Source organism: Mesorhizobium tamadayense, assembly GCF_003863365.1.
Lineage (GTDB): Bacteria > Pseudomonadota > Alphaproteobacteria > Rhizobiales > Rhizobiaceae > Mesorhizobium > Mesorhizobium tamadayense.
In genome coordinates this window covers 1-109904 of the sequence record NZ_RQXT01000008.1, presented here as the reverse complement: position 1 = coordinate 109904, position 109904 = coordinate 1, and the positions used below count along the sequence as shown (strand labels likewise).

Below are 109904 nucleotides of genomic sequence, written 5' to 3'. Positions count from 1 at the left end.
CCGACCTTCCTGGCGAGCTGCGTTGCCGAGATCTTCTGCTGGCGCTGCATGAAGCGGTGCCAGCGCGCCTCCTTGATGTCCTGCGGCACCTGCTCCAGGCCGAGGTCGTTGGAACGCGCGCCCTTGACCGGTTCGTATTTGAAGCAGCCGGCGCGGTCGATTTTTGCCTCGTCCAGCCAGTCGAGCAGCATCTGGAAATCGTCTTCGGTCTCGCCGGGGAAGCCGACGATGAAGGTCGAGCGGATGGCAAGATCCGGGCAGACCTCACGCCAGCCGCGGATCCGCTCCAGCGTCTTTTCGCCATGAGCGGGACGGCGCATGTTCTTCAGCACCTGCGGCGAGGCATGCTGGAAAGGGATGTCGAGATAGGGAAGGATCTTGCCCTCCGCCATCAGCGGAATGACGTCGGCGACATGCGGGTAGGGGTACACATAGTGCATGCGTACCCAGATGCCGAGCTTGCCGAGCTCCTCGGCGAGGTCGAGGAATTTCGCCCGCACCTCGCGATCGCCGAACAGGCTCGTCTGGTACTTGATGTCGATGCCGTAGGCGCTGGTGTCCTGGGAGATGACGAGGATCTCCTTGACGCCGGCTTTGGCGAGCTTCTCGGCCTCGCGCAGCACGTCCGCCGCCGGCCGCGAGACGAGGTCGCCGCGCAGCGCCGGGATGATGCAGAAGGTGCAGCGGTTGTTGCACCCTTCCGAAATCTTGAGATAGGCGTAATGCCGCGGCGTGAGCTTCACGCCCTGCGGCGGCAGGAGATCGACATAGGGATCGTGGCTCGGCGGGGCGGCCTCATGCACGGCCGCCATCACGCTCTCATAGGCCTGCGGACCGGTGATCGCCAGCACATTGGGGTGCTTCTCGCGGATCACCTCCGGCTCGGCGCCGAGGCAGCCGGTGACGATGACACGGCCGTTTTCCGATAGGGCGGAGCCGATGGCATTGAGCGACTCGTCGCGCGCGGAATCGAGGAAGCCGCAAGTGTTGACGACGACGAGGTCCGCGCCGTCATGCTTGCGGGCGATCTCGTAACCTTCGGCACGCAGCCGCGTGATGATGCGCTCGGAATCGACGAGCGCCTTCGGGCATCCAAGGCTGACGAAACTGACACGAGGGGCAGACATAAGGTTTTCCAGGCTTTTTCGGGATCGGCGGCGCAATACCACACTAATTGCGGCATTGGTATGGGTTGGCCCTTGCTGCGGCAAAACGCAATGCGAAGTGCCGGATCATCGGCCGGCCGAAGCCCGCGTAAGGTGGCGGCGTCAGCTCACTGCGTTGTTGACGTGCGGCCAGACCTCCATCGCGCCGCGGTAGACCATGTCGAGTGCGACGTAGAGGATGATCGCCAGGCCGACATAGGCAATCCAGCGGTAGCGGTGCAGCAGCCGGGCAATGAAGCTCGCGGCAAGGCCCATCAAGCCGATCGACAGCACGAGCCCGATGATCAGCACCCAGAAATGATCCCGCGCGGCGCCGGCGACGGCCAGAACGTTGTCCAGCGACATCGACACATCCGCGATGACGATCTGCAGCGCCGCCTGGCCAAGCGTCTTGCGCGGCGCCTTGCCGGCAATCGCCTTGTCGCCGTCGAGATCGGAATTGGCCAGCGCCTCCGTCGCCTCCTGCTCGTCGGCTTGGGAGGTGCGCAGCTCGCGATACATCTTCCAGCATACCCACAACAGCAGGATGCCGCCGGCGAGCAGCAGACCGACGATGGCAAGCAGCTTGACCGTGACCGCCGCGAACAGGATGCGCAGCACCGTTGCAGCCAACACGCCGATCAGAATTGCCTTTTTGCGCTGCTCCGTGGGCAGGCCGGCGGCCGCCAGCCCGATGACGATGGCATTGTCGCCTGCAAGCACCAGGTCGATCGCGATGACCTGAAGAAGGGCTGTCAGGCTCGCGGCGCTGAAAATATCCATCGTCTGGAAGCTCTTCCCTGTTCGCCGTGTATCGATCGTCGAATGTTCCGACGGTAGAGCAGCTCAACGTTCGATAGAATCGCCGACCCTCTCTAAGTCATTGTTTTCACGCAATTCCGGACGGAAAAACCACTGCGCGCTTTTTCTGGGATTGCTCTACGTGCATGGTTTCCGCACGTCAAGGGAACGAACAGGAACAAGCGCTTGCCGGCCGTCCCGTTCCACCGCGGGCAATCCGTCAGTCGTAAAGGTTGTATTTTGACCAGTCGGTTTCCGGGATCTCGTCACCGATCTTGTAGCGGAACTGCAGCACCTGCATGTGGTCGGGCGCGGTCTGGCACTTGAACTTCAGCCGGTACCATTGACCCTTGCTGCGGAAGGCGGCACCGGGGCTCTTGATCGCATCGGCGCTCATCTGCGGCGTGGCGAAGGCATAGGCCACCACACGGTCGGCCTTGAATTTGTGGTCGTCGTGGCTGATCCGATCGAGCACCTCAGCGTCGCAGCGCTGTTCGAGACGAGTTTCAGGATCGAGTTTCAGCAGGCCGGCGCGAAGCGTGTTGTCCATCGCCTTGGCCGGCCAGGGCAGCGTCAGAGACGCCAGAACCATCAGGCAGAGCTTTTTCATGGGCGCGACAAGCATCATATCTTGTCCGATAAATCAACCAAACGCACGCGCTTGTGAAAGCAGCGTTGGCGCCGGCCCTGAGGCATCTGTCCAGAAACTTGGCACGATACCGGCGGCAGCAGGACAGGCTGAAAAATACCCGCCGCCAAGAAAATTCGGGCCGACCTGTTTGGGCGGGTCAGCCGATGGCGTTGTCTCCTGCGTCTTGACCCGCAACGCCGTCGCCGTCGCTTCCTGTATCCGGCACCTGGCCATCACCCGAGCCAGTCGGCGGAAGCAAGGTGAGGTCCATCCGAGCGATTCGAGATGCCGCTCGACCTTGCGCGCCCGGCTCGGTGTCGCCCGTTTCCAAAACCGAGGCCTTCGCGAGATGGCCGACGCTGTCGGCGCTCTTGCCGGGAAAGGTCCCCTCGGGTGAGGGCTGAGGTCTGTTGGTACGCTGCACCGCGCCAGCAGCGTTGTGCTGGCTTCCAATGGGAGAGGTCATGGCTGTGCTCCAGAATGGACGACGCCAGCCGTTTAGCACGGCTGGCTGGCGCCAGCCTTGCGGGTTCAGCAACTGTTAGATCAGCGAGCAATTCATCTAGAAAGCACTCTACCAAAAATGTTTCGCTGCAAAGTGGCGCTATAGGACTCGTCGCTCGCAAGTCGATCCCAGAGAGCGAAACAGCTTGTTAGCGCGGCTAGAGCCAGAATTGTGCGCATTGGAAGATCCCCACAAGCGCCTGAAAACGCTGGATGGTATGTTCGTCTCCGAATATAATCTATGCTAATGTAGTAGGTGGGCCAACGCGATCCCTAGGCCAATCGCAAGCCCAAAAGCGGTATGTTCTAACAGCGGACAGCAAAGACGCTGTAGCGGCTCCGCAGCGGGCGACATTCCCGATAGTGCTAACCGGCGATGGCCATTCCGATGGCAATGCCGAGCCCGATGGCAATGCCCAGGAAAAGCTTGCCGGCGAAGTCTAGGGCCAAGACGCGGGCCTTGCCCCAAACGTCTGTACGTGGCTCCCTGAGAGCCGCCGAGAGGTCATCGAACATCGCTTCCATGGTTGCCACCTGCGATTTCTTCGAGCGGGAAGACTAGATCAAATCCGGGGGGTTGTGAATCCCCATGCACATGGCGTCTTCGCACCAGTTGTTGGCGCCAGCTAACGGAACCAATCAGGCATCCATCTCCAACGGCTCATGGACTGGCGTCGAATGCCAGGTGACCTGCCGAAGGTCGCGGCGATCGATTGGCTGATGCCAGCCGGTAGCGATGCCATCTCGCTGGCGAAGCGAACCCGTCTTTGCGCCTACGGCAAAAAGATGAGCCCGCGTCTCCAATCGATAGAATGAAGCCATCATGGTCCGATGCTACTTAAGGGCAGGCAACCCGGTTTTGCGGCCCAAGAAGCCAGTTGGCTTTAGGGGTTCGATATGAGCAAAACGACTCTCATTGCTCTCGCTATCCTCGCGATCAGCGTCGGCTATGCCGAAGCCAAGGACCGCAAGGTTCCGCCGGTTTGCACCGCCTCAAGCCCAATCTTCGAGGTCCTGGGTGGCAAGTGTTTTCTCGTCAAAGGTTCGATGATCTATGGCGACATCGCCGATCTTTCCCAGATAATCCATTTGGGCTGGTAGCTGGGGCCACATCGGCGACAGATGCGCTGTAGGATAGCGGCCGGCAAACGGGCGCTCGCAGGGCTGCCTTGCATGTCCGTCAAAACGCGGGAACCTTTCATCCGCTACTCGCTTTTTTGTGCATGTCCCGAGCCGTTCAACCGCCCATATTGCCAGAAGGTAGCCCAGATCGGGACGTCAACTGTGAAGTCGCCTTGGAAGCCGCAGTCAAAGCCTTGGTGACTGCCTCGGAAGCTCAAGGGTGGACGCCGCGCGAAACATCTGCAGCCCTGCTGAAAATCGCTATGGAGCGTGCCCGGCAGTTCGGGCTTGTGCCCGCTGAGCCGCCATGGTGGGGAGCGCAAAGAGGTATATTGATCGCGTGTGCCGCGCTCCTGTTTTTGCAGTGTGCCGCCATCGTTTGGTGGGTGCTTCGATGAGCGATCGTCTTGCCTTCGCTCTCTGACTCAGGAATATAATCCTTCCCGGTGCGGCGACCCCGTTCAGCGAGATCGCCATGACAATGAAATTCCCCTTCGTAGAAACACGCTTGGCAAAAAGCTCGAAGCCGGCACAGGTCTGTCGGTAGGCTGTCTCATCTGCAAGCGCAGCGCCGTCCTGGACGTGGCAGAGCTGGTGAAGCGCCTCGGGCCGGATCATAGATGCCTGCACTGTGATCTGATCAAAGTGATCTTCTGCCACGAATGCCGGGCGGCCGGGACGACCGGAACCTTCAGTTCACCACCCATGCAGTGACGCCGGACAAGCGCCAGCGCTAAGCGGCTACTTCGCTTTCGGTTCTCTCGGATAGAGCCGAGAGCTGCTGTCGCCGTGCTGTGGTCGGGCAGCAAAAACGGATGGTCACATCGAGGATGTTGCAATTTGCGGTATGCTCAATCCTATGCGGGATCCTGCTACAATCCCCCATGGCCATCCGAATAGTGGTTGTCCTGGCGCTTCTTTTCGCCTTCGCCTACGGATTTGCAAAACTCGTGGAACGTTATGGCGGCGTAGGCGATCGGCCTTCCCCGTGTGTGCAATTGTCAAGCCTTGATTGCCCAGACCCGAACGCGCCGCCTGCAAAGTAGCGGTTCGTCCATCTGATCCCACCTACATGTCGATGATGCCGGCTTCGCCTTCGCGCAGATGAGCGGTCGGCGACGATTTCTTGAGTCTCACCCCGACGCGCCGCCGCCGTTCTCGGGGATGAACTAGCCGAGGAAAGGTCTCACTGCTCGCATTTCGTCATTCGCCAAGGCATGTTCGAGGGCATCAATATGTGTCTCGAAGGGGGCGCCTATCTCCTGTCGCCCGAGTGCAGTACGAAAGCCCTCCGCGATCCCCAAAAACATTGGAGTAAGCACCGTATGTGCCCGCAACACAGCGAGCGCTTCTGATCGCATACTCAAGCGAATGAGATGTTCATGTCGCCGCTGCTGCCCGGCGTCAGAGACTTGCATTTGGCGGATAGTGATTGCCGCAGCGGCAACGGCAAGGATGCCGGCGATCAAAGTTTGCCATTTCTCAAGCCACGTTTCGACGCCAGGAAAGTCCGATATTGCGAGATCAACGAAGATACCAAAAAGCGCGGCGACAAAATTGCTCGCTGCTACCAGCCACCGATCGGCAGTCATTCCGGTACCTTCCCCCTGCAGGTCTCGACCCCGCCCGAATAGTTGCAGGAAAGAGATGGCATTGCAAATTGGCAGCCGGGCGGGGAGGGACCGCTTAGTTGATCCTTGACTCCAACAATTTTGCGGGCCGGGCAGGTTATGGCAAACACGGTTTGCTGCAGGCAAATAATTGATTTTATTTGTGGTTGTGGCGGAGGGAGTGGGATTCGAACCCACGGTGAACTTGCGCCCACGCCGGTTTTCAAGACCGGTGCCTTAAACCGCTCGGCCATCCCTCCAAGTATTGTTTTCGTTAGCGTTTTTGGCGTTTTGACCTCGGCCATTTGGGCCGCTGCTACCATTTTGCTACCGAACGCGCTCAGCTACCGGGCTTTACCGCGCTCCTGATCGCCGCGTCAACAGCTTCGGCGGCGTCTGCCTGCATTCCCGGCATGACGTGCGAATATAGGTCGAGCGTGATGCCGATCGACGAATGCCCAAGGCGTTCGCTGGCGACCTTTGGGTGGACGCCGGCCGATAGCATCTGTGAGGCATGCGTGTGCCGAAGGTCATGGAAGCGGATGCGTGGAAGCCTTGTCTTCGAAAGGACGCGGACCCATTCATGCGTGAGCGACCGCGGCTGCAACGGCGAGCCGTCGACCTAGGCGACAACGAAGCCGTCAGCATCTGGGGACGAATGCCAAGCCGAAGCTGCTCTTCCGCCTGCCGCGTCCAGTGCGCCTTCAGCTCGGCGACTGTGCTTGCCGACAGCGCCACGGTTCTGGCCCTGCCGCTCTTAGGCTCCTTATAGCGCACACCATCTTTGGTCTGCTCGGCGCTCTCGACGATCGAGAGGCGGCGCAAGTTGTCGCCTAGCTCGACATGGCGCCGGCGCAAGGCAAGGATCTCGCCGCGGCGCAGACCGCATTTCACCGCCAGAAGGATGAACATACGGGTCGGGCGAAGGTCTTCGATGAGCTGCGCGGTCTGTGCAGCATCGTAGGCGAGCATCTTCTTGCGCTCGACCTTCGGCGGCGTCGTAGCCGCTGCCGGGTTCCGAGATAACCGCTCCCATGTCACCGCCTGGCCCAATGCCTTGATGAGAACGCGGCGGTAGTGGTGGACGGTACGCGGCGACAGCGGGGGAAGGGGCTTCGGCTGCTCGCCATCCTTGCGCTTGCGGTGATCGGAGCGCGGCTTTGTCAGGGCGTCGGTGAAGGCGGAGTCGATGCGGTCGGTCTTCAGCTTCGCCAAGACGACGGTGCCGATGAGCGGAACCAGACCCTTGCGGCATATTTCGGCGTATCTCTCATGCGTCTTCGGCGCGACCGACGGCTTGATGAAGGTCAGCCACTCGTCGAGGAACTCGGCCATGGTCTGCTTGGTCGGCTCGACATAGTTGCCGTGCTTGATCTCGGTGATCAACCGGGAACATTCTTCCTCGGCCTTGCGCTTCGATGTCGTTTCGAACGTATGCCACTTCCGGCGGCGCTTGCCGGCAGCGTCGTACACGTCGAGGACAATGACCCATTTGCCGGGCGAGCGTTCTTTGACGTGGCCTTTCACTTTGCGGTCCTCGCTTTTAGCTCTTGCGCGCAGTTCAAATCGTCGAGCGTTGCAGTCGATCGCTCGGCGACATGCCCGATGCTCTTCTTGATCCATCTCATCAGGAAATCGTTTGTCGAGCCGGCGTGCGGTGGAAGCGCTGGATCGGCCGCGTTGATTTCGAGCCAGAGGGCATTCGCCACGAAGTCGCGCGTGTAGGCCTGCACCGCAGCTATGTCTTCTTGTGTTGCGGTATGAGCATGGGGGCGACGATGAGCCATTCATGGGATGGTCGGAGGCTTGGGGCCAAGGGCCGGTGATCGGCGTGACATGCAGCATCTTCGATGTTGCGGCCGAAGACGGGGAGATTTGACGATGGCCAATATGAGGGTGCCCGAGGCTATCGAGTTGATGAAACTCTGGGCAGCATTGTCGCCGGAGAATCAAGCGCTGGTGCTTGCGGAACTGAGGCATCTTGACGCGGAGCGGGAGCGGAGGAAGGCCCGCGCCGATTGAGCAAACGACAAATTCTCGGTTTGCGGCCCGGCGGCTTCGGCTTCCGGGCCGTTTTATTTTCTGAGAGGGGAGGAAATCCCGAGTCGTGCGTTTTCCTTGCTGGCGAAGGAGCTAGCTTCTGCTTGGGAACGAAATTCCTTAATGCTTACGACGCCATCTTCGATGACGCGCACATAGTGACCGTCTCCGATCTCTTCGGTTTCGACTGCAGTCTTCCACAGCTGCGTGTTCATTAGCCCCGCCCCATTATTGCTCTTTTGGTATTGAACACCGTCGCTCGGCAATATTCAACTTAAAAGTGCGTATTGCAATTTCTTCCCCCGGCACCGATCAACACCTACCGGGTGTGCAACTTGTCCCACCTTCGGCCCGCTGCCTCACGGTGGCGGGCTTTTTAGTGTTCGTTAATGTAAGAACGCGCCAAGAACGTGCTGCTACCATTTTGCTACCGAACTCGGTAGCACCGACCAGTATTGCTTGGGACGAACAGTGACAGAAATGTACCTATCGCCTTGATAATCCAGCATATAACGGTACAGGGCAGGACAGGGGAGTACGGCAGCAAGCGAATTTCAAGACCGGTGCCTTAAACCGCTCGGCCATCCCTCCATCGCGGTATTTCAACCACTTAGGATCATCGCTATCGGTCGATTTTTGATCGTCGGCGCCAAATTGGCACCGGAGGCGTCCCCCGACCGGTTCGCGCTTCATTCCTGTAATGCGGCGGTCGGGGCTGCGTCAACCACCGTGGCGGGCCTTCCCGCGGTCGGGACAAAAGATGCGCACACCCGGCTGCTTGGTTGGGCGGGTGTTCTGATGTCTGTGGCGGAAAAGTCACGCAGCTTGAATATGCAGCGCTTCAACCGGTGCGCGCTTATTATCCAGCTAAGCGAGGCGTACCGTTGTCGGAGGGCAAAAGGGGACGCCCCTGACCGCACACGTCTGATTTTCCTCCCGAACTAGCGCCCGCTGCGGAAAACGTGGTGGGCGTTTTCTTATCCCGCTAAGGCGAGCCCGATGGCAACGCCTCCAGCAAGGTTCGAAAGCGCCTCTACCTGTCGCGGCTGACGGCTTCATCAAGCGATAGCTAATATAGATGAGCCGAGTCATCCGTTCGATCTAGGAAGTCCCTGAGGACGCAAATGCTAAACTTCTGGTTGGCGCAGGGCGTTCCGGCGCTATGAGCGCCGGTTGGAAATGGAAGTCCCCCTCCAAAAAGCTGCCCCTCCATCCGGCGCTCATCCAAGGCTCCGCTCTGACCGGCAGTTCTCGCCATAATCTCGCCCGGTTGCGGCCATAATCGATTAATATCGTGATAAACAATTCCTGTGCACAAGGGATTGGGGATCAAGGTGTTGCTGGCATTCGCGGGCGCTTTGGCTCCGTCTGGTGGCGGCGAGACTTGTAGGGGACAATCGAAAACATGCAGACCTCGGCGCGCCCGCGTCTTCGTCGCGCTTCTGCTTTCGCGCTGTGCGCCCTGTCGGCGGTGCTGCTTGCCGCTTGCGCGTCGCAGCCTGGGCCGAAAGGGATGGTCCATAAGAAGGTCCGCTCCAAGGAATATTTCGCCGAATCCGAATACGGCGTGAAGGCAAGCCCGCGCGTCGACTTCATGCGGCGCGGCGGCGGCCGCGACCAGCTCGGCAAGCCGTACCAAGTGCGCGGTAAGTGGTACTATCCCAAGGAAGACAAGCGCTACGCCAAGGTGGGTCTGGCGTCGTGGTACGGCGATGCCTTCCACGGCCGCCTGACCGCCAATGGCGAAGTCTACGACACGGCGCAACTGACGGCGGCACACCCGACCATGCCGCTGCCGAGCTATGCCCGCGTCACCAATCTCGACACCGGCAGCTCGGTCATCGTGCGCGTCAACGACCGTGGCCCATATCATGAGGGCCGCATCATCGACGTCTCGGAGCGTGCCGCGCAAATGCTCGACTACGACAAGGTCGGCACCGCAAAGGTGAAGGTCGAATATGTCGGCCGCGCGCCGCTCGACGGCAATGACGACCAGTATCTGATGGCCTCCTACCATCCCGGCAACAGGCGGCCGGATCCGTCCGACGGCCTGCCGACCGGCGTGATGGTGGCCATGAACGGCCCGTCGCCCAGCATGCAGGTGGACGCGCCTGCGGCCGCTGTGCCGTTCCCCGGCCAGTTGACCAATTCAGGACAGGCTTTCGCCGCGCAGCCGGGACTGTCGGAGCAGCCGACCGCGCAACCGGCGATGTCGGCGCAGGTGCCGGGCGCCAGCGATGTCGTGCTGCCCGATTTCGGGCCGATCGTGCCGGAGCGGCCGCAGTACCGGCTGCCGCCGAATTCACCCTTCGCCATGGCCTCGCTGTCCTACGCGGATGAGCGCGTCAATCGCGCCGACGTCTTTGCCGCCCTCGACACCAGCGGCATGTCGCCGGCCGACATCCTGCAGTCGTGGAAGAAATCGAATCCCCAAGTGCCGGCCACGGATTATGTCGCCGCCGGCTCCTTCGACGATGCCGCCCGGGCAAAGCGCGTGGCGGCGGCTCTCGAGCCGTTCGGCAGGACCGAAATCCAGCGCACCGAGCTCGATGGCGACGACTGGTATGCGGTCAACGTCTATCCGGATGGCCACGGCAGCATCGACGACCTGCTGCAGGCGGCCTGGTCACACGGGGCGCCGGACGCATTGGTTGTGCGAAACTGATCAATTTCGCGCGCGCCGTTGATCCGGCCGAAAAAACCCTGATAGCTTGGCAGGGCCAATCCGGCTAAAGGGTCGATATTTCATGCAGTTCCGCGTCTTTCAGCCTTTCGCCGGACTTCTGGGATTGGTGCTGATGCTGCTCTGCGCCGCCCCGGCGGGCGCGCAGCTTTTCGAGACCAAGGCGGCCCAGGCCTTCATGATCGATGCCGATACCGGCACGGTGCTGTTCGCCAAGGATGCCGACAAGCCGATCCCGCCGGCCTCGATGGCCAAGCTGATGACGATGGAAGTGGTGTTCAACGCCATCAAGTCGAAGCGGATCACGCTCGACGACACTTTCGTGGTCAGCGAGAACGCCTGGCGCACGGGCGGCGCGCCGTCCGGAACCTCGACCATGTTCGCCAAGCTCAAATCAGCGGTCCGCGTCGAGGATCTGATCCAGGGCGTGACCGTGCAGGCCGCCAACGACGGCTGCATCGTGCTCGCCGAAGGCATGGCCGGCTCGGAGGCGAATTTCGCGGCGCAGATGACGGAGCGTGCCCGCGAGATCGGCCTCTCGAAATCGACCTTCGTCAACTCGACCGGGTTGCCGGCCGATGGCCAGCAGACGACGGTGCGGGAACTCACGATGCTGGCGCTGCATATCTGGCGCGACTATCCGGAGTTCTTCCACTATTACGGCCAGCCGGATTTCACCTGGAACAAGATTTCCCAGAGGAACCGCAATCCGCTTTTGGCCATGGGCATCGATGCCGACGGTTTCGTGGCCGGCGCGAGCGAATCCGCCGGCTTCGGCATCGTCGGTACGGTCAGCCACAACGACATCCGGGTCATCGCGGCCCTGAGCGGGCTGGCGAGCGATCGCGAGCGCTCCGAGGAGGCGCGCAAGCTGCTCGACTGGGGATCGCGCTCGTTCCAGAAGACGGAGATCTTCGCCAAGGACGAGGTCATCGGCGAAGCCCAGGTCTTCGGCGGCGCCAAATCGGGCGTGGCCTTGAAAGCCAAGGGCCCGGTGGACATCTTTCTGCCGATAGCCAACCGCGACAAGCTGACCGCCAGGATTGTCTATGACGGTCCGGTGGCGGCGCCGGTTGAGGAGGGGCAACCGGTCGGGGAGTTGCGCGTTTGGATAGGCGACACCCTGAGCCAGCGGACGCCGCTTTTCGCCGCCGAGCCAGTGAAGGTCGGCACGCTGCCGCAACGCGCGCTTGACGCCGCCAAGGAACTGGCCGTCGGCTGGCTGCGTCAGAAACATTTGTGATCGGGCAGGCTCGTGGACCTTTTGTCGGACGAGAGCTATGACAGCGGCCAGCGCGGGCAAAGGCATTCTCGATTGGCGAGCGGATTTTTCATCACCTTCGAAGGCGGCGAAGGAGCAGGCAAGTCGACGCAGATCGAGCGGCTGGCGCGACGCATGCGCGCCAAGAGCTACGAGGTTCTGGTGACGCGCGAGCCGGGCGGCTCGCCGGGCGCCGAGGCGGTCAGACATGTGCTTCTGTCTGGCGCCGCCGAACCGTTCGGCCCGAAGATGGAAGCAATCCTCTTCGCCGCCGCGCGTTCCGACCATGTCGAGCAGGTGATCCGGCCGGCCGTCGAACGCGGCATGATCGTGCTCTGCGACCGGTTCATCGATTCCTCGCGCGTCTATCAGGGCGTCACCGGCGGGCTCGATCCGGATTTCATGGAAGCGCTGGAAGCGGCTGCCATCAACGGGATGGTTCCCGACATGACGCTGATCTTCGACATCGATCCGGCCGAAGGGCTGAAACGCGCGGCGGCACGCCGCGGCGCCGGCGACAGCGCCGACCGCTTCGAGAAGGAGACGCTTGCCGTCCATCAGCGCCGCCGCGAGGCTTTCCTGGCGATCGCCGAGGCGGAGCCGGAACGCTGCATCGTCATCGATGCATCGGCCGATCCCGAAACGGTGGACAACGTCGTCACCGCGGCCGTGTTCGCGGTGCTGGAAAAGCGGATGCCTGCACAAAGGAAGCAGACGGCGCCGGCATGATCTTCGAACGCATCGCCCCCGAGCAGCACGACACGCTGGACGGCGTTCCCGAGCCGTCGGAGACGCCGCGGCTGATCGGCCATGCGCAGGCGGCTGGCATGCTTGCCGCCGCCTACCGCTCCGGCAAGCTGCCGCATGCGCTGATCCTCGCCGGGCCGCTCGGCATCGGCAAGGCGACGCTTGCCTTCCACCTGGCTCACCATCTTCTCAAATATCCGGATTTCAAGGCCGCGCCCGAAACGCTCGCCGTTCCCGACCCGTCATCGTCGTTGTTTCGCCAGATCGCCACCGGCGCGCATCCTTCGGTGCTGTATCTGACGCGCCCGGCCAACGACAAGACCAAGACCTTCAAGACGGTGCTTACCGTGGACGAGATCCGCAAGGTCAGCCGCTTCCTGTCGATGACCTCGCATGACGGCAGCTACCGGGTCGTCATCGTCGACCCGGCCGACGACATGAACACCAATGCCGCCAACGCCCTGCTCAAGAATCTCGAGGAGCCGCCGGCGCGCACGCTTTTCATCCTGATCGTGCATGCGCCAGGAAGCCTTTTGCCGACGATCCGCTCGCGCTGCCAGATGGTGCGGCTGACGCCTCTTGCGCCGGACGAATTGATGGCGGTGCTGGAAGGCATCGAGCCGCCGCCGCCGGAGGATTCTGCGGCGCGCGCGGCACTGGCCGAGCGGGCAGGGGGCAGCGCCCGCAACGCGATCCTGCTTACCCAATATGGCGGGCTGGAAATCGCCGGCGCGCTCGATGCGCTGGTGGCGGCGCAGAAGCCCGACATTGCCGGCGCCCATCGCCTTGCCGAAGCCGTCGCCGGGCGCGACCAGGCGATCCCGTTCGATATCTTCAACCGCCGCGCCCTCGATCTTTTGTCGGCGGCCGCCAGCGAAGCGGCTTTAGCCGGCGACCTCGCCAGGGCCAAAACGCTGTCCGAGGCTTGGCAGGAGGCCCTGAACACGATATCTGAGGCCGAGACCTACAACCTCGACAAGAAGCAGCACGCCCTGACCATGATCGACCGGCTGAAGTCTGTGATGCGAATGTGACGGTTTTTGATGCATGCCGCTGGGCGGCATGCATCGGCCTCGGGATGGCAATCGCCATGCTGATAGGATATCCACCCGCCACAGCTTCCATTCAGACATTCATGACGGTTCATTCATGTCACGCGACACATTCTACATCACGACCGCGATCTCCTATCCGAACGGCAAGCCGCATATCGGCCATGCCTATGAGCTGATCGCCACCGACGCGCTCGCCCGCTTCCAACGGCTCGACGGCAAGGACGTCTATTTCCTGACCGGCACCGACGAGCACGGCATCAAGATGCTGCAGACGGCAAGGAAGGAAGGCATTTCGCCGCGCGAGCTTGCCGACCGCAACGCGGCCGAATTCAAGCGCATGGCGAGCGCGCTCAACGCCTCCAACGACGATTTCATCCGCACCACCGAGGAGCGGCATTACGCCTCCTCACAGGCGATCTGGAAGGCGATGGCCGCCAACGGCGACATCTACAAGGGCGGCTATGCCGGCTGGTATTCGGTGCGCGACGAAGCCTATTACGGCGAGGAAGAGACCGAACTCCGCGCCGACGATCTCCGCTACGGACCGCAGGGAACGCCCGTCGAGTGGGTCGAGGAGGAGAGCTATTTCTTCCGGCTTTCCGCCTACCAGGACAGGTTGATCGCGCTCTATGAAAGCCAGCCCGATTTCATCGGACCTGCGGAGCGCCGCAACGAGGTGATGAGATTCGTCAAGTCGGGGCTGAAGGATCTGTCGGTCTCGCGCACCACCTTCGACTGGGGCGTGCCGGTGCCCGGCGACGAGAAGCATGTGATGTATGTGTGGGTCGACGCCTTGACCAACTACATCACCGGCATCGGTTATCCCGATGAAAATGCTGAGAAATGGCGTTTCTGGCCGGCAGACGCGCACATCATCGGCAAGGATATCGTGCGCTTCCACGCCATCTATTGGCCTGCCTTCCTGATGTCGGCGGGAATCCCGTTGCCGAAGCGCATCTTCGGCCACGGCTTCCTGTTCAACCGCGGCGAGAAGATGTCGAAGTCGGTCGGCAACGTCATTGACCCGTTCGCCATGGTCGAGCACTACGGCGTCGACCAGGTGCGCTATTTCTTCCTGCGCGAGGTGCCGTTCGGCCAGGACGGCAACTACAGCCATGAAGCGATCGTCAACCGCACCAATGCCGATCTCGCCAACGGCCTCGGCAATCTTGCGCAGCGCTCGCTGTCGATGATTGCCAAGAACTGCGGCAGCGCGGTGCCGAAGCGCGGCGAGCTGGCCGAGGCCGACAGGGCAATACTCGACCAGGCGGTGGAGGCGCTTGCCGTGTCGCGCAAGTCGATGGCGGAGCAGGGCATCCATCTGGCGCTGGCGGCGATCTTCGGCGTGGTGGCCGAAGCCGACCGCTACTTCGCGTCCCAGGAGCCCTGGGCGCTGCGCAAGACCGATCCGGAGCGCATGGAGACGGTGCTGTGGACGACGGCGGAGGTCGTCCGGCGCGTGACGGTGCTTTGCCAGCCCTTCATTCCCGGATCGGCAGCGAAGCTGCTCGACCTCTTGGCGGTGCCGGCGGACAAGCGCAATTTCGCGCATATTCACGCAGACCATGCGCTGGTCTCCGGCACGGCGCTGCCGGCGCCCGAGGGCGTGTTCCCGCGTTACGTCGAGCAGGACACCAAAGCCTGATGCTTGTCGACAGCCATTGCCATCTCGATTTTCCGGACTTCGCCGAGGAGCGGGGGACAATCGTCGCCCGCGCCCTGGCCGCCGGGATCGGCCGCATGGTGACGATCTCGACGCGTGTGAAGCGCTTTCAGCAAATCCTTGAAATCGCTGAGACTTTCAACGAGGTCTATTGCTCGGTCGGCACGCATCCGCACAATGTGGCGGAAGAGCTCGACGTGACCGCCGACGAGCTGGTGCGGCTTTCCGGCCATCCCAAGGTGGTGGCGATCGGCGAAGCCGGGCTCGACTATTTCTATGACCGCGCGCCGCGCGATGCGCAGGCGCAAGGGTTTCGCGCCCACATCGCTGCGGCGCGTGAGACCGGTCTGCCGCTCGTCATCCATTCGCGCGACGCCGACGACGACATGGCGGCGATCCTCGAGGACGAGACGGGGAAGGGCGCCTTCCCCTTCATCCTGCATTGCTTTTCGTCCGGACGCAGGCTGGCCGAAGCCGGCGTGGCGCTGGGCGGTTACGTCTCGTTCTCAGGCATCCTGACCTTCAAGAACTCGACCGAGCTGCGCGCCATCGCCGCCGATGTCCCACGCGATCGATTGCTGGTCGAGACCGATGCGCCCTACCTTGCGCCGGTTCCGCACCGGGGAAAACGCAACGAGCCCGCCTATGTCGCCAACACGGCGAAGGTGCTGGCCGAAACCATCGGTGTCAGTGAGACAGAGATCGCCGACATCACCACCGAAAACGTCTTCCGGCTGTTCGCCAAGATGCCGCGTCCAGATGAGGCGGCTGCCTGAGACATGAGCGACCGGCTGCGCTTCACCATTCTCGGCTGCGGCTCCTCGCCCGGCACGCCGCGCATCACCGGTGACTGGGGCAATTGCGATCCGGCCAATCCGAAAAACCGGCGCATGCGCACGGCCGCCCTTGTCGAGCGGATTGCCGCCAACGGCGCCCGCACGACGGTCGCCATCGACACCGGGCCGGATTTTCGTGCACAGATGCTGCTGGCTTCGGTCAAGCGCATCGACGCGGTGGCCTATACCCATCCGCATGCCGACCACATCCATGGCATCGACGATCTGCGCGGCTACGTGCTCGAACAGCGACACCGCATCGACATCCACGCCGACCAGCCGACCATGCTGCGGCTGCGCGAGGCGTTCGCCTATTGCTTCGAGACGCCTCCCGGCAGTTCCTATCCACCGATCGTCAAGCCGCATCTCATCGACCATACCAGAGCGGTGGTGATCGAAGGCGAGGGGGGTCCCCTCACCCTTGAGCCACTGCCGCAGATCCATGGCGACATCATATCACTTGGCTTCCGCATCGGCGGACTTGCCTATTGCCCCGATATCAGCGACTTCCCGGCCGCCACGGCCGAACGGCTGCGCGACCTCGATGTGCTGGTGATCGACGCGCTGCAGTACAACACCCACCCAAGCCATCTGTCGCTTGGCGAGGCGCTGGGCTGGATCGAGACGCTTTCGCCGAAAAACGCCGTGCTGACGCATATGCACGTGCCGCTGGATTACGCCACGGTGATGGCCGAGACGCCGGACGGCGTGGTGCCGGCCCATGACGGCATGGCGATCGAAATCCCTTATGAGTCAGAGCGATAGAGACGCTTGTTCATTTGTCTGCTCGTTTGCTCGGATCGGTATACGTCAACGGCGCTCCGATTGGCTCCAAGCGTGAACACCGACCGGCTGCACGGCGTTTGAACTGCGCTGATCGTTCGCAGCATTCTCGACAGCAGTGTTATGCCGCGGCGTGAACCTGACGGCAGAAAACAGCAGCGTTTTCAGATCCGCGCTTAACGCCTAAGTTCCATAATCTATCTTATGCGACTTTTGGATGTGCTGCGCTGGCGCCGAATGGAGCGCCCGGTTTCGCTTGGAAGCGACGGTGCTACTCGGCGACGACGGGCAATGGGTGCTCCTTCTCCCGATATTCGTTCCAGGCTTGCCGCAGGATTTGCGCCGACGATGTCAGGAAGATGCCCGCCATGATCGCGGCCACGATCAGGTCGGGCCATGCGGTCGCTGTCCCCCAAACGCCCAATGCCGCGGCCATCACGATGGCGTTGCCAATGGCGTCGTTGCGGGAGCATAGCCACACTGATCGCACGTTCGCATCGCCGTCTTTGTAAGGCATCAACAGGCCGACCGATGCGAGGTTGGCGGCGAGCGCCAGAAGCCCGATGAGGCCCATCACTTCCGCGCTCGGCAGGCCGAGTACCAGTGTCTGATAGACGGTCGAGCCGAAAACCCAAAGTCCCATTAGGCTGAGCGACAGGCCCTTGAAGAGCGCGGCCGTCGCCCGTGTGCGCAATGAAGCGCCTATGACCGCGAGGCTCAGGCCATAGGTCACCGTATCGCCCAGGAAGTCCAGCGCATCGGCTTTCAGGGCTTGCGACCCGGCAAGCTGGCCAGCCACCATCTCCGTCAGGAACATGGCGCCGTTGATGGCGATCACTGTCCAGAGTACCCGCTTGTAGCGTGGATTCATGCCGTCGAAGACCGCGACGCGGCCCGAGCAGCAAGCGTCTTGGACCTTGTTCGCGACAGCCTGCTTCTTCATCGGCAGCGCCGGCGCCGCCGTGCAACCGGCATCCGTATCATGATTGCAGCAATGCTCAGCCATTCGCGGTGCCTCCTTTTGTAGAGGCACCCTAATCCCTATAGTAACTAGAGGTTCAAGGGATTTTTGCGATGGATTTTTCAATCGGAGAACTGGCGCGTCGCACCAAGGTCAAAGTGCCGACGATTCGCTACTATGAGCAGATCGGGCTGATGCCTCCGCCGCCGCGCTCGCAAGGCCAGCAGCGACGCTATGATGACAGCCACGCCTCCCGGCTCAATTTCGTCCGCCACGCCCGCGAGCTAGGCTTTGAGGTGGACGACATCCGCGAGCTGCTGGCGATGAGTGCGAAGCCGAACCAGTCCTGCGCGGAAATCGACGATATGGCTCGGCGGCACATTGCTGAGATTGACCGCCGCATTGCACATCTGACGACACTTCGCGCGGAGCTGCGCCGGACCGTCGACGAATGCGGGCGCGGCCGCGTTTGCGAATGTCGGGTGATTGAGGCCTTGGGCGACAATAGCCATGAACATGGCCGCTTGGACAAGGCTCGTTCGCGGCGGTAGAAGGCTCGCGCTCGGTTCCCTGCCCTAGCCTTTCATGCGGCTAAGAGCCTCTCAACGACGTGCATGGCGAACGCTACGGCTATTCGAGCCCGATGCGCCGGGCAAGCGAGATGCCGCATGTCGCCGGCATCGTGCAAGTCGGGCTCCGCAGCGTTGGCAGCGCGCGCACCACCGACATCGAAGCTGCGCGGGCCTATGGCAGCCGCTTCGTGACCGCGCGCGAGATTCACGCCCAAGGCGTCGAAGCTGCTCTCCGCCATATCCGGAAGGTGCGCGGGTCGTCGTTACCCTCGACTGCGACAGCCTCGACCCCGGCATCATGCCGGGCGTGGCGGCGCGCACGCCAGGCGGCCTCACCTACACGCAGGCGATCGACCTCATCGCGGGCCTCGGTAGCCGGGCCAGAATCGCCGGGTTCGACCTCGTCGAATTCTATCCTCCCGCCGACATCGACGGCCTGTCGGCGCTGACCGCAGCGCGGCTTCTAGTCAATATGATCGGCGCCATCGTCCGGCAGGATTGATATCCGTCTTCTCGCTCTTCGCTAAGGCGGCCAGCCGGCCGTTCCGCATCGCCCCCCTCGCCTCCAGGTGAACCTTTGACGGCGCCATGTCGCGCAGCATTTCCCCTATCGTTGCCAGAAGGGCAGCTTGGCGATCTCTTCCTCAACCTGTCGTTTCGTCAGGCCGATATCGTCGATCAGATGCGGATTGGCCTCCGAGATTCGCCTGAGATCCCAGCGAAATCGTGTCTGCTCGCGCCAGGCCGCTATCATGCTTTGCAGGCTCGCCAGGCTGTAGCGCCGACGCGATGCCCGCCCGACCTGCGCTGCCGGCCGCGCTGCGTGATGCGGGACCGATGCAAGGGTTTTGGTCATGGCAACCTCCTATGGTTTGAGGCCCCATACGGTTTGGGAGTTGGTGGCCTTCGACCTGAATGAGGTTGAATTCTGCAGGATGCCGACAGCGCCGTAATTAAGCCCGTCCAAATAGTTCTCAAAACTTCCAAATGGGCTTGAGCGGCTCATCGTTTCGCGGAAACGACGAACCGCTCTATCTCTTTGATTTGAAGTAAATTTGGACGGAAGGCTACGGCGAAGTCGCCGAGCCTAAACGCTTCACACTTTTCCTGGAATTGCTCTATAGATGCGCCGCATGCAGGGATCGCGCTTTGCCTTTGGTCCGTACGTGCTTGATTCAGCCGCGGGAACGCTTCTTCGGAACGATGTCCCCGTCGCCGCCGGCTATCGCGGGCTGAAGCTGCTCGCGGCGCTCGTCCAACGTCCCGGCGAAATCCTGGCCAAGGCCGAGCTGATGGACGCGGCATGGGCGGGCACGGCCGTCGAGGAAGGCAACCTCACCGTCCAGATCGCGCAATTGCGGAAGCTGCTCGGTCCGGCCGCCGACGGCAGCGAATGGATCGCCACGGTTCCGCGCGTCGGCTACCGCTTCACCGGAGCCATCGAACGGCTCGGCGAGGCGAAGCGAAATCCTTTGCCGCTGCCCGGCAAGCCGTCGATAGCCGTGCTGCCCTTCGTCAATTTCAGCAACGATCCCGAGCAGGAATCCTTCGCGGATGGGCTGACCGAAGACCTGATCACCGACCTGTCCAGGAATGCGGGCCTGTTCGTTATCGCGCGCAACTCGGTCTTTGCCTACAAGGGAAAGGCGATGGACGTGCGCGCGATCGCCGAGGATCTTGGCGTGCGCTACCTGCTTGAGGGCAGCGCAAGGCGCGCCGCCGGGCGCGTGCGCATCAACGCGCAGCTTGTCGACGCGGTGAGCGGCGAACATCTGTGGGCGGAACGCTTCGATCGCAGCCTGGAAGATATCTTTGCCGTTCAGGACGAGGTCACGGGCAAGATCGTGGAGGCGTTGCTCGGCAGGCTGCGCGCATCGCCGTCGCGCAACCGGCCCAAAAATCTCGAGGCGTACGATCTCTGCGTGCGGGCACGAAAGCTGATCGACGATTCGCCGCAGACGGCGCGGGAAGCGCATCTGATGCTGACGCGCGCGGTTTCGCTCGATCCGGACTACGCCGAGGCCTATCGCTGGCTTGCCATGAACCACTGGATGGGATGGGTGCATTGGGGCGAGCCGATTGAGCCTAACCGCAGCGTTGCTTTAGAGCTGGCGCGCAAGGCAGTCGCGATCGATCCCAACGATGCCGGCTGCCGCTGGGTGCTCGCCAACCTGCTCGCCTATGAGCGGCGCTTCGACGAGGCGGACGCTGAATTCACCAAGGCGTTCGAGCTCGACCCGAACGAAGCCGACGCCTGGGCGACAATATCCGACATCGAGGTTCTGGCCGGGCGTATCGAGGAAGGCCTTGAGCACATTCGTAAGGCGTTCCGGCTGAACCCCTATCCGGCAAGCTGGTACTATCTGACGCTCGGCCAGGGGCAATATGCGGCCGGCGAATACGAAGCCGCAGTCGAGACGCTGCGCCGGGACGAGACCTATCGGACCAGCTCACGCCGTTTCCTGGCGGCGAGCCTTGCCCAGCTCGGCCGGCTCGACGAGGCGCGCGCCGAGGTCGACCTGTTCCTCGTCGCCAACCCGCATTTCACGACCCGCCACTGGGTCTGGACGGAGCCGTTCCGCGACGCCGCGACGCTCGAGCATTTCGTCGATGGCTTTCGCAAGGCCGGTCTTCCGGAGTGACGGCCGGCCTGGCCTCGAGAGCGGCCGGTAGCCCCTACTCCACAGAGCGGCCCGTGGTGCCACGATCGCGTTCGTATCGTCTCGTGAGCGGAAACGGCGGCAGCCAAGACTCGCGACGGTCCAGAGTTCGTAGGTCGGCACCAGTTGGTCAGGTTCATCCAGGGTCCCGAGGTGCACTTCGATTTCGTCCGCGGTACGCGCGAAAACGGATGAGCCGCAACGCGGACAGAAAAATCGTCCGGCATAGTCGCGTGTCTCGCCATCGATCGTCACGGCGTCCTGAGGGAAAACCGCGGCGGCATAAAAGAGCGCGCCATGATGCTTGCGGCAGTCCAGGCAGTGACAGATGCCGACCCTGTACGGGCGGCCCGACGCCACGAGTCGGACATTGCCGCACAGGCAGCCTCCCGTGAACCGGTCCACGCTGGTCTCCTTCAAATTCAATCGGTCGGAACGTTTACAACGAACCGCGTCGAGCCGTCCATGAAGGCTGCGCCCGCCGTTTCACGCCCTGCCCTGCCAGCAATCGCACTCTGCGCGGTCCCGCTTGCGTGGCCCGCAAACCGGATTGCATAACTCATCTCATGGCTGCCGAACTCTCTGTGCGGATATCCGCCTTCGTCGAAGCTCTTCCATTGAAGCCGGGACTTCGCGTCCTGGAGATCGGATGCGGCCCCGGCGTTGCCGCTCGTGCTGTCGCTCGCCGTATCGATCGCGGCTTCATTCTGGCCATCGACCGTTCGGAAAAGGCAATCCGATTGGCGCGCTCGGGATCGGCCGATGAGATGGCTTTGGGCCGGCTCGATTTCAGGCATGTAGCGATCGAGGACTTCGCGTTGAGGTCCGGCGATGCCCTCTTCGACATCGCCTTTGCCATGCGGGTCGGCGCGCTCGACGGGCGTCATCCCGAAGCCGGCCGGGAAGCGTTGACGCGCATCAAGGCGGCCCTGAAGCCACATGGCAGGCTCTTCATCGACGGCGGCGATCCATTGAAGGAGATCGATTTGGTCCGTGGCTTGCCGTCCTAAAGCAGGTCGCGTGGAAAAGGATTCACGCGACCTGCTTTAGGTCTTTGATTTTAAGCATGTCTTTGTTCCGAAACCGCTGCACTTCGGGAGACATGTTTTAGAAAAAACCGTCGAGAAACGCCGCCGCTTCATCGGAGATGCCGACGATCTTGTTCGTCGCCTGTCGATAGAATTTGAAGTTGATCTCGGTCTCGGGCCGGCCATCGTTCCAGTCCTTGAACCGCTTGAGCTCGTCTCGGCCCAATCGCCGCGCAACCAGCGCGGTGCGGCGGATGGAAACACTGACGCGCGGTGTCTGTCGTTCGAGATCGGGTCTTCTGGGGATCGGCTCGGAAGAGGTGACGACACCGCGCGCGATAAGCCCCTGCCCGCCTTCGTTCTCGCTGGCAAACACGAAGATTGTGTCGCCTTCGGCGATAAGCTTGCCGCCATACATCGTTTTCTGCGCGGCGAACGAGAAGGTTTGCGCCAGCGGGTCCTCGACCTCGGCCTTGATCGCAAAGGCCATGCCTTACGGCTCCCGGCTGATGACGATCCGGTAGGTCAGCCTGCGCTTCGCGCCCGGCTCGATCAGCATCGCGCCCGGCTTATCGGCAAACTCGCCATCGAAATCGACCGGGCTTGCGATGCCGTGCCAAGGCTCGATGCACAGGAACGGCGCTCCGCCCGGCTTGGACCAAATGCCCAGCTCGTTGAATCCCTGCCACGACATTTCGATCGCTGGACCGCGCTCGGCGGCATAGCGCACGCTGCTGCTGGCGGGCCGGTCCAGAATGACGGCGTCGTCGTCGAACAGCCGCTCGGAGAGCGCAAGCGTCTTTCCCTCGACGGGTGTGGGTTGCGGCGTTGGCAGCATGAGCCCGTCTTTCAGGCGGCGGATCGGCGCGGTCTCGTTGTCGGCAAAGGTCAGCCGATAGGCTTCCTTGGGCAGTTCCGGCAGCAGTGGCCAGTTGAATGCCGGGTGCGCGCCGATCGAGGCCGGCAACACCTCATCGCCGGTGTTGGTGATCTCGAAGGTCACGTCGAGTTGAGCAGGGCCAAGGCTGTAGCTTATGGCCAGGCGGAAAGCGAACGGATAGTGGACGAATGTTTCATCATCATCCGTCAGAACAAGCGTGCAGGAGGAAGGCCCCTGCTCCGCCCAGGCAAAGCGCCTGTCGCGGGCAAAGCCGTGCTGCGTCATCGGATAGTTTTGGCCGCGATGGCGCAACTGATCGCCCTTCAGCCGGCCGACGATCGGAAACAAAACCGGGGAATGGCGCCGCCAGGCGGGCCCTGCCTGCCACAGAAGCTCCGCGCCGTCGGCGTCGCGCAAGGACACCAGTTCAGCACCTTGCCCAATGATGGTTGCCGAGATGCCGTCGCCGTGAAGCGTCACCTGTTCCATACGTCCTCGCGGCTGATTGGCATGACCGGCAGGCTAGCAAAGGGGCGTGCGTAAACTCAAGGGTACTGGTCGCGTGGCGCCTCACAGAACCGCGATGAGCGCTGTCCCAAGAAAACCGTGGCCGGAGGTTTTCCCTCCGGCCACGGTTTCGTTCGAAATGTTGCCTGCTACGGCCCGGCCTATTCGCGCTCGCCGGTGAAATTCAGCAGCAGCTGGAAGATGTTGATGAAGTTCAGATAGAGCGAGAAGGCGCCGAAGACGGCGAGCTTCTGCTGCGATTCAGCGTCGAAATTCTCGGCATACTGCTCCTTGATCGTCTGGGTGTCCCAGGCGGTCAGGCCGATGAAGACGGCGATGCCGATCACCGAGATGGCGAACTGCAGCGCGGTCGAGCCGAGGAACAGGTTGACGAGGCTCGCGATAACCACGCCGATCAGGCCCATGATCAGGAAGGACGAGAACTGCGTCAGGTCGCGCCTGGTCATGTAGCCGTAGAGGCTGGTGGCGCCGAACATCGTCGCGGCGATGAAGAAGGTGCGCGCGATGCTGGTGCCGGTGAAGACCAGGAACACGGAAGCGAGCGACAGGCCCATGACGGCGCAGAAGGCCCAGAACATCGCTTGTGCGCTAGCCGCCGACATCGTCTGCATCTTGAACGAGAAGAGCATCACGAAGGCGAGCGGCGCCAGCATCACCACCCATTTCAGCGGGCTGGAGAAGATCGGCACATAGAGCGCCGGCGTCGAAGCCACGGCAAAGGCGACGAGGCCGGTGACGACGAGGCCGAGGCCCATATAGTTGTAGACGCGCAGCATATGCCGGCGCAGGCCCTCGTCATAGACCGCACCGGCCCGGGCGCCGGCGCCCATTCGGTATCCCAGATTAGGGCTGTTCATTTTCGTTCTCCTTGGTTGGATCGGTTTGATTGAGCGTTTCAGTAGAGCGTCCGCGCCAGCTTTTCGGCGGCCCGGTCGAGATCGCCGGCATCGCTTCGTCCGACGACGGCGTAAGCGACCTCGCCGATCTGGAAATAGGCGGATGAGATGTCGCCCGAGGGCGCGACGGTGGGCTTCACCACGTCGAACGTGCCTGGCCTGATCGCAAACAGCGAGACCAGACCGAGGTCTTTCGTTTCAACCGCCATCTCGACGCTCGGTCCGAACCGCGACGGATAAATCTGGACGTCACGGATCCTCCAGTCGTCGGGGAGCGAAGGCATGACGATCGCGGTCGCGGCGCGGATCTCGTCGGCATTGTAGCCCGGCGCTTCCGGCTGCGACGGCATCGTCTCACGCACCAGCGTCGTGCGGTGCGCGCTCACCGCTTCCTCGACATAGGCGGGCGGCTGCGTCGAGGCGACCACCTTGGTGACGGTGATCGGCCCGAAGACGCCGTTCGCCAGCCAGCCCGCCGCCACCAGCACAGCCGCCGCCGCGGCCCGTTGCAGCACGGAAAAGACACGATCCCTGGCAAGCGCCCTCTCCAGCCGCCGCGCCGCCTCGGTCGTTGCCGGGCGCGCCATGCCGAGGGGGCCGGCAAGCGCCACGCGCAATTCGTCGCGTGTTCTGAGATCGGACATCACGCGTGCGGCCACTTCCGGGCGCGAGGAAAGAAAGGCCTCGACCTCGATGCGGCGAGCGACGTCGAGCTGATCGTCGACGTAGGCGTCGAGATCGGCATCGGTGACGGGATCGACGATAGCGGTCATGATTCACCTCCCACGATCCTCAAGCGATTTTTGCCGCGCGCCGGAGCGCCCTCCTCCATCTCGCGCAGCGCCGCACGCGCGCGGCCGATGCGCGACATAAGGGTTCCAAGCGGCACGCCGCTGACCTCGGCCGCCTGGGCGTAGCTTAGCCCCTCGATGGCGACGAGATGCAGAGCGGAGCGCTGCTCTTCCGGCAATGCCAGGAAGGCTTCCCGCACCTGCGAAAGTCGGACCGAGTGGTCCTGGGACGCCGCCACGCTTTGATCGGCGAGACGGCCGGCCTGCTCGATGCGCGCCGCTTCGGACCGGCGCGAGCGCATGCGGTCGATGAAGATGTTGTGCAGGATCGCCAGAAGCCAGGCGCGCGGGTTGCCGCCCGAGCGAAAGGTACGGCGCCGCTCATAGGCACGCACCAGCGCGTCGTGGACCAGATCCTCGGCATCGGCGCTGTCGCGCGTCAAAGAGCGCGCGTAGCGCCGAAGCGATCCCAACTGCCCGACGATATCGAAGCGAACCATCGACCGTTTCATGCCCTGTTTACGGCGCATGTGGGGTTTTTAATCCCTGCATGCCGTTTCTTTTGCGATCGACCGACGTTGCGTCGGCCCCGCGCAAGCGAGCGGGTGAACGGGACTTCCGCAGGAAACCGCTGGCGAAGCGCGGCCGATTTGCGTATCACTCCGCCGCCATTGGAGCCCTATCGATGTTCGAAACCCTGCAGCCAGCGCCCGCCGACAAGATCCTTGCCCTGATCGGGCTCTACCGCGCCGACACGCGTCCCGGCAAAGTCGACCTCGGCGTCGGCGTCTACAAGGACCGCGACGGCAGGACGCCGGTGATGCGCGCCGTGCGCAAGGCCGAGAAGCGGCTGCTCGCTAGCCAGGACACCAAGACCTATCTCGGCCTGGCAGGCGATACCGGCTTCAACGCCGCGATGATCAAGCTTGCCTTCGGCGAAAGTGCCGACTTATCACGCATCCGCGCAGCGCAAACGCCGGGCGGATCGGGCGCGCTCAGGCTGGTGGCCGAGCTTCTGCAGCGCACTCGTCCGGGCGCGACGGTATGGCTGCCCGATCCGACCTGGCCGAACCATCTGCCGGTGATGCGCGCTGCCGGCCTGCAGGTGCGCGACTATCCCTATTTCGACGCCGCTTCCGGCGCCGTCCGCTTCGATGACATGCTGGCGGCGCTGAAGACGGCCAGTAGTGGTGACGTCGTGCTGCTGCATGGCTGCTGCCATAACCCGACCGGCGCCAATCTGGATGCCGCGCAATGGGCCAAGGTCGCCGATGTGCTTCTGAAGCGCGGTCTGCTGCCCTTCGTCGACATCGCTTATCAGGGTTTTGGCGAAGGCCTCGACGCTGACGCTGCCGGCTTGCGTCTGCTCGCCGACAAGGTCCCGGAGATGGTCGTCGCCTCGAGCTGCTCGAAGAATTTCGCCGTCTATCGCGACCGCGTCGGCGCCGCGATGATCATGGCCAAAGACGGCGCGCAGGCGGACGTGGCGATGAGCCAGATGCTGGCCGCCGCGCGTGCCCTTTATTCGATGCCGCCGGACCACGGCGCGGCTGCGGTGCGCATGGTGCTCGAAGACGCCGAGCTGAAGAAGGACTGGGAGACGGAGCTCGAGGAGATGCGGCTGCGCATGCTGAGGCTGCGCGTCGCCTTCGCCGAGGCGTTGCGGCGGCGGTCCAACTCCGACCGCTTCGATTTCGTAGCCAGCCATCGCGGCATGTTTTCCCGCCTCGGGCTGACGGAGGCGCAGGTCGAGCGCCTGCGCACCGAGCACGCCGTCTACATGGTGGGCGACAGCCGCATCAACGTGGCCGGCCTGCCGGAGGACGGCATGGACGACCTGGCCAAGGCGATCGTCTCGGTGCTGGACTGAGAGCCTGCGCAACTGTGGACAATAGGCTTTTGCAAGCCGGCGGGATTGGTCGCCCGAGCGCTGCGCGCTAGGGTTTGTTGCATGAAACCCTCAAAAGACATTTCCCGGCTGATCGAGATCATGGCGGCGCTGCGAGCGCCGAAGACCGGCTGTCCGTGGGACATCGAGCAGAATTTTTCCACCATCGCGCCCTACACGATCGAGGAAGCCTATGAGGTGGCGGACGCCATTGCACGCGGCGATTTCGACGATCTGCGCGAGGAACTGGGCGACTTGCTGCTGCAGGTCGTCTACCACGCGCAAATGGCCGAGGAAGCCGGCGAGTTCGCGTTCGGCGATGTCGTCGAAGCCATCACCACCAAGATGATCCGGCGTCATCCGCATGTCTTCGGCGACGAGACGGCGCGCAGCGCCGGCATGGCGAAGGGCATGTGGGAGAAGATCAAGGCGGCGGAGAAGGCCGACAAGCGCAACGCCCGCATCGCGCGCGGCCTCGACCCGGAAGATCACGGCACAGGCTATCTCGACAGCGTTCCGGTTGCGCTGCCTGCCCTGACCCGCGCGCTCAAGCTGCAGGAGAAGGCTGCGCGCGTCGGGTTCGACTGGAGCGAAGCAGCCCCCATCCTCGACAAAATAGAGGAAGAGATCGGCGAATTGCGCGAGGCACTGGCCAAGGGCGACGCGGCACCGATCAAGGACGAGTTCGGCGACATGCTGTTTGCCCTCGTCAATCTCGGCCGCCATTTGAAGCTCGATGCCGAAGCCGCGCTCAGCGGCACCAACGAGAAATTCCGCTCCCGCTTCCACTATGTCGAGCGGGCATTGGAGGCTTCAGGCGGTTCGCTGGAGAAAGCGACGCTGGACGAAATGGAAGCCCTCTGGCAGCAGGCAAAAAGCGCCAAATAAGTGTTTGTTCTACGCAATTCCGGGCGGAAAAGCGCTACATACTTTTCCTGGAATTGCTCCGTAGCTTAGCCGTTGTTCCTGCGGTTCATTCGGCTCTCGATCTCCTGCCTCGCGCTATGCGTCGCCGTCAACGAGATTGTGACGCTGCCGTCTTCATTGTCGGTTCGCGAAACGACATCGCCGTTGCGATACAGCCAGTCGACCTGGCCGAGCTCAGCGGGGCTCAGCGTCACCGTCAGCGTTTCCAGCTCGCCCGACACGCGCGTCTCGATGAGCGCCTTCAGCGCGTCGATGCCTTCACCTGTTGCCGCCGATATCGCGATCGGCGGCGCCTTGCCGCCGGCGCTCTCGGCAAGCAGGCGCTCGCGATTGCTTTCGTCGAGCAGGTCGATCTTATTCCACACCTCGATCACGCGGCCGGTGTCCGCCGCATCGACCCCGAGATCACCGAGGATGCGCTCGACATCCTCCGCCTGGGCGGTCGTGTCGGGATCGGAAATGTCGCGCAGATGCAGCACGAGGTCGGCCTCGACGACCTCTTCCAGCGTCGCCCGGAAGGCCGCGACCAGATGCGTCGGCAGGTCCGAGATGAAGCCGACCGTGTCCGACAGGATAATCGGCGTGCCGTGCGGCAGGCGCACCCGGCGCAATGTCGGGTCGAGCGTGGCAAACAGCATGTCCTCGGCCAGCACCCCTGCCCCGGTCAGCCGGTTGAACAGCGTCGACTTTCCGGCATTGGTGTAGCCGACGATCGCCACGACCGGGAACGGCACCTTCTTGCGCTTGGCGCGGTGCAGGTCGCGGGTTCGCCGAACCGTCTCCAGCTCATGTTTGAGCTTGGTGATCTTGTCCTGCAGGATGCGCCGGTCGGACTCGATCTGCGTTTCGCCGGGACCGCCGAGGAAACCAGCGCCGCCGCGTTGCCGTTCGAGGTGGGTCCAGCTCCGCACCAGGCGGCCCTTCTGGTAGTTGAGATGCGCCAGCTCGACTTGGAGGGTACCTTCCTTGGTCCGTGCCCGTTCGCCGAAAATCTCGAGAATCAGCCCGGTGCGATCAAGCACCTTGGCGTTCAGTTCCTTCTCGAGGTTGCGTTGCTGCACCGGTGTCAGCGGATGGTCGACGATGACCAGCTCCGCCTTGCGTTCCTTCACGATGTCGGCGAACTCCGCCACCTTGCCGCTGCCGAGCAGCGTTGCCGGGCGCGGGTCGGTGACCGTCACCACCGCCGTGTGGACCGGATCGAGGTCGATGGCGCTGGCGAGCCCGACCGCCTCGTCGTGGCGGGCATCCGCCGAGCGGCTCAGGCGCGGCCGGCTCGAATCATCGTCGCCGCGCGGCTGGCGCGTGAGCACCGGCACAATGACGACAGCCCGGGTCGGATCCTTGGCTTCCGGCCCGAGTTGGTGTCCTTGTTTCCCGCGAACGCTGCGGTCCGCGTCCTTCTCACGTGCCAATCAGGCGCCCTGGCTTTCCTCGCCATCGAACATCTGAACCGGCTGGCTCGGCATGATCGTGGAAATGGCGTGCTTGTAAACGAGCTGGGAGTGCCCGTCGCGCCGCAACAACACACAGAAATTGTCGAACGAAGTGACGACGCCGGTCAGCTTCACACCGTTGATGAGGAAGATGGTAAGTGGATTTTTGCTCTTGCGAACTGAATTCAGGAACAGGTCCTGAAGGTTTTGCGATCGTTCCGCCATTGTTTTTGTCTTTCGCCGATCCCCTTCGGTTTGCAAGCCAATGCGCCAAATTACGAGGCACCTGTCAAGCGCGCAAACCCCCTCTTGCCGTCTAAACGGCAAGCAGAACGAGATAGTTGAGGTTTATTCCACCTTTGCGGTTATCAGGCTGGACTTTTTTCCGCAATGTCAAAAAAGGCCTGCCGCAACGAAAGTGTCGTAGAACCGGGGTGGCCGTTTGCGATCGGCGCGCCGTCGATTTCGACCACTGGCATGGCGATCGTGGTCGCGGAACTGATGAAAGCCTCGCGCGCGGCCTTGGCTTCGGCCACCGAAAACCCGCGCTCCTCGATCTTCAAGCCAAGCTTGGCGGCGACATCGAACAGCGTAGTGCGCGTGATGCCGCGCAGAATGCCCTGCTCGGCCGGCCGCGTCACCAGCACGCCGTCCCTGGTGATGATCCATGCGTTGGACGAACCACCTTCCTTGACCGTGCCGTCGGCATCGACGAACCAGGCCTCCTGGGCGCCGGCTTCCTTGGCCTTCTGCTTGGCGAGCACATTGGGCAAAAGGCCGGTGCTCTTGATGTCGACGCGGTCCCAGCGATTCTCCGGAACGGTGATGACCTTGATGCCGTTCTCGACCCGCTTGGCGGCAGTAGAGGGATCGGCCTTCCTGGCGGTTATCACCAGGGACGGCCGGGTGCCCGCCGCCGGAAAGACGAATTCACGGCTGGCGACGCCGCGCGTCACCTGGAGATAGACGAGGCCATCGACGACGTGGTTGCGGCGCACGACCTCGCGCAGCAGCATCGGCAGGACGCCCTCGGAGACGGGCCAGGCGATCGACAATTCCTTCAGCGAGCGCTTGAGCCGGGCAAGATGACGCGGCATGTCTACGATAAAGCCGCGCGCCACCTCGCAAACCTCATAGACACCGTCGGCGAACTGGTAGCCGCGATCCTCGATATGGACGCTGGCTTCGGCATGGGCGACGTAGCGCCCGTTGACATAGGCAATGCGCGGCATGAGCTACCTCTGGGAAATGTCCGGCTTTCTTAGGTGATTCCGCCGACGTCGTAACGGACAATCGCGTGGGCCAACCCGCTCGCTACACACCCAGCGACTTCAGCTTGCGGTGCAGGGCGGAGCGCTCCATGCCGATGAACTCGGCCGTCTTCGAGATGTTGCCGCCGAAGCGGTTGATCTGGGCGATCAGATAGTCCTTCTCGAACTGCTCGCGCGCCTCGCGCAGAGGCAGCGCCATGATGTGCTGATCCGACTGGTTCGGCGTGCGCGGCATGACGTCGCCGATCTCCGAGGGCAGAAGGTCGGCGGTGATCGGCGCATCGACTTCGCCGCCGCGCGCCAGGATCATCAGCCGCTCGACATTATTGCGCAGCTGGCGCACGTTTCCCGGCCAGTTGTGCGCCTGCAGCACGGCGAGCGCGTCGTCGCCGATGCGGCGCGGCCTGATGCCGGCCTGGCGCGCGATCTGCTTCATGAAATTGTCGACGAGATAAGGAATGTCCTCGCGCCGCTCGGCAAGACCCGGCACGATGACCGGAACCACCGCCAGGCGATGATAGAGGTCCTCGCGGAAGCGGCCGTCGGCAATCATCGCCTCCAGGTTTTGCGCTGTCGAGGAGATGATGCGGACGTCGACCTTGACGCGCTTTGTGCCCCCTACCCGTTCGAACTGCTGCTCGACCAGCACGCGCAGGATCTTGTTCTGCGTCTCGCGCGGCATGTCGGCCACTTCGTCGATGTAGAGGATGCCGCGATGCGCCTCCTCCAGCGCGCCGACCTTGCGTTCGGTGCCGTTCGATTCGGTGCCGAACAGCTCGATCTCCATACGCTCGGGCGTGATGGTGGCAGCGCTCAGCGTCACGAACGGTCCGTTCTTGCGCGCCGACAGCGCGTGGATGGCGCGCGCCGCCAGTTCCTTGCCGGAGCCGGAAGGACCGACAATCATGACGCGGCTGTTGGTCGGCGCGACGCGCTCGATGGTTTGACGCAACTGGCTCATCGCCGACGACATGCCGATCAGGTCGAAGGTCTCGCCGCTGCGCAGCTTGAGGTCGGAGACCTCGCGCCGCAATTTTGACGTTTCCAGCGCTCGTTCGGCGACCAGGATGAGACGGTCCGCCTTAAACGGCTTCTCGATGAAATCATAAGCGCCGCGACGGATGGCCGAAACGGCCGTTTCGATGTTGCCATGGCCGGAGATCATCACCACCGGCATGCTCGGATGCATCGTCTTGATCTCGTCGAGAAGCGCGAGACCGTCGAGGCGCGAGCCCTGCAGCCAGATATCGAGGAAAATCAGCCGCGGCGCGCGATCGGCAATTGCCGACAATGCGCTATCGGCATCGTGTGCCGTGCGGGTTTCATGACCTTCGTCGCTCAGGATGCCAGCGACGAGCTCGCGGATGTCTTCCTCGTCATCGACGATGAGAATATCAGACGCCATTACCGACCTTTTCAGTTTCTCGTTCGTGTTCGTTGCGACCCTCGCCGCGTGGCGGCGCGGCGACGACCGCAGCCGGCGGCAGGATGATCGAGATCATCGCGCCCCGGCCGCCGTGGAAATCCGGCGGCGCGTCGTGCAGTTCGAGCCTTCCGCCATGGTCCTCCACGATCTTCTTGACGATAGCGAGGCCAAGGCCGGTGCCTTTTTCGCGCGTCGTCATGTAGGGCTCGAGCAGCCTCTGCCGATTCTCGTGCGGCAGCCCTTTGCCGTTGTCGATAACGTCGATTCTGATGGCGCCATCTTGGCGCCCGGCTTGAATCCGGATTGTGCCGTCGGAACGGTCTTTCGCATCAAGTCCGTCGATGGCCTCGGCGGCGTTCTTGACGACATTGCCGAAGGCCTGCGCCATCAGGCGGCTGTCGAACGTTCCCTTGAGAGGCTCGTTGCCGAAATCGCGCTGGAAAGCAATGTCGGAACGGCTGACTTCCACCAGGAACGACGCCTCGCGCAGCGATTCGCGCAGATCGATGACTTTCATCTCCGGCTTCGGCATGCGGGCGAAGGCCGAGAATTCGTCGACCATGCGGCCAATGTCCTCGACCTGTCGGATGATGGTGTCGGTACACTGATCGAAGACCTCGCGGTCCTCGGTGATGACCTTGCCGTAACGGCGCTTGATGCGCTCAGCCGAGAGCTGGATCGGCGTCAGCGGATTCTTGATCTCGTGGGCAATGCGCCGTGCCACATCCGCCCACGCCGAAGAGCGCTGTGCCTGCACGAGATCGGTGATGTCGTCGACGGTGACGACATAGGATTTTTCTTCCGAGCCGTCGTCTCCCGCCTCGACGGTGACCTGGACATTGAAGGTCCGTTCCATGCCGGTGCGGAAGAACGTCACCTGCTCGCGATAGACCGGCTTGCCGGATTGGCGCCCGATCTCGAAGACGCGGCCGACATGCGGCAGGATGGCCGATAGGTTCTGTCCGAGCGCGGCGCTCGCCGAGATCGCGAGCATCGTTTCGGCCGATCGATTGACGATGGTGACGATGCCGTAGGGATCGACGCCGATGACGCCCGCGGTCACGCCGGCCAGCACCGCCTCCGAGAAGCGCCGCCGCTCGTCGATCAGGTCTTTGGCGGACAGCAGCTCGTTGCGCTGCGATTTGAGCTCGAGGATCATGTTGTTGAAGGTGTCGCCGAGCGAAGCGACGTCGCCGTCGGACTGGCGCACGGGGACGGCGACGTCGAGATTGCCGGTCGCCACCTCGTCGGCCGCGCCGATCAGTTGCCGGATCGGCCGGACCAGCCGGTCGGCGACCGCAATGCCGGTCCAGATCGCCGATAGGATGACGATAAGGGTCAGCGACAGATAGGGTAGCGCGAAAGCGACCTGCGAGGTGCGGCGGTTCTCTTCCAGTCCGCGATACTCGTCGGTGTTCGACCGTACGATCTGCCGCGCCTTGATGACGTCCGGGTCCACGAGCCGGATCGTGTAAAGGTAAAGACCGTCGATCTCGCGCAGCTTGACGATGGCGCCCATGATGTTGCGGGTGCGCGGCTCGATCAACACCGGCTTGCCGTCGGCTGCCGTGTTGACCGCGCCGGCAGGCGGCTCGGGCATCGCGAAGTCGGCGTCGGTCTTGGCGCTCATGACGAAGGAGCCGTCAGGCTTGATCAGCGCCGCATGTGCCAGCCCGCGGCCAACGGCCTCCTTGTTCATGAGATCGAGAAAGCCGGTGCGGTCGAGCCCGTAGAGCGTGCGCGAGGCATCGAGGTCATAGGCCATCGAAAGCGTCGTGCCCTGCAGGTTGCGCGCATTTTCTTGGACATAGGCATCGGCGATCGACAGCGATGAATTGACGATCGTCTTGGTGCGAATCTCGAACCAGCGGTCGAGGCCGATATCGAGCGTGATCGAGGCGATGATCGCCACCATGATCGCCGGGATGGCGGCGACCAGCGCGAACATGGCGACGATGCGCACATGCAGCCGCGAGGCCGCACGGCCGTGCCGGCGCGCCATGACGATGCGGCGGATCTCGCGGCTGACCAGGGCGATCAGGAACAGAACGAAGACAGCGTTGAGCGCGATCAGCGCCCAGGTGGCGTTCGCATTCGGCGCGATCGGGGTCGCGCCGACAAGGATCGCAAACGAGATCGCCGCCGTGATCATGGCGCCCACGATCGCGACCACGCCGGGCAGCGCCAGCAGCCGGCGGCCGTCGTGAACGCCGACCCGGCTGAAAAGCGGTTGGTTCAATGTTGGAGCCTCAGCAGCCATATCGCCGTCTGGAGTTTGTCATTGCGTCGGATGTATGCAACGCATTGTGGCGATTATGCAACAAGTGTGGCCGGGACGGAAATCTTTCCCCGGTTCATTCACTTAAAACACCTCGCCGGCGATCCCGAACAAGGTGGCCCGGCGAATCGTTGGCTCGCGTCAGGCTCCCAATCGCGCCCGTCGCAAGCTGCGCGGCGTCTGTCCAGTCTCGCGGCGCATCCAATGCGCCAGACGCGACTGATGCGCGAAGCCAGTCAGATATGCCACTTCGCTGGTGCTGAGGTCGCTTTCCAGAATCAGGGAGCGCGCACGTTCGACCCGGCGTCGCAGCACATAGCGGTGAAGGGTCATGCCGGTCGCCGCCTTGAACCATGTCCTGAGATGCGAGCTGCTGGCGTTGGCAATGCGGCTCAGCGTGTCGATAGTGAGCGGTTCTGAAAGATGTGCGTCGACATATTCCAGGACGCGCCTGATCTGCGCATCCGACAGCCGAACCGGTCGATCCGTCACCAAATCGTCGAGGCCAAGCAGCCGCACCGCGAGCGCGACGCCGACACTTTCCGCGAACAGGGCCCCGCCCGGCGAGCCTGCGTTTTGGTCGGTCTCAAGCGCCCGGACGAGGTATTCGATACGTTCGTCCCGAAGCAGATGCCGCGTGTCGAAACGACGCGTCCTCATGCCGCCTTCGATCTCCGACGCCACGCCCTCGAGCATGGCAGACGACAGGCGAACCTCCATCGTGTCGAACGCGGTTTCGGCCTCGAACCCGCCCTCCTCACCGGCCGGAACGAAATCGATGTCACCGGTGCGCCGCAGGAAATATCGTCCAGCATCGTTGCAGTAGGAGCGCGTCGCCGCGCTGGCATGGACCATGATGCGGTGATGATGCGCTCGCGGCAGCCGATAGGTGCCTGCTTCGACATGCCGGGAAGCGATTGTTATGCCAGCCGAGGCCCGGGCCGAAGCGAACTGTGGACGCATGCGAAACCAGCCTCGAAATCATGGCAGAACCTGTCCAACATTTGGCGGTTCCTGCGCGATTTTCAATGCCGAAGCCCGTTAGACCTGCGCCTCGATTGCCAACGCAAAAGAGGTTCATATGAGCTACTACGTCATCGTCGGAGCAGGCCCGGTCGGCCGCGAGACAGCTCGCATGCTTGGCGAGCAGGGGCATGATGTCGTCCTCACAAGCAGGAACGTCAGCGAAGTTGATTTGCCCGGCGTCCGCGCGACGCAGGCGGACGCCACAGATGCCGCCGAACTCTCACGCATCAGCCGGGGCGCGGAGGCGATCTTCATGTGCGCCATGGCACCTTACGATCGGTGGCCGACCGACTTTTTTCCGATCCTCGACGGGACCGTGCGCGCGGCGGAAGCCGTTGGCGCCAAAATCATCCTGCTCGGAAACCTCTACGGCTATGGCGAGAACGCCGTCAGTCCTCTTCATTCGGACTTGCCTCTCGACCCGACGTCGAGAAAAGGCACCGTCCGGACGATAATGTGGCAGCGGGCGCTTCGCGCCAAAGTGCCCGCCGTCGAGGTGCGTTCCAGCGACTATCTGGGACATGGCGCGGTCACCTACTATTCGCTTCTCGCGCTGCCTTCCGTGGTTCAAGGCAAACCCGTCGCGTTCCTGGGAGACCTCGATGCCGATCATGCCTGGGCTTTCACAAAGGACGTCGCCCGGACGCTCGTCGCGTCAGCTTCCTATACGGGCGAATGGGGACGCGCCTTTCATGTCCCCTCGCAACACGCCTCGCCCCACGATCTCATGCGGAAAACCGCGGCGATGCTGGGAAGGGAGATTTCGCAAATACGCTGTTATTCCGTCCCCGAGATGGAACCCCTGGGCGTGCATGAGGCCGTGGAAATGCGCTATCTCTTCGACCGTCCGTTGCTGGTCGATTCATCCGATACCGAACATTTGCTCGGCGTGAAGGCCAGCAGCCTCGATGTGATGATCGCGGACACCGTCAGAGACCATCTCTGACCTGGCCTCGGCATCAAACGCCTAAATCTGTCTCGAGGACTTGTAGACGTTGACGCCAAGCTCGCGGATCTTCTTGCGCAGTGTGTTGCGATTGAGGCCCAGAAGCTCCGCAGCCTTGATCTGGTTGCCGCGCGTCGCGGTCATCGAGGCCAGCACGAGCGGATATTCGACCTCGGCGAGGATGCGCTGGTAAAGCCCGGAAGGCGGCAGGTCGCCGGCAAAGGACGCGAAATAGCGCTGCAGGAAATGCTCGACCGCCTGGCCGATCGACAGATCGTCGGGGATGAGCGGGCCGGCGCCCGGCACCACAGGCCTTTCGCCGGTCTTGAGCTCGCCCTCGATGATCTCGGCCGAGATCTCGTCCTGCGAATAGAGCGCGGCCAGCCTGCGCACCAGGTTTTCCAGCTCGCGCACATTGCCGGGCCAGGCGTAGCGTTTCATCAGTTCGATGCCGCCCGCCGAAATACGCTTGGTCTGCAGGCCTTCGCTGGCGCCCTGCTTGAAGAAGTGCCGGACCAGGTCCGGAACGTCCTCGGAGCGTTCGCGCAGCGCCGGCAATCTGAGCGGCACGACATTCAGGCGGTAGAACAGGTCCTCGCGGAACAGGCCCTGGTTGATCAGCGTCCGCAGATCCTTGTTGGTGGCGGCGACGATGCGCACGTCGGTCTTGATCGGCGTGCGGCCGCCGACGGTGGTGTATTCGCCCTGCTGCAGCACGCGCAGCAGGCGCGTCTGCGCCTCCATCGGCATGTCACCGATCTCGTCGAGGAACAGCGTGCCGCCCTCGGCCTGCTCGAAGCGGCCGGTTGAGCGGTTCTGAGCGCCGGTGAAGGCGCCCTTCTCATGGCCGAACAGCTCCGATTCGATGAGGTCGCGCGGGATCGCCGCCATGTTGATGGCCACGAACGGCCCGCCGCGGCGGCGGCCATATTCGTGCAGCGCGCGCGCCACCAGCTCCTTGCCGGTGCCCGATTCGCCGCTGATCATCACGGTCAGGTCGGTCTGCATCATGCGCGCCAGCATGCGGTAGATGTCCTGCATGGCGGCCGAGCGGCCGACCAAAGGCATCGTCTCCGGCTGTTCGTCGGCGCGCGATTCGAGCTTCGGCCGCTTCGGCTCGGCCAGCGCCCGGCTGACGATGTTGAGCAGCTCGGTGAGGTCGAACGGCTTCGGCAGGTATTCGTAGGCGCCGGTCTCGGAAGCGCGGATCGCGGTCATGAAGGTGTTCTGGGCGCTCATCACGATGACCGGCAGTTCCGGCCGTGCCTTCTTGATGCGCGGCAGCATGTCGAAGGCGTTCTCGTCCGGCATCACTACGTCGGTGATGACGAGATCGCCCTCGCCCGCCGCCACCCAGCGCCACAGCGTCGAGGCATTCGAGGTCACGCGCACCTCATGGCCGACGCGCGACAGCGCCTGGTTGAGCACGGTGCGGATGGCCGCATCGTCGTCGGCGACGAGAATATTGCCGCGCGCGGTCATTTGCGGTCTCCTTCAGCTTCGTCGCCGGCGCCGGGCGAAGTTTCCTTCCAGGCCGGCATCAGGACGCGGAACGTGGTTCCGCGCGGCGTTGAATCGCATTCTATGATGCCGCCGTGCTCGCCGACGAGCTTTGCGACCAGCGCCAGCCCGAGGCCCGAGCCGTTCGGCTTGGTGGTGATGAATGGATCAAACAGGATAGGCAGGATGTCCTCGGAAACGCCGGAGCCGTTGTCGTGCACGCAGAACTCCAGCGGCAGCGAGACGCGGTCCTGCGTTCCCGGCACGGAAACGCGAATGCCTGGGCGGAAGGCGGTCGACAGCATGATCTCACCTTGCGGGTCGGCGCCGATCGCCTCGGCGGCATTCTTGACTAGGTTGAGGAACACCTGGATCAGCTGGTCGCGGTTGGCAAAGACCGGAGGAAGCGATGGATCATATTCCTCCAAAATCTTGATCCGCTTGGCAAAACCGTTCTTGGCGATCGCCTTCACATGGTCGAGTACGACATGGATGTTGACGGGAAAGCGCTCGATCGGCCGCTCGTCGGAAAACACCTCCATGCGGTCGACGAGCGAGACGATGCGGTCGGTCTCGTCGGTGATCAGCCTCGTCAGCGCCCGGTCCTCGTCGGAGGCCGACAGCTCGAGCAGTTGGGCGGCGCCGCGGATGCCGGAAAGCGGGTTCTTGATCTCGTGCGCCAGCATGGCGGCGAGGCCTGTGACGGAGCGGGCGGCTCCGCGATGCGTCATCTGGCGGTCGATCTTGTCGGCCATCGACCGTTCCTGGAACATCACCACCACAGAACCCGGGAACTCCGGCACCGGCGCGACATAGAGGTCGACCATCTTTTCGATGCCGAGGCGCGGCGATGAGACATCGACCCGATATTCGTTGACCGGCGCGCGGCGCTCGCGCACCTGATCGACCAGCGTCAGCAGCGGGCTGCCGAACGGCACCAGCTTGGACAGCGTGTTGCGGGCAAGCATCGTCGCGCTGGAGCGGAAGAAATCCTCCGCGTCGGCATTGGCGAAAGTGATGAACCCCTCGGGATCGACCATGATCACCGGGCGGCGGATGGTGTTCAGCACGATGTTGGCTGCATCCGCCATGTCGGCTGCGGAGGAAGCGTTTGCCTTCATGCCGCGCTCCGCATTTCAGTCCGCGTGACAATGTCGGCAAGTGCCTCGCGCAATCCGCGGATGACCTCCGCCGGCTCGAAAGAGGTGAGAACACGCTTCCGCTGCTCTGCCGAGACACCGGCCGCGTGCCGGTCCAGATACCAGCCAAGATGCTTGCGCGCCTGACGCAACCCGCTCTCGACACCGTAAAGCGAGAGCATGTCCTCGTAATGCGCGACGACGTAGTCGGCGAACGCTTGCGGCGTCCCGGGAATGCCTGGCGCAGATATACCAGCGGCCGCCGCCGCGATGCTGCCTGCGATCCAGGGCGCTCCATAGTGGGCGCGGCCGATCATCACCGCGTCGGCGCCCGACTGATCGAGGATGGTCGCCGCTTCTTCCGGCGAGCCGACGTCGCCGTTCGCCACGACCGGGATCGAGACCGCCTGCTTGACGCGGGCGATCGCGCGCCAGTCGGACTTGCCCTGGTAGAACTGGCAGCGCGTGCGGCCATGCACGGTCACCATGCGCACGCCGGCCTGCTCGGCGCGCCGGGCCAGCATCGGCGCATTGAGCGCGCTTTCGTCCCAGCCGAGCCGCATCTTGACGGTCACCGGCACCGTGACGGCGCCGACCACGGCCTCGATCAGCGACAGCGCGTGGTCGAGATTGCGCATCAGCGCCGAACCGGCATAGCCTCCCGTCACCTTCTTGGCCGGGCAGCCCATGTTGATGTCGATGATGTCGGCGCCCTCGCCTGCCGCTATACGCGCGCCCTCGGCCATATGCGCCGCCTCGCGGCCGGCGAGCTGCACCATATGGACGGGCAGGCCGGAATGGCGGATGCGCAGGTCGCAGCCTGCCCTGCCCTTGGCCAGCTCGCCGCTCGCCACCATTTCCGACACGACCAGCCCGGCGTCGTGCGAATGGGCGCGGTGCCGGAACGGCTCGTCGGTGACGCCCGACATCGGCGCAAGGAACACGCGGTTGCGAATCCTCACGTCGCCGATATCGAGCGGCAAAGCCAATGTGGTCAATTCAGGCATGCACAAAAACCAAGCATGTTCGATTGCTGCACATTGTCTAGCCAGATGCAAGCCATTGTGCAACGCGCAATGACGTCACATTAAGGCGCATTTTGGAAAATGCTGGCCTTCCCTTCGAGCCGCGACTAAGCCTCTCGCCATGACTGACACAAGTGCAAATCGGGCTTCGGACGCGGACGGCAAAGTCGGCGTGGTCATCGTCGCCGCCGGGCGGGGCGCGCGCGCCGGACAGGCGGACGGGCCGAAGCAGTATCAGCGCATCGGCGGCCGCGCGGTGATCGCGCACACACTGGAAAAGTTCCTCTCGCACCCGAATGTCGGCCCCGTTGTCGTGGCGATCCATGCCGACGATCGCGAGATTTTCGACCGTGCGGCCGCAGCCTATGCCGGGCGCGTCGTCGCCGTCACCGGCGGGTCGTCCCGCCAGGCTTCCGTCCGGCTCGGGCTCTTGGCGCTCAGGGAGCAGGCGCCGGCAAAGGTGCTGGTGCATGACGCGGTGCGCCCGTTCGTCGATGCCGGGCTTATCGACCGCACCATCGAAGCGATAAACGAGCGCCAGGGCGCGCTACCCGCGCTTCCCGTCGCCGACACGCTCAAGCGCGAATCGGCCGAGGGCATGATCGAGGAAACGGTGTCCAGGGCCGGCCTGCATGCCGCGCAGACGCCGCAGGGGTTCCCGTTCTGGCCGCTGCTGGCGGCCCACGAGAAGGCGCATCATCTCGGCAAGACCGAGTTCACCGACGATGCTGCCATCGCCGAATGGGCGCATATTCCGGTCAAGATCGTCACCGGCTCGCCGGACAATGTGAAGCTCACTTGGGCAAGAGATATCGCGATGGCCGACCAGCGGCTTTCAAACGCACTGCCGCGCTTTCCGGACATCCGCACCGGCAATGGCTATGACGTGCATGCTTTCGAAGCGGGCGACCATGTCACGCTGTGCGGCGTCGCTATCCCCTATGATCGGAAACTCTCCGGCCATTCCGACGCCGATGTCGGTCTCCATGCCCTCACCGACGCGCTGCTCGCCACCTGCGGCGCCGGCGACATCGGCACGCATTTCCCGCCGTCGGACCCGCGATGGAAGGGCGTCGCCTCGAAGATTTTCGTCGAGCACGCGGCGAAGCTGGTGCGCGAGCGCGGTGGGCGCATCGCCAATGCGGACGTCACGCTGATCTGCGAGGCGCCGCGCGTCGGGCCGCACCGCGAGGCGATGACGGCGGCGCTCGCGGCGATGCTGGGCATTGCGCCGGAGCGCATTTCGATTAAGGCGACGACCAATGAGAAGCTCGGCTTCGTCGGCCGTGGCGAAGGCATTGCGGCGATTGCCACAGCGAGCGTCGTCTATCCGGGAGACGTGCCGGCATGAGCAACGCGGAGCTCGCCAACGCCCTGCTCCAGGCCTGCCAGAGGCGCGGCGTCATGCTGGCGACGGCCGAAAGCTGCACCGGCGGCATGATCATTGCGGCGCTGACAGACATTGCCGGCTCTTCCGCCGTGGTCGACCGCGGCTTCATCACCTATTCCAACGAAGCCAAGATGGAGATGCTCGGCGTCTCCGCCGCAACGCTCAAGGCGCATGGCGCGGTCTCGCGCGAGACGGTGCTAGAGATGGCGGCGGGGGCGCTGGCGCATTCGCGCGCCAGCCTCTCCCTTGCCGTCACCGGCATTGCCGGTCCAAGCGGCGGCTCGGCGGAAAAGCCGGTTGGCCTCGTCTGGTTCGGGATAGCGCTTGCCGGCCAACCGGTTGTCGCCGACCGCCAGCTGTTTGGCCACAAGGGCCGCGAATTCATCCGCCACGAGACGGTGCGGCACGCGTTGCAGCTCGGGTTGCGCGCGCTTGGCGAAAGTTAGGCGGGCTTTGCGCCGTAGATCACGCCCGCCCGCTTCTCGAAGGCCTCCGAGAACATGCGGAAGGCACGGTCGAACATCGTACCCATCAAAGCGCCGAGGATGCGGCTCTTGAACTCGTAATCGATGAAGAAGTGGACCTCGCAGCCGCCGGCGGCTGGGTCGAAGCGCCAGATGTTGCTCAGGTATTTGAACGGGCCGTCGATGTACTTGACGTCGATGGCATTCTCGTCCGGCTTCAACAGCACCTGCGTCGTGAAGGTCTCGCGGATCGCCTTATAGCCGATGCTCATGTCGGCGACTAGGATGGTGCGGCCGTCGCGCTCCTTGCGCGAGCGCACCGTCAGCGCCTCGCAGAGCGGCAGGAATTGCGGGTAAGTCTCGATGTCCGCCACCAGTGCGAACATTTGCTGCGGCGTGTAGGTGACGCGGCGGATGGCTTCGAATTTTGGCATCTAATCGGGTCAGCTGGCTTTCTCGAGCTGCGCCTCGCGCGCCGCGCGCAACCTGGCGAAATCGTCGCCGGCATGGTGCGAGGAGCGCGTCAGCGGGCTCGACGCCATCAAAAGGAAGCCCTTGGTCTTGCCGATCGTCTCGTAGGACTTGAACTCGTCCGGCGTGACGAAGCGGATCACCGGATGGTGCTTCTTCGAGGGCTGCAGGTACTGGCCGATGGTCATGAAGTCGACATTGGCCGAACGCAGGTCGTCCATCAACTGCAGCACCTCGTTCCGCTCCTCGCCGAGCCCGACCATGATGCCGGACTTGGTGAAGATCGACGGGTCGAGCTCCTTGACCCGCTGCAGCAGCCTGATCGAATGGAAATAGCGGGCGCCCGGCCGCACCGTCAGGTAGTTGGACGGCACGGTCTCCAGATTGTGGTTGAAGACGTCGGGCTTGGCCGCCACGACGACCTCGAGCGCGCCGTCCTTGCGCAGGAAGTCGGGCGTCAGGATCTCGATCGTGGTCGATGGCGTTGCCGCGCGGATGGCGTGGATGACGTCGGCGAAATGCTGCGCGCCGCCGTCGGCGAGATCGTCGCGGTCGACCGAGGTGATGACGACATGGCTGAGGCCCATCTGCTTGACGGCGTGCCCGACGCGCGCCGGCTCATCGGGGTCGAGAGCTGTCGGAATGCCGGTGGCGACGTTGCAGAAGGCACAGGCGCGGGTGCAGATCTCGCCCATGATCATGAAGGTGGCGTGCTTCTTGTCCCAGCATTCGCCGATGTTCGGGCAGCCGGCCTCCTCGCACACGGTCACCAGCTTGTGCGATTTCACGATCTCGCGCGTCTCGGCATAGCCCTTCGAAACCGGCGCCTTGACGCGGATCCAGTCCGGCTTGCGCAGCACTTCCTGGTCCGGCCTGTGCGCCTTTTCGGGATGCCGCAGGCGCGGCGCGTTGGCGATCGTGTCGAGAACAGTGACCATTTCAAACCCTTCGCGGCCGCTGCGTCGCGGCCGCCTGTCTGCGTCATCTAGGACTTTTCGAAGCAAAGAAAAAGGCCGCGCCGGCGCATGCCGCCACGGCCATTTTCGCATAACGGAGCTCGCTGGGGCTCAGCGGCGCACCAGCCGCCCAGCAAAGATCAGCAGGCAGGCGCCGATGAAGCCGGTAATCAGATAGGCGAGCCAGCCGACGCCGAATGCCTCGATGTTGAGGGCTCTCAGGATTGCGTTCAGCACCACCGCGCCGGCGATGCCCAGAATGATGTTCATGAAGATACCCATGTTGCTCTTCATGACCATCTCGGCAAGCCATCCGGCCAAGCCGCCGATGATGATGGCTGCAATCCAGCCCACGCCATTCACGTCCATATGCCAACTCCTCCTCGATCAGGTGAAAATGCATCCGGATACGAACCGCCTTGCCGTCAGAGTCCTCCGGCTGGCGCGTCTGAGTCTCGCCCACCCAATTTATCATGGATTGGTAATCTATCATGCGTTCAAGGCGCGGCCATAGGCGTCGAGCACGCTTTCCTTCATCATCTCCGACAGCGTCGGATGCGGGAAGATCGTGTGCATCAGCTCTTCCTCGGTGGTCTCCAGGTTCATCCCCACGACGAAGCCCTGGATGAGCTCGGTCACCTCGGCGCCGATCATATGGGCGCCGAGAAGCTGGCCCGTCTTCTTGTCGAAGATGGTCTTGATGAAACCCTGGTCCTCACCGAGCGCGATCGCCTTGCCGTTGGCGCCGAACTGGAAGCGGCCGACGCGGATATCTTTCCCCTCGGCCTTGGCCTTGGCTTCGGTCAGGCCGACCGAGGCGACCTGCGGGTTGCAGTAGGTGCAGCCCGGAATCTTGAGTTTGTCGGTGGCATGCACGCCGGGGAAATTGGCGATCTTCTCGACGCAGACCACGCCCTCGTGCTCGGCCTTGTGAGCAAGCATCGGCGGTCCGGCGACATCGCCGATGGCGTAGATGCCGGGAACATTGGTCTTGCCGTAGCCGTCGACGACAACACAGCCGCGATCCGTCTTTACGCCGAGCGCCTCGAGGCCGAGGCCCTCGATATTGCCTTGCACGCCGACGGCCGAGATCATGCGGTCGGCGTTAATCTTCTCGATCTTGCCGTCCCTCATCTCGACATGGGCGGTGACCGAATTGGCTGATTTCTCGACCTTGGTCACCTTGGCTTCGAGCAGGATCTTCATCCCCTGCTTCTCGAACTGTTTTTGCGCGAACTTGGAAACCTCTGCGTCCTCGACCGGCATCACTGCCGGCAGAAGCTCGACCACCGTCACCTCGGCGCCCATGGTGCGATAGAAGGAAGCGAACTCGATGCCGATGGCGCCCGAGCCCATCACCAGCAGCGACTTCGGCATCTCCTTCGGCACCATCGCCTCGAAATAGGTCCAGATCAGCTTGCCATCCGGCTCAATGCCAGGGAGCGCGCGCGGCCTGGCGCCGGTCGCCAGAATGATGTGCTTGGCGGTGTAGGTGCCCTCGCCCTTGACGCCCTTCGGCACCGGCGGCTGCGGCTCCATCGGCTTCTTGGCGGTCTTGGAGACCACGATCTCACCCAGTTTGTCACCGGAAGGAGCCTTGGTGAGTTTCGCCTCGCCCCAGATGACGTCGACCTTGTTCTTCTTCATCAGGAAGGCGACGCCGCCGTTCAGCCTCAGCGACACCTTGCGCGAGCGGTCGACGACCGCTGCCGTATCGGGGCTGACCTTGCCGTCGAGCTTCAGGCCGTAATCCTTGAGGTGGTCCGAATAGTGCATGATCTCGGCGGAGCGCAGCAGCGCCTTGGTCGGGATGCAGCCCCAGTTGAGGCAGATGCCGCCCAAATGCTCGCGCTCGACGATCGCCGTCTTGAAGCCGAGCTGCGCGGAGCGTACCGCCGTCACATAGCCGCCGGGGCCAGAGCCGATGATGATGACGTCGTAATTCTCAGCCACGGGTTTTCTCCCTGATCTTTCTCGGGGTTAGAGTGAGAGCATCACGCGCACGAGCGGAGCCAGCGCCTGGCCGATTCGCCACGTGTTTTCCGCATCGAGGTGGACACCGTCGAGCGGCGTGGTGACGGCCACGGTGCCGGCATCGAAGAAGCCGCAGCCGGCCTCGTCGGCAAGCGCGGAATATTGCGGCGCCAGCCGTTTCGAGGCGTCGTCGCCACCGGCGAACATTTCCTTGAATTCGGCATTGTCGGTGCGCGTGACGGCCGGCGGCGCGACAATGAGTATCTGCGGCGCCGGCCAGCCGAACGGATAGTCGTGGCCGCGCACGATGTCGATCAGGCGCTGGATACCTTGCTTTGCGGCGACCGGATTGCCGTGGATCCAAGGCTTCATGTCGTTGGCGCCGAGCATGAAAACGATCAGGTCGAGTGGCGCATGGGTCGTCAGGATCGTCGGCAGCACTCTCGCGCCGTTGCGGTCGGCGCCGGCGAGCTGATCGTCAAAGGCGGTGGTGCGGCCGTTCAGCCCCTCGGCGATGACCTCGATGCCGTCGCCCAGAGCCGCTTTGAGCACGCTCGGCCAGCGGTCTTCCAGCGCATGGCGGCCGAGGCTGGCGGCGTCGTAGCCCCAGGTCAGCGAATCGCCGTAGCAGAGAATTGTCTTCATGCGCTGACCTTCCTGAAAGATGGCTGCAAGCGCCTGCTCAGCCGGCACATGATCAGCCAGGCCTCAATGATCGTGACTGCGCGGGACAGTCCGGCGCCAGCCAGACCGGAAAGGATGAAAGCGAAAAGGCTGGTGAAGAATTTCCGCACCGCCTTTTCCCTTCCTTACACCAGCATGCCCATCGGATTCTCGATCATGCGCTTGAAGGCGCCGAGCAGCTCGGCGCCGAGCGCGCCGTCGACGGCGCGGTGATCGGTCGACAGCGTCACCGACATCACGGTGGCGATTTTGATCTCGCCTTTCTTCACCACCGCGCGCTCTTCACCCGCGCCGACCGCAAGGATCGTCGCATGCGGCGGGTTGATGACTGCGGCGAAATCCTTGACGCCGAACATGCCGAGATTGGAGACGGCCGTGGTGCCGCCCTGGTATTCCTCCGGCTTCAGCTTGCGGCCGCGCGCACGGCTCGCCAGATCCTTCATCTCGTTGGAGATGACCGACAGCGTCTTTTCGTCGGCGTGGCGGATGATCGGCGTGATCAGGCCGCCGGGGATCGACACGGCGACGCCGACATCGGCGTGCTTGTGCTTGACCATGGCGTTGTCGGTCCAGGAGGCGTTGGCGTCCGGCACCGCCATCAGCGCCATGGCCATCGCCTTTATCACCATGTCGTTGACAGAGAGCTTGTAGGCCGGAACCTCGCCCTTCTCGGTCTTCTTCATCGGCGCAGCGGCGTTGAGTTGCGTGCGCAGCGCCAGCAGCGCGTCGAGCTCGCAGTCGAGCGTCAGGTAGAAATGCGGGATGGTGCTCTTGGCCTCGACCAGGCGGCGCGCAATCGTCTTGCGCATATTGTCGTGCGGAACGAGCTCGTAGGAGCCTTCGGCGAACAGCTTCAGCACCTGGTCGTCCGACATCGGCTTCGCCGCGGGGACCGGAGCGCCTGCGGGCGCCTTGGCGGCGGGTGCAGCCTTGCCACCACCGGAAGAAATCGCCGCCTCGACATCGGCCTTCACCACGCGGCCATGCGGACCGGAGCCGGTCACCGCCGCGACGGCGACGCCGGCATCCTTGGCGATGCGGCGGGCAAGCGGCGACGCAAACACGCGCTCGCCACCGGCGTGACCGTTGGCGACCGGAGCGGGCTCGGCCTTCGCCGGTGCAGGCGCGGCGGCTGCCGGCTTCGGCGCTTCCTTGGGAGCTTCGGCCTTCGGAGCGTCCGCTTTCGGGGCTTCCGCCTTGGGCGCGGCACCGCCATCGCTCTTCGCGGCGGCGCCGGCATCCTCGCCTTCGCCGGCCAGGATGGCGATCACAGCGTTGACCTTGACGCCTTCGGTGCCGGCCGGAACGACGAGCTTGGCGACGGTGCCCTCATCGACGGCCTCGACTTCCATCGTCGCCTTGTCGGTCTCGATCTCGGCGATCACGTCGCCTGGCGAAACCTTGTCACCCTCCTTGACCAGCCATTTGGCGAGATTGCCCTCTTCCATCGTGGGAGAGAGCGCAGGCATGGTGATATTAATTGGCATGAGGTCCCTCCACTTGGGCAATCGTAACGACATCCAATCGCCTGCCAGCGATCTCTTTTCCAAGCGCATACTCCAGAGCGAATTTGAACGCGATAAAGTAACAGGCAAGCGAGATCGCGAACGCAATGTAGGTTAAGCTCTGAAGTAGCCTTTCTCCCTGCCCCCCAATGCTCACAAGAATTGGAGGCAGAAACAGGCTGAAGACGAAGTTCACGATAACCCCGAGGATAACACCCGCGATTACCGTCTTCCAAAAGATCGACCAGGCAATGCGCCACACGCCAGAAGCGGTCGACATTTTCGCTATCCTCGATAGGTGACGGCTTTGACTGCCTCGACGACCTCGCCGACATTGGGCAGCGCCAGCTTCTCGAGGTTCGCCGCGTAAGGCATTGGCACGTCCTTGCCGGCGATGGTGATCACCGGCGCATCGAGGAAGTCGAAGGCGCGCTGCGACACCTGGCTGGCGATGTGGTCGCCGACCGAGCTCTGTGGGAAGCCTTCTTCCACCACCACGAGGCGGTTGGTCTTCTTCACCGAGGCGATGATGGTGTCGAAGTCGAGCGGGCGGACGGTTCTCAAATCGATGATCTCGGCATCGATGCCCATGCCGCGCAGCTCGGCTTCCGCCTTGACCGCATAGGTCATGCCGATGCCGAAAGAGACGAGGGTGACGTCCTTGCCCTGCTTGTGCACGCGCGCCTTGCCGATCGGCAGCACAAAATCGTCGAGTTTCGGCACGTCGAAGGACTGGCCGTAAAGGATCTCGTTCTCCAGAAAGATGACCGGGTTCGGGTCGCGGATCGCGGCCTTGAGCAGGCCCTTGGCGTCGGCGGCCGTATACGGCATCACCACCTTCAGGCCCGGGATGTGGCTGTACCAGGCGGCGTAGCACTGCGAGTGCTGCGCGGCGACGCGGGCGGCTGCCCCGTTCGGGCCACGGAAGACGATCGGGGCGCCCATCTGGCCGCCCGACATATAAAGCGTCTTGGCCGCCGAGTTGATGATCTGGTCGATCGCCTGCATGGCGAAGTTGAAGGTCATGAACTCGACGATCGGCTTCAGGCCGGCCATGGCCGCGCCGACGCCGACGCCGGCAAAGCCATGCTCGGTGATCGGCGTGTCGACCACGCGCCGGGGTCCGAATTCCTGCAGCAGGCCTTGGGTGATCTTGTAGGCGCCCTGGTATTCGGCAACTTCCTCGCCCATGACGAAGACATCGCCGTCGCGGCGCATTTCTTCGGCCATCGCGTCGCGGAGCGCCTCGCGCACCGTCGTCGACACCATCTCGGTGCCGGCGGGAATGTCCGGATCGGCCGCGATTTCCGTCTTCGGCGCTGCGGCGACCGGTGCCGCAGCCGGCTTTTCCTCGGCGGCGACTGGAGCCTCCGCCTTCGCCGGCGCCTCAGCCTTGGCAGGCTCTTCGCCGATGTCTTCGCCGGCCTTGTCGACGTCTTCACCGTCGACGGCAAGCACCGCGATCACGGCATTGACCTTGACGCCTTCGGTGCCGGCAGGAACCACGATCTTGGCGAGCGTGCCTTCGTCTACGGCTTCCACTTCCATCGTCGCCTTGTCGGTTTCGATCTCGGCTATGACGTCACCGGCGACGACCCTGTCGCCCTCGTTCTTCAGCCATTTGGAAAGATTGCCCTCTTCCATCGTCGGCGAGAGCGCGGGCATGAGTATTTCGATCGGCATGTCCTTGCCCTCCCTTACAGTACGATGTCGGTCCAGAGCTCGGACGGATCCGGCTCGGCGTCGTGCTGGGCGAATTCGGCGGCGTCGGCCACGACGTCTCGAACCTCCTTGTCGATGGCCTTGAGCTCGTCCTCGCTCGCCCACTTCTTGTCGATCAACCGCGCCTTGACCTGCTCGATCGGGTCGTGCTCGGAACGCATCTTCTGCACTTCCTCCTTCGAGCGGTATTTCGCCGGATCGGACATCGAGTGGCCGCGGTAGCGATAGGTCTGCATTTCGAGGATCAGCGGCCCGTTGCCGGCGCGGCACCATTCGGTGGCGACATTGCCGGCGGCTTTGACCGCGCGCACGTCCATGCCGTCGACCTGGATGCCGGGAATCTTGAAGGAAGCGCCGCGGTTGGAGAAGTCGGTCTCGGCGGAAGAGCGCGACACCGACGTGCCCATGGCGTAGCGGTTGTTCTCGATGATGTAGATCACCGGCAACTTCCACAGCGACGCCATGTTGAAGCTTTCGTAGACCTGGCCCTGGTTGGCGGCGCCGTCGCCGAAATAGGTCAGCGAGACGTTCTTGTTGTCGCGGTAGCGGTTTGCGAAGGCGAGACCGGTGCCGAGCGAAACCTGCGCGCCGACGATGCCGTGGCCGCCGTAGAAATGCTTCTCCTTGGAGAACATGTGCATGGAGCCGCCCTTGCCTTTCGACAGGCCGCCGCGGCGCCCGGTGAGCTCGGCCATGACACCGCGCGGCGACAGCTCCATCGCCAGCATGTGGCCGTGGTCGCGATAGGCGGTGATCATCTGGTCGCCCTCGATCAGCGCCATCTTCATGCCGGTGACCACGGCCTCCTGGCCGATATAGAGGTGGCAGAAGCCGCCGATGAAGCCCATGCCGTAGAGCTGGCCGGCTTTCTCCTCGAAGCGGCGGATGAGCAGCATGTGCCGATAGGCGGAAAGCTCTTCTTCCTTGGTGAATTCGGCTGGCTTGGGGGTGGAAAGGGTCGACGATTTGCCGTCGGATCTGGATTTGGACTTGGCAGGCGCTTTTCTGGCGGCGGTGGCCATGCATCACTCCCTGTTGGCGTCTCTTCGCGGACATTCAGGGAGAGCGACCGTCTCCCCACCGATTTGAGGGAGGCTAACATGCAAGGATGCATTGCGCCATGCTGAAAAATGCATGGCTGGCATGCATCTAAGCGATTAGAATCATTGCGAATAAGCTCGATTAACCGAAGTTCGGTTATTTTGCCGAGGCGGGCAGCATGATGGTGATTTCGTCAGGCTGGGACAGATTGAGCGCCTTTCGGGCCTGCTCGTCAAGCATGTCCTTCTCCAGCGTGCCTTCATGCAAGAGCTGGACGCGGCGTTCGAAGTCGACCCGGCGCGCCTTAACGGCATCAAGCCTAGCCTGCAGTTCGGCCGCCTCGGCCTGCAGCCGATACTTGGAGTAGATGCCGAACTCGCCGTGATAGGCATGGAAGCCGAAATAGGCCAGGAACAGCACGCAGAGCGACGGAATGATCAGCCTGCCGGTGTTTCTCTGCTTGTGCTGACGTGTCCACATGACCCGAACCCTCGCGGCCGCGAACGCAGGCGGCTATGAGTCGTATTTCGCCCGATTGTGCTTAATGGACGGTTACGGCCGGCCGGAATGAGGCCTGCCGAAATAAAAAGAGGCGGGAAAACCCACCTCTCTCAACAGCCAAGACAATTTGTCCGGATCAGCCTTTGATCACCGACTTGCCGGCATAACGCGCCTGCTTGCCGAGCTCTTCCTCGATGCGGATGAGCTGGTTGTACTTGGCCATGCGGTCGGAGCGCGACAGCGAGCCGGTCTTGATCTGCCCGCAATTGGTCGCGACCGCGAGGTCGGCAATGGTCGAATCCTCGGTCTCGCCCGAGCGGTGCGACATGACGGCGGTGTAGCCCGCCTTGTGCGCGGTCTCGACGGCATCGAGCGTCTCGGTCAGCGAGCCGATCTGGTTGACCTTGACCAGGATCGAGTTGGCGACGCCCATGCGGATGCCATCGCGCAACCTTGCGGTATTGGTGACGAAGAGATCGTCGCCGACGAGCTGGGTCTTCTTGCCGATCAGGTCGGTCAGGATCTGCCAGCCTTCCCAGTCGTCCTCGGCAAGGCCGTCCTCGATGGTGATGATCGGATAGTCGGAAGCGAGCTTGGCGAGGTATTTGGCCTGCGCCTTCGGGTCGCGCGTCTTCTTCTCGCCCTCATAGACATAATTGCCGTCCTTGAAGAACTCGGTCGCCGCGCAGTCGAGGCCGAGGGCTACCTCCTCGCCAGGCTTGAACCCGGCCTTCTCGATCGACTCCATGATGAAATCGAGCGCCGAAGGCGCGCTCTTCAGGTTGGGGGCGAAGCCGCCCTCGTCGCCGACATTGGTGTTGTGGCCGGCGTCCTTCAGCTTCTTGCGCAGCGTGTGGAAGATCTCCGAGCCCCAGCGCACGCCGTCGCGCAGCGTCGGCGCGCCGACCGGCAGGATCATGAATTCCTGAAAGTCGATCGGGTTGTCGGCGTGCGCGCCGCCATTGATGATGTTCATCATCGGCACCGGCAGCACATGCGCCTTGGCGCCGCCGACGTAGCGGTAGAGCGGCAGCCCGGAGGCCTCTGCCGCAGCCTTGGCAACCGCCAGCGACACGCCGAGAATGGCGTTGGCGCCGAGACGGCTCTTGTTCGGCGTGCCGTCGAGCTCGATCATGGTCTGGTCGATATGGATCTGGTTTTCGGCTTCCATGCCGCCGATCGCCTCGAACAGCTCGCCGTTCACGGCCTCGACGGCCCGCTGGACGCCCTTGCCGAGATAGCGCGGCCCGCCGTCACGCACTTCGACCGCCTCATGCGCGCCGGTCGAGGCGCCCGACGGCACCGCGGCGCGGCCCATCGAGCCGTCTTCCAGCACGACGTCGACCTCGACGGTCGGATTTCCACGGCTGTCCAGGATTTCACGCCCGACAATGTCGATGATGGCGGTCATTTGCGATGTCCCCGATTGATCGATTGAAGCGTCGCGCCCCTCTTAGCCAAAGCACCGCAAAAGGCAATCGGGCCGTCCGCAATTATTGCCGGCGACAAGAGTCACGAAGCGCAAATTTCTGTCATCATAAGTCATGCCCGCCAGATGCGGTTCTGATCTATGGTCATATTCGCGCGGGGCGAAACAGGAGGAGTTTCGCCATGTCCCAGTTGAGCGGTATCGTGAGTTTGTTCCTGATCGCGGCGGCGTTCCTGACGTCCTGTGATACCCAGAAGCCCCAGCAGAGCTCAGTGGAGCTTTTTCACGCGGCAGAGTAGTCCAGACGCTGAAGGGCCCCGGTTTGCCGGGGCCCTTTCGATTCCAGCCTGCCGATCTGGTTGGTCAATGCCAATAAGGCTTTACATGATAGTACTCGAAGGACGCATCGCGGGCCGCTTCGCCGTCGCCGCCGGTCAATTCCTCGATTGAGTAGGCCGGTGCGGCCTTGAGCTGGTCCTTGGTGAAGGGCACGACGTAGCCGCCCCTATCTTCATCATAATCGAGAGCCGCCCACGGGATGGCGTGATATTTCTCGCCCATGCCGAGGAAACCGCCGAAGCCGATCACGGCAAACATGATACCATTCGACATCTTGTCGAGCATGACGTCTTCGATGCTGCCGATGCTGTCGCCTTCGGTGTTGTAGACCGGCGTACCGATGACGCGCGAGGCGGCAATGGCTTCGGTATGCCCAGACGGGGTAGTCATGGTGGTGCTCCTCTCGGTTGAATGCCTGTTTGGACAATGAGGGGAGCGGGCGAAGGTTCCAGACTCTTGCGCTGGCAGTCTGATCCTAATCGGTGAGGATGAAGGTCACCTTCATGTTGACGCGGTAGGCCGCAATCTTGCCGTTCTCGACAACAACCTTCTGGTCCTGGATCCAGGCACCTTCGACGTTCTTCAGGGTTTTTGCGGCGCGCGCGATGCCCTGCTCGATTGCATCCTGAAAGCTCTTCTCGGACGACGACGTGATTTCGGTGACGCGGGCGACGGACATGGCTTCCTCCTGCCAAGACGCTCAGTTGCAAAGGCGAGCCTACAACCGGCTTTTGGCGGCCACAAGCCGGGCGCCGGGTTCGGCGCCGGCAGCCGCTGTCAGCGTCCCTTGGCGATGCGGTCGAACGCCATAAGCTTTTCCAGCAGGGCCGGAAGGTTCTTCAATGGCACCATGTTGGGGCCGTCCGAGGGTGCATTGTCAGGGTCCTGGTGCGTCTCGATGAAGACGCCGGCGACGCCGACCGCCACCGCGGCGCGCGCCAGCGTCTCGACGAAGCGCCGCTCGCCGCCGGTCGAGCCGCCCTGCCCGCCCGGCTGCTGCACCGAATGGGTGGCATCGAAAATCACCGGCGCGCCGATCTCGGCCATGATGGGCAGCGCGCGCATGTCCGACACCAGCGTGTTGTAGCCGAAGGACGCGCCACGCTCGGTGACCAGCACATTCGGGTTGGCGGAGCCAGTGATCTTGGCGACGACATTCTTCATGTCCCACGGAGCCAGGAACTGGCCCTTCTTCACGTTGACGACCTTGCCGGTCCGCGCCGCGGCGACAAGCATATCGGTCTGTCTCGACAGAAAAGCCGGGACCTGCAGGACGTCGACATGCGGCGCCACGATCGCGCATTGCTCCTCGGTGTGGACGTCCGTCAGCACCGGCAACGAAAACGTCTTGCGCAGATCGTCGAAGATTGGCATCGCCGTGTCCAGCCCGGCTCCGCGCGTCGCCGTCAGCGAGGTGCGGTTGGCCTTGTCGTAGCTGGTCTTGTAGACGAGGCCGATGCCCAGCCGCTCGGTCAGTTCCTTCAGCGCGCCGGCCATGTCGAAGGCGTGCTGGCGCGATTCGAGCTGGCAGGGGCCGGCGATCAGCGACAGCGGCGCGTTGTTGGCGAAGACGACCTTGCCGACGGTTACCGATGCATTGGGCGCCAGGGGTTCGCTCATGGGATCTCCCGAAAGATGAAGGCCGCGCCCTGACCGGGCGTCGGCGGCACGACGATCTCGTTGCCGCTCATGTTGTGTTCGATTGCGTTCGCCGCAAGCGGGCGCGTCGCGGAGGCCGTGTCGCGGATCGAGAAAACGACTGCCGCAAAACGCATATCCGAAGAGACCCCCGCCGAAACACCGAAGCGTGAGGCAAATGCTTCGGGCGTCAGGATGGTCAGGGTTGCGTTGGGCAATCGAACCTTGTCACCACTGCTCGCGTCCTGGCCGGCAGCGATGGACACCAGCCCGGCCTGGCTCGAAGGCCTGTCGCTGACCGCGACGACTTCGACGATACCGGTCACCCCATTGGCATGCGCCTGCAGGGCGGTGCGGTCGATCTTCGGCGCGTTGATGCGCTGGCAGGCGAACAGGAATGCGTCCGTTGCTTTTTTATCGGCCACGAACGCCAGTTTGAACGATGCCGTGTCGCTTTTGCCCGTGGCGTCGCTGAAGGCGCGCGAAAAACTCAGCATAGCGCCGCCGGACAGCCCCGCTTCGACATAGCGCGCATGGTCGGCATTGGCGTCGGCGGTCCCGAAGACGACCGCGGAAAAGCCCTCGTCGCCAAGCTTGTTACGGTAAAGGCGGTCGCGCGCGACGAAGGCGTTGCCCTCGCCAATCGCCTGGCCAGCTGTTTTTTCATCGCCGACGGCCAGTGGCTCCAGATAGGTGCCGTCAGCAAAAAAGACGCAAGCGTTCTCGGTCCCGAAAGGGTGGACGCCGGTCGGCGCGACGACAAAGCCGAGCGATGAGAGGCGCTGCCTTGCGACCTCGAGGCTCAGCGTTGGCAAAACCAGATGGTCGAGCGGATGGGTCGAAGCTTTGATCATACCGGCGCGGTGTGCCCCATTCCGGGAGCCGGTTCAAGGTCCGGCATTAGCGAAGCGCATAGCCGCCGGCTCAGGCGGCGGCAACGACGTCCGCCGAAAAGCGCAGTTCGCGCATCGGCTTCACCTTGCAGGTCGTCTCCGCATAGATCGGATGCGCCTTGTAGGCGGCGAGCGCCGCCTCGTCCTCGAACTCGGCGTAGACGACCACATCGATCGCGTTGGAGAACAGGTCGACCTTGGTGTTGAGCGTCACCTCGAAATGTTTCGAGTGCGGAATCGTGCCCAGCGCCTGCAGGCCAGACCGCACGGCCTCCACATCTTCCTTGCGCTTTACGCTGAAGAAAACGATGTGCCGGATCAATCCAGCCTCCTCGATCGACGGTTGAGCGCGTTTTTGTGGGAGCGAGGCCGTCGCGTCAACCGGCAACGATGTCGCGCCCTGCCGTCAGGATGGCAGCGCCGACCTCAGGCCGCTCCGGTGACGTAGCGCACGATGCGCGACATCTCCCTGACGGTCGCATCGAGGTACTGGCCGTGGTTGTAAAGGCCGTCCCAGATCAGGAAGAAGGTGATGGCGACGATGACGATCACATAGCGCATGGCTAAAGCTAACGCATGTCGTCGGCCCGAACCAGAGCGCCTTGGCGGCAATTGTCCGACGTCACCGGTTTTGCGCTTCCAGGTTACCCTCTCCGCGGTTTGATGCGAATTCCCGTCGGTTGTTAACGAGACGACACCTGGTAGATTGGACACATGGCGCTCAAACGGATGGACAATATAGGAATCGTCGTCGATGACCTCGGAGGGACGATCGATTTCTTTCGCGAGCTCGGCCTCGAGCTCGAAGGGCGGGCGACGATAGAAGGCGAATGGGCCGGACGCGTCACTGGACTGGGCGATCAGCGCGTCGAGATTGCCATGATGCGCACGCCGGATGGCCACGGCCGGCTCGAGCTCTCCCGCTTCCTCACGCCGCCTACCGTCGCGGATCACCGCAACGCCCCGGTGAACGCTCTAGGCTACCTCCGGGTCATGTTCGCCGTGGACGACATCGACGAGACGCTTGAAAGGCTCCGCAAACGCGGCGCGCAGCTCGTAGGCGAAGTCGTCCAGTATAAAGACGCCTATCGGCTCTGCTATATCCGCGGGCCTGAAGGGCTTCTCATCGGACTCGCCCAAGAACTCAGCTGAGCGCAATACAAAGACAATAACGAAGAGCGGTCAAAGTTAGCGAGCGCGTCTCACAAAGGGCCCTGCCGCAACTTCAAAGCGTGATGCGGTATTTGGCAAATCCCGCCTCGCCCTCGCCCGCGGGCTCGATTTTCAAGGACTTCGCTTGATCGATAAAGTCCTTCGCCCTGGGTCCGGTCTCCAAGACGACGCTGGCTCCGGGCAACGGCGCGAACGACCAGTTGCCGTCCGCCGACGGGTTTATCGTGCCCTCGCTGATGACGTAGCGCACGATCACGTCGCGATTGGTGTCGGGCGCTTCGTAGATGATCTTGGAGGCGTTGATGTCGGGGAAATTGCCGCCGCCGCCGGCGCGGTAATTGTTGGTGGCGACCACGAATTTCGCTGCTGGATCAATCGGTTTGCCGTCGAACTTCAGGTCGACGATGCGATTGGAACCGGCGTCGGCGACGCCGCCCTTCGCGTCGTATTTCGGCGGCTGCGACAGGTCGATCCGGTAGGTGACGCCATCGATGACGTCGAAATTATAGGATGGGAAGTCAGTGTTGATCAGCGGCTGGTCCGCCTTGCCCGGCTCGACTTTGTTGAAGATGCCAGCCGACATTTCCAGCCATTCCTTGACTTGCGCGCCGGTGATTTCGACCGCGCGCACGGTGTTCGGATAGAGGTAGAGGTCGGCGACGTTCTTGATGGCAATATCGCCCACCGGAACGTCAGTGTAGTAGTCGGCGCCATTGCGCCCGCCGGCCTTGAAGGGTGCGGCCGCTGAAAGCAGCGGGACGTTCTTCCACTGCGTGCTCTTCAATATGTCTTTCAGGTACCAGCTCTGCGCCTGGTTGACGATCTGCACAGACGGATCGTCGGCGACCAAGGCGAAATACGAATAGAGCGGCGCGGAGGTTTTGCCCACGGGGCGGCGGACATAGGCAAGAGTCGCCTCGTGATCCTGCGCGAGCGCAGCGATAATGCGCTTGTCATCCAGGACTGTTGCCTTGTTCTTGTTGTCGACGCGTTCGTAGATCGGGCGCGCCTCGGACGTCGCGGAGACGACGCGCCATTTCGAGCCGTCGCGCTCCAGCAGCAGGTCGATCAGGCCCATATGCGAGCCCCAGAAGCCGCCCATCACGGCCGGCTTGCCCTGCAGCGTGCCTTTTTCGGTGTCGACGCCCTCCAGCGCCTGGAAATCCTTCTTGCCGGGGAAGACCAGATGCTGATGGCCGGTGAACACCGCGTCGATACCCTCGACGCCGGCGACGAAGAACGAGGCGTTCTCCATCTTGTCGCCTTGCTTGATATCGATGCCGGAATGCGAGAGCGCTATGACGATATCGGCGCCCTCCTCCTTGATCTGCGGCACCCAGGCCTTGGCGGCCTCGACGATGTCACGCGTCTGGACGTTGCCTTCGAGGTTCTTCAGGTCCCAGACCATGATCTGCGGCGGCACGAAGCCGATCACGCCGATCTTGATCGGCTGTTCGGCGCCGGAGCCGTTCTTGATCTTCTTGTCGAGGATGACATAGGGCTTGAGGTAGAGCTTGTCGTCGAGCGGGTTCGTCGCGAGCGTCGTGCCACGGATCAGGTTCGCGCACACGAAGGGGAAATTGGCGCCGGCCCGCACCTTGTCGAGGAAAGACAGGCCGTAATTGAACTCGTGGTTGCCGAGCGTTGAGCATTCGTAGCCGAGCAGGTTCATGCCCTTCATGATCGGGTGAAGATCGCCGTCCTTCATGCCCCTCTCATAGGCGATGTAGTCGCCCATCGGGTTGCCCTGCAGCAGGTCGCCATTGTCGATCAGCATCGCATTGGTGGCTTGCTTGCGCACAGCGTCGATCAGTGAGGCCGTGCGCGACAGACCCATCGTGTCGTTCGCTTTGTCGGCGTAGTAATCATAGGGCAGCAGGTTCACATGGATGTCGGTGGTTTCCATGATCCTGAGATGCGCCTGGTTGGCCTGAGCCCGGGCTGAGAACGGATGCAGCATGATCAGCGCTCCGCCGGCGGCCGCACCGGCCAGGAACGAGCGGCGACTGACGAGCGGTTGTGACATCGCTTTCCTCCTCTTCGACAACGTGACAACCCCTGCCCCGGATGCGGAACATGGCGTCGACGGCGCTGTGAGTCCACGTCTGCTGAAAGCCTGTTGATCACGACAAGGTGACGCGTCGATGAAAACAACGTGGCCGGCAATCAACTCTTGTCGTCGTCGCCCTGGGTGATCAGCCGGGCGCTGCGCTGTCCGGTGAAATATATCCATAGCCAGCTAAGCGACACCGCGAGCCGGTTGCGGAAATCGATCAGGAAATAGATGTGGGCGATGCCCCACAGCCACCAGGCGAGCCAGCCGGTGAGCTTGATCCAGCCGAAGTCGATCGCGGCGGCGCGCTTGCCGATCGTCGCCAGATCACCGTCATGCCGGTATTGGAACGGACGCGGCGTGTTGTCGCCGGCCAGACGCGCCTTGACGGTCGCGGCGACATGCTTGCCCTGTTGCTTGGCCGCGGGTGCGACGCCCGGCACCGGCTTTCCATCCGGCCGCAACAGATGCGCCGTGTCGCCGATGACAAAGATCTCCGGGCTGCCCGGCACCGTGAGATCGGGTTCTACCAGCACCCTGCCCGCCCGGTCGGCCGACGCGCCCAACCATTCCGCCGCCGGCGAAGCGGCAACGCCTGCCGCCCACAGGATGGTCTTTGCCGGCAGATGCGCGCCGCCAAAAACGACGCCCTCGGCATCCAGTTGCGTGACGGCGCGGCCAAGCTCGACCGTCACGCCAAGCCGCTCCAGCGCTTTTTGCGCGTAGGCTGATAGCTCCGGCGCAAAATTGGCGAGGATCCGGTCGCCGGCTTCGATCAACACCACGCGCGCCTGCCGCGTGTCGATGTTGCGGAATTCGCCATGCAGCGTGTCACGGGCAAGTTCCGCGATCGTGCCAGCGAGCTCGACCCCAGTCGGTCCACCGCCGACGATGACCAGCGTAAGCAACGCCTGACGCCTGGCAGGATCGGTCTCACGCTCGGCCTCTTCGAAGGCGAGCAGGATGCGGCGCCGGATCGTGGTGGCATCCTCCAGCGTCTTCAGCCCGGGCGCGAAAGGCTCCCATTCGTCATGGCCGAAATAGGCGTGACGCGCGCCGGTGGCGAGCACCAGCGTGTCGTAGGGAACCGCGCTGCCGTCATCGAGCAGCACGTGCTTAGCCTTGCGGTCGACACCGATGACATTGCCTAAAATGGTCGTCACATCCTTGCGCCTGCGTAAGAGGTGACGGATCGGCCAGGCGATCTCCGAAGTCGCCAGTGACGTGGTCGCCACCTGGTATAGCAGCGGCTGGAACAGGTGATGGTTGCGCTTGTCGATCATGGTGATGCGCACCGGCGCGCCGGCAAGCGCGCGGGTGAGCTCGAGGCCGCCGAACCCCGCGCCGACAACCACGACATGATGGCTGGCTTCGCGCATTTCATTCCACCTCGCCAAAGCGGACCTACCGCCCATCATGTAAGCTTTTTTGTGCACCGCAACAACGTGCAGCCGGCCATGCTGCTGCCCGGGAGTCGTCGCCCGGTGTCGTGAACGCACATGTTGCCCCCGAGGTGGCGGGTATAGCGTGGAGCAGAATGATAGGAGTGAAGCATGACCGACAACCGCGATGACGAAGGCCCCGCCCAATACGCCTCGCCGCCTTGTTTCATGCACGAGCTCGACCCGGCCTATCAGGTTCCGCTGTCCGACTGGAGCGATGTCAGGCGCTGGCGCAAGGCGGAGCGTGAACGGCTGATCGGTGCCCGGCTTGCTGTGTCGGCGGACGCTCGCGCGGCAATGTCGGTGCGCATTGCCGAGAGCCTGGACGCGCTGATAGGCGACATAGCCGGCCGCATGGTCAGCCTCTACTGGCCGTTCCGCGGCGAGCCGGACCTGCGTGGCTGGATGGCGTCGATCAATGCGCGCGGCGGCCGCACGGCGCTTCCCGTCGTCGTCGAGAAAGGCCAGCCTCTGGTCTTCCGTGCCTATGTGCCTGGCGATCGGCTGGAGAAAGGCGTCTGGAACATCCCGATTCCCGCCGAGGGCGAACCGGTGCTGCCCGATATCGTGATCTCGCCTGTGGTCGGTATCGATCCCGGAAACTACCGGCTGGGCTACGGCGGCGGCTTCTACGACCGCACGCTTGCCGCCTTGCCGTTCCGGCCGCTGGTGATCGGCGTCGGCTACGAATTGCAGCGCATCCCTACTATCTATCCGCAGCCTCACGACATCCCGATGAGCGAGGTGGTGACGGAGGCGGCTGGAGCTTAACGGCGGCTATGCCATCTCCGGCTTTAGACCTACCGCTGTCCGGTCGACGATCTCGCGCAAGGCGAAGGACGAATTGATCTTCGTCACATGCGGCATGGCCGACAGCCACTCCTTGTGGATGCGCTCATAGTCGACGAGGTCCTTCGCAGCGATGCGCAGGATATAGTCGTATTCGCCCGACATCAGATGGCAGGAGAGTACGTTCGGGCAGCGCTTGATCGCCGCCTCGAAGTCCGACAGCGTCTTCTCGAATTGTCCCGATAGCGATATATGCACGATCGCCGTCATCTGATGGCCGAGCGCGGCATTCGACAGGCGGGCGTGGTAGCCGCGGATGGTTCCGGATTTCTCCAGATTGTCCAGGCGCCTGGAGCAGGCCGACTGCGACAGACCGACCCTCTCGGCAAGCGCGGCGTTGGGTATCCGGCCATCCTTCTGCAAAGTCTCCAGAATGGCGATATCAATCCTGTCGAGCGACATTTTTCGTGATTCCTGCGAATATGCTGGCATTTTGCGCAACGATTATCGAAGACTGGGCGTCACCGCAAGTGCATTCGCAAACACTTACGGAACGTTTCATGCTTCACTGCGTCTCATGCATGTCGCCCAAAACTGCGCGGCGGTTTTGGGGCTGGCGGCATGCCCGGAAATAACAGGGAGAGCGCCCTTTCAAGGGCCTGACAGGAGAAGAAAATGCGCGTCGGCTGCCCCAAGGAAATCAAGAACCACGAATACCGCGTCGGCCTCACCCCCGGCTCGGTCCGCGAATACGTCGCGCACGGCCATGAGGTGCTGGTCGAGACCGGCGCGGGCGCCGGCATCGGCGCCGATGACAACGCCTATCGCGCCGCCGGCGCCAGCATCGCCAAGACCGCGGCGGATGTGTTTGCCAAGTCGGACATGATCGTCAAGGTCAAGGAGCCGCAGCCCAATGAATGGGTCCAGCTCCGCGATGGCCAGATCCTCTACACTTATCTTCATCTTGCCCCGGATCCGGAGCAGACCAAGGGCCTGCTCGCTTCGGGCGTCACTGCAATCGCCTACGAGACCGTTACCGACGACCGCGGCGGCCTGCCGCTGCTGGCGCCGATGTCGGAAGTCGCCGGCCGCCTGTCGATCCAGGCCGGCGCCACGGCGCTGCAGAAGGCCAATGGCGGTCGCGGCGTGCTGCTTGGCGGCGTGCCGGGCGTGCTGCCCGGCAAGGTCACCGTGCTCGGCGGCGGCGTGGTCGGCCTGCATGCCGCCAAGATGGCGGTCGGCCTTGGCGCGGACGTCACCATCATCGACCGCTCGATCCCGCGCCTGCGCCAGCTCGACGATATTTTTGGCAGCCGCGTGCACACCCGCTATTCGACCGTCGAGGCGCTGGAAGAAGAATGCTTCTCGGCCGACATCGTCGTCGGCGCGGTGCTGATCCCGGGCGCCGCCGCGCCCAAGCTCGTCACCCGCGAAATGCTCTCCGGCATGAAGAAGGGCTCGGTGCTCGTCGACGTCGCCATTGACCAGGGCGGCTGCTTCGAGACCTCGCATGCCACGACCCATGCCGACCCAACCTATGAGGTCGATGGCGTGATCCACTATTGCGTCGCCAACATGCCGGGTGCGGTTCCGGTCACCTCGGCGCACGCGCTCAACAACGCGACCCTGCATCACGGCCTGCAACTCGCCGACAAGGGCCTGAAGGCGCTTGTCGACGACCACCACCTGCGCAACGGCCTCAATGTCCACAAGGGCAAGATCACCAACCGCGCTGTTGCCGAAGCGCTCGGCTACGAAATGGTCGAGCCGAAGGCGGTGCTTGCCGCCTGATACCAGACAAGAGCCTTCCTCCTGTCGCGCCCGCCGGTCCTTTCCGGCGGGCTTTTTCTTTGCTCCAGAGCAATTCCAGGAAAAGTGCATAACGGTTTTCCGTCCGGAATTGCGCTGAACCAAAAGAAAGGCGCGCAACAAAAAAGCGGAGCCAGAGCCCCGCTTCCTCGGTGTTGCGACGTGCCGCCGGTCCATCCGCGGTCGGCAATCGATCAACAACTGCCCTTTAGCGCGGTTATACGACGGGAGTGCGACAGTTTTTGTGATCGCATGCAAGGCCAGGCCATGCGGACAATCGATGCCTTTGTGTGAAATACTTCACATTCGGCCCTTGAGAAACATGTCTAGACAGGTGTCGTCACCTGATGGCTACGGCCGCTTCGCGGTGCCGGTGAACACGGCCCGCCAGCGGCTCTGCCGAAGGCTTCTGTCACAGACTTCCAACGGCCCGCCAGACCATCGGCGGGCATTTTTTTGTACCGATCAAGCCCGCTCGATGCGGCACTGGTAGCAATTGTTTCGCGCCGAGCGGACATGGATGTAGGCGATGTCGTCGCGCTCGAACAAAGTCTCGGCGCGGGCCGCGATATCGCCGGTCGGGACGACGGCGCCGCTGCCGTAGACGATGCGATCGTCCTTGCCGTAACCGCGTACGATGTGGTCGCTGCTTTCGAGCATCTCGGGCAGTGCATCCGCGTCCGCGCCGCGCTCGCATTCATCCGCATGCAGGAAGATTGGCCCGGTCTCTGCGTAAGGCTGCAGCTCCGGGAACGGGCGGTAGGCGAGGATCAGATAGCCGTCACCCGCGGCAACATTCCTCATGCAATGCCGGCACGGCACGCCGTCACCGTCGGATATCCTCCGTTCGGGCGTATGGCCGTAGGCGTCTGGCCCTCCCCGCTGCAAGGCGCGCACGGCTTCGGTCGGCAAGGCTTTGAACTGGATGCTCATGGCGAAATCTCCGGTGTCGATGACCGGAAACTATGCTCGGGCGATGGTGCCTCCCACCCGATTCCTGCCCAAACAAGGCTACTCGGATCGTGCTAGGCTGGCAGATCGCAGACTTGGGAGACTAGCCGAAACGCCCATCCCTTCGTCCTGGGGCGGAGCAAGGAGCGAAGCGACGCGGCGCAGACCCAAGATCCATGCCGTGACTCCAGAGCGTTGCTGCGGTGCAGAATTCGGCTCCGTTGCATTCTTCGGCTGAGATCACGGCATCGTTTGGCGCTACGGCCGCATGACGCTTGCCGACCGTTCGGCGAAGGTCAGCGGATGCACGACCTCCTTCTTCTGCGCCACCGGCGCGAAGCCGAGCTTCTGGTAAAGCGGCAGCGCCGCCGGATGGTCCAGTGTGCAGGTCTGCACCGTGACGCGCTTCGGCCCATACGACCATGCGGCGGAGATAGCCGCCCCCAGAAACCAGCGGCCGATGCCTTGGCCGTGCGCGTGCTCCATCATGCCGAAATAGGCGAGTTCCACTTCCTCCGGCAAATGCGGCTTGAGGTCGAAGAAGCCGGCCGGAGAGCCGTCGAGATAAAGCACCCTGATGTCGCGATCCTCACGATGCAGGCCGGCCGCCAGTTCCTCGTCGCTTAGTCTGAGCACATTGACCCAGTGCCATTTGCGCCCGACCCGATCGATCAGGTAGCGGTAGAAATGCAGCGGGATGTCCTTGGTCTTCAGCAACGCGATCTGGCGGTTATACGGCAGCGGCGGCGATGCCGCCGGCGGCGCATGCATCTCGAGGAAAGTGACCGTGACCTCGATATCCTTCGGCACACCGTTTTCCATCGTCGTCATTCCTTGCCCATCACCACGGGCGTATCGCTGCGTCCGCCCCATTCGGTCCATGAGCCGTCGTAAAGCCTGTTGTCGGTATGGCCAAGCGTCTCCAGCGCCAGCGTGATCGCCGCCGCGGTGATACCCGACCCGCAGGAGGTGACGACCGGCTTTGAAAGGTCGATGCCGGCATCCTCGATCACCTTGCGCAGACGGTCCTTCGGCAGCAGCTCACCGTTTTCGGCAAGCACGGCAACCGGAACATTGTGAGCGCCAGGCATATGGCCGGAACGGACGCCGGGACGCGGCTCCGAATCGGTTCCGGCAAAACGCCCGGGTGAGCGCGCATCGGCTATCTGGCTTTCTCCGCTTCCAACGATCCGACGCATCTCGTCGAGGCCGACGACTCGGCCTGCATCGAAATCGGCATAAAAGACGCAGGGCGCTATCCTCGTCGGCTCCGCCGTCACCGGCCGCCCCTCCGCCTTCCAGCGGTCGAAGCCGCCATTCAAGATGTAGACCTGGAAGACACCCATCACGCGGAACATCCACCAGGCACGCGGCGCCGAAAACAGGCCCGGGCCGTCATAGACGACAATGGTGTCGTCGGCCGAAACGCCCATGGAACCGACATACTGCGCGAAGTACTGGGGCGGCGCCAATGTGTGCGGCAGCTTGGTTTCCGGATCCGAAACGGCGTCCTGATCGAGGAAGCGGGCACCGGGAATATGGGCCGCGGCGTATTCGGCCTGGGCGTTGCGCTTCTGCGCCGGCAGGTACCAGGAAGCGTCGACGACGGTGAGCCCGGGTGTGCCCAGCCGCTTCTCGAGCCAGTCCGCGTCGACGATGAAAGGGCTGTCTTCGGCCATGTTCCTGCTCCTGCCCGCCTCTCGCGACTTTGTCCGTCTTTGCTCGTCAATTCGCCGGCATCGGCCCGAAGCGAATGCGGAAGCGCCGGTTCTCGCGGCCCTTCTTCTCGATCTTGCCGATATGGATCTCGCCGACCTCGCCGGTGCGTTTCACATGGGTGCCGCCGCAGGGCTGGCTGTCGATCGAGGCATTGTCGCCGATGCAGACCAGGCGAAACCTACCGGTGCCGACGGGCGGTTGCACGTTCTTCGATTTCATAAGGCCGGGATTGGCCGAAAGTTCCTCGTCGGTGATCAGCCGGGTGAAGATCGGATGGTCAGCGCGCACCAGCTCCATCAGTCTTGCCGTCACGTCCTCCTTGGTAAAGCCGGCGTCGGGGATGTCGAAATCGACGCGGCTGTCGACCTCGGCGACCGCTGCCCCGGTAATCGGAAACGGGCAGACGACGGTAAGCAGATGGCAGGCGGAATGCATGCGCATCAGAAGATGCCGGCGTTCCCAATCGATGGCGAGCTTCAGCTTTTCGCCGACCGCCGGCAAGGCCTGCTCCGGCGCCGGCACATGGATGATCTCGTCCTTGGTCTCGCCGGTGATGGTGGCGGCGATCGCGATGCGGCTGCCGTCGGCGCGCTCCAACAGGCCGCTGTCGCCGGGCTGCCCACCCGACGTGGCATAGAAGATCGTGCGGTCGAGAAGGATGCCGCCGCGGTCGTTGACGGCGACGACTTGCGCCTCCGCCGCCTTCAGATAGGCGTCGTCGCGAAACAGCGCTTCGGTCCGTTGCGCCATCACGCCACCTTCTCGAACGGCACCGGGATGTCGGCTTTCTCTTCCATCCAGCCGGGCACCGGCAGGTTCTTGCCGCGCAGGAATTCGGGATTGAACAGCTTCGACTGGTAGCGCGTGCCGAAGTCGGCCAGGATCGTCACGATGGTGTGGCCGGGGCCGAGTTCGCGCGCCAGACGGATGGCTCCGGCGATGTTGATGCCCGTCGAGCCGCCGACGCAGAGCCCCTCTTCCTGGATCAGGTCGAAGATGATCGGCAACGCCTCCTCGTCCGGGATCTGGTAGGAGAAATCGGGCGTGAACCCGTCGAGATTGGCGGTGATGCGTCCCTGGCCGATACCTTCGGTGATCGAGCTGCCGTCGGCCTTCAGTTCGCCGCTGGTGTAGAAGCTGTAGAGTGCGGCGCCCAGCGGATCGGCGAGCGCGATCTTGACTTGCCTGCTCTTGGCCTTGAGCCCGATCGCAACGCCGGCAAGCGTGCCGCCGGTGCCGACAGCCGACACGAAGCCGTCGACCTTGCCGGCGGTCTGGGTCCAGATCTCCTCGGCCGTCGTGCGGATATGGCCGTCGCGGTTGGCGACATTGTCGAACTGGTTCGCCCATATCGCGCCGTTCGGCTCCGAACGCGCAAGCTGCTCGGCGAGCCGTCCCGACAGCTTCACGTAGTTGTTCGGGTTCTTGTAGGGCACGGCCGGTACTTCGATCAGCTCGGCCCCCAGCACCTTGATCGTGTCCTTCTTTTCCTGGCTCTGCGTGTCGGGGATGACGATGACGGTCCGGTAGCCGAGCGCCTTGGCGACCAGCGTCAGGCCGATGCCGGTGTTGCCGGCGGTCCCTTCGACGATGACGCCGCCCGGCCGCAGCAATCCGCGCTGTTCGGCGTCCCTGATGATGAAAAGTCCCGCGCGGTCCTTGACCGACTGCCCCGGATTCATGAATTCGGCCTTGCCCAGGATCTCACAGCCGGTTGCGTCCGAAGCCTTGTTGAGCCGGATCAAGGGTGTGTTGCCGATCGCTTCGATCACATTACGGGGCATGAGGATTCCTTTATGCGTGCGGCGAGACCCTAGAAACCGGAAGCCGCGGTTTCAAGGCAAGATTTTGCCTGGTCCAGTCGCATTCCGGATGCTGCAATGCTCGCGATCATTTCAACGATGCGCCAAAAGCGCTCTTTTCATCCGATTTCTACACCGCTAGAGCACTAGCCCAGACAATTCGCAGGACTTTCAATGACACTCTATCGGGCCAACCCGAAAGACGGTGTCGCCTGGATAACGGGCGGCAGCAGCGGCCTCGGCCGGGCGCTGGCCAAGGATCTCGCAAGACAGGGCTATGCTGTCGCGGTGACGGCGCTACCGAGTGATCCAGCCGACACACTGCTTGTCGAGACGGCGCAGATGACCGGCCATGTGAAATCATTTCCCTGCGACGTCACCGACGAAGAAGGGATGGCGCGGACGGTCGCCGCGATCGAGGAAGACATGGGGCCGATCGTGCTCGCCGTCTTCAACGCCGGCAACTACATCGCCACCCCAGGCGAGCACCTGGTGGTGCGCGACTTTCATCGCTCCTTCGCGGTCAACTATTTCGGCATCGTCAACGGTCTGGTGCCCGTAGTCGAATACATGCGTGCGCGGGGGCGCGGACATGTCGTTGTGGTTGGATCGGTCACCGCCTATTCCGGCTGGCCGACCACCGCTGCCTATGGCGGCACCAAGGCGGCGATCAACATCCTGGCGGAATCGCTGAAATATGACTTCGACAAGATGAACATCCGCATCCAGGTGATCAATCCAGGTTTCGTCGACACGCCGCTGACCGAGAAGAACATGCTGCCGATGCCGGGCCTGATGCCCGTTCACCGGGCGTCGCGCCGCATGGCGCGCGGCATCAGCAAGGGGGGGTTCGAGGTCACGTTCCCTTATCACATAAGCTGGCCGCTGAAGTTGCTTGGCCTGCTGCCGCGACCCATCTGCCGGATTGTGATCGGGTTGACCACCAGCTGGTGGGGGCGACCATTGAATTTCGACCGCAAGATGCCGAGCGAGACGGGCAGGTCTCCGGACCAGGCGGCATAGACCTGCGAAACTGCGATTTGCCTGCCGGTGGATACGGCCATAGGTTGAGAAATGTTGCTTGGAGTGGGCGATGGTGCGACGGATCGTGCTTGCGGTATTGGGTCTCGCCGTCATCCTTGTCGCAGGTTTCTTTCTCGGCCCGCGCGTGGCCGCCGACACGACAATCCATTTCGATCCTTCGGTGATCGGCGACGACCCGCAGGCCTATCTGGCGCATGAAGAAGCCGCCGTGCCCAACATTCGCGGCGGGCTGGACAAGGAGATCATCTGGGCGAACCCGATGGTTCACGCCAAGACGAAGCTTTCGATCGTCTATATCCATGGTTTTTCGGCCTCGAAAGGCGAGGTTCGCCCGCTGCCGGACGATGTCGCCGATGCGCTCGACGCCAACCTCTTCTACACCCGCCTGACCGGCCACGGGCAGGATGGTGCGGCCATGGCCGAAGGCAGCGTCAATGCCTGGATCAACGACTATGAAGAGGCGCTGGCGATCGGCCGCGCGATCGGCGACAAGGTGATCGTCATCGCCACCTCGACCGGCGGCTCGCTGGCGGCATGGGCCGCAACCCAGCCTGGCGCCTCCGATGGCGTCGCGGCAATCGCGTTCATCTCGCCGAATTTCGGCGTCAAGGCGTCCGGCGCCGAGATCCTGACCATGCACTGGGGTAAACAGATCGCCGAGCTCGTCGGCGGCAGGGAGCGCAGCTTTGCGCCGCGCAACGCGCTGCACGAAAAATTCTGGACGACCAAATATCCGATGGCGGCGACCCTGCCGATGGCGGCGCTCACCAATCTCGCCTATGGCGCGCCGGTCGGGAAGGCGACCATCCCTGCCCTGTTCATCTTCTCGGATGCCGACAAGGTGGTGCGGCCCGACCGCACTCGCGAGATTGCCGGCCGCTGGGGCGGTTCGCATGAGCTGGTGCCGGTCGACGACACCGGCGACGCCGACAACCACGTCATTGCCGGCGATGTGCTGTCGCCGCAGACCACGGCCTTTCTCACGGAGCGGATCGTGGTGTGGGTGAAGGCGCTGATGCAGCAACAATCAGGCCAGTGAAGAAACGGCCGGAGCGCTGCTCCGGCCGTTTCTCATTTTCTTTTCGGGTCGTGCTGGAGACTTAAGCGGCCCGGTTCGCCGGCCGCTTGCCGCCGAAGCGGCGCTTGTTGTTGCCCTTGAAGCGCTTGAAGCCGTCAGGCTTACGCTCGCCATTCGGCGCGCCTGCAGGACGTTCGCCTTGCGGCTTCGGCGCGAATTGGCGCTTGCCACCGCCGCTGCCGGGACGACGGCCGTCGCGGCGAACGCCATGATGCTCGCGGTCGTTGGCCGGCTCGAAATGACGCTCGGTCTTTTCCTTCGGATCGCGCTGCGGGTCGGGGCTGCCGAGATGATCGGCGATCACCGGCAGGCGCATGCGGATGATGCGCTCCACCTGCCGCAGTTTGCTGTTCTCCGACGGGTCGCAAAGCGTGATCGCGATGCCGTCCCTGCCGTTGCGGCCGGTGCGGCCGATACGGTGGACATAGCTTTCCGCTTCGTCCGGCAGGTCGAAATTCACGACATGGCTGATGCCGGGCACGTCGATGCCGCGCGCTGCGATATCGGTCGCCACCAGGATGCGCACCGAGCCGTCGCGGAAATCGTTGAGCGCCTTCTGGCGCGCGTTCTGCGACTTGTTGCCGTGGATGACGGCGGCGTTGAAGCCGTCGCGGGCAAGATCCTTGGTGACGCGGTCGGCGCCGTGCTTGGTGCGCGAGAACACGATCACCGAGCGCATCGCCTCATCGGCCAGCATCTTGGACAGCACCTGGCGCTTCTGCTTGGTGCGGGCAAGAACGACGCTTTGCACAATCTCAGCCGCCGCTGTGCTCTGCGGCGCGACTTCGACGCGGACCGGGTTCTTCAACAGGCCCTTGGCCAGCTCGGCGATCTCGTCCGGCATGGTAGCAGAAAACAGCGCCGTCTGGCGGTCGGGCGCAGTTGCCTTGGCGATGCGCTTGACGTCGTTGATGAAGCCCATGTCGAGCATGCGGTCGCCTTCGTCCAGCACCAGCCATTTGGTGTCGGCAAGCATCAGGTCGCCCTCGCGCACCAGGTCGGTCAACCGGCCGGGCGTGGCGATCAGGACATCGACGCCGGGAGCGATCTTCTTCACCTGGCTAAAGCGCGAGACGCCACCAAGCACGAGCGCAGTGGAGATATGCGCGCCCTTTGCAAGGATCTTGATGGTGTCCTCGATCTGCACGGCGAGCTCGCGCGTCGGTGCCAGGATCAGCGCGCGCGCCGTCTTCGGCCGACGCTTGGTGCCAAGCGCGATGATCTTCGACAGGATAGGCAGCGCGAAGGCCGCCGTCTTGCCCGAGCCGGTCTGCGCGATGCCGAATATGTCACGGCCTTCGAGCTGCGGCGGGATCGCCTGGATCTGGATTGGCTTCGGTTCGGCGAAGCCGGCGGCGTGGGTCGCCTTGAGCAGCGCGCCGCTGATTCCAAGTGCTGCGAAACCGGAAAGTTCCCCGGTATCCTTGTCCAGCAAAGTGTTTTCGTTGGTCAAAGTAGTCTTCTTTCACGCGGCCAGTGGCCGCAAACATCGATGGCGGCAGGGCGCAACCTGCCGTCGAAAAATTGTCAGGAAACGACAAGGCGGCGGACAGATGTCCGCGCGGCTGCGCTGTCGTGCCCGCAGGCATCATGCCACGGGGCTCTTTCGCCACCTTGCCGACTACCGGAAAGAGGGAAAACAGACGCAACCAGTCTCAATGCATGGAGAAAGCCGAAACGTCCGGCCCAAGCGCCTATGCCGCCGCATATGGACGAGTTCGCCTCGAAATGCAAGAGCTTCATGCTGCAATGCAACAAAAACCAGCTGAAAGGCAGCGCTTGCGCTCGCCTGCGGGCACCATTACCACAAATGCGGCATTCCATTTTAGGGACCGGGCGATGAAGGACGTGCTGAAGGAACTCGAGCGCCGCCGCGAGATCGCCCGCATGGGCGGCGGCAAGGAGCGGATCGAGGCCCAGCACAAGAAGGGGAAGCTGACAGCCCGCGAGCGCATCGAGGTGTTTCTCGACGAGGGTTCGTTCGAGGAGTTCGACATGTATGTCGAGCACCGCTCCACCGACTTCGGCATGGAAAAGACCAAGATCGCCGGTGACGGCGTCGTCACCGGCTGGGGCACGGTCAACGGGCGCCCGGTCTATCTCTTCGCCAAGGATTTCACCGTGTTCGGCGGCTCGCTGTCGGAGGCGCATGCCGAGAAAGTGGTCAAGGTCCAGGAGATGGCGTTGCGCAACCGCGCGCCGATCATCGGCCTCTACGACGCCGGCGGCGCTCGCATCCAGGAGGGCGTGGCGGCACTCGGCGGCTATGCCGAGATCTTCCAGCGCAATGTGCTCGCCTCAGGCGTCATCCCGCAGATTTCGCTGATCATGGGGCCCTGCGCCGGGGGCGATGTCTACTCGCCGGCCATGACCGATTTCATCTTCATGGTGCGAGACACCTCCTACATGTTCGTCACCGGGCCGGACGTGGTGAAGACGGTGACCAACGAGACGGTGACGGCCGAGAGCCTCGGCGGCGCCACGGTGCACACGACCAGATCCTCCATCGCCGACGGCGCCTATGACAACGACGTCGAGGCGCTTCTGCAGATGCGCCGGCTGGTCGATCTCTTGCCTGCATCCAATACAGCGGAGATTCCCGAGATCGAATGCTATCAGTCGGTGACGGATCACGACCTGTCGCTCGACCGGCTGATCCCCGACAACGCCAACAAGCCTTACGACATCAAGGAACTGATCCTGAAGGTCGCCGACGAGGGCGACTTCTTCGAGATCCAGGCGAGCTTTGCCAAGAACATCGTCACCGGCTTCGGTCGCGTCGACGGTCGAACCGTCGGCTTCGTCGCCAACCAACCGATGGTGCTGGCGGGCGTGTTGGATTCCGACGCAAGCCGCAAGGCGGCGCGCTTCGTGCGCTTCTGCGACTGTTTTTCGATCCCGATCGTGACCTTCGTCGACGTTCCCGGCTTCCTGCCGGGCACCGCGCAGGAATATGGCGGGCTGATCAAGCATGGCGCCAAGCTGCTCTTCGCCTATGCCGAGGCGACTGTGCCGAAGATCACCGTGATCACCCGCAAGGCCTATGGCGGCGCATATGACGTTATGGCGTCAAAGCACCTGCGTGGCGACATGAACTATGCCTGGCCGACCGCGCAGATCGCTGTGATGGGCGCGAGGGGCGCGGTCGAGATCATCTACCGCAAGGATATCGGCAACGCGGAGAAGATCGCAGCCCACACAAAGGCGTACGAGGATCGCTTCCTGTCGCCCTTCGTCGCGGCCGAACGCGGCTATGTCGACGAGGTCATCATGCCGCACTCGACCCGCCGCCGTGTCGCGCGGGCGCTGCGCATGCTGCGCAACAAGGACATGCAGAACCCCTGGAAGAAGCATGACAACATCCCGTTGTGAGGCGGCGATGTCGCGATTGATCCTTCTAACTGGCGCGCATTTCGGCAGGTTCGCCATTCTGCTCTTTGCTTTGCCCCTCTTCTTCCCGCTCGGCGGGTGGCTTTACTTTCTCGACATTCATCCGCTTGTGCTTGTTGTTGCGGTGCCGTCGCCATTCCGGCCGCGATGCTGGCTTTCGTCCTGCTGATAGGAATGGTCTTCGCGGGTTTCCGACGAAGTAAGGTCGAGGGAATTTCAAGGGAGTCGGCCCCGAGGCTATGGCAGGTCTGGGAGGATATAGCCGGCACGCGCCGCGCGGCTCGGACAACCATTGTTCTAGCTCCGCATCTCAATGCCAGTATCGGCGAAGAGCGGCCGTTCCTGGGGCTCTTCGGTCGATGGTCGACTTTGACCATCGGTATTCCGTTGCTCGCGGTGACGGATGAACCCGCACTCGCAGCCATCCTTGCCCACGAGGACGCACATCTCAGGGACAGAGATACTAATGGCAGTCTCAATCTGGCTGAGCTCGAAAATGCTTCGAGTTGATCTTCGACTATGCGCCGCCGGGCAAGACTGTTTCCGGTACCTTGTTCTATCTGATGCTCAGTCCGCTTTCCAAAACCCTCGAACGCGAAGAAATAAGGCTCTCGCGTCGCGCTGAGATAGAAGCGGATCGGCATGCGGCCCGAGCCGGCGACACGTATAGCGTCGCGCGGGCGCTGCTTTTGGTTGGGGCAGCCAGTGCGCTGTTCAAAGATCGGGTCGACGACCCACTGCGGCGCGAGCTGCTCGGGTCGATGACGCCACCCGAACCGCCTTTGGCCAGAATGCTGAAAGCCGCCTCCGAGCTTTTCGATACTGCTACGCTGAAAGAACATATTCAGAAGGCCTGGGCCGCGCCGGACGATGAAAAATCTGATCATCCACCCTGGCCCGAGCGCCTCGCGGCACTCGGATACGCTTCGCCGCCGACAATCGAGCCGGTCGAACGTACCGCTCTATTGACCCTGCTTCCCAGCGAGACGGTTGCCGAACGAGTCCGCTATTTCGATTACGAATGGACGTCGAGAGTCGCCGACCATCTGGATCGGTAGAACTTTGTTTGGCCAAGCCGGCCGACAGCACTTGGAACTCTGCCTCACCCAACCTGTCGTCGGAGGTTGACAATTGGCAACCTCTAATCACACTAATGTGATGGCGGTAATGAAATGCTAATAACCCTTGCGACAAAGGGCGTTATTCCGTGCAAAGGCTATGGCGGGATCGAACGCCAGGTCGACTGGCTGGCCACCGAACTGGTCAGGCAGGGCCACCGTGTCGTCCTCGTGGCAGGCCCTGGATCGTCGCATCCATTGTGCGAGGTGCGGCATGCGGTGAGCGACGCCGAATGCCGCGCGGCGATCCCGCGGGACACCCGGATCGTCCACCTTCACGCGTGGAAGATCGACGTTCCCTTCCCGACCCTCAACACCGAGCGCGGCCATTTGCCGGACTATCCGCGACCGCAACCGAACTGGAGCTTCATCAGTGCCCGGCACGCCCAACTGCACGGCCGCAAGACATTCGTCCACAACGGCTTTCCGGTGGACGACTATAGGCCCGCCAAATCGAAGAACGATCGTCTCCTGTTCATGGCGGCCATCGCGCGCGCTGGAAAGGGCCTGAACCGGGCCGTCGACCTTGCCGGGAAATTCGACTTCCCCCTCGACATCGCCGGCGGCTCGCGGTGGAAGCTGCTGGGCCGAAGCCAGACCCGCCGCGAGGGCGTCTTTTTCAAAAGCCTTTCCCGCCGCTACCGCTTCAACGGTGTCGTCGACGGCGAGGAGAAACTGCGCCTGCTCGGCGAATCGAAGGCCTTCCTCAATCCGATCGCCTGGGAGGAGCCGTTCGGCAATGCGCCGGTCGAGGCCATGCTGTGCGGCACTCCGGTTCTGACCACTCGCCGCGGCGCCTTGCCGGAAACGGTGGACGCGGACACGGGCCGGTTCTTCGCGAGCGACGAGGAGTTCGCCCGCGGCCTTGCCGAGATCGCGGAGCTGTGCGCGCACAAATGCCGTGAATCGGCCGCCGACAGGTTTCCGATCGCGAAAACCGCGAAGGCCTATCTGGAACTCTATGCCCGCATCCTTGATGGCGAAGCGCTTCCGTGACAAGGAACCGACGCTTGCCGTCCACGGCGGCTGTGTCGGATCGAAAGGTATCGCGCGTTGCGTCCCATTCTCGTCTTCTGCTTGCCGGCGATCGGCGACTTCATCCGTTGCCATTCGGCAATCCAAATCATAGCAGCGACGTTTCCCGGACACCCGATCGATGTCGTCACCTCGCCGATGGCCGCTCCGTTGGCGCGATTGATGCCGCACGTCCGGAAGGCTTGGACCGTCGAAAAGCATTGGAATCCCGGCCTCACAGAGCGGGCGCGCCTGGCGCGTGAGATCCGTCGGGAGAGCTACCAAGCGGCCTATCTGCTCACCAGCAGCACCAAGGCGGCCCTGATTCCATGGCTGGCGGGTATTCCCGAGCGCATCGGCTATCCGCGCGAACTCCAGTTCGGCATCGTCAACCGGCTGCCGACCGGATGGCTGAAGACCTTCGTGGCTTTCGGCCCGCGCAAGACAAGGCTCGTCGAACAGGTCTGTGCGATTGCCACGCTGGGCGAGCAGACAGCCGATAATATGCGGTTGCCGCAGCCGCGAATGGTGGTTTCACCCGAGGATATCTCAGCCTGGCGCATCCGGCATGGGATCGATGCGGCAAGACCGGCACTGGCGCTTTACACGTCGGAATTCGCCAACTTCCGCTCATGGCCGGCGGAGCGTTTCATTTCGATTGCCAGGGATCACTCCAGGCGCGGCTGGTCGGTCTGGATCGTCGGCGGGCCACGCGAACGCGAGGCCTCCGCCCAGATTAGAGCAGCGCTTCCGGAGGCGGTGGATTTCACCTCGACTCCTGACATCACCGAGGCCATGTGCCAGATCGCTGCCTCGACCGTCTTCCTCGGCGTGGATGGTGGCATTTGTCATGCGGCTGCGGCTTTGGGGGGGCCGTGCGTGCTCATCTTCGGATCGAACCGCGCCTACGAAACCGGACCGGTGAACGACCACGTCCGGTTTCTGGAGCCTCCGATTTCGACACCGAGCTGGATTAGGGCCACGAACGGGGTCAGCGAGGAAAGAGTGCTAGCGGCGCTCATGGAAGCCGTGGCGCAGGTGCGCCGTCCGCAAGGCGCCTGAACTGGCCGGACGGCCTACTCCTCTCCCGACGCGCCAAAGCCCGCGCTCACGGTCGCACGGGCGGTGTTTGTCCACGGCATCGCATGGTTGTCGATGCGCATCTGGAACAGGAAATAAGTCGGCGAGCAGAAGCCGATGCCTTGACCTTGGCGGCACCTGGCGTGTCGGGCGGCAGCGACTGGCAAATATAGTCCTCGCGGCAGAAATGATCGGCCGAGCAGGCCGGGCGGTTGCCGCGATTTACGGCACCGCCCAGGCATTGGTCGAAATTGTTGGTCGCCACGCAGATGTCGAACTTCTTGCCGCCGACAAGGCCGCAGATCTCGCTCGGCATCGGCTTGCCGGCCTTGAAGGCAGAAAAGGCCAGATCCCTGGCGTCGCAGCCGCGATAGGCGAAGCCGCCCGGAACGCCGATCTTGGGCGGACGGCAGGTATAGGCGGTGCGTGAAATGGCAGGCGCGAAGGCCGCGAACGGCCGGTGATCTTGTGGCGGTCGTTGAAAGGTTGCGCGGTGTTGCTGGCAATCGTGCCGGTCAGGCAGGGATGGCCGGAAAAGATCTTCTCGCTGTCCCTTGGCAGCAGGCATTGCGCGAGTTCGTCCCGCCCCTGAGGCGGTTGCGATCGGCGTGCAGACCGTGCCGCTTCCACATTGCCAGCTGCTGCCGAAGCGGGCGGCGTCTTCCGGCATCAGGCACGGCATCGCCGTCTCGGCCGGCGTATAGGCGAGCTCGCCTGTATCTTCCCAGGCTGCCGGCGGCGCGAAGGACAGTGGGCGAAACCGGTTGGACTTCCTGCCTTCCGCCGTCGCCTGCAGCCACGCCTCGCGGCGTGGGATTTCGGCATGGAGATGCGGCGAGATACCGACCTCGATGCGATTGAGCGGCGAGGTCGTGTCGTCGTCGAGCCCGATGAAATGGAAGCCGGCGGTCGAGCCCGCCTGATGGCAGCCCTGGCAGGCGCCGTTGTCGAGCCGCTCGACCAAGGCTTCCGGGCTGCGCACCAACGAGAACTTTGAATAGTCGAGCCCGTCAAACGCCTTGTGGCTCGAACAGCGGCGTGAACGGATGGTTGGCCAGCCCGGCGCTTCCGAAGGTCGACCAGGAGATGACCTTCTTCGCCAGGAATTCATCCGGGAGTTCGTAGATGCCGAGATCGACCGCCGCGGCGTTGGCGCGGACATAGTCGGCAAGTTTTGCTTTCAACCGCGCATCTTCCGAAAGGCGAACGGTGTCGGGCGTGTTTTCCAGCGGCTTCTCGCTGACGGCCATGCCGTCGATGCCGAAGATGCGCATGAGATAGGCGGCCTGCCCGCCGAACTCGGTTTCCTGGCCGGAAAGAAAGCGCACCACCTGGGCGTTGAGCTCGAGCTGCTTGAAGGAGAGGCCCGCCTTTTCTAGCGGTCCGCCGGTCAGCCAGCCGGCATCGGCAGCCTCGTCGATCTGCGGCAGCGGCCGGCAGCCCCGGCACAGCCGCCGTCGGCGTCCGGAGCGACGCGGTAGACGGCATTGAAATTGAACGGCAGCCGCGAGGCCAATACCTTGCTGTTCTTCCTGAAACTGTAGGCAAGGCGGTAGATGAAACGCACCTCGCCGCAGCTCGCTTCGTCGCCGAGTTCCGCGAAATCGCGCCGATCGGGCCGGTTGACGACGCCGACCAGCCGGAAGCGCGCGGCACTGGTCTTCAGCCAGCGCATGTCGATGATGCGGCCGATATTGCCGTCGGTCGCTTCATAGAGCGGCCGGCCGCCAGCCTTCATGTCGGCGCGCAGCGCTGCGACGTCGGCCGCTACCGTTTCGACGATGGCGCGGTAGGCCGGCGCCGTATCGTAGAGCGTTTTCAAATCGTCCTTGCCGCCGACGCCGAAGATGCCGGCGAAGCCGAAGCCCTTGGCGTCGAGCTTGGCGAGCACCTGCGGATCGTCGACAATCGTGACCGGACGACTGGCGGCACGCGCCGCCTGCGCGCCAAAGACGGTGACGGCAGCGACCGCGACGAGGATCACCAGCCGCATCATCGGGCAGCGACCCCGCTTTCCGCCAACGCGCGCAGAACAGGCACCATGGCCAAAGGCAAATCCTCGGCGATCAGGCCGGGTCCGAACCGGCTGCCGGCTTCGGCGTGTATCCAGACAGCAGCGCAGGCCGCTTCGAACGACGGCATGCCCTGCGCCAGGAGCCCGGCGATGATGCCCGCCAGCACGTCGCCGGAACCCGCGGTGGCAAGCCATGGCGCGCCGTTGCTGTTGATGGCGGCACGGCCATCTGGCGCGGCGATCACCGTGTCGGAGCCCTTGTAGACGATGATGGCATTGGCGCGCGCCGAGGCCGCGCGGGCCTTGGCGAGTTTTGACAACACCTTGTCGTCCGCAACGTCAGGGAACAGCCGACCAAATTCGCCCTCATGCGGCGTCATCACCAGTCCCGGCGCGCCGAACCCGCGGGCCGCCTGGAACAGCGTCTCGGGCTCGTCGCGAAACGAGGTGATGCCGTCGGCGTCGAGCACCAGCCCTTCAACACCGGTGTCCGGCGTTTGGCCGGTGCCAAGCAGTGCAAGGGCAAAATCGCGCGCCTTTTCGCCGACGCCGAACCCCGGACCGAGCACGAAGGACGAGGGGCGGCGATCAGCGAGGAATGCCCCGAGATCGGCAACGCCCTCGGCCTTGCGCAGCATGATCGAGGTGAGATGCGCGGCGTTCACCTGCATGGCGTTCGCCGGCGACAGCACCGTCACCGCCCCTGCCCCGCTTCTTGCTGCCGCCAGCGCCGACAGCCGCGCGGCACCGGTCGCGGAAGGACCACCCGAAAAAACACTCGTATGGCCGCGTTTGTATTTATGCGCATCGACGACCGGAACCGGGAAGGCAGGCAGCCAGAGCGCCGGTCCGTTCTCGAAGGCCTGCGGTGCGATCTGAGCGATGATGCCATCGCCGATGCCGATGTCGGCAAGCACGGTCTCGCCGCACATTTCACGCCCCGGCAAAAGCAGATGGCCAGGCTTCTTTCGCGCGAAGGTCACTGTCGTGGCGGCACGAAACGCGCTGCCGAGGATGGCGCCGCTTTCGCCGGAAACGCCGGAAGGCAGATCTATGGCGACGACCGGCAAGCCAAGATCCGTCGCGATCTGAACCGCCCTGGCGGCTTCGCCCGACAGCGGCTTTGACAGCCCCGCGCCGTACAGTGCGTCGACCAAGAGTGAGCCCGGCTCGGCAGCCAAGGCAGACAGCGGCCGGGGCTCCAACGGGCAATCGGCTGCAGCCAGCGCGGCATCGCTGCCTGCGCGCGGCTCGCCCGATACCCACATCGCAACGTCAACGCCACTCTCCCAAAGCAAGCGTCCCACGACATAGCCGTCGCCGCCATTGTTGCCGGGACCGCACAGCACGTGCATCCGCGTCGCCGCCGGGTAGCGTGCCAGCACCGCGGCCGCGACCGCCTCGCCGGCCCGGCGCATCAACCCGTAGCCGTCGAGCGGACCCGCCGCGATCGCCAGCCTATCGGCCTCGGCCATCTCGACCGGCGAAAGAAGTTCATTGCGCATGGGATTGCCGATCTCCATCCGATCAAGCATTGTCCGATTTGCGGTTCTAAGCAAACAGCGGCGGCCGAATGCCACCCCAAAGTGGTGGCGCCTGGAGGGGAATCTGCCTGGAAATTGCGCTATATGCCCAAATCTTGCGCTGACGTATGGAGGGGCGATGTATAGGCTTTGGGCGTCGATGACGCATCCAATGCAGCGGATGACGCGAATTAACATCCGGGTGCGGCACGGCATGGAAATCGCCCGATACCGCCTTCAACCTCCGGTAATTGGCACGCTTCGTGCTTGATGGAGGCGCAAGCGGGGCGCACAACCCGTCTTTTTGGCAGTGGAGGCCACTTTCTACATGAAAAAGATCGAAGCGATCATCAAGCCATTCAAGCTGGACGAAGTGAAGGAAGCGCTTCAGGAGGCCGGGCTGCAGGGCATCACCGTCACCGAGGCCAAGGGCTTCGGCCGGCAGAAAGGCCACACCGAGCTCTATCGGGGGGCCGAATATGTCGTCGACTTCCTGCCCAAGGTGAAGATCGAGGTGGTGCTCGGCGACGATGCGGTCGAAGGCGCCATCGAAGCCATCCGCAAGGCGGCGCAGACCGGCCGCATCGGCGACGGCAAGATCTTCGTCTCCAACATCGAGGAAGTCGTGCGCATCCGCACCGGCGAAACCGGGATGGATGCTGTCTGACGCCTCCCATCTTCCTGAACCGTCATCATCAAAAAACGTCATCAAACAGGGATACATGACATGACGACAGCCAAAGACATCATGAAGCAGATCAAGGACAACGACGTTAAGTTCGTCGACCTGCGCTTCACAGATCCGCGAGGCAAGCTGCAGCATGTGACGATGGATGTCGTCGAGGTCGAGGAAGACATGTTCGCTGACGGCGTGATGTTCGACGGCTCCTCGATCGCCGGCTGGAAGGCGATCAACGAATCCGACATGGTGCTGATGCCCGACACGGATACCGTCCATATGGATCCGTTCTTCGCCCAGTCGACCATGGTCATCCTGTGCGACATCCTCGATCCGATCTCGGGCGAGGCCTACAACCGCGATCCGCGCGGCACCGCCAAGAAGGCCGAGGCCTACATGAAGTCGGAAGGCATCGGCGACACCATTTATGTCGGCCCGGAAGCCGAGTTCTTCGTGTTCGACGACGTCAAGTACAAGGCCGACCCCTACAACACCGGCTTCCGCCTGGACTCGACCGAGCTTCCGTCCAACGACGACACCGACTACGAGACCGGCAACCTTGGCCATCGTCCGCGCATCAAGGGCGGCTATTTCCCTGTGCCGCCGGTCGACTCCTGCCAGGACATGCGCTCCGAGATGCTGACCGTGCTCGCCGAGATGGGCGTGCGCGTCGAGAAGCATCACCATGAGGTCGCCGCCGCCCAGCACGAGCTCGGCATCAAGTTCGACACGCTGGTGCGCAACGCCGACAAGATGCTGATCTACAAGTATGTCGTGCACCAGGTCGCCAACGCCTATGGCAAAACCGCCACCTTCATGCCGAAGCCGGTGTTCGGCGACAACGGCTCGGGCATGCACGTCCACCAGTCGATCTGGAAGGGCGGCAAGCCGACCTTCGCCGGCAACGAATATGCCGGCCTCTCGGAGGCCTGCCTGTTCTATATCGGCGGGATCATCAAGCACGCCAAGGCGATCAACGCGTTCACCAACCCGCTCACCAACTCCTACAAGCGTCTGGTGCCGGGTTATGAAGCACCGGTTCTGCTCGCCTACTCGGCGCGCAACCGCTCGGCCTCCTGCCGCATTCCGTTCGGCTCGTCGCCGAAGTCGAAGCGCGTCGAGGTGCGCTTCCCCGATCCGGGCGCGAACCCCTATCTCGGTTTCGCCGCCATGCTGATGGCCGGCCTCGACGGCATCAAGAACAAGATCCATCCCGGACAGCCGATGGACAAGGATCTCTACGACCTGCCGCCGAAGGAATTGAAGAAGATCCCGACCGTCTGCGGCTCGCTGCGCGAAGCGTTGCAGAGCCTCGACAAGGACCGCGGCTTCCTCAAGGCCGGCGGCGTCTTCGACGACGACCAGATCGACAGCTACATCGAGCTCAAGATGGCCGAGGTGATGCGCTTCGAAATGACCCCGCACCCGGTCGAATACGACATGTACTATTCGGTCTAAACAATCGCAATCGTTACAAAAAACCCCGGCGAAAGCCGGTTTTTTTGGCCTCCCCAAGCCAGGTTGTGGCAGGGCACGTGGCACCTCGTCGCTTGACGCAAATGGAACGCGTCTTCGCCTCTCTCAACGAAAAAAGCCCCGACGTTTCCGCCGGGGCATTTTGTCATTCACGTCACGCCGCGGGCCTGCATATCCGCGCCGCGAGAAAGATCAGGCGGCGGCCGAAACGGCAGCGGTCGAGACCTGCGAGATCGTCTTCAGGACCTGCGAGGCGATCTGGTAGGGGTCGCCCTGCGAGTTCGGGCGACGGTCTTCCAGATAACCCTTGTAGTCGTTCTTGACGAAGGAATGCGGCACGCGGATCGAGGCGCCGCGGTCGGCGACGCCGTAGCTGAACTTGTTCCACGGCGCGGTCTCGTGCTTGCCGGTCAGGCGCTTGTCGTTGTCCGGACCGTAGACGGCGATGTGATCCATCAGGTTCTTTTCGAACTGCGCCATCAGCGCCTCGAAATAGGCCTTGCCGCCGACTTCGCGCATGTATTTGGTCGAGAAGTTGCAGTGCATGCCCGAGCCGTTCCAGTCGGTGTCGCCGAGCGGCTTGCAGTGGAACTCGATGTCAATGCCGTATTTCTCGGTGAGGCGCAGCAGCAGGTAGCGCGCCATCCACATCTGGTCGGCGGCCTTCTTGGAGCCCTTGCCGAAAATCTGGAATTCCCACTGGCCCTTGGCCACTTCGGCGTTGATGCCTTCATGGTTGATGCCGGCGGCGAGGCACTGGTCGAGATGCTCCTCGACGATCTGGCGCGCGACATCGCCGACATTCTTGTAGCCGACGCCGGTGTAATACGGGCCCTGCGGCGCCGGATAGCCGCTCTCCGGGAAGCCGAGCGGACGGCCGTCCTTGTAGAAGAAATACTCCTGCTCGAAGCCGAACCAGGCGCCTTCGTCGTCCAGGATGGTCGCGCGGCTGTTAGATGCATGCGGGGTGACGCCATCGGGCATCATGACTTCGCACATGACCAGGATGCCGTCGGTGCGGGCCGGATCCGGATAAAGCGCCACCGGCTTCAGCACGCAGTCGGAGCTGCGGCCCTCGGCCTGGTTCGTGGAAGAGCCGTCGAAGCCCCACAGCGGCAGCTGATCGAGCGTCGGGAACTCGGCAAACTCCTTGATCTGGGTCTTGCCGCGCAGATTGGGGGTCGGGGTGTAGCCGTCGAGCCAGATATACTCGAGCTTGTATTTGGTCATTCCAGTGCCTCTCGTTGCTTGGACGCCGCACCGCGGCATCGATGCACGGCCGGGTCGAGCCGGCCTGCCGGTCGTTAAAATGCAATTCGTGTGCCACTCTTCCTGCGCTGGGTGCGGCAAAGTGGTCATCGCAAAGCGTTGATTTTGCTGAGCCGTCTCGGCAATGCGCGGCAATCACTCAGGCGCGATGTCTGCATAAATAGTAGGCAAATACTGATCTTTTTGTGGTCATATTGCTTAAATGAATCGCAGAACCTATCTTGGGAAAAGATTGAATCGACAAGCTCCTGAAGAAGAAAGGAGGCCGCCAATGGAAGTCAGCCCGTCCCGCCCGTCGGCAAAGATTCTGATGTTCCCACTTGCAGGCCGGATCTCTGCCTCAAATTTAGGCGCAAAGGCCAAATTCGCGGCAGAGCTTGCCTCGTTGCGCAATACGCAGGCCGATTTCGACGGCTGGTATCATGAGGCGGCGATCGAGGAAGAGAACCAGCGCAAGAGCTGATCCCCTCCTGTAACGCTTCTGCATGAAAAAGCCCGGCGCGATCGATCGCGCCGGGCTTTTTCTTTGCAGACGATCGATCGGCTACTGCTTGGCGTGCAGGTCGGTGCCGAGCGTGTCCCTGACGAAGATCAGGCCGATGATGAGCGACATCGCCGAGATCACCACCGGGTACCAGAGGCCGTAGTAGATGTCGCCCTTATAGGCGCTAAGCGCGAACACCGTTGCCGGCAGCAGGCCGCCGAACCAGCCATTGCCGATATGGTAGGGCAGCGACATGCCGGTATAGCGGATGCGGGTCGGGAACATCTCGACCAGGATCGCGGCAATCGGCCCGTAGACCATGGTGACGAACACCACCAGGATGAACAGGATGCCGATCGTCATCGGCCAGTTCACGGCCGCCGGGTCGGCGACCATGGCGAAGGGACCGCCGCCCGGGATGTTGTAGACGGTGACCTCGGGGGCGCCGGCCGCTTCATCCTTGGTCAGCAGCTTGTCGGTGACCGCCTTGTCGGTCGGCACCGTCGTCTTCTCGCCGCCGCGGATCGCCGCGGCGTCGAGCTTCAGCTCCGGATTGGCCGCGACGAAGGCGTCGAGCTTCTGGTCCGGCACCTTGGCCGCAGCGCGCTTCAGCGGATAGCCGCCGTCCTGTAGGGACATGTTGACAGCCTTCTGGAAGGCGGCCTCCTTGGCCTTGGCCTGATCACCGGCGGCGACGGCGTCATAGGATTCCACCGTCTCGTTGGCGACCTTGACCGTTGCCGCCGTGCCTGGTGCTGCCGTCGAAACGACGTCGTAAGGCACCGAGTTCTTGGTCAGGAACGAGGTCGCGATATCGCAGGATGTCGTGAACTTCGCCGTGCCGACCGGGTTGAACTGGAACCTGCAGTCGCCGGGTGCCGCCGTCACCGTCGCGCGCGTGTTCTGCTGGGCGGTGGCCAGCGCCGGATTGGCGGCCCAGGTCAGCGCCTTGAACAGCGGGAAGGTGCAGACGATGGCGAGCGCGAGGCCAGCCATGATGATCGGCTTGCGGCCGATCTTGTCGGACAGCCAGCCGAACACGACGAAGAAAATCGAGCCGACGGCAAGCGCGATCGCGATCATGATGTTGACCGACTGCGCGTCGACCTTCAGCACGTTCTGCAGGAAGAACAGCGCGTAGAACTGGCCGTTGTACCAGACCACGGCCTGGCCGGCGGTGAGGCCGAGCAGTGCCAGAAGCGCGATCTTGGCGTTCTTCCACTGGCCGAAGGCTTCAGACAGCGGCGCCTTGGAGCCCTTGCCCTCGTCCTTCATGCGCTGGAAGGTCGGCGATTCCGAGAGCGACAGCCGGATCCAGATCGAGATGGCGAGCAGAACAAAGGAGACGATGAAGGGAATGCGCCAGCCCCAGGCCGCATAGTTTTCCTTGCTGAGCGAACCCTGCACGATCAGGATGACGATCAGCGACAGGAACAGGCCGAGCGTCGCCGTCGTCTGGATCCACGACGTGTAGTAACCGCGGCGGTCGTCGGGCGCGTGCTCGGCGACGTAGGTCGCGGCACCGCCATATTCGCCGCCAAGCGCCAGGCCCTGCAGCATGCGCAGCCCGATCAGGATGATGGGGGCTGCGATACCCCAGCTCGCATAGCCGGGCAGCAGGCCGACCAGGAAGGTCGACAGGCCCATGATCGTCATGGTGACGAGGAAGGTGTATTTGCGGCCGACGAGGTCGCCGATGCGGCCGAACACAAGCGCGCCGAACGGACGGACGAGGAAGCCGGCGGCGAAGGCCAGCAGCGCGAAGATGTTGCGTGAGGCTTCCGGCGCCGACGAGAAGAAGGTCGCGCCGATGAAGGCGGCCAGCGAGCCGTAAAGATAGAAATCGTACCATTCGAAAACGGTGCCGAGCGAGGAGGCGAAGATGACCTTCTTTTCCTCCCGCGTCATGCCGCGGCTTCTTCCGCCGACGGTCGATGCCATTGCCATTGCTGTATCCTCCCGTGGATCCCGTCTGTCCTCGTTGGCTGCGCGCCACCATCCGCAATTCCTCCGAACGCGGATTCAAACGCAGCCAACGAAGGAAAAATGGCAGAAAGCGCCCGCGAAAGGCACCGCGACGATGGGATTATGACTTTCGTATTAGGTGCAATGCGAAAGCCGAGATCAGGCTTTCAGCGCCTCAAGCAGGCTGACTGCCGCCATCATGTCGCGCTTGCGGGCGGAGCGGCGCGCGACGGCTTCGACGTCCTGGCCCCAATGCTCGATCTGCCAGTCCTCATCGACATGGCCGGCCGTCCACGCTTCCTCGCCGTCAAGCTCGCCGAAATCGACGGCAAGCGCCAGCAGCGCCGATCCGGTCAGCGAAGTCATGACATGGATCGCGGCCAGGCGCAGCGGCTCGGCCCGCTGGGCAAGATGGGCGCCAAGGACGGCGATCGCCTCACGCGGCTGCTCGACATGGATGACGCCCTCGGCGAGATTGAAGCGGGCGCCGAGCTTGCTCCTCGCCCAATCGAGGACCGGGTCCCAGAGCCTGTTCTGCCGATCGACCAGTTCCTGCGGGACATCGGCGCGGTAGCAGAGCAGATCGGACGAAGCGAAGCGCAGGACGTCCTCCAGCACCGCTTGCGGATCGCTGGCGACGCCGTCGATCGCCGTGTTGGCAAGGCGCATGACCGGCATGGTCACGGGGTCGATAACCTCGCGCTGCGCGGAAAATTCGTCAGCCACCAGGGCGGCCGCTCGTTCGGTCGGCAACGCCAGCAGCGCCTTTCCCGGCGTGCGGACCGGCTTGCCGTCGAGATGAACGACAAAACCGCCTTCGACTGGCGCGACCGAAACTGTCTTGTAGAAGCGCTTCGGCAGCGGCGTCTTCATCTGGATCTGGGCGCGGCGCACCGGATCGGGATCGGAGAGCTGCTTTCCCGCTTCGAGGTCGTTGAGGATGTCGCGCATGTCGAACTCCTTACGCTGGAACCTGCTTGCGCGACGGCCGGTTGACGATGATCAGCCCGGCGGCGATCAGGCCGAGCGCCAGGAAAATCCTAATCGTCAGCGGCTCGCCCAACAGCACGGCGCCGCACAGAACGCCGAACACCGGCGACAGGAAGGCGAAGCTGGACAGGCCCGCCGCCGGGTAGCGCGTGAGCAGCCAGAACCACAACACATAGGTGAAGGCGACGATATAGAAAGACTGGAACAGCAACGCCAATGTCGGCAATGCAGCGATTTCGCGGATCGGCGGACCGGCGAACGGCAGCACCAGGGCGCCGACGACGGCGGCACCCACCAGTTGATAGAGCAGAAGCTTCTCGGCGCTCGTCTCGACCAGCTTCGAGCGCTTGATGACGATACTGGTCAACGCCCAGAGGATGCCCGAGCCGAGACTGAGCAGATCACCGGTCAGTGTCGCATCCTCGCCGGCAACGATCCCATCGGAGAACACGGCCGCGAGCCCGCAGAAGGCGAGCACGAGGCCGGCAAGCTTGCGCACATTGATGCGCTCGCCGAGCAGGAAGTGACCGCCGATCAAGACCCAGAAAGGCATGGTGTTGACCAGCAGCGTGTTGCGGGCAACCGTCGTGAGCTCAAGCCCGATATAGAGAAACAGGAACTCGACACCGAAGAGCACGCCGACGGCGATGCCGGCGACCAGCGTCTTGTCGGGCCTGAACAGCTTGATGCCGCGCAACCAGCACCAGCCGAGAACACAGAGCCCGCCGATGATCGAGCGGACGATCGAGACGAAGACCGGATCGTAGCCGGCATAGGAGACCTTGGCGGCGACATAGTTCAGCCCCCAGGACAGCGTCAGCCCGACCATCATGGCCGCCGCCGTCAGGTCGACCACATCGCGCCGGTCGAACGTGTCGGCGGCGCCGCTCAATTGTCGTCCTCCGCGTTCCGCTCATCGAAGCCGAGCAGGTTCCAGCTCTGGCGCATATGCGGCGGCATCGGCGCCATCACATCGATGACGCCCCGGTCGGGATGCGGAATGACGATGCGGCGCGCATGCAAGTGCAGGCGGTTCTGCATGCCGCCCGGGAAATCCCAGTTGGTGTCGGCCTCGAAATATTTGGGATCGCCGATGATCGGGCAGCCGATATGTGCGGCGTGGACGCGAAGCTGGTGGGTACGGCCGGTATAGGGCTCCATCTCCAGCCAGGACAGCGTCTGCGCCGCCTGCTCCACGACGCGATAATAGGACACAGCGTGGTCAGCGCCCTTCTCGCCATGCTTGGCGATGCGCACGCGGTCGCCGTCCGGCGTCGCCTCCTTGACCAGCCAGGTCGAGATCTTGTCCTCGCGTTTCGGCGGCACGCCCTTGACCAGCGCCCAATAGGTTTTCTTCGTCGCGCGCGCCCGGAACGCTTCCGACAGCTTCATCGCCGCAAGGCGGGTGCGGGCGACGACCAGCACGCCCGAAGTGTCACGGTCGAGGCGATGCACCAGGCGCGGCTTCTCGCCCTTCTGGTTGCGCCAGGCTTCCAGCATTTCATCAACATTGCGGGTGACGCCGGAGCCGCCCTGCACGGCAAGTCCGGCCGGCTTGTTGAAGACGAAGACTTTTGCATCCTCGTGCAGCAGCATCTTCGCCAGCACGTCGGCATCGTCCTGGTTGCGGATCGAATGGCCGGTTAGCGGGGCATCGCCCTTCTTGTCGACGTCGAGCGGCGGAATGCGCACGGTCTGCCCGGGCTCGACGCGCGAGTCGGCCTTCACCCGTCCGCCATCGACGCGGATCTGGCCGGAGCGCAGCAGCTTCTGCAGATGGCCGAAGCCGAGGCCCGGATAATGGACCTTGAACCAGCGGTCGAGCCGCATGCCCGCCTCGCCGGCCTCAACCGTGATCTGTTCAACCCCTGCCATGACTTCGCTTTTCCATTCGAAAGCGGCGCCATAGCACTAAGGCAGGCATCTTGCGAGCCAAAGACCCAACAAAGCGCGACGATTGCCCCAATCGTCGCCGTTTGTATCGGCATTCAGCCCTTAGACGGTCTGGGCATGGCGCAGATCGTCGAGCGCGTCAGGAACCGCTTCTCGCGGCCATTGTCGAGCGAGAACATGCCGCCCCTGCCAGGCACGACGTCGATGACGAGATCCGTGTGCTTCCAGGCCTCGAACTGCGAGGCGCTGATATAGACGGGCGTGTCGTCGATCTCGCCCAGCTTCACATCATTGTCGCCGAGCATGAACTCGCCGCGCGGATAGCACATCGGCGAGGAGCCGTCGCAGCAGCCGCCGGACTGGTGGAACAGCACCGGGCCGTGATCGGCGATGATCTCGGCAAGCAGCGCCTCGGCTTCCGGCGTGGCCGATACCTTGCCCATTGAAACCTTATCCATGATCTTCTCCATCAGCCGGGAGGGCGCGGCGAACCGCGCCCTCCCTTCGCCCAGGGAGGATCAGAAGAAGCCGAGCTTCTTCGGGCTGTAGTTGACCAGCATGTTCTTGGTCTGCTGGTAGTGGTCGAGCATCATCTTGTGCGTCTCGCGGCCGATGCCCGACTGCTTGTAGCCGCCGAAGGCGGCATGCGCCGGATAGGCGTGGTAGCAATTGGTCCAGACGCGGCCGGCCTGAATGGCACGGCCGAAGCGATAGCAGCGGTTCGCGTCGCGGCTCCAGATGCCGGCGCCAAGCCCGTAGAGGGTGTCATTGGCGATCGAGAGCGCCTCGTCTTCGTCCTTGAAGGTCGTGACCGAAACAACCGGCCCGAAAATCTCCTCCTGGAAGATGCGCATCTTGTTGTGGCCCTTGAACACGGTCGGCTTGACGTAGTAGCCGCCGGCAAGGTCGCCCGGCAGATGGTTCTGCTCGCCGCCGGTCAGCACCTCGGCCCCTTCCTGACGGCCGATGTCGAAATAGGACAGGATCTTCTCCAGCTGCTCGCTGGACGCTTGCGCGCCGATCATGGTCGCCGGATCGAGCGGATCGCCCTGGACGATCGCCTCGACGCGCTTCAGCGCGCGCTCGATGAACCTGTCGTAGATCTTCTCATGCACCAGCGCGCGGCTCGGGCACGTGCAGACTTCGCCCTGGTTGAGCGCGAACATGACGAAGCCTTCGATCGCCTTGTCGAAGAAGTCGTCGTCCTCCGCCGTGACGTCCTGGAAGAAGATGTTGGGCGACTTGCCGCCGAGCTCGAGCGTCACCGGAATGAGGTTCTGGCTGGCATATTGCGAGATCAGGCGGCCGGTCGTCGTCTCGCCGGTGAAGGCGATCTTGGCGATGCGGTTCGATGACGCCAGCGGCTTGCCGGCCTCGAGGCCGAAGCCGTTGACGATGTTGAGCACGCCCTCCGGCAGCAGGTCGCCGACCAGATCGGCCCACAGCATGATCGTCGCCGGGGTCTGCTCGGCCGGCTTCAGCACCACGCAGTTGCCGGCGGCTAGCGCCGGCGCCAGCTTCCACACCGCCATCAGCAGCGGAAAGTTCCAGGGAATGATCTGGCCGACAACGCCAAGCGGCTCATGGAAATGATAGGCGACGGTGTCGTGATCGATCTCGGAGAGGGAGCCTTCCTGGCTGCGAAGCACGCCGGCGAAATAGCGGAAATGGTCGATGGCCAAAGGAAGGTCCGCCGCTGTCGTTTCGCGGATCGGCTTGCCGTTGTCCCAGGTCTCGGCGAGCGCCAGCAGGTCGAGGTTGTCTTCCATGCGGTCGGCGATGCGGTTGAGGATCAGCGCGCGGGCCGCGGGGCTGGTCTTGCCCCAGGCATTCTTCGCCTTGTGCGCGGCGTCGAGCGCCGCTTCGATGTCCTGTGCGTCCGAACGGGCGATCTCGCCCAGAGGGCGGCCGGTGACCGGCGAGATGTTCTCGAAATATCTGCCGGAGAGCGGCGCCGTCCACTTGCCGCCGATGAAGTTGTCGTAATGCTTGGCGAAAGGAACCTTGGCCGCGCGCGAGAATTCCACCTTGTTCATCACTTCCTCCCGAAGAAGCACGCCGCGGCATGCGACGCGTCTGGAGCAAAGGGTTACGGATAGGCTTTGTTTTGTCAGCCCGAGGAGGAGCGATCGCGGCCGCCGAGTGTCGCAGAAATGCGACAGGTCGGTTCGAAAATCAGTGCGGGCGGCGGATGCCGAAGCGGGCGAGCTTGCGATGCAGCGTCGCGCGCGAAATGCCGAGGTTCTGGGCCGCCGCCGACACATTGCCGCCGGCGCGCGCCATCGCTCGCTGCAGCGCGCCGCGCTCGGCTTCGTCGAGATCTTCCGCGGCCTTGGCCGAATCGCCGAGAATATCGGCAGCCAGCAATCCCTTGGCCAGGGCTTCGCGGGTTATGCCGAGCGCAAGGCGCGCGGAGCGCGTCGCGCCGATCACCAGATCGTCCGAGTCGACCGCGATGAGCGCGCCGGCGCTGCGCTCGGCGACCGGGGCGAGGAGGATGCGGGCGCCGGAAAACACCATGCGGAAATTCTCGGCCTCGATGCGCCGGGCGGCATCGCCCACGGCGACGGCGATGAGCTGGACAAACCCTTCCGTCAGGTCCGACCGGCAGGACGAGACATCGAGCGCCGCGGCCAGATTGCCTTCGTGGTCATAGACCGGCGCCGTGGTGCAACTGAGCAGCGTGTTGCGGGAAAAGAAATGCTGGTCGCGGTGGATGGTAAGCGCCCGCTGGTCGGCGATGCAGGTGCCGATGCCGTTGGTGCCTTCGCTGTCCTCGCTCCAGACGGTGCCGGTCCACAGGCCCCATTCATCGAACGTCTCGTCGTCGGCGACAGCACCCCTGCGCTCCACCGGAATGCCGTCGCGGTCCGCCAACATCACGCAGCAGCCGACGCCGCCGACCGCGAGATAAAGCCGGTTGAGGCTCGCCTCGGCGGCGCGGATCATTTGCTCCATGCGCTGCCGGGCCTCTCTGATCTCGCCATCGGTCAGCCGCCTGGGCGCCTTGCGCTCGGCCGGATCGAGCTGATGCAGTTGCAGGGAGCGCCGCCACGAAGCGACCAGCGCCGAATGGGCCGCGTCGCTTCTGGCGATCGAGGCCTGGACCAGATCCGCATGCACGGCTGCTTGCCGCCCGATCAACCTAATCCTCCCATGAGCGGAACCTCCCTCCGCTCCATCGTTATGTTTATACAAACATAACCGACGTCTAGAGTTCTAAAGGTTGTGATCCGGCGGCGCCATAGGACGTTGGTTTAAGACAGGCCCCGGCCGAAGCACCGGAGCCTCCGACAAATCAGTTGGCGGCGGCCTTCTTGGCCTTGGACGAGCCGATCATCTTCCAGTTCTTGTAGAACATGGAATTGACGCGCTCGACGCTCACCGAGACCACTGCGAGAAGGCCGGCGATGAGGCCAGGGAATGGCGATGGGCGGATGATGTCCATGAACACGCAGTAGCGGCGTCCGTCATACTCGTTGACCGAACGGTGCAGCAGCGTGTCGTCGAAAATGTAGAGCGGGTTGTCGTGCCAGTAGTTCCTGGCGTTGTTGCACTCGACGAAAACTTCGGCCTTCACAGGCAGCAGGTTGTAGAGGATGCGCAGGCTGAGCCGCAGCGGCCCGAAATGCCAGGAGGTCGATTCCTTGCCCCTGAAGACCGAGACTGCGATGGTCTTGATGTATTTGAAGTCCTTGTTGAATTCCGCGACGTTGTCGATCTTGTGCTTGCCATACCACTGATAGACATACATGCCGCGCCGGCCGGTGCCGAAGTTGGCGTCGATATCGACGATGATCTCGTCCTTGCGAGCCTTGAAGACGTCGAGAATCTCGTTGACCTCGCGCTGATAGTCGGCGGGAAACTGCTCCAGCTTCCACACGCCCGGGTTCCGGTAGCAAAGCAGGTCGACCAAGAGGTTGAAGGGCGACAGCAGCCAGGTGAAAATGCCGTTGCCGAGGAAATAGCCGCGGAACAACGACAGATCCTTGTTTGCATTGCGCAGCACGTCGATCAGGCCGCAGACGATCCAGATCGTCGTCAAGATCGGGATGAAGTAAAAGCCGAGCGCGAGAAGCGGGACTGCGATCGCAGCCTGACGAAGGGTCTTACGGGTTTGCTTTGTCATAGTCTTTCGCGCGGGAGCGCGATCCTGTTCGCATGAGCCAAATCACGGCGACCCCCGTCAGCCGTGCGCCTTAATAGGATTTTTCATGGCTCGGCACAATCTGGGTCAGGTTTGCCCGCTCACGATTGCACCGGCATTTCGACTTTGATCGTCGTGCCGCCGAAGCTTCGCTGCGAAGCGCCACGCTTCCCGGGCCACGCAAGCCGCTATTCCCGCTCTTTGCGCAGCTTTGCCCAATATTCCAGCCGCTTGCGGATATCGCGCTCGAAGCCGCGCTCCGGCGGATCGTAGAAGGTGCGGCGACCCATCTTTTCCGGGAAATAGTCCTGGCCGGAAAATGCAGCCGGCTCGTCATGATCGTAGCGGTAGCCGGCGCCGTAATCCTCCTCCTTCATCAGCTTGGTCGGCGCGTTGAGGATGTGCTTGGGCGGCAGCAGCGAGCCGAATTCCTTGGCCGCTTGCGTCGCCGCCTTGAAGGCGGTGTAGACGGCGTTCGACTTGGGCGCAGTGGCAAGGTAGACGGCGGCCTGGGCAAAGGCCAGCTCGCCCTCGGGAGAGCCGAGGTAATCATAGGCGTCCTTGGCGGCATTGGCGACGACCAGCGCCTGCGGATCGGCAAGGCCGATGTCCTCCACCGCCATGCGCACCAGCCGGCGGCCGAGATAGAGCGGATCCTCGCCGGCATCGAACATGCGGGCGAGATAATAGAGTGCCGCGTCCGGGTCCGATCCGCGCACCGATTTGTGCAGCGCCGAGATCAGGTTGTAATGGCCGTCCTGGCCCTTGTCGTAGATCGGCGCGCGGCGCTGGATGACGCGCTGCAGGCCCTCCGGCCCGAACACCTCGCCGGACTTGGCGGCGCGCCAGACTTCCTCGGCCAGCGTCAGCGAGGCGCGGCCGTCGCCGTCGCTCATGCGGATCAGCATGGCCCGCGCCTCATCGTCGAGCGGCAGCGCCCTGCCCTCCGTTTCCTCCGCCCGGGCCAGGAGCTTGGCGATGCTGTCCTCGCCCAGCGAGCGGAACACCAGGACGCGCGCTCGGGACAGAAGTGCGGCATTCAGCTCGAAGGACGGGTTTTCGGTGGTCGCGCCGACCAGCACCACCGTGCCATCTTCCATCACCGGCAAGAAACCGTCCTGCTGGGCGCGGTTGAAGCGATGGATCTCGTCGACGAAAAGCAGCGTCTGGCGGCCGTTGGACCGGCGCAGCTTCGCCGCCTCGAACACTTTCTTCAGATCGGCGACGCCGGAAAACACCGCAGAAATCTGCTCGAAGGCAAGATGGGTCTCTCCGGCCAACAGTCGCGCCACTGTCGTCTTGCCTGTGCCGGGCGGTCCCCAGAAGATCATCGAGCCGAGCGAGCCGGATTCGATCAGCCTGGTCAAAGCGCCGTCCGGGCCGGTCAGATGCTCCTGGCCGACGACCTCGCCAAGGCTCTTCGGACGCAGCCGGTCGGCCAGCGGCCGGCCGGGCGGCGCCTTCTCCGGTTCATCGACGCTGAACAGATCGGCCATGCACTTCTATTTGGTTGGAGCACGGCCCCTTTTCCAGAACCTGCTCAGTAACGCAATACCTGGCGCAATATCTGCCCGCCGCGCTCGACGGTAAAGCGCCACCAGCGCGTGTCCTGCTGGGCGACCTGTGCCAGCGTCGCCGCCGTCTCGATCGTCGTGCCGTTCACCTCCCGCACGATGTCGCCGGCCTGGAAGCCGAAATCGGCGGCCGGTGAATCGCGGTTGATGTCGACCACGGTGACGCCCCTCAAGTCGGTGCGCAGGCCAAGCCGCTGGGCGAGCCGCGGCGACAGTTCCGCCACCTTGGCGCCTGAGAACGGACTGCGGCCATGCAGCGTCACCTCGGTCGGCTTGGCGCCTTCCGGCGGGCGCTCCAGCGCAATTTCCAGCGTCGCCTGCTGGCCCTTGCTCAGCACGGCGAAGGTCGCCTTGGAGCCGATCGACAGCGTGGCCATGCGATAGTCCAGCGCCTCGATGCTTTCGACCGGCGTGTTGTTGAGCGACAGCACGACGTCGCCGGGCTTGAGGCCTGCCTTGCCTGCCGGACCTGCCGCATCGACCGACGAGACCAGCGCGCCGGTCGGCTTTTCCATGCCGAGCGATTCCGCAATCTGCGGCGTCACCAACTCGAACTCGGCGCCGATATAGGGCCGCTCGAAGAAATCGAGGCCGGCCTTGGCGGCGTCGGCGAAGGCGTGAACCATGTTCGACGGGATTGCAAAACCGATCCCGATCGAGCCGCCGCTGCGGCTGTAGATCGCCGTGTTGATGCCGACTAGCTGGCCGCCCATGTTGATCAGCGCGCCGCCGGAATTGCCGGGATTGATGGCGGCGTCGGTCTGGATGAAGTAGCCGGAATCCGAAACGCCGATATGGCTGCGCGCGAGCGCCGAAACGATGCCGCTGGTGGTGGTCTGACCGACGCCGAACGGATTGCCGATGGCAAGCAGCAGGTCGCCAACCTCGAGCGCGTCGGAATCGCCGATGGCGATCACCGGGAACGGCTTGTCGGCAGAGATCTTGAGCACGGCCAGATCGAGCGTCTCATCCTTCAGCATCACCTTGGAGGTGAACTCGCGCCCGTCGGCGGTCGCCACCTTCACCTCGTCGGCATCCTTGATGACGTGGTAGTTGGTGACGATGACACCGCTCGGATCGACCAGTACGCCGGAACCGAGCGAAGACTGCGCGCGCGGCTGGGCGCGGCCGAAGAACTCCTCGAAGAAGGGATCACCCTCGAAGGGGGAGGTCACCTTCGCAGTCTGCGAGGCATAGACATTGACCACAGCGGGCGCCGTCTGCTTGACCAGCGGCGCGAAGGAAAGCTGCACCTCCTCGCGGCCGAACGGCACGCGCTTGTCCGGCCCGGAGGTGGCGTTCTCGCCTTCGACGCCATGCAGCAGATCGGTCAGCACGTCGGAGAGGCCGGGATCGGCCGGCTTGGCTGCGTCCTCAGCCAATGCCTGTCTGACGCCAGGCGCCGCGGCGAAAGCGGCGAGCGCGCAAACTGCAATGAGAAACAGCCGTTTGAGGTGCATTCCGAATCCTCCAGATCAGGCGCCATTGTCGCGACGATTGTGCAGAATGAAAGGCCAATGCGCGGAAAAGCGACGCTTGTCGCGCAAAAGCATGAGCTTGAGCGTGAAATTCCGCTCACTCCATACACTACCTTTGAACGCAAAAAGGGGCCCGCAGGCCCCTTGCAGTCGCTTGCTGAAAACCCGGCCTCAGGCGGCCGCGGCTTCCTCATCGACGCCTTCAGCCTCGAGCCGTGCGCGGTCGACGGCGCCCTTGGCCGAGGTGTCGCGGTCGACGAACTCGATGACCGCCATGGCAGCGTTGTCGCCGTGGCGGAAGCCCGCCCTCATGATGCGCAGGTAGCCGCCGTTGCGGGTGGCGTAGCGCGGGGCGATGGTCTCGAACAGGCGCTTGACGACGCCTTCATTGCCGATCTGCGCGATCACCTGGCGGCGAGCGTGCAGGTCGCCGCGCTTGCCGAGCGTTACCAGCTTCTCGACAATCGGACGCAAGTCCTTCGCCTTCGGCAGAGTGGTGACGATCTGCTCGTGCTCGATCAGCGACACGGCAAGGTTTGCAAACATCGACTTGCGATGGCTTACGCTGCGGGCGAACCGGCGGCCTTTAAATCCGTGGCGCATGGCTCTTCTCCTGGTGTTGTGGGCGGTTGGCCCGGCTGTTTCGTTTTGTGAATGGTGAATAGTGAATGGTGAATGGAAGGGCTCTGCCTCTCCGAAGCCGCCCACCGGCGACCATTCACCATTTCACCATTCTCAATTCACCGCTCAGTATTGATCTTCGTAACGCTTGGCGAGGTCTTCGATGTTTTCCGGCGGCCAGTCCGGCACTTCCATGCCGAGATGCAGGCCCATCGCCGCCAGCACTTCCTTGATCTCGTTCAGCGACTTGCGGCCGAAGTTCGGGGTGCGCAGCATCTCGGCTTCGGTCTTCTGGATCAGGTCGCCGATATAGACGATGTTGTCGTTCTTCAGGCAGTTGGCCGAACGCACCGAAAGCTCGAGCTCGTCGACCTTCTTGAGCAGCGCCGGATTGAAGGCGAGCTCGGTGACGGCCTCGGTGGCGACTTCCTTCTGCGGCTCGTCAAAGTTGACGAACAGGCCGAGCTGATCCTGCAGGATTCGGGCGGCGAAAGCCACCGCGTCCTCGCCCGAGATCGAACCGTCGGTATCGATGGTCATGGTCAGCTTGTCATAGTCGAGCACCTGGCCCTCGCGGGTGTTCTCGACCTTGTAGGAGACCTTCTTGACCGGCGAATAGAGGCTGTCGACCGGGATCAGGCCGATCGGCGCGTCCTCGGCGCGGTTGCGCTCGGCCGGCACATAGCCCTTACCGGTGTCGACGGTGAACTCCATGCGGATTTCTGCACCCTCGTCCAGCGTGCAGATGACGTGGTCGGGGTTGAGGATCTCGACGTCGCCGACGGTCTGGATGTCGCCAGCGAGCACGGCGCCCGGGCCTTGCTTGCGTACGACCATGCGCTTGGGACCATCGCCTTCCATACGGATGGCGATTTCCTTGATGTTGAGCACGATGTCGGTCACGTCCTCGCGCACGCCGGCGATGGACGAGAATTCATGCAGAACGCCGTCGATCTGCACGGCGGTGACGGCCGCGCCGCGCAGCGAAGACAGAAGCACGCGCCGCAGCGCGTTGCCGAGGGTGAGGCCAAAGCCGCGTTCGAGCGGTTCGGCCACCAGCGTGGTCAGCGTCTTCTTCTTCGACGAGAACTCGATCTTGTTGGGCTTGATCAGTTCCTGCCAATTTTTCTGGATCATGATGCTTTCCTTCCGTTGACCCGCCACCATCCAATCGTGGCGGGCGACCTGGAAAACCGCGGAGGAGCGCCTCTGGCGCTCACGCGGCGTTCAAAATATTAGACGCGGCGCTTCTTGCGCGGGCGGCAGCCATTGTGCGGGATCGGCGTCACATCACGGATCGAGGTGATGGTGAAGCCGGCCGCCTGCAGGGCGCGCAGCGCCGATTCACGGCCGGAGCCAGGCCCGCAGACCTCGACCTCGAGCATGCGCATGCCGTGTTCCTGGGCCTTCTTGGCGACGTCCTCGGCAGCCATCTGGGCGGCGAACGGGGTCGACTTGCGCGAACCCTTGAAGCCCTGAGCGCCTGCCGACGACCAGGCAATCGAATTGCCCTGCGCGTCGGTGATGGTGATCATCGTGTTGTTGAAGGTCGAATTGACGTGGGCAACACCCGACGAAATGTTCTTGCGTTCGCGACGGCGAACACGAGCGGCTTCCTTGGCCATGGTAGTCCTTTCAGTTGATCTCTACACCGCCGTAATGCCAGCGGCTCCACCTTCGTAAGGGAGTAGGGGAATAGGGCAGTAAGGGAGTAGGGAAATGTGTGACCCGATAGCGGGCGTTCCCTACTGCCTTACTCCCCTACTCCCTTATTCCCCTAAATTACTTCTTCTTGCCGGCGATCGCCTTGGCCGGGCCCTTGCGGGTGCGCGCATTGGTATGCGTGCGCTGGCCGCGGACCGGCAGCGAGCGGCGGTGACGCAGGCCGCGATAGCAGCCGAGGTCCATGAGCCGCTTGATGTTCATCGAGACTTCGCGGCGCAGGTCGCCTTCGACCTGGTAGTCGCGGTCGATCGTCTCGCGGATCTGCAGCACTTCCGCGTCGGTCAGCTGGTTGACGCGGCGGTCTGCCGGGATGCCGACCTTGTCGACGATCTCCTGGGCAAACTTCTTGCCGATGCCGTGAATGTACTGAAGCGCGATAACGACGCGCTTGTTGGTCGGAATGTTGACGCCGGCTATACGAGCCATTTTCTTCTCATCTCCATTTGGGCCGGATGAACCGGCGCTATCCTAGTTGCCCCGCGTCCGGTGGAGGCCGGCCCTTGCGGGAGTTTCCTGGTTCAAAACGACTGCCCTGCCCTTGCGGGCAAGCAAAGTCCATGCCTGACAGGAAGACGGGCCGCGATACCCCAACGGCTCCTTCCAGTCAAGCGCAATCTTTACCTGTCGGAAAAGCCTACCTCGCCGTCTCCAGGAGCACCTTCTCGATCTCCGCGGTCACCGCGTCGATGCTGGCCATGCCGTCGACCGTCTTCAGCTTGCCTTTGGCATAGTAGTAACCGGTCAGCGGCGCCGTCTTCTTGTAATATTCCCGCAGGCGTTCCTCGAACACCGCCGGGTTGTCGTCCTTGCGCACCGGCTGGCCCGCGGCCTGGGCGTCCTCGGCGCGCTTGACTATGCGCCCGACCAGCGCCTTGTCGTCGACGACGAGCTCGATGACGCTGTCCAGCGCAATGCCGCGCTCAGCAAGCATAGCCTCGACCGCATCGGCCTGCACCAGCGTGCGCGGATAGCCGTCGAGAATGAATCCCCTGGCGCAATCGGGCTGATCGATTCGCTCGGCGACGATCGCGTTGACGATCGCGTCGGACACCAACTCGCCGGCATCCATCACCGCCTTGGCCCGCTTGCCGACTTCGGTTCCGGCCTGGACGGCGGCACGCAGCATGTCACCTGTCGAAAGCTGAGGTATGCCGAGTTTTTCTACCAGTCTCTGTGCTTGCGTCCCCTTGCCCGCTCCCGGCGGCCCAAGCAATATCAGCCTCATCTGCTCCTCTTCCCCCCGCGCAACTTCGACTTCTTGATCAGGCCCTCATACTGGTGCGCGATCAGGTGACCCTGGATCTGCGCCACCGTGTCGAGCGTGACACTGACCACGATCAGAAGCGATGTGCCACCGAGGTAGAAAGGTACGCCAGTCGCTGAAATCAGGAACTCAGGCAGCAGACACACCAGCACCAGGTAGATGGCGCCGATGACGGTGATACGCGTCAGAACATAGTCGATATAGTCGGCGGTACGCTCACCCGGCCGATAGCCCGGGATGAAGCCGGAATGCTTCTTGAGCTGGTCGGCGGTGTCCTTCGGGTTGAAGACGATCGCCGTGTAGAAAAAGGCGAAGAAGATGATCATAGCGGCGTAGAACGCCATGTAGAGCGGCTGCCCGTGACCGAGGGAGGCCAGAACCATGCTTGCCCAGGCCGGCAGGTTGGTCGTCTGCGAGAAGCCGGCGACCGTTGCCGGCAGGAGCAGCAACGAGGAGGCGAAGATCGGCGGGATGACGCCCGAGGTGTTGAGCTTCAACGGCAGGTGCGAGGTATCGCCCTGGAACATGCGGTTGCCGACCTGCCGTTTCGGATACTGAATGAGCAGGCGCCGCTGCGCGCGCTCGAAGAAGACAATGACGGCGATGACGACGACGGCGAGCACGATGATCGCCAGAATGAGGCTCGTGGACAGCGCGCCCGTGCGGCCAAGTTCCAGCGTGCCGGAGATCGCGCGCGGCAGGCCGGCGACGATGCCCGAGAAGATGATCAGCGAAATGCCGTTGCCGATGCCGCGCGCCGTGATCTGCTCGCCGAGCCACATCAGGAACATGGTGCCGCCGACCAGGGTGACGACGGTCGAGATGCGGAAGAACATGCCGGGATCGTTGACGATGCCGTTGCCGCCCTCGAGCCCGATCGAAATGCCGTAGGCCTGCACCAGCGCCAGCAGCACGGTGCCGTAGCGCGTGTACTGGTTGATGATCTTGCGGCCCTGCTCGCCTTCCTTCTTCAGCGATTCCAGCGACGGGATGACCGAGGTCATCAGCTGCATGATGATGGAGGCGGAGATGTAGGGCATGATGCCGAGCGCGAAAATCGCCATGCGCTGCACGGCGCCGCCGGCAAACATGTTGAACATGCCGAGCACGCCCTTGCTCTGCGAGGAGAAGGCCTGCGCGAAAGCGTCGGGATTGATGCCGGGAAGCGGAATATAGGTGCCGAGGCGGTAAACGAGCAGCGCGCCGATGGTGAACCAGATGCGCTTCTTCAGATCCTCGGCCTTGGCGAAGGCCGCGAAATTCAGATTGGAGGCTAGTTGTTCAGCAGCCGAAGCCATGCCTGATTCTCCGCTAGGTCGCGCTCGATGCCCGCAGCTCAGGCGGCGCGTGTCACCGAAGCCCACGAGATAAGCTCCGGACCGTCAACATGCAAGCGGCCGCGTTGACGCGGCCGCCCAATTGATCAGATCGAAACGCGGTTCGCCGGAAAAAACGAAGTCATTCCCGCCGGCCGCGCTTCAAATAGCCGTTACTCGGCGGCGGCTGCTTCCGGCAGCTTCACCGAACCGCCGGCCTTCTCGATCTTCTCGATCGCGGCCTTGGAGGCGCCGGCGACTTCGAAGGTGAGCTTGGCCTTGAGCTCGCCGTCGGACAGCACGCGCACGCCGTCCTTGGCACGGCGGATGACGCCGGCAGCGATGAGCGCTTCGGTCGTCACGGTCGCCTTGGCGTCGAGCTTCTTGGCGTCGACGGCAGCCTGGATGCGGGCGAGCGAAACAACCGTGAAGCTCTTGCGGAACAGGTTGTTGAAGCCACGCTTCGGCAGGCGCCGGTAGAGCGGCATCTGACCGCCCTCGAAGCCGTTGATGGCGACGCCGGAGCGCGCCTTCTGGCCCTTGACGCCGCGCCCAGCGGTCTTGCCCGAGCCGGAGCCGATGCCGCGACCGAGGCGCTTCTTGGAATGCGTGGCGCCGTCCTTGTCACGCAGATCGTTGAGTTTCATCGTTCTTCTCCTGCGCTTTCAGTTCAGCCCTCGTCCACGACGCGGACGAGATGCTGGACGGCAGCGATCATGCCGCGCACGGAAGGGGTGTCTTCCAGCGTGCGCCGCTTGTGCATCTTGTTGAGGCCGAGGCCGACCAGCGTCGCGCGCTGCTCCTTCGGCCGGCGGATCGGCGAACCGACCTGCTCGACGGTGATGGTCTTGGTAGCTTTCTTGGCCATGGTCGAAATCCCCTGGTCAGCGTCGACTATTCTTCGGCCGCAACGGCGGTGCCGCGGCGGGCCTGAAGGGTCGAGTACTTGATGCCGCGCGCGGCAGCCACATCCTTCGGATGCATCTGGCTCTTGAGCGCGTCGAAGGTGGCGCGAACCATGTTGTAGGGGTTCGACGAACCCATCGACTTGGCGACCACATCGTGCATGCCGAGCGTCTCGAAGACGGCGCGCATCGGGCCACCCGCGATGATGCCGGTACCCTGCTTGGCGGCGCGCAGCAGAACGCGTCCGGCGCCCCAGCGGCCCTCGACGTCGTGATGCAGGGTGCGGCCCGAGCGCAGCGGCACGAAGATCATGTCGCGCTTGGCCGACTCGGTCGCCTTGCGGATCGCCTCCGGCACTTCGCGCGCCTTGCCGTGGCCGAAGCCGACGCGGCCCTTCTGGTCGCCGACGACCACGAGCGCGGCAAAGCCGAAACGACGGCCGCCCTTCACCACCTTGGCGACGCGGTTGATGTGGACAAGCTTGTCCACCATGCCGTCGTCGCGCTCTTCGCGATCGCGGCCGCGGCCGCCTTCCCTACGTTCCTGTGCCATATCCTGTTCCTTGTTCTTTTCCGGAAGCACGGGTTGCTGTTTGCCGGCGCCACATTTCGGGTCGCCGGCGGTGAAATCAGAAGCTCAAACCACCCTCGCGGGCGGCTTCGGCCAACGCCTTGACGCGGCCGTGATAGATGTAGGCACCACGATCGAAGACGACTTCCTTGACGCCGGCCTTCGTGGCGCGCTCGGCGATAAGCTTGCCGACGGCGGCGGCAGCAGCGGTGTCGGCGCCGGTCTTGAGCGAACCCTTCAGGTCCTTCTCCAGGGTCGAGGCGGCGGCCAGAGTGCGGCCCTTGGCGTCGTCGATGACCTGGACGTAGATGTTCTTCGAGGTGCGGTGCACCGAAAGCCGCGGGCGCTCGCCGGCGACCTTCTTGAGCTGGCGGCGCACGCGCTGCGCGCGGCGCTGGGTGATTTCCTTGGGGCTAGCCATAGTGTCGGTTCCTTGCCTTCAGTAAACGGGGCCAGCCTTGTGCGGTAGGCCAGCGCCTCCCGCGACCGCTCCCCGCGGCGTTGCAGTCTTACTTCTTCTTGCCTTCCTTGCGGACGATCCGCTCGTCGGAATAGCGCACGCCCTTGCCCTTATAGGGCTCCGGGCCGCGATATTCGCGGATCTCGGCCGCGACCTGGCCGACCTGCTGCTTGTCGATGCCCGACACCGTGATTTCGGTCGGCTTCGGCACGGAGATCGTGATGCCCTGCGGCGTCTCATAGACGACGTCGTGGCTGAAGCCGAGCGCGAGCTGCAGGTTCTTGCCCTGCAAGGCGGCGCGGTAACCGACGCCGGTGATCTCGAGCTTCTTCTCGAAGCCGTCCTTCACGCCCTGCAGGATGTTGACGATCTGTGTGCGCGACATGCCCCATTTGGAGCGGGCGGCCTTCGACTGGTCGCGGGGCTCGACAGCGATCTCGCTGCCCTCCATCTTGACCAGCACTTCGTCGTTCACCACGAACTTCAGCTCGCCCTTGGGGCCCTTCGCCGTCACGGTCTGGCCGTTGACGGTCGCGGTCACGCCCTGCGGCAGCGAAACGGGTTTCTTTCCGATACGAGACATTTGTTGTCCTCGTCACTTCTTTCGTTTCAGGTTCCAGTTCCCGGGCGCGATCCCGAGAACCGAAGCCCATTCATCAATCTCGTGCCGGATCAGAAGATCTGGCAGAGGATCTCGCCGCCGACATTCTGCTCGCGCGCTTCATGGTCGGCCATGACGCCCTTCGGCGTCGAAAGGATGGCGATACCGAGGCCGTTGGCGACCTGCGGGATCGACTTGGCCGAAACGTAGACGCGGCGGCCCGGCTTCGAGACGCGCGATATCTCGCGCACGACCGGCGCGCCGTCGAAATACTTCAGCTCGATCTCGATTTCCGACTTGCCGTTCTCGAAGTCGGTCTGGCTGTAGTCTCGGATATAGCCTTCCGACTTCAGCACTTCGAGGACGCGGGCGCGCAGACGCGAGGCCGGGGTCGAGACGCTCGACTTCTTGCGGCCGTAAGCGTTGCGAATGCGGGTCAGCATATCGCCGAGAGGATCGCTCAATGACATCTCAGTGTCTCCTTACCAGCTCGACTTGACCAGGCCCGGGATCTGGCCGTTGTTGCCCAGATCGCGAAGCGCGATACGCGAAACCTTGAGCTTGCGATAGTAGGCGCGCGGACGGCCCGTCACTTCGCAGCGGTTGCGGATGCGGATCTTGGCCGAATTGCGCGGCAGCGCCGAAAGCTTCAACTGGGCGCGGAAACGCTCTTCCATCGGCTTGGACTGATCCATGACGATGTCCTTGAGCGCCTTGCGCTTGGCGGCATACTGGCCGGCAAGCTTGCGGCGCCGGTTGTTCTTCTCGACTGAGCTGGTCTTTGCCATTTCAGATTTTTCCTTTTTCGCTGCCGTTACTGGCGGAAGGGGAAGTTGAAGGCCTTGAGCAGCGCCCTGGCCTCGTCGTCCGTCTTCGCCGTCGTACAAACGATGACGTCCATGCCCCAGACCTGATCAACCTTGTCGTAGTTGATCTCCGGGAACACGATGTGCTCCTTGATGCCCATGGCATAGTTGCCACGGCCGTCAAAGCTCTTCGGGTTAAGTCCGCGGAAGTCGCGAACGCGCGGCAGCGCGATGTTCACGAGGCGGTCGAGGAACTCGTACATGCGTTCCTTGCGCAGCGTGACCTTGGCGCCGATCGGCATGTTCTCGCGCACCTTGAAGCCGGCGATCGAGTTGCGGGCGCGGGTGACGACGGCCTTCTGGCCGGCGATCATCGCGAGGTCCTCGGCCGCGACCGAAGGCTTCTTCGAATCCGCCGTCGCCTCGCCGACGCCCATGTTCAGCACGATCTTGTCCAGGCGCGGAACCTGCATGTCGTTGTCGTAGCCGAACTGCTCCTGCAGCGCCTTGCGAATGGTCTCGTTGTAGACCTTCTTGAGGCGCGGCTCGTTCTTGGCAGTTGCCTGCTTGGTTTCAGCCTTAGCCATTGATGACTTCTCCCGAACGCTTGGCGACGCGCACCTTCTTGCCGTCCTTCTGGATGGCGAAGCCGACGCGGGTCGGCTTGCCGTCCTTGGGGTCGGCCAGCGCGATGTTCGACAGGTGGATCGGCGCTTCCTTGGTGATGATCCCGCCCTCTTGGGACTGGGTCTGCTTCTGGTGACGGCGAATGAGGTTCACGCCGCGCACGAGCGCGGTGTCTTCCTTCGGCTGCACCGACAGGACTTCGCCCGAGCGGCCCTTGTCCTTGCCGGCAAGCACGACAACCTTGTCGCCTTTTCTGATCTTTTGCATTGGTCCGGCTCCTTACAGCACTTCAGGCGCGAGCGAGATGATCTTCATGTGGTTCTTGGCGCGAAGCTCGCGCGGAACCGGCCCGAAGATACGCGTGCCGATCGGCTCTTTCTTATTGTCGACAAGAACGGCCGCGTTCTTGTCGAAACGGATCACGCTGCCGTCCGGACGGCGGATGTCCTTGGCCGTGCGAACCACGACCGCCTTCATCACGTCGCCCTTCTTAACGCGGCCGCGCGGAATGGCTTCCTTGATCGACACCACGATGATGTCGCCGACGGAGGCGTACTTCCGCTTCGAGCCGCCCAGCACCTTGATGCACATGACACGACGGGCGCCGGAATTGTCCGCGACGTCGAGGTTTGTTTGCATCTGAATCATGACTGGCCGCCTTCTTCTTTTCTAACGGGACGGGTTTTCACCCTTCCCCGGTCTGTCCAAAATTCGCTTGTTACGCCTGGTCCGAAGTGACTACGATCCAGCGCTTGTCCTTGGAAATCGGCTTCGATTCCTGGATGAACACCTGGTCGCCGACCTTGTGGGCGTTGTTCTCGTCATGCGCCTTGTACTTCTTGGTCATGCGCACGGTCTTCTTCATCACGGGATGCGTGAAGCGCCGTTCGACCTTGACGACGACCGTCTTCTCGTTCTTGTCGCTGACGACGGTGCCCTGCAGAATGCGCTTTGGCATGGTCTTAACCCTTCTTGGCCGCGGCTTTTTGCGCGGCGATGGTCTTAATGCGCGCGATGTCCCTGCGGACCTGCTTCACGCGCGCGGTCTTTTCGAGCTGACCGGTGGCCTTCTGGAAGCGCAGGTTGAACTGCTCCTTCTTCAGGGCGGCCAGGTCATCGGTCAGCTGATCCTGGGTCTTGGTCCGGATGTCTTCGGCTTTCATATCGGCCCGTCCTTATTCTGCGATGCGCTGTACAAAGCGCGTCTTGACCGAGAGCTTGGCGGCGCCGAGACGCAGCGCCTCACGGGCGGTCTCCTCGTTGACGCCGTCGATCTCGAACATGATGCGGCCAGGCTTGACGCGCGCCGCCCAGTAGTCGACGGCGCCCTTGCCCTTGCCCATGCGCACTTCGGTCGGCTTTGAGGTGACCGGCAGATCCGGGAACACCCGGATCCAGACCCGGCCGGCGCGCTTCATCTCGCGGGTGATCGCGCGGCGGGCCGCCTCGATCTCGCGCGCGGTGACGCGGTTCGGCTCAAGCGCCTTCAGCCCGAAACCGCCGAAATCCAGGTTGGTGCCGCCCTTGGCGGTACCGTGGATACGGCCCTTGAACTGCTTGCGGAACTTTGTGCGCTTTGGCTGCAGCATCGTTCTAACTCCAAATTCTCAAATGTCTCAGGCGTTCTCGCGACGACGACCGCGCTCGCGCTCGCCGGCGGCACCTGCATGATCGCCTTCCGTGGCGCGGCGCTCCGATGCCATCGGGTCGTGCTCGAGGATCTCGCCCTTGAACACCCACACCTTGACGCCGCAGATGCCGTACGCCGTCTGCGCCTCGGCCGTGCCGTAGTCGACATCGGCGCGCAGCGTGTGCAGCGGCACGCGGCCTTCGCGGTACCACTCCATGCGCGCGATCTCGGCGCCGCCGAGACGGCCGCCGCAGTTGATGCGGATGCCTTCCGCACCGAGACGCATGGCCGACTGCACGGCGCGCTTCATGGCGCGGCGGAACGCAATGCGGCGCTCGAGCTGCTGGGCGATCGACTGAGCGATCAGCGTGGCGTCGATCTCCGGCTTGCGCACCTCGACGATGTTGAGATGCGTCTCGGACTTCGTCATCTCCATCAGCTTCTTGCGAAGCTTCTCGATGTCGGCGCCCTTCTTGCCGATGATCAGGCCCGGACGCGCGGCGTGGATGGTGACGCGGCACTTCTTGTGCGGACGCTCTATCACGACCTTGGAGATCGCGGCCTGCTTGAGTTCCTTCTCAAGATACTTGCGGATCTTGATGTCCTCGTGCAGCAGCTGGCCGTACTCGCCGGTGTTCGCGAACCAGCGCGAATCCCAGGTGCGGTTGATGCCGAGACGCAGCCCGATCGGATTGACTTTCTGGCCCATTATGCGGCCTCCCCTTTTTCCTCGACTTCACGAACGACGATCGTGAGGTGCGAGAACGGCTTCTCGATACGGCTGGCGCGACCACGGCCACGAGCGTGGAACCGCTTCATGACGATCGACTTGCCGACATAGGCTTCCGATACGATCAGCGAGTCGACATCGAGGTCGTGGTTGTTTTCCGCGTTGGCGATCGCCGACTCCAGCGTCTTCTTGACCGTGCCGGAAATCCGCTTGGCCGAGAATTCGAGGTCGGAAAGCGCTGTCGCGACCTTCTTGCCGCGGATCAGCGCGGCAACCAGGTTCAGCTTCTGCGGGCTGATACGGATCGTGCGCAACACGGCGCGCGCTTCGTTGTCAGCAAGCCTGCGCGGAGCTTTGGCCTTGCCCATGATTATTTCCTCTTCGCCTTCTTATCCGCGCCGTGACCGTAGTAGGTCCGGGTCGGAGCGAATTCACCGAACTTGTGGCCGACCATGTCCTCGTTCACCGAGACGGGAACGTGCTTCTGGCCGTTGTAGACACCGAAGGTGAAGCCGACGAACTGCGGCAGGATGGTGGAGCGGCGGCTCCACATCTTGATCACCTCATTGCGACCGCCTTCACGAACCTTGTCCACCTTCTTGAGAAGGTAGCCGTCGATGAAGGGGCCTTTCCAAATCGAACGAGTCACTTGGCGTTACCTCTTCTTAGCTCTTGCGCTGATGGCGCGAGCGCACGATGAACTTGTCGGTCGCCTTGTTGGACCGCGTCTTCTTGCCCTTGGTCGGCTTGCCCCAGGGCGAAACCGGATGACGGCCACCCGAGGTGCGGCCTTCGCCGCCGCCGTGCGGATGGTCGACCGGGTTCATGGTCACGCCGCGATTGTGCGGGCGCTTGCCGCGCCACACGGTGCGACCGGCCTTGCCGTCATTGATGTTGCCGTGGTCGGGGTTCGACACGGCGCCGACGGTGGCCATGCAGGAGCCGTGCACGACGCGCTGCTCGCCCGAGTTGAGGCGCAGGATCGCCATGCCCTGGTCGCGGCCGACGAGCTGGGCGTAGCCGCCCGCCGAACGGGCGACCTGGCCGCCCTTGCCCGGCTTCAGCTCGATGTTGTGGACGATCGTTCCGACCGGCATCGAGGCCAGCGGCATCGCGTTGCCCGGCTTCACGTCGACAGCCTCGCCGGCTACGATCTTGTCGCCGGCAGCCAGACGCTGCGGCGCCAGGATGTAGGACAACTCGCCGTCGTCATACTTGATCAGCGCGATGAAGGCGGTGCGGTTCGGATCGTATTCGATACGCTCCACCGTGCCGACGACATCGTACTTCTTACGCTTGAAGTCGATGATGCGGTACGAACGCTTGTGACCGCCGCCGATGAAGCGGGCCGTGATACGGCCGTAATTGTTGCGGCCGCCCGACTTGGTCAGGCCTTCGGTCAGGCCCTTGACGGGCTTGCCCTTGTAGAGGCCCGAGCGGTCGACGATGACCAGTTGGCGGGTGCTCGGCGTTACCGGGTTGAATTTCTTGAGTGCCATTGTCCTGTCCTCGCGGCCTTGCTCAGAGACCCGTCGCGACGTCGATCGACTGGCCGTCGGCCAGCGTCACAACCGCCTTCTTGACGTCGCCCTGGCGGCCAACCGTGCCGCGGAAGCGCTTGATCTTGCCCTTGCGGACGAGCGTGTTCACAGCCATCACCTTGACGCCGAAGAGCGCTTCGACGGCGGCCTTGATTTCCGGCTTCGACGCCTTCTTGGCGACGTTGAAGACGACCTGGTTCTGCTCGGAAGCCATGGTCGACTTTTCAGTGATCGCCGGCGAGACGATCACGTCGTAGTGACGAAGGTCGGTCATTTGAAGCGCTCCTCGAGAGCCTCGACGGCGGCCTTCGAAAGGACCAGCGTGCCGCGGCGCAGAATGTCGTAGACGTTGATGCCCTGGATGGGCAGCACGTCGATGTTCGGAATGTTGGTCGCCGCCAGCTTGAAGTTCTGGTCGAGCTCGGCGCCGCCGATCACCAGGGCGTTGGTGAGCCCGAGCGTCTCGAGGCTCGCGATCAGCGCCTTGGTCTTGGCTTCGGCGAGCTTCAGCTCGTCGACGATGATCAGCGAAGCGCTCTTGGCCTTGGCCGAGAGAGCATGCTTGAGGCCCAGCGCGCGCACCTTCTTCGGCAGCTCGTGCTCATGGCTGCGCACGACCGGGCCGTGCGCCTTGCCGCCGCCGCGGAACTGCGGAGCGCGAGCCGAATGGTGACGGGCGCGGCCCGTACCCTTCTGCTTGTACATCTTGGCGCCGGTGCGCGCGATTTCGGCGCGGCCCTTGGCCTTGTGCGTGCCCTGCTGCTTCTTGGCGAGCTGCCAGCGCACGACGCGCTGCAGGATGTCCTCGCGCGGATCAAGGCCGAAAATCTCCTCGGAGAGTTTCACCTTGCCGGCGTCCTTGCCGCCCAGCGTTGTGATCTTGAGGTCCATTATTCTGCTCCCTCAGTGGCCGGGGCGTCGTTCTTGGCGACAGCGGCAGCGCGGATTGCGGCGGGCTTCGGTGCGTTGGCGGGCAGCGCAACCTTGGCCGCGTCACGGACCAGGATCCAGGCGCCCTTGACGCCCGGAACGGCGCCACGGATCAGGATCAGGCCACGGTCGGCATCGGTCGAAACGACCTCGACATTCTGAGTGGTGACGCGGGTGTCGCCCATATGGCCGGCCATCTTCTTGCCCTTGAACACCTTGCCGGGGTCCTGGCGCTGACCGGTCGAACCGTGCGTGCGGTGCGAGACCGAGTTACCGTGCGTGGCGCGGCCGCCACCCATGTGGTGCCGCTTGATCACGCCCTGGAAACCTTTGCCGGTCGAGGTGCCCGTCACATCGACCTTCTGGCCGACGACGAAGTGCTCGACGGTGAGCTCGGCGCCGACGTCGATCATGTTCTCGGCGGAGACGCGGAACTCGGCGACCTTGGCCTTGGGCTCGACGGAGGCGGCGGCGAAGTGGCCGCGCATCGCCTTCGACGTGTTCTTCACCTTGGCAAGGCCAACGCCGAGCTGGACGGCGGTGTAGCCGTTCTTCTCCTGCGTGCGCTGCGCCACGACCTGGCAGTTCTCCATCTGGAGAACCGTGACGGGAACGTGCTCGCCTGCATCGTTGTAGATGCGGGTCATTCCCACCTTCTTTGCAATCACACCTGAACGCATCGGTTCAATTCCTTTAGAGTTCCCTGTCGGGGCTATCGCCCCTCCACGCCTCTTGTTCCTTCAGAGTTCCGGGTCGCCCCGCGCCTCTTGTTCCTTAGAGCTTGATCTCGACGTCGACACCGGCGGCCAGATCGAGCTTCATCAGAGCATCGACCGTCTGCGGGGTCGGATCGACGATGTCGAGCAGCCGCTTATGGGTGCGCATCTCGAACTGCTCGCGGCTCTTCTTGTCGACGTGAGGCGACCGGTTGACCGTGAACTTTTCGATCCGCGTCGGCAGCGGAATGGGGCCGCGGACGTTGGCTCCGGTGCGCTTGGCGGTCGACACGATTTCGCGCGTCGAGGCGTCGAGCACCCGGTGGTCAAACGCCTTAAGGCGGATGCGGATATTCTGTCCGTTCATGCGTCAATTCCTTGTTCTGGCGCGGCGCGGGCAGCCCCGCGCCCGCGACAGATCCGTTTCAGTCCAATTACTCT

General features: G+C 63.3%; 122 protein-coding genes, 1 tRNA gene and 2 pseudogenes (1 of these 125 running past the window's edge). 32 read left to right on the top strand and 93 right to left on the bottom strand.

What is annotated here, in order from left to right:
* From rimO to EH240_RS37865, 5 genes are all read right to left on the bottom strand, one after another.
* Positions 1-1127, bottom strand: the 5' portion of a protein-coding gene (gene rimO, locus EH240_RS09230) for a 30S ribosomal protein S12 methylthiotransferase RimO (protein ID WP_124997388.1). The gene continues 187 nt to the left of window position 1, outside the view; only the first 1127 of its 1314 coding nucleotides appear in the window; it begins with the start codon at positions 1125-1127; the stop codon falls past the left edge of the window.
* Positions 1128-1268: 141 nt separating this feature from the next.
* Positions 1269-1928, bottom strand: a complete 660-nt coding sequence (locus tag EH240_RS09225) for a TerC family protein (RefSeq protein WP_124997386.1) — start codon at positions 1926-1928, stop codon at positions 1269-1271.
* Positions 1929-2166: 238 nt separating this feature from the next.
* Entirely contained in the window at positions 2167-2574 is a 408-nt protein-coding gene (locus EH240_RS09220) for a DUF930 domain-containing protein (protein ID WP_167483972.1), read from the bottom strand.
* Between the two features lie 160 nt (positions 2575-2734).
* Positions 2735-3043: a hypothetical protein gene (locus EH240_RS09215; RefSeq protein WP_245435886.1), complete on the bottom strand. Its 309-nt coding sequence runs from the start codon at positions 3041-3043 to the stop codon at positions 2735-2737.
* Between the two features lie 404 nt (positions 3044-3447).
* Positions 3448-3606, bottom strand: coding sequence for a hypothetical protein (locus EH240_RS37865; protein ID WP_167483971.1), 159 nt, complete (start codon positions 3604-3606; stop codon positions 3448-3450).
* A gap of 372 nt (positions 3607-3978) precedes the next feature.
* On the opposite strand from EH240_RS37865, the gene EH240_RS09210 reads away from it, so the two are divergent.
* Positions 3979-4182 (top strand): hypothetical protein, encoded by a 204-nt coding sequence (locus EH240_RS09210; protein ID WP_124997384.1) that lies wholly within the window; start codon positions 3979-3981, stop codon positions 4180-4182.
* A gap of 1403 nt (positions 4183-5585) precedes the next feature.
* Positions 5586-5837, top strand: coding sequence for a hypothetical protein (locus EH240_RS09200; RefSeq protein WP_124997380.1), 252 nt, complete (start codon positions 5586-5588; stop codon positions 5835-5837).
* A 146-nt stretch (positions 5838-5983) separates the two neighbouring features.
* Here the strand turns inward: EH240_RS09200 and EH240_RS09195 are convergent.
* Positions 5984-6073, bottom strand: a tRNA-Ser gene (locus EH240_RS09195).
* Between the two features lie 80 nt (positions 6074-6153).
* A complete protein-coding gene (locus tag EH240_RS38440; protein ID WP_206075240.1) occupies positions 6154-6420 on the bottom strand; it encodes a tyrosine-type recombinase/integrase in 267 nt (88 codons plus the stop codon).
* A 473-nt stretch (positions 6421-6893) separates the two neighbouring features.
* On the opposite strand from EH240_RS38440, the gene EH240_RS38435 reads away from it, so the two are divergent.
* A complete protein-coding gene (locus EH240_RS38435) occupies positions 6894-7538 on the top strand; it encodes a hypothetical protein (protein WP_206075239.1) in 645 nt (214 codons plus the stop codon).
* A gap of 156 nt (positions 7539-7694) precedes the next feature.
* Entirely contained in the window at positions 7695-7835 is a 141-nt protein-coding gene (locus EH240_RS37860) for a hypothetical protein (RefSeq protein WP_167483970.1), read from the top strand.
* A gap of 53 nt (positions 7836-7888) precedes the next feature.
* Here EH240_RS37860 and EH240_RS09180 read toward each other — a convergent pair whose 3' ends face one another.
* A complete protein-coding gene (locus EH240_RS09180; protein WP_124997378.1) occupies positions 7889-8068 on the bottom strand; it encodes a hypothetical protein in 180 nt (59 codons plus the stop codon).
* Positions 8069-9258: 1190 nt separating this feature from the next.
* Here EH240_RS09180 and EH240_RS09175 point away from each other — a divergent pair.
* The 7 genes from EH240_RS09175 to EH240_RS09145 all read left to right on the top strand — a co-directional run bounded on the left by EH240_RS09175 (position 9259) and on the right by EH240_RS09145 (position 16863).
* Positions 9259-10518, top strand: a complete 1260-nt coding sequence (locus EH240_RS09175; protein WP_124997376.1) for a septal ring lytic transglycosylase RlpA family protein — start codon at positions 9259-9261, stop codon at positions 10516-10518.
* 82 nt (positions 10519-10600) lie between these two features.
* Entirely contained in the window at positions 10601-11779 is a 1179-nt protein-coding gene (locus tag EH240_RS09170; protein WP_124997375.1) for a D-alanyl-D-alanine carboxypeptidase family protein, read from the top strand.
* A 72-nt stretch (positions 11780-11851) separates the two neighbouring features.
* On the top strand, positions 11852-12526 hold the full coding sequence (gene tmk, locus EH240_RS09165) for a dTMP kinase (RefSeq protein ID WP_124997373.1): 675 nt from the start codon (positions 11852-11854) through the stop codon (positions 12524-12526).
* Positions 12523-13578 carry a DNA polymerase III subunit delta' gene (locus tag EH240_RS09160; RefSeq protein WP_124997371.1) on the top strand — a complete coding sequence of 352 codons (1056 nt, stop codon included), beginning with the start codon at positions 12523-12525 and terminating at the stop codon, positions 13576-13578. Before tmk ends, EH240_RS09160 begins: the two co-directional genes overlap by 4 nt.
* Before the next feature lie 115 nt (positions 13579-13693).
* Positions 13694-15244: a methionine--tRNA ligase gene (gene metG, locus EH240_RS09155; RefSeq protein ID WP_124997369.1), complete on the top strand. Its 1551-nt coding sequence runs from the start codon at positions 13694-13696 to the stop codon at positions 15242-15244.
* The gene (locus EH240_RS09150) at positions 15244-16038 is read left to right on the top strand and encodes a TatD family hydrolase (protein ID WP_124997367.1); all 795 of its coding nucleotides are present in this window, start codon (positions 15244-15246) and stop codon (positions 16036-16038) included. Before metG ends, EH240_RS09150 begins: the two co-directional genes overlap by 1 nt.
* Before the next feature lie 3 nt (positions 16039-16041).
* Complete coding sequence (locus EH240_RS09145; protein WP_124997365.1) at positions 16042-16863, top strand: MBL fold metallo-hydrolase; 822 nt, start codon at positions 16042-16044, stop codon at positions 16861-16863.
* A 289-nt stretch (positions 16864-17152) separates the two neighbouring features.
* On the opposite strand, the gene EH240_RS09140 is transcribed toward EH240_RS09145, so the two are convergent.
* Positions 17153-17887, bottom strand: a complete 735-nt coding sequence (locus EH240_RS09140) for a cation efflux transmembrane domain-containing protein (protein WP_124997363.1) — start codon at positions 17885-17887, stop codon at positions 17153-17155.
* A 68-nt stretch (positions 17888-17955) separates the two neighbouring features.
* On the opposite strand from EH240_RS09140, the gene EH240_RS09135 reads away from it, so the two are divergent.
* Positions 17956-18393 carry a MerR family transcriptional regulator gene (locus tag EH240_RS09135; protein ID WP_124997361.1) on the top strand — a complete coding sequence of 146 codons (438 nt, stop codon included), beginning with the start codon at positions 17956-17958 and terminating at the stop codon, positions 18391-18393.
* A gap of 53 nt (positions 18394-18446) precedes the next feature.
* Positions 18447-18916: pseudogene (locus EH240_RS09130) on the top strand (arginase family protein); the annotation flags it as partial.
* A gap of 105 nt (positions 18917-19021) precedes the next feature.
* Here EH240_RS09130 and EH240_RS09125 read toward each other — a convergent pair.
* The gene (locus EH240_RS09125; RefSeq protein WP_124997359.1) at positions 19022-19270 is read right to left on the bottom strand and encodes a DUF1127 domain-containing protein; all 249 of its coding nucleotides are present in this window, start codon (positions 19268-19270) and stop codon (positions 19022-19024) included.
* A 268-nt stretch (positions 19271-19538) separates the two neighbouring features.
* Between EH240_RS09125 and EH240_RS09120 the strand changes: the two genes are divergently transcribed.
* Positions 19539-21056, top strand: coding sequence for a winged helix-turn-helix domain-containing tetratricopeptide repeat protein (locus EH240_RS09120; protein ID WP_206075238.1), 1518 nt, complete (start codon positions 19539-19541; stop codon positions 21054-21056).
* Between the two features lie 34 nt (positions 21057-21090).
* Here EH240_RS09120 and EH240_RS09115 read toward each other — a convergent pair.
* Positions 21091-21479, bottom strand: a pseudogene (locus EH240_RS09115) (GFA family protein).
* A gap of 161 nt (positions 21480-21640) precedes the next feature.
* Here EH240_RS09115 and EH240_RS09110 point away from each other — a divergent pair.
* A complete protein-coding gene (locus tag EH240_RS09110; RefSeq protein WP_124997357.1) occupies positions 21641-22084 on the top strand; it encodes a class I SAM-dependent methyltransferase in 444 nt (147 codons plus the stop codon).
* A 97-nt stretch (positions 22085-22181) separates the two neighbouring features.
* Here the strand turns inward: EH240_RS09110 and EH240_RS09105 are convergent, their stop codons facing one another.
* The 5 genes from EH240_RS09105 to EH240_RS09085 form a co-directional block, all read right to left on the bottom strand.
* On the bottom strand, positions 22182-22592 hold the full coding sequence (locus EH240_RS09105) for a hypothetical protein (RefSeq protein ID WP_124997355.1): 411 nt from the start codon (positions 22590-22592) through the stop codon (positions 22182-22184).
* A gap of 3 nt (positions 22593-22595) precedes the next feature.
* Positions 22596-23471, bottom strand: coding sequence for an aldose 1-epimerase family protein (locus tag EH240_RS09100; RefSeq protein ID WP_124997353.1), 876 nt, complete (start codon positions 23469-23471; stop codon positions 22596-22598).
* Positions 23472-23650: 179 nt separating this feature from the next.
* Positions 23651-24367, bottom strand: coding sequence for a Bax inhibitor-1/YccA family protein (locus EH240_RS09095; protein ID WP_124997351.1), 717 nt, complete (start codon positions 24365-24367; stop codon positions 23651-23653).
* Positions 24368-24405: 38 nt separating this feature from the next.
* Complete coding sequence (locus EH240_RS09090) at positions 24406-25179, bottom strand: anti-sigma factor family protein (protein WP_124997349.1); 774 nt, start codon at positions 25177-25179, stop codon at positions 24406-24408.
* On the bottom strand, positions 25176-25709 hold the full coding sequence (locus EH240_RS09085; protein ID WP_425374780.1) for a sigma-70 family RNA polymerase sigma factor: 534 nt from the start codon (positions 25707-25709) through the stop codon (positions 25176-25178). The genes EH240_RS09090 and EH240_RS09085 overlap by 4 nt, the downstream gene beginning before the upstream one ends.
* Before the next feature lie 173 nt (positions 25710-25882).
* On the opposite strand from EH240_RS09085, the gene EH240_RS09080 reads away from it, so the two are divergent.
* Together EH240_RS09080 and mazG are read left to right on the top strand one after the other, a co-directional pair.
* Positions 25883-27067, top strand: coding sequence for an amino acid aminotransferase (locus tag EH240_RS09080; protein ID WP_124997345.1), 1185 nt, complete (start codon positions 25883-25885; stop codon positions 27065-27067).
* Positions 27068-27148: 81 nt separating this feature from the next.
* Positions 27149-27973 (top strand): nucleoside triphosphate pyrophosphohydrolase, encoded by an 825-nt coding sequence (gene mazG / locus EH240_RS09075; RefSeq protein WP_124997343.1) that lies wholly within the window; start codon positions 27149-27151, stop codon positions 27971-27973.
* Between the two features lie 65 nt (positions 27974-28038).
* Here the strand turns inward: mazG and hflX are convergent, their stop codons facing one another.
* The 6 genes from hflX to EH240_RS09045 form a co-directional block, all read right to left on the bottom strand.
* On the bottom strand, positions 28039-29427 hold the full coding sequence (hflX, locus tag EH240_RS09070) for a GTPase HflX (protein WP_124997340.1): 1389 nt from the start codon (positions 29425-29427) through the stop codon (positions 28039-28041).
* The gene (gene hfq, locus EH240_RS09065; RefSeq protein WP_006202172.1) at positions 29428-29673 is read right to left on the bottom strand and encodes an RNA chaperone Hfq; all 246 of its coding nucleotides are present in this window, start codon (positions 29671-29673) and stop codon (positions 29428-29430) included.
* A 143-nt stretch (positions 29674-29816) separates the two neighbouring features.
* Positions 29817-30680, bottom strand: a complete 864-nt coding sequence (locus EH240_RS09060; RefSeq protein ID WP_124997337.1) for a D-amino-acid transaminase — start codon at positions 30678-30680, stop codon at positions 29817-29819.
* Between the two features lie 82 nt (positions 30681-30762).
* On the bottom strand, positions 30763-32124 hold the full coding sequence (ntrX, locus tag EH240_RS09055) for a nitrogen assimilation response regulator NtrX (protein WP_124997335.1): 1362 nt from the start codon (positions 32122-32124) through the stop codon (positions 30763-30765).
* Positions 32114-34405, bottom strand: coding sequence for a sensor histidine kinase NtrY-like (locus tag EH240_RS09050; RefSeq protein ID WP_124997332.1), 2292 nt, complete (start codon positions 34403-34405; stop codon positions 32114-32116). Before EH240_RS09050 ends, ntrX begins: the two co-directional genes overlap by 11 nt.
* Positions 34406-34564: 159 nt before the next feature.
* A complete protein-coding gene (locus EH240_RS09045; RefSeq protein ID WP_124997330.1) occupies positions 34565-35386 on the bottom strand; it encodes an AraC family transcriptional regulator in 822 nt (273 codons plus the stop codon).
* Between the two features lie 118 nt (positions 35387-35504).
* On the opposite strand from EH240_RS09045, the gene EH240_RS09040 reads away from it, so the two are divergent.
* Positions 35505-36395 carry an NAD-dependent epimerase/dehydratase family protein gene (locus EH240_RS09040; RefSeq protein WP_124997327.1) on the top strand — a complete coding sequence of 297 codons (891 nt, stop codon included), beginning with the start codon at positions 35505-35507 and terminating at the stop codon, positions 36393-36395.
* 21 nt (positions 36396-36416) lie between these two features.
* Here EH240_RS09040 and ntrC read toward each other — a convergent pair whose 3' ends face one another.
* From ntrC to dusB, 3 genes are read right to left on the bottom strand one after another with little or no spacing between them, the layout of a single operon-like run.
* Complete coding sequence (gene ntrC, locus EH240_RS09035) at positions 36417-37877, bottom strand: nitrogen regulation protein NR(I) (RefSeq protein ID WP_124997325.1); 1461 nt, start codon at positions 37875-37877, stop codon at positions 36417-36419.
* Positions 37874-39016: a two-component system sensor histidine kinase NtrB gene (locus EH240_RS09030; protein WP_124997323.1), complete on the bottom strand. Its 1143-nt coding sequence runs from the start codon at positions 39014-39016 to the stop codon at positions 37874-37876. The genes ntrC and EH240_RS09030 overlap by 4 nt, the downstream gene beginning before the upstream one ends.
* Entirely contained in the window at positions 39013-40041 is a 1029-nt protein-coding gene (gene dusB / locus EH240_RS09025; RefSeq protein ID WP_124997321.1) for a tRNA dihydrouridine synthase DusB, read from the bottom strand. The genes EH240_RS09030 and dusB overlap by 4 nt, the downstream gene beginning before the upstream one ends.
* 139 nt (positions 40042-40180) lie before the next feature.
* Between dusB and EH240_RS09020 the strand changes: the two genes are divergently transcribed.
* Entirely contained in the window at positions 40181-41410 is a 1230-nt protein-coding gene (locus EH240_RS09020) for a bifunctional 2-C-methyl-D-erythritol 4-phosphate cytidylyltransferase/2-C-methyl-D-erythritol 2,4-cyclodiphosphate synthase (RefSeq protein WP_124997319.1), read from the top strand.
* A complete protein-coding gene (locus EH240_RS09015) occupies positions 41407-41895 on the top strand; it encodes a CinA family protein (RefSeq protein WP_124997317.1) in 489 nt (162 codons plus the stop codon). Before EH240_RS09020 ends, EH240_RS09015 begins: the two co-directional genes overlap by 4 nt.
* On the opposite strand, the gene EH240_RS09010 is transcribed toward EH240_RS09015, so the two are convergent.
* From EH240_RS09010 to EH240_RS39620, 17 genes are all read right to left on the bottom strand, one after another.
* Positions 41892-42347 (bottom strand): type II toxin-antitoxin system RatA family toxin, encoded by a 456-nt coding sequence (locus tag EH240_RS09010; protein ID WP_124997315.1) that lies wholly within the window; start codon positions 42345-42347, stop codon positions 41892-41894. The two genes, EH240_RS09015 and EH240_RS09010, sit on opposite strands and share 4 nt — an antisense overlap.
* Before the next feature lie 9 nt (positions 42348-42356).
* Positions 42357-43322: a lipoyl synthase gene (gene lipA / locus EH240_RS09005; RefSeq protein ID WP_124997313.1), complete on the bottom strand. Its 966-nt coding sequence runs from the start codon at positions 43320-43322 to the stop codon at positions 42357-42359.
* Positions 43323-43451: 129 nt separating this feature from the next.
* A complete protein-coding gene (locus tag EH240_RS09000; protein ID WP_124997311.1) occupies positions 43452-43709 on the bottom strand; it encodes a GlsB/YeaQ/YmgE family stress response membrane protein in 258 nt (85 codons plus the stop codon).
* Positions 43710-43829: 120 nt separating this feature from the next.
* Positions 43830-45293 carry a dihydrolipoyl dehydrogenase gene (gene lpdA / locus EH240_RS08995; protein WP_124997309.1) on the bottom strand — a complete coding sequence of 488 codons (1464 nt, stop codon included), beginning with the start codon at positions 45291-45293 and terminating at the stop codon, positions 43830-43832.
* A 27-nt stretch (positions 45294-45320) separates the two neighbouring features.
* Entirely contained in the window at positions 45321-45959 is a 639-nt protein-coding gene (locus EH240_RS08990; RefSeq protein ID WP_124997307.1) for an SGNH/GDSL hydrolase family protein, read from the bottom strand.
* A 164-nt stretch (positions 45960-46123) separates the two neighbouring features.
* Positions 46124-47485 (bottom strand): pyruvate dehydrogenase complex dihydrolipoamide acetyltransferase, encoded by a 1362-nt coding sequence (locus EH240_RS08985; protein WP_124997305.1) that lies wholly within the window; start codon positions 47483-47485, stop codon positions 46124-46126.
* Positions 47475-47783 (bottom strand): hypothetical protein, encoded by a 309-nt coding sequence (locus EH240_RS08980; protein ID WP_124997303.1) that lies wholly within the window; start codon positions 47781-47783, stop codon positions 47475-47477. The genes EH240_RS08985 and EH240_RS08980 overlap by 11 nt, the downstream gene beginning before the upstream one ends.
* 5 nt (positions 47784-47788) lie before the next feature.
* The gene (locus EH240_RS08975; protein WP_124997301.1) at positions 47789-49186 is read right to left on the bottom strand and encodes a pyruvate dehydrogenase complex E1 component subunit beta; all 1398 of its coding nucleotides are present in this window, start codon (positions 49184-49186) and stop codon (positions 47789-47791) included.
* A gap of 14 nt (positions 49187-49200) precedes the next feature.
* Positions 49201-50247: a pyruvate dehydrogenase (acetyl-transferring) E1 component subunit alpha gene (gene pdhA, locus EH240_RS08970; RefSeq protein WP_124997299.1), complete on the bottom strand. Its 1047-nt coding sequence runs from the start codon at positions 50245-50247 to the stop codon at positions 49201-49203.
* A 175-nt stretch (positions 50248-50422) separates the two neighbouring features.
* Positions 50423-50746 carry an FtsB family cell division protein gene (locus EH240_RS08965; RefSeq protein ID WP_124997297.1) on the bottom strand — a complete coding sequence of 108 codons (324 nt, stop codon included), beginning with the start codon at positions 50744-50746 and terminating at the stop codon, positions 50423-50425.
* A 157-nt stretch (positions 50747-50903) separates the two neighbouring features.
* Positions 50904-52178, bottom strand: coding sequence for a phosphopyruvate hydratase (eno, locus tag EH240_RS08960; protein ID WP_124997295.1), 1275 nt, complete (start codon positions 52176-52178; stop codon positions 50904-50906).
* A 381-nt stretch (positions 52179-52559) separates the two neighbouring features.
* Complete coding sequence (locus tag EH240_RS08955) at positions 52560-52925, bottom strand: PRC-barrel domain-containing protein (RefSeq protein ID WP_124997293.1); 366 nt, start codon at positions 52923-52925, stop codon at positions 52560-52562.
* Between the two features lie 85 nt (positions 52926-53010).
* The gene (locus tag EH240_RS08950) at positions 53011-53214 is read right to left on the bottom strand and encodes a dodecin family protein (protein ID WP_124997291.1); all 204 of its coding nucleotides are present in this window, start codon (positions 53212-53214) and stop codon (positions 53011-53013) included.
* Positions 53215-53312: 98 nt separating this feature from the next.
* Entirely contained in the window at positions 53313-54155 is an 843-nt protein-coding gene (gene kdsA / locus EH240_RS08945) for a 3-deoxy-8-phosphooctulonate synthase (RefSeq protein ID WP_124997289.1), read from the bottom strand.
* A complete protein-coding gene (locus EH240_RS08940) occupies positions 54152-55027 on the bottom strand; it encodes a VOC family protein (RefSeq protein ID WP_124997287.1) in 876 nt (291 codons plus the stop codon). Before EH240_RS08940 ends, kdsA begins: the two co-directional genes overlap by 4 nt.
* A 70-nt stretch (positions 55028-55097) precedes the next feature.
* The gene (locus EH240_RS08935) at positions 55098-55388 is read right to left on the bottom strand and encodes a Dabb family protein (RefSeq protein ID WP_124997285.1); all 291 of its coding nucleotides are present in this window, start codon (positions 55386-55388) and stop codon (positions 55098-55100) included.
* A 104-nt stretch (positions 55389-55492) separates the two neighbouring features.
* On the bottom strand, positions 55493-55627 hold the full coding sequence (locus EH240_RS39620; protein WP_281035108.1) for a hypothetical protein: 135 nt from the start codon (positions 55625-55627) through the stop codon (positions 55493-55495).
* 153 nt (positions 55628-55780) lie between these two features.
* On the opposite strand from EH240_RS39620, the gene EH240_RS08930 reads away from it, so the two are divergent.
* Entirely contained in the window at positions 55781-56218 is a 438-nt protein-coding gene (locus EH240_RS08930) for a VOC family protein (protein WP_124997283.1), read from the top strand.
* A 73-nt stretch (positions 56219-56291) separates the two neighbouring features.
* Here EH240_RS08930 and EH240_RS08925 read toward each other — a convergent pair whose 3' ends face one another.
* Positions 56292-58265, bottom strand: a complete 1974-nt coding sequence (locus EH240_RS08925; protein ID WP_124997281.1) for a bifunctional 2',3'-cyclic-nucleotide 2'-phosphodiesterase/3'-nucleotidase — start codon at positions 58263-58265, stop codon at positions 56292-56294.
* Positions 58266-58405: 140 nt separating this feature from the next.
* Positions 58406-59671, bottom strand: coding sequence for an NAD(P)/FAD-dependent oxidoreductase (locus tag EH240_RS08920; protein WP_124997279.1), 1266 nt, complete (start codon positions 59669-59671; stop codon positions 58406-58408).
* A 174-nt stretch (positions 59672-59845) separates the two neighbouring features.
* Between EH240_RS08920 and EH240_RS08915 the strand changes: the two genes are divergently transcribed.
* Entirely contained in the window at positions 59846-60505 is a 660-nt protein-coding gene (locus EH240_RS08915; protein ID WP_124997277.1) for a 5-formyltetrahydrofolate cyclo-ligase, read from the top strand.
* A 6-nt stretch (positions 60506-60511) separates the two neighbouring features.
* On the opposite strand, the gene EH240_RS08910 is transcribed toward EH240_RS08915, so the two are convergent.
* Positions 60512-60985, bottom strand: a complete 474-nt coding sequence (locus EH240_RS08910; RefSeq protein WP_124997275.1) for an Lrp/AsnC family transcriptional regulator — start codon at positions 60983-60985, stop codon at positions 60512-60514.
* 213 nt (positions 60986-61198) lie between these two features.
* Here EH240_RS08910 and ald point away from each other — a divergent pair, with 213 nt between their 5' ends.
* On the top strand, positions 61199-62314 hold the full coding sequence (gene ald, locus EH240_RS08905) for an alanine dehydrogenase (protein WP_124997273.1): 1116 nt from the start codon (positions 61199-61201) through the stop codon (positions 62312-62314).
* Positions 62315-62797: 483 nt separating this feature from the next.
* On the opposite strand, the gene EH240_RS08900 is transcribed toward ald, so the two are convergent.
* From EH240_RS08900 to EH240_RS08880, 5 genes are all read right to left on the bottom strand, one after another.
* Entirely contained in the window at positions 62798-63265 is a 468-nt protein-coding gene (locus EH240_RS08900) for a DUF1203 domain-containing protein (protein ID WP_124997271.1), read from the bottom strand.
* 276 nt (positions 63266-63541) lie between these two features.
* Positions 63542-64105 carry a GNAT family N-acetyltransferase gene (locus EH240_RS08895; RefSeq protein ID WP_124997269.1) on the bottom strand — a complete coding sequence of 188 codons (564 nt, stop codon included), beginning with the start codon at positions 64103-64105 and terminating at the stop codon, positions 63542-63544.
* 5 nt (positions 64106-64110) lie between these two features.
* On the bottom strand, positions 64111-64962 hold the full coding sequence (gene sseA / locus EH240_RS08890; RefSeq protein ID WP_124997267.1) for a 3-mercaptopyruvate sulfurtransferase: 852 nt from the start codon (positions 64960-64962) through the stop codon (positions 64111-64113).
* 46 nt (positions 64963-65008) lie between these two features.
* A complete protein-coding gene (locus EH240_RS08885) occupies positions 65009-65752 on the bottom strand; it encodes an alanyl-tRNA editing protein (protein ID WP_124997265.1) in 744 nt (247 codons plus the stop codon).
* Complete coding sequence (locus EH240_RS08880) at positions 65752-66786, bottom strand: cysteine synthase A (protein WP_124997263.1); 1035 nt, start codon at positions 66784-66786, stop codon at positions 65752-65754. Before EH240_RS08880 ends, EH240_RS08885 begins: the two co-directional genes overlap by 1 nt.
* A 192-nt stretch (positions 66787-66978) precedes the next feature.
* On the opposite strand from EH240_RS08880, the gene EH240_RS08875 reads away from it, so the two are divergent.
* Positions 66979-67827: an SDR family oxidoreductase gene (locus EH240_RS08875; RefSeq protein ID WP_124997261.1), complete on the top strand. Its 849-nt coding sequence runs from the start codon at positions 66979-66981 to the stop codon at positions 67825-67827.
* A gap of 70 nt (positions 67828-67897) precedes the next feature.
* Positions 67898-68887 (top strand): alpha/beta hydrolase, encoded by a 990-nt coding sequence (locus tag EH240_RS08870; protein WP_124997259.1) that lies wholly within the window; start codon positions 67898-67900, stop codon positions 68885-68887.
* 61 nt (positions 68888-68948) lie between these two features.
* On the opposite strand, the gene EH240_RS08865 is transcribed toward EH240_RS08870, so the two are convergent.
* A complete protein-coding gene (locus EH240_RS08865; protein WP_124997258.1) occupies positions 68949-70379 on the bottom strand; it encodes a DEAD/DEAH box helicase in 1431 nt (476 codons plus the stop codon).
* 386 nt (positions 70380-70765) lie between these two features.
* Between EH240_RS08865 and EH240_RS08860 the strand changes: the two genes are divergently transcribed.
* The 4 genes from EH240_RS08860 to waaF all read left to right on the top strand — a co-directional run bounded on the left by EH240_RS08860 (position 70766) and on the right by waaF (position 75510).
* On the top strand, positions 70766-72298 hold the full coding sequence (locus EH240_RS08860) for an acyl-CoA carboxylase subunit beta (protein WP_124997256.1): 1533 nt from the start codon (positions 70766-70768) through the stop codon (positions 72296-72298).
* Between the two features lie 524 nt (positions 72299-72822).
* The gene (locus tag EH240_RS08855; protein WP_124997254.1) at positions 72823-73374 is read left to right on the top strand and encodes a M48 family metalloprotease; all 552 of its coding nucleotides are present in this window, start codon (positions 72823-72825) and stop codon (positions 73372-73374) included.
* Positions 73375-73488: 114 nt separating this feature from the next.
* Positions 73489-74430 (top strand): glycosyltransferase, encoded by a 942-nt coding sequence (locus tag EH240_RS08850; protein ID WP_124997252.1) that lies wholly within the window; start codon positions 73489-73491, stop codon positions 74428-74430.
* A 57-nt stretch (positions 74431-74487) separates the two neighbouring features.
* On the top strand, positions 74488-75510 hold the full coding sequence (waaF, locus tag EH240_RS08845) for a lipopolysaccharide heptosyltransferase II (RefSeq protein ID WP_124997250.1): 1023 nt from the start codon (positions 74488-74490) through the stop codon (positions 75508-75510).
* Between the two features lie 46 nt (positions 75511-75556).
* Here the strand turns inward: waaF and EH240_RS38805 are convergent, their stop codons facing one another.
* The 4 genes from EH240_RS38805 to EH240_RS08835 are packed head-to-tail and all read right to left on the bottom strand — an operon-like array spanning position 75557 to position 79047.
* The gene (locus EH240_RS38805) at positions 75557-76510 is read right to left on the bottom strand and encodes a hypothetical protein (protein ID WP_245435875.1); all 954 of its coding nucleotides are present in this window, start codon (positions 76508-76510) and stop codon (positions 75557-75559) included.
* 28 nt (positions 76511-76538) lie between these two features.
* On the bottom strand, positions 76539-76859 hold the full coding sequence (locus EH240_RS38800; RefSeq protein ID WP_245435873.1) for a hypothetical protein: 321 nt from the start codon (positions 76857-76859) through the stop codon (positions 76539-76541).
* Between the two features lie 59 nt (positions 76860-76918).
* Positions 76919-77524 (bottom strand): hypothetical protein, encoded by a 606-nt coding sequence (locus EH240_RS38795; RefSeq protein WP_245435871.1) that lies wholly within the window; start codon positions 77522-77524, stop codon positions 76919-76921.
* Positions 77521-79047 carry an NAD(P)H-hydrate dehydratase gene (locus tag EH240_RS08835; RefSeq protein WP_124997248.1) on the bottom strand — a complete coding sequence of 509 codons (1527 nt, stop codon included), beginning with the start codon at positions 79045-79047 and terminating at the stop codon, positions 77521-77523. The genes EH240_RS38795 and EH240_RS08835 overlap by 4 nt, the downstream gene beginning before the upstream one ends.
* Positions 79048-79393: 346 nt before the next feature.
* On the opposite strand from EH240_RS08835, the gene EH240_RS08830 reads away from it, so the two are divergent.
* The gene (locus EH240_RS08830) at positions 79394-79732 is read left to right on the top strand and encodes a P-II family nitrogen regulator (RefSeq protein WP_006205430.1); all 339 of its coding nucleotides are present in this window, start codon (positions 79394-79396) and stop codon (positions 79730-79732) included.
* A gap of 60 nt (positions 79733-79792) precedes the next feature.
* Entirely contained in the window at positions 79793-81202 is a 1410-nt protein-coding gene (gene glnA, locus EH240_RS08825) for a type I glutamate--ammonia ligase (protein ID WP_124997246.1), read from the top strand.
* A gap of 210 nt (positions 81203-81412) precedes the next feature.
* Here glnA and EH240_RS08820 read toward each other — a convergent pair whose 3' ends face one another.
* Positions 81413-82450, bottom strand: coding sequence for a glutamine synthetase beta-grasp domain-containing protein (locus EH240_RS08820; RefSeq protein WP_124997244.1), 1038 nt, complete (start codon positions 82448-82450; stop codon positions 81413-81415).
* A 310-nt stretch (positions 82451-82760) separates the two neighbouring features.
* Between EH240_RS08820 and EH240_RS08815 the strand changes: the two genes are divergently transcribed.
* Positions 82761-82952, top strand: a complete 192-nt coding sequence (locus EH240_RS08815) for a DUF2735 domain-containing protein (RefSeq protein WP_124997242.1) — start codon at positions 82761-82763, stop codon at positions 82950-82952.
* A gap of 81 nt (positions 82953-83033) precedes the next feature.
* Here the strand turns inward: EH240_RS08815 and EH240_RS08810 are convergent, their stop codons facing one another.
* The 37 genes from EH240_RS08810 to rpsJ all read right to left on the bottom strand — a co-directional run bounded on the left by EH240_RS08810 (position 83034) and on the right by rpsJ (position 109830).
* Entirely contained in the window at positions 83034-84920 is a 1887-nt protein-coding gene (locus EH240_RS08810; protein WP_124997240.1) for an MFS transporter, read from the bottom strand.
* A gap of 177 nt (positions 84921-85097) precedes the next feature.
* A complete protein-coding gene (locus tag EH240_RS08805; RefSeq protein WP_124997238.1) occupies positions 85098-85889 on the bottom strand; it encodes an ATP12 family chaperone protein in 792 nt (263 codons plus the stop codon).
* 10 nt (positions 85890-85899) lie between these two features.
* Complete coding sequence (locus EH240_RS08800) at positions 85900-86760, bottom strand: DMT family transporter (RefSeq protein WP_167483978.1); 861 nt, start codon at positions 86758-86760, stop codon at positions 85900-85902.
* Between the two features lie 56 nt (positions 86761-86816).
* Complete coding sequence (locus EH240_RS08795) at positions 86817-87803, bottom strand: RluA family pseudouridine synthase (RefSeq protein WP_124997234.1); 987 nt, start codon at positions 87801-87803, stop codon at positions 86817-86819.
* A 113-nt stretch (positions 87804-87916) separates the two neighbouring features.
* Complete coding sequence (locus EH240_RS08790; RefSeq protein ID WP_206075237.1) at positions 87917-88279, bottom strand: DUF779 domain-containing protein; 363 nt, start codon at positions 88277-88279, stop codon at positions 87917-87919.
* 60 nt (positions 88280-88339) lie between these two features.
* Positions 88340-89857, bottom strand: coding sequence for an aldehyde dehydrogenase (gene adh, locus EH240_RS08785; protein ID WP_124997232.1), 1518 nt, complete (start codon positions 89855-89857; stop codon positions 88340-88342).
* 139 nt (positions 89858-89996) lie between these two features.
* On the bottom strand, positions 89997-90965 hold the full coding sequence (locus EH240_RS08780; protein ID WP_245435869.1) for a helix-turn-helix domain-containing protein: 969 nt from the start codon (positions 90963-90965) through the stop codon (positions 89997-89999).
* Between the two features lie 154 nt (positions 90966-91119).
* A complete protein-coding gene (locus tag EH240_RS08775; protein ID WP_124997230.1) occupies positions 91120-91950 on the bottom strand; it encodes an aspartyl/asparaginyl beta-hydroxylase domain-containing protein in 831 nt (276 codons plus the stop codon).
* A gap of 206 nt (positions 91951-92156) precedes the next feature.
* Positions 92157-93464, bottom strand: a complete 1308-nt coding sequence (locus EH240_RS08770; protein ID WP_124997228.1) for a replication-associated recombination protein A — start codon at positions 93462-93464, stop codon at positions 92157-92159.
* Between the two features lie 44 nt (positions 93465-93508).
* Positions 93509-95002, bottom strand: a complete 1494-nt coding sequence (locus EH240_RS08765; RefSeq protein ID WP_124997227.1) for a DegQ family serine endoprotease — start codon at positions 95000-95002, stop codon at positions 93509-93511.
* A gap of 189 nt (positions 95003-95191) precedes the next feature.
* Positions 95192-95623 (bottom strand): 50S ribosomal protein L17, encoded by a 432-nt coding sequence (gene rplQ, locus EH240_RS08760; protein ID WP_124997225.1) that lies wholly within the window; start codon positions 95621-95623, stop codon positions 95192-95194.
* 144 nt (positions 95624-95767) lie between these two features.
* Positions 95768-96778: a DNA-directed RNA polymerase subunit alpha gene (locus tag EH240_RS08755; RefSeq protein ID WP_124997223.1), complete on the bottom strand. Its 1011-nt coding sequence runs from the start codon at positions 96776-96778 to the stop codon at positions 95768-95770.
* Between the two features lie 98 nt (positions 96779-96876).
* Positions 96877-97266, bottom strand: a complete 390-nt coding sequence (gene rpsK / locus EH240_RS08750; protein ID WP_006205444.1) for a 30S ribosomal protein S11 — start codon at positions 97264-97266, stop codon at positions 96877-96879.
* Between the two features lie 157 nt (positions 97267-97423).
* On the bottom strand, positions 97424-97792 hold the full coding sequence (gene rpsM, locus EH240_RS08745) for a 30S ribosomal protein S13 (protein WP_027170351.1): 369 nt from the start codon (positions 97790-97792) through the stop codon (positions 97424-97426).
* A 208-nt stretch (positions 97793-98000) separates the two neighbouring features.
* Positions 98001-98591 carry an adenylate kinase gene (locus EH240_RS08740; protein ID WP_124997221.1) on the bottom strand — a complete coding sequence of 197 codons (591 nt, stop codon included), beginning with the start codon at positions 98589-98591 and terminating at the stop codon, positions 98001-98003.
* The gene (secY, locus tag EH240_RS08735) at positions 98588-99928 is read right to left on the bottom strand and encodes a preprotein translocase subunit SecY (protein ID WP_124997219.1); all 1341 of its coding nucleotides are present in this window, start codon (positions 99926-99928) and stop codon (positions 98588-98590) included. The genes EH240_RS08740 and secY overlap by 4 nt, the downstream gene beginning before the upstream one ends.
* Positions 99929-100119: 191 nt before the next feature.
* Positions 100120-100593, bottom strand: a complete 474-nt coding sequence (gene rplO / locus EH240_RS08730; RefSeq protein WP_124997217.1) for a 50S ribosomal protein L15 — start codon at positions 100591-100593, stop codon at positions 100120-100122.
* Positions 100594-100616: 23 nt separating this feature from the next.
* Positions 100617-100814, bottom strand: coding sequence for a 50S ribosomal protein L30 (gene rpmD / locus EH240_RS08725; RefSeq protein WP_124997215.1), 198 nt, complete (start codon positions 100812-100814; stop codon positions 100617-100619).
* 26 nt (positions 100815-100840) lie between these two features.
* On the bottom strand, positions 100841-101404 hold the full coding sequence (rpsE, locus tag EH240_RS08720; RefSeq protein ID WP_124997213.1) for a 30S ribosomal protein S5: 564 nt from the start codon (positions 101402-101404) through the stop codon (positions 100841-100843).
* 76 nt (positions 101405-101480) lie between these two features.
* Positions 101481-101843 (bottom strand): 50S ribosomal protein L18, encoded by a 363-nt coding sequence (gene rplR / locus EH240_RS08715; RefSeq protein WP_124997211.1) that lies wholly within the window; start codon positions 101841-101843, stop codon positions 101481-101483.
* Positions 101844-101931: 88 nt separating this feature from the next.
* The gene (rplF, locus tag EH240_RS08710) at positions 101932-102465 is read right to left on the bottom strand and encodes a 50S ribosomal protein L6 (RefSeq protein ID WP_124997209.1); all 534 of its coding nucleotides are present in this window, start codon (positions 102463-102465) and stop codon (positions 101932-101934) included.
* Between the two features lie 89 nt (positions 102466-102554).
* Positions 102555-102953 carry a 30S ribosomal protein S8 gene (gene rpsH / locus EH240_RS08705; protein WP_124997207.1) on the bottom strand — a complete coding sequence of 133 codons (399 nt, stop codon included), beginning with the start codon at positions 102951-102953 and terminating at the stop codon, positions 102555-102557.
* A gap of 12 nt (positions 102954-102965) precedes the next feature.
* Positions 102966-103271, bottom strand: a complete 306-nt coding sequence (gene rpsN / locus EH240_RS08700) for a 30S ribosomal protein S14 (protein WP_124997205.1) — start codon at positions 103269-103271, stop codon at positions 102966-102968.
* A gap of 26 nt (positions 103272-103297) precedes the next feature.
* Positions 103298-103876, bottom strand: a complete 579-nt coding sequence (gene rplE, locus EH240_RS08695; RefSeq protein ID WP_124997203.1) for a 50S ribosomal protein L5 — start codon at positions 103874-103876, stop codon at positions 103298-103300.
* A complete protein-coding gene (rplX, locus tag EH240_RS08690) occupies positions 103869-104183 on the bottom strand; it encodes a 50S ribosomal protein L24 (RefSeq protein WP_059188493.1) in 315 nt (104 codons plus the stop codon). Before rplX ends, rplE begins: the two co-directional genes overlap by 8 nt.
* Positions 104184-104195: 12 nt before the next feature.
* A complete protein-coding gene (gene rplN / locus EH240_RS08685) occupies positions 104196-104564 on the bottom strand; it encodes a 50S ribosomal protein L14 (RefSeq protein ID WP_006205457.1) in 369 nt (122 codons plus the stop codon).
* Between the two features lie 70 nt (positions 104565-104634).
* A complete protein-coding gene (gene rpsQ, locus EH240_RS08680; protein WP_027170362.1) occupies positions 104635-104874 on the bottom strand; it encodes a 30S ribosomal protein S17 in 240 nt (79 codons plus the stop codon).
* Between the two features lie 4 nt (positions 104875-104878).
* Positions 104879-105079, bottom strand: a complete 201-nt coding sequence (rpmC, locus tag EH240_RS08675) for a 50S ribosomal protein L29 (RefSeq protein ID WP_124997201.1) — start codon at positions 105077-105079, stop codon at positions 104879-104881.
* 12 nt (positions 105080-105091) lie between these two features.
* Positions 105092-105505 carry a 50S ribosomal protein L16 gene (rplP, locus tag EH240_RS08670; RefSeq protein ID WP_124997199.1) on the bottom strand — a complete coding sequence of 138 codons (414 nt, stop codon included), beginning with the start codon at positions 105503-105505 and terminating at the stop codon, positions 105092-105094.
* 27 nt (positions 105506-105532) lie between these two features.
* Positions 105533-106255 carry a 30S ribosomal protein S3 gene (gene rpsC, locus EH240_RS08665; protein ID WP_124997197.1) on the bottom strand — a complete coding sequence of 241 codons (723 nt, stop codon included), beginning with the start codon at positions 106253-106255 and terminating at the stop codon, positions 105533-105535.
* On the bottom strand, positions 106255-106644 hold the full coding sequence (rplV, locus tag EH240_RS08660) for a 50S ribosomal protein L22 (RefSeq protein WP_059188489.1): 390 nt from the start codon (positions 106642-106644) through the stop codon (positions 106255-106257). Before rplV ends, rpsC begins: the two co-directional genes overlap by 1 nt.
* 2 nt (positions 106645-106646) lie before the next feature.
* Positions 106647-106925 (bottom strand): 30S ribosomal protein S19, encoded by a 279-nt coding sequence (gene rpsS, locus EH240_RS08655; RefSeq protein ID WP_006205463.1) that lies wholly within the window; start codon positions 106923-106925, stop codon positions 106647-106649.
* Positions 106926-106941: 16 nt separating this feature from the next.
* The gene (gene rplB, locus EH240_RS08650) at positions 106942-107775 is read right to left on the bottom strand and encodes a 50S ribosomal protein L2 (protein ID WP_040983032.1); all 834 of its coding nucleotides are present in this window, start codon (positions 107773-107775) and stop codon (positions 106942-106944) included.
* A gap of 22 nt (positions 107776-107797) precedes the next feature.
* Positions 107798-108091, bottom strand: coding sequence for a 50S ribosomal protein L23 (locus EH240_RS08645; protein ID WP_059188488.1), 294 nt, complete (start codon positions 108089-108091; stop codon positions 107798-107800).
* On the bottom strand, positions 108088-108708 hold the full coding sequence (rplD, locus tag EH240_RS08640) for a 50S ribosomal protein L4 (RefSeq protein WP_124997195.1): 621 nt from the start codon (positions 108706-108708) through the stop codon (positions 108088-108090). Before rplD ends, EH240_RS08645 begins: the two co-directional genes overlap by 4 nt.
* Positions 108708-109427, bottom strand: a complete 720-nt coding sequence (gene rplC, locus EH240_RS08635) for a 50S ribosomal protein L3 (protein WP_124997193.1) — start codon at positions 109425-109427, stop codon at positions 108708-108710. Before rplC ends, rplD begins: the two co-directional genes overlap by 1 nt.
* 94 nt (positions 109428-109521) lie before the next feature.
* Positions 109522-109830 (bottom strand): 30S ribosomal protein S10, encoded by a 309-nt coding sequence (gene rpsJ, locus EH240_RS08630; RefSeq protein ID WP_006205468.1) that lies wholly within the window; start codon positions 109828-109830, stop codon positions 109522-109524.
* Positions 109831-109904 lie beyond the last annotated feature (74 nt).

Coding starts and splice junctions, on each gene's coding strand:
- EH240_RS09100 (WP_124997353.1), bottom strand. CDS start 23,471: ATGGAACAGGTGACGCTTCACGGCGACGGCATCTCGGCAACCATCATT.
- EH240_RS08755 (WP_124997223.1), bottom strand. CDS start 96,778: ATGATCCAGAAAAATTGGCAGGAACTGATCAAGCCCAACAAGATCGAG.
- EH240_RS09010 (WP_124997315.1), bottom strand. CDS start 42,347: ATGCCAAAATTCGAAGCCATCCGCCGCGTCACCTACACGCCGCAGCAA.
- EH240_RS08740 (WP_124997221.1), bottom strand. CDS start 98,591: ATGAGGCTGATATTGCTTGGGCCGCCGGGAGCGGGCAAGGGGACGCAA.
- EH240_RS09180 (WP_124997378.1), bottom strand. CDS start 8,068: ATGAACACGCAGCTGTGGAAGACTGCAGTCGAAACCGAAGAGATCGGA.
- EH240_RS09125 (WP_124997359.1), bottom strand. CDS start 19,270: ATGACCAAAACCCTTGCATCGGTCCCGCATCACGCAGCGCGGCCGGCA.
- ntrX (WP_124997335.1), bottom strand. CDS start 32,124: ATGGCGTCTGATATTCTCATCGTCGATGACGAGGAAGACATCCGCGAG.
- EH240_RS08875 (WP_124997261.1), top strand. CDS start 66,979: ATGACACTCTATCGGGCCAACCCGAAAGACGGTGTCGCCTGGATAACG.
- EH240_RS09220 (WP_167483972.1), bottom strand. CDS start 2,574: ATGATGCTTGTCGCGCCCATGAAAAAGCTCTGCCTGATGGTTCTGGCG.
- rpmC (WP_124997201.1), bottom strand. CDS start 105,079: ATGAAAGCCGAAGACATCCGGACCAAGACCCAGGATCAGCTGACCGAT.
- rpsJ (WP_006205468.1), bottom strand. CDS start 109,830: ATGAACGGACAGAATATCCGCATCCGCCTTAAGGCGTTTGACCACCGG.
- EH240_RS09215 (WP_245435886.1), bottom strand. CDS start 3,043: ATGACCTCTCCCATTGGAAGCCAGCACAACGCTGCTGGCGCGGTGCAG.
- EH240_RS08910 (WP_124997275.1), bottom strand. CDS start 60,985: ATGTCGCTCGACAGGATTGATATCGCCATTCTGGAGACTTTGCAGAAG.
- EH240_RS38795 (WP_245435871.1), bottom strand. CDS start 77,524: ATGATGCGGCTGGTGATCCTCGTCGCGGTCGCTGCCGTCACCGTCTTT.
- EH240_RS08790 (WP_206075237.1), bottom strand. CDS start 88,279: ATGGATAAGGTTTCAATGGGCAAGGTATCGGCCACGCCGGAAGCCGAG.
- rplD (WP_124997195.1), bottom strand. CDS start 108,708: ATGGACCTCAAGATCACAACGCTGGGCGGCAAGGACGCCGGCAAGGTG.
- EH240_RS08860 (WP_124997256.1), top strand. CDS start 70,766: ATGAAGGACGTGCTGAAGGAACTCGAGCGCCGCCGCGAGATCGCCCGC.
- EH240_RS09110 (WP_124997357.1), top strand. CDS start 21,641: ATGGCTGCCGAACTCTCTGTGCGGATATCCGCCTTCGTCGAAGCTCTT.
- EH240_RS09095 (WP_124997351.1), bottom strand. CDS start 24,367: ATGAACAGCCCTAATCTGGGATACCGAATGGGCGCCGGCGCCCGGGCC.
- EH240_RS08645 (WP_059188488.1), bottom strand. CDS start 108,091: ATGACCGACCTTCGTCACTACGACGTGATCGTCTCGCCGGCGATCACT.
- rpsM (WP_027170351.1), bottom strand. CDS start 97,792: ATGGCTCGTATAGCCGGCGTCAACATTCCGACCAACAAGCGCGTCGTT.
- rpsH (WP_124997207.1), bottom strand. CDS start 102,953: ATGTCATTGAGCGATCCTCTCGGCGATATGCTGACCCGCATTCGCAAC.
- EH240_RS08900 (WP_124997271.1), bottom strand. CDS start 63,265: ATGAGCATCCAGTTCAAAGCCTTGCCGACCGAAGCCGTGCGCGCCTTG.
- dusB (WP_124997321.1), bottom strand. CDS start 40,041: ATGCCTGAATTGACCACATTGGCTTTGCCGCTCGATATCGGCGACGTG.
- EH240_RS08830 (WP_006205430.1), top strand. CDS start 79,394: ATGAAAAAGATCGAAGCGATCATCAAGCCATTCAAGCTGGACGAAGTG.
- EH240_RS09080 (WP_124997345.1), top strand. CDS start 25,883: ATGTTCGAAACCCTGCAGCCAGCGCCCGCCGACAAGATCCTTGCCCTG.
- EH240_RS09030 (WP_124997323.1), bottom strand. CDS start 39,016: ATGAAGGCAAACGCTTCCTCCGCAGCCGACATGGCGGATGCAGCCAAC.
- EH240_RS08835 (WP_124997248.1), bottom strand. CDS start 79,047: ATGCGCAATGAACTTCTTTCGCCGGTCGAGATGGCCGAGGCCGATAGG.
- EH240_RS08965 (WP_124997297.1), bottom strand. CDS start 50,746: ATGTGGACACGTCAGCACAAGCAGAGAAACACCGGCAGGCTGATCATT.
- EH240_RS09060 (WP_124997337.1), bottom strand. CDS start 30,680: ATGCCGCGCATTGCCTATGTCAACGGGCGCTACGTCGCCCATGCCGAA.
- EH240_RS09170 (WP_124997375.1), top strand. CDS start 10,601: ATGCAGTTCCGCGTCTTTCAGCCTTTCGCCGGACTTCTGGGATTGGTG.
- EH240_RS09020 (WP_124997319.1), top strand. CDS start 40,181: ATGACTGACACAAGTGCAAATCGGGCTTCGGACGCGGACGGCAAAGTC.
- pdhA (WP_124997299.1), bottom strand. CDS start 50,247: ATGGCCACCGCCGCCAGAAAAGCGCCTGCCAAGTCCAAATCCAGATCC.
- EH240_RS08925 (WP_124997281.1), bottom strand. CDS start 58,265: ATGTCACAACCGCTCGTCAGTCGCCGCTCGTTCCTGGCCGGTGCGGCC.
- EH240_RS08990 (WP_124997307.1), bottom strand. CDS start 45,959: ATGAAGACAATTCTCTGCTACGGCGATTCGCTGACCTGGGGCTACGAC.
- EH240_RS09160 (WP_124997371.1), top strand. CDS start 12,523: ATGATCTTCGAACGCATCGCCCCCGAGCAGCACGACACGCTGGACGGC.
- hfq (WP_006202172.1), bottom strand. CDS start 29,673: ATGGCGGAACGATCGCAAAACCTTCAGGACCTGTTCCTGAATTCAGTT.
- rplF (WP_124997209.1), bottom strand. CDS start 102,465: ATGTCTCGTATCGGAAAGAAACCCGTTTCGCTGCCGCAGGGCGTGACC.
- rpsE (WP_124997213.1), bottom strand. CDS start 101,404: ATGGCACAGGAACGTAGGGAAGGCGGCCGCGGCCGCGATCGCGAAGAG.
- EH240_RS09015 (WP_124997317.1), top strand. CDS start 41,407: ATGAGCAACGCGGAGCTCGCCAACGCCCTGCTCCAGGCCTGCCAGAGG.
- EH240_RS08955 (WP_124997293.1), bottom strand. CDS start 52,925: ATGACTACCCCGTCTGGGCATACCGAAGCCATTGCCGCCTCGCGCGTC.
- EH240_RS09150 (WP_124997367.1), top strand. CDS start 15,244: ATGCTTGTCGACAGCCATTGCCATCTCGATTTTCCGGACTTCGCCGAG.
- EH240_RS08985 (WP_124997305.1), bottom strand. CDS start 47,485: ATGCCAATTAATATCACCATGCCTGCGCTCTCTCCCACGATGGAAGAG.
- EH240_RS08950 (WP_124997291.1), bottom strand. CDS start 53,214: ATGTCCGTCGCCCGCGTCACCGAAATCACGTCGTCGTCCGAGAAGAGC.
- EH240_RS08870 (WP_124997259.1), top strand. CDS start 67,898: ATGGTGCGACGGATCGTGCTTGCGGTATTGGGTCTCGCCGTCATCCTT.
- adh (WP_124997232.1), bottom strand. CDS start 89,857: ATGAACAAGGTGGAATTCTCGCGCGCGGCCAAGGTTCCTTTCGCCAAG.
- EH240_RS09050 (WP_124997332.1), bottom strand. CDS start 34,405: ATGGCTGCTGAGGCTCCAACATTGAACCAACCGCTTTTCAGCCGGGTC.
- kdsA (WP_124997289.1), bottom strand. CDS start 54,155: ATGAGCGAACCCCTGGCGCCCAATGCATCGGTAACCGTCGGCAAGGTC.
- EH240_RS09225 (WP_124997386.1), bottom strand. CDS start 1,928: ATGGATATTTTCAGCGCCGCGAGCCTGACAGCCCTTCTTCAGGTCATC.
- EH240_RS09090 (WP_124997349.1), bottom strand. CDS start 25,179: ATGACCGCTATCGTCGATCCCGTCACCGATGCCGATCTCGACGCCTAC.
- EH240_RS08920 (WP_124997279.1), bottom strand. CDS start 59,671: ATGCGCGAAGCCAGCCATCATGTCGTGGTTGTCGGCGCGGGGTTCGGC.
- rplN (WP_006205457.1), bottom strand. CDS start 104,564: ATGATTCAGATGCAAACAAACCTCGACGTCGCGGACAATTCCGGCGCC.
- EH240_RS09145 (WP_124997365.1), top strand. CDS start 16,042: ATGAGCGACCGGCTGCGCTTCACCATTCTCGGCTGCGGCTCCTCGCCC.
- EH240_RS09140 (WP_124997363.1), bottom strand. CDS start 17,887: ATGGCTGAGCATTGCTGCAATCATGATACGGATGCCGGTTGCACGGCG.
- EH240_RS08850 (WP_124997252.1), top strand. CDS start 73,489: ATGCTAATAACCCTTGCGACAAAGGGCGTTATTCCGTGCAAAGGCTAT.
- metG (WP_124997369.1), top strand. CDS start 13,694: ATGTCACGCGACACATTCTACATCACGACCGCGATCTCCTATCCGAAC.
- rplP (WP_124997199.1), bottom strand. CDS start 105,505: ATGCTGCAGCCAAAGCGCACAAAGTTCCGCAAGCAGTTCAAGGGCCGT.
- EH240_RS37865 (WP_167483971.1), bottom strand. CDS start 3,606: ATGGAAGCGATGTTCGATGACCTCTCGGCGGCTCTCAGGGAGCCACGT.
- EH240_RS08795 (WP_124997234.1), bottom strand. CDS start 87,803: ATGGCAGGGGTTGAACAGATCACGGTTGAGGCCGGCGAGGCGGGCATG.
- glnA (WP_124997246.1), top strand. CDS start 79,793: ATGACGACAGCCAAAGACATCATGAAGCAGATCAAGGACAACGACGTT.
- lipA (WP_124997313.1), bottom strand. CDS start 43,322: ATGGTCACTGTTCTCGACACGATCGCCAACGCGCCGCGCCTGCGGCAT.
- EH240_RS09120 (WP_206075238.1), top strand. CDS start 19,539: ATGCGCCGCATGCAGGGATCGCGCTTTGCCTTTGGTCCGTACGTGCTT.
- EH240_RS09135 (WP_124997361.1), top strand. CDS start 17,956: ATGGATTTTTCAATCGGAGAACTGGCGCGTCGCACCAAGGTCAAAGTG.
- rplX (WP_059188493.1), bottom strand. CDS start 104,183: ATGCAAAAGATCAGAAAAGGCGACAAGGTTGTCGTGCTTGCCGGCAAG.
- EH240_RS08800 (WP_167483978.1), bottom strand. CDS start 86,760: ATGATGGTCGGGCTGACGCTGTCCTGGGGGCTGAACTATGTCGCCGCC.
- rpsK (WP_006205444.1), bottom strand. CDS start 97,266: ATGGCCAAGGAAGCCGCTCGTGTTCGCCGTCGCGAACGCAAGAACATT.
- EH240_RS08975 (WP_124997301.1), bottom strand. CDS start 49,186: ATGCCGATCGAAATACTCATGCCCGCGCTCTCGCCGACGATGGAAGAG.
- EH240_RS09085 (WP_425374780.1), bottom strand. CDS start 25,709: ATGAAACGGTCGATGGTTCGCTTCGATATCGTCGGGCAGTTGGGATCG.
- rplQ (WP_124997225.1), bottom strand. CDS start 95,623: ATGCGCCACGGATTTAAAGGCCGCCGGTTCGCCCGCAGCGTAAGCCAT.
- rpsQ (WP_027170362.1), bottom strand. CDS start 104,874: ATGCCAAAGCGCATTCTGCAGGGCACCGTCGTCAGCGACAAGAACGAG.
- EH240_RS08880 (WP_124997263.1), bottom strand. CDS start 66,786: ATGCCCCGTAATGTGATCGAAGCGATCGGCAACACACCCTTGATCCGG.
- EH240_RS09105 (WP_124997355.1), bottom strand. CDS start 22,592: ATGGCCTTTGCGATCAAGGCCGAGGTCGAGGACCCGCTGGCGCAAACC.
- EH240_RS08815 (WP_124997242.1), top strand. CDS start 82,761: ATGGAAGTCAGCCCGTCCCGCCCGTCGGCAAAGATTCTGATGTTCCCA.
- EH240_RS09210 (WP_124997384.1), top strand. CDS start 3,979: ATGAGCAAAACGACTCTCATTGCTCTCGCTATCCTCGCGATCAGCGTC.
- secY (WP_124997219.1), bottom strand. CDS start 99,928: ATGGCTTCGGCTGCTGAACAACTAGCCTCCAATCTGAATTTCGCGGCC.
- sseA (WP_124997267.1), bottom strand. CDS start 64,962: ATGGCCGAAGACAGCCCTTTCATCGTCGACGCGGACTGGCTCGAGAAG.
- EH240_RS08770 (WP_124997228.1), bottom strand. CDS start 93,464: ATGGCCGATCTGTTCAGCGTCGATGAACCGGAGAAGGCGCCGCCCGGC.
- rplB (WP_040983032.1), bottom strand. CDS start 107,775: ATGGCACTCAAGAAATTCAACCCGGTAACGCCGAGCACCCGCCAACTG.
- EH240_RS08805 (WP_124997238.1), bottom strand. CDS start 85,889: ATGCGCGACATCCTCAACGACCTCGAAGCGGGAAAGCAGCTCTCCGAT.
- eno (WP_124997295.1), bottom strand. CDS start 52,178: ATGACCGCCATCATCGACATTGTCGGGCGTGAAATCCTGGACAGCCGT.
- ntrC (WP_124997325.1), bottom strand. CDS start 37,877: ATGACCGCGCGCGGCAATATTCTCGTCGCCGACGACGATGCGGCCATC.
- EH240_RS08930 (WP_124997283.1), top strand. CDS start 55,781: ATGGCGCTCAAACGGATGGACAATATAGGAATCGTCGTCGATGACCTC.
- rplC (WP_124997193.1), bottom strand. CDS start 109,427: ATGCGTTCAGGTGTGATTGCAAAGAAGGTGGGAATGACCCGCATCTAC.
- mazG (WP_124997343.1), top strand. CDS start 27,149: ATGAAACCCTCAAAAGACATTTCCCGGCTGATCGAGATCATGGCGGCG.
- rplO (WP_124997217.1), bottom strand. CDS start 100,593: ATGAAACTCAACGATCTGCGTGACAAGGACGGCGCCACGCATTCCAAG.
- EH240_RS09040 (WP_124997327.1), top strand. CDS start 35,505: ATGAGCTACTACGTCATCGTCGGAGCAGGCCCGGTCGGCCGCGAGACA.
- EH240_RS08775 (WP_124997230.1), bottom strand. CDS start 91,950: ATGACAAAGCAAACCCGTAAGACCCTTCGTCAGGCTGCGATCGCAGTC.
- EH240_RS09200 (WP_124997380.1), top strand. CDS start 5,586: ATGTCGCCGCTGCTGCCCGGCGTCAGAGACTTGCATTTGGCGGATAGT.
- rpsC (WP_124997197.1), bottom strand. CDS start 106,255: ATGGGCCAGAAAGTCAATCCGATCGGGCTGCGTCTCGGCATCAACCGC.
- EH240_RS09175 (WP_124997376.1), top strand. CDS start 9,259: ATGCAGACCTCGGCGCGCCCGCGTCTTCGTCGCGCTTCTGCTTTCGCG.
- rplR (WP_124997211.1), bottom strand. CDS start 101,843: ATGGCTAGCCCCAAGGAAATCACCCAGCGCCGCGCGCAGCGCGTGCGC.
- EH240_RS08820 (WP_124997244.1), bottom strand. CDS start 82,450: ATGACCAAATACAAGCTCGAGTATATCTGGCTCGACGGCTACACCCCG.
- rpmD (WP_124997215.1), bottom strand. CDS start 100,814: ATGGCCAAGAAAGCTACCAAGACCATCACCGTCGAGCAGGTCGGTTCG.
- EH240_RS09045 (WP_124997330.1), bottom strand. CDS start 35,386: ATGCGTCCACAGTTCGCTTCGGCCCGGGCCTCGGCTGGCATAACAATC.
- EH240_RS08940 (WP_124997287.1), bottom strand. CDS start 55,027: ATGATCAAAGCTTCGACCCATCCGCTCGACCATCTGGTTTTGCCAACG.
- EH240_RS39620 (WP_281035108.1), bottom strand. CDS start 55,627: ATGCGCTATGTGATCGTCATCGTCGCCATCACCTTCTTCCTGATCTGG.
- EH240_RS08915 (WP_124997277.1), top strand. CDS start 59,846: ATGACCGACAACCGCGATGACGAAGGCCCCGCCCAATACGCCTCGCCG.
- rplE (WP_124997203.1), bottom strand. CDS start 103,876: ATGGCTAAGGCTGAAACCAAGCAGGCAACTGCCAAGAACGAGCCGCGC.
- EH240_RS08765 (WP_124997227.1), bottom strand. CDS start 95,002: ATGCACCTCAAACGGCTGTTTCTCATTGCAGTTTGCGCGCTCGCCGCT.
- rplV (WP_059188489.1), bottom strand. CDS start 106,644: ATGGGCAAGGCCAAAGCTCCGCGCAGGCTTGCTGACAACGAAGCGCGC.
- EH240_RS08895 (WP_124997269.1), bottom strand. CDS start 64,105: ATGGAAAACGGTGTGCCGAAGGATATCGAGGTCACGGTCACTTTCCTC.
- EH240_RS08980 (WP_124997303.1), bottom strand. CDS start 47,783: ATGTCGACCGCTTCTGGCGTGTGGCGCATTGCCTGGTCGATCTTTTGG.
- EH240_RS08885 (WP_124997265.1), bottom strand. CDS start 65,752: ATGGCGCAACGGACCGAAGCGCTGTTTCGCGACGACGCCTATCTGAAG.
- EH240_RS09000 (WP_124997311.1), bottom strand. CDS start 43,709: ATGGACGTGAATGGCGTGGGCTGGATTGCAGCCATCATCATCGGCGGC.
- rpsN (WP_124997205.1), bottom strand. CDS start 103,271: ATGGCAAAGACCAGCTCAGTCGAGAAGAACAACCGGCGCCGCAAGCTT.
- ald (WP_124997273.1), top strand. CDS start 61,199: ATGCGCGTCGGCTGCCCCAAGGAAATCAAGAACCACGAATACCGCGTC.
- EH240_RS37860 (WP_167483970.1), top strand. CDS start 7,695: ATGGCCAATATGAGGGTGCCCGAGGCTATCGAGTTGATGAAACTCTGG.
- EH240_RS08810 (WP_124997240.1), bottom strand. CDS start 84,920: ATGGCAATGGCATCGACCGTCGGCGGAAGAAGCCGCGGCATGACGCGG.